Source organism: Streptomyces sp. NBC_00009, assembly GCF_045040855.1.
Classification (GTDB): domain Bacteria; phylum Actinomycetota; class Actinomycetes; order Streptomycetales; family Streptomycetaceae; genus Streptomyces; species Streptomyces aureus.
In genome coordinates this window covers 5,997,987-6,108,373 of the sequence record NZ_CP108312.1, presented here as the reverse complement: position 1 = coordinate 6,108,373, position 110,387 = coordinate 5,997,987, and the positions used below count along the sequence as shown (strand labels likewise).

Genomic DNA, 110,387 nt, shown 5'->3' with positions numbered 1-110,387 from the left:
CGTGATCGGCATCGTCATCGGCGTCCTGGGCCGGCTCGCCCTGCCGGGCCGTCAGCGCATCGGCATCCTGGCGACGGTTGTCGTCGGCATCGTGGCCGCGCTGCTCGGCTCGGCCATCGCCGCGGGCATCGGTGTCGCGGACACCAAGGGGATCGACTGGGTGGAGTGGCTGATCCAGATCGGCCTGGCCGCCCTGGGTGTGGCCCTGCTCGACCGCGGCCGGACGAGCGGCCGGTCACGCGGCCGCTCATGGAGCCGTACGCGCCGCTGAACCTCAACGCCCGTACAGCCGGCCCTCGTACGGCCAACCCCCGTACGAGCGGGGCCCCGTATCAGGCTTCTCAGGCCTCTTCGTAGTAACGCGCTTCCATGCGCTCAGGTGCTCGGCCGGCCGTCGCGCCACAAGTGTCTACCGACATGCCGCAGGGTTTGGACGTGCGCGCCGCTCGCCATGGATGAGGAGAGACCCGACAGGCAGGAGGCAGGCGCGTGGTGCTGGTGTCCGATGAGGTGCGGGAAGCGGTGGCCGCGGGCCGGCCGGTCGTGGCCCTGGAGTCGACGATCATCGCGCACGGGCTGCCGCGCCCGCGCAATCTGCGGGTGGCGCTCGAACTCGAAGGGCTGGTGCGCGCCGAGGGCGCGGTGCCCGCGACGATCGCCGTTCTGGACGGGCGGCCCCATGTCGGCCTGGACAAGGGCCAGTTGGAGCGGGTCGCGACGGAGGACGGCATCCGCAAGCTGAGCCACCGTGATCTCCCGCTCGCCGTGGCGACGGGGGCGAGCGGGGCGACGACCGTGTCGGCGACAGCGCTGCTCGCGGCGCACGCGGGGGTACGGGTGTTCGCGACGGGTGGGCTCGGCGGCGTGCACCGGCGGTGGACCGAGACGCAGGACGAGTCGGCGGACCTCGGGCTGCTCGCACGGACGCGGATCACCGTGGTGTGCGCGGGCGTCAAGTCGATCCTGGACGTACCGGCGACCCTTCAGCGGCTGGAGACCCTGGGTGTGTCGGTGGCCGGGTACGGGACCGGCCGCTTCCCGGGCTTCTACCTCTCCGACTCGGGCCATCCGGTCGACTGGACGCTGGGCGAACCGGCCGAGGTGGCCGGGGTGATGCGGGCTCAGGACGCGCTGGGCGGGCCCGAGGCCGCGCTGATCGTGGCGAACCCGGTACCCGAGGCGGAGCAGCTCGATCCCGCGCTCCACGCGCGCGTGCTCGACGATGCGCTGCGGGCCTGCGACGCGGAAGGCATCACGGGGCAGGCGGTCACGCCGTTCCTCCTGGACTACCTGGTTCGGCACACGGACGGCGCCTCGCTGGAGGCCAACCTCGCGGCGGTACGCGGCAACGTACGGCTCGCGGCGCGCATCGCGGCGGCCTGGGCGCGGCCGTGAGCGGAACCCTCCTGGTCGTCGGGGACGTCGTCACGGACATCGTGGCCCGGCACGACGCCCTGCTCGCGGCGGGCACGGACACGGCTGCGGAGATCCGTACGCTGCCGGGTGGCGCGGGGGCGAACGTGGCGTGCTGGGCGGCCCGTTCGGGCTGTTCTGATGTGGCGTTGCTCGGGCGGGTCGGCGCCGACTCGGTGGCCTGGCACGAGGAGGCGCTCACGCGCGCGGGGGTGCGTCCCCGGCTCGTCGTCGACCCGGAGGCGGCGACCGGCACGGTGATCTCACTGGTCGACACGGGGGCCGGCGCCGAGCGGACGTTCCTCACGGACAGCGGGGCCTCGCTGCGCCTCTCCCCCGCCGACTGGTCCGCGGACCTGCTCGGCGGGGTCGCGTGGCTGCATCTGTCCGGGTATCTGTTCTTCTCCGCCGAGGGGCGCGCACTGGTCGCGGCGGCGCTGGGCTCGGCACGCGCGCGTGGGGTGCCGGTGAGTGTCGATCCCGCGTCGGCCGGCTTCCTCACCGGGCTGGGACCCGACCGGTTCCTGGCGCTCGCGGAGGGCGCGGAGGTCCTGCTGCCCAGCCGGGACGAGGCGGAGCTGCTGAGTGGCGCCGGGGACGCGGAGGACGCGGCGGCGAAGCTCAGCGGACGGTTCCCGCTGGTCGTCGTCACGTCGGGGGTCGCGGGAGCGGTGGTGGCGCAGGGCGGGGCGGTACGCGCGCGTGTGCCGTCGGTGTCGGCGGTGGCGCGGGACTCCACCGGGGCGGGCGACGCGTTCACCGGCGCGTTCCTCGCCGCGTGGCTGCGGGGCGCAGGGCCACGGGAGGCGGCGGCGGAGGGGTGCCGCGCGGGGGCGCTGGCGGTGGCACGGGTGGGCGGCCGGCCTCCGCCGCTCCGAGAGCGACCCGGACCCGTACTCCCCGCGGGAGAAGACCCTGACCCGTCCGCCGAGAGCGACCCGGCCCCGTAGCCCCCGCCAAGGGCAGAAGCCACAGGCCCTAGGCCCGCTTCCGTCCCCACGCCGAGATCAGCGGTGCCGTCGCCAGGTCCATCGTGCCGGTCGCGACGTCGGCCAGGTGGCGGTCGATCTCCTCGTCCGTGGCGTGGCCCGCGCGGACCAGGGACTCGCGGATCTGCTGGAACGTGGCCGTCTCCAGGGCCTCGCACGCCTCGGACGTCAGCGGGAAGTACGCGTCGGCCTCCACCTGGCGCAGGCCGGCCTCCCGCAGCAGCCTCGGCAGCCTGCGGCCGTACGACAGGTCGGCGCCGCGCTCCGCGAGCAGTTCGCGGAAGCCGCGGCGCAGCCGGTTCGCCAGCTCCTCGGCGGGGCCGTGCTCGTCGGGGCAGGCCAGCGGCTGGAGTGCGGGGTCGGCGTCCTCGACGAGCAGCCGTCCGCCGGGCCGCAGCGCGCGCAGCATAGACTTCAACGCCCGCTCCCTGTCGGGCACATGGACCAGGACGAGCCGGGCGTGGACCAGGTCGAATCCCTCGGTGGGCGGCTCGTCGGCGGCCACGTCGTGGCGGCGGACCTCGATGGGGGAACGGGCGGCGGACGTCTGCCACGAGGTGTCGATGTCGGTCGCGAGGACCTTCCCGGTGGGGCCGACCTTCTTGGCGAGCCAGTCGACCACGGAGGTGCCGCCCGCGCCGACCTCCCAGCAGCGCCAGCCGGGGCCGATGCCGAGCCGTTCGATGTGCCGGAACGTCGTGGGGTCGAAGAGGGTCGAGAAGGCGTCGAAGCGCCGGCCCGCCTCTTGCTGCCGGTTGTCCAGGAGATAGCCCTCGGGTCGCGTCATGCCGCGATCATCCCAGTTGTCCGGCCCGGTCCCGGGAGGCGGTTCCGCGCGTTCCGAAGGGGAGCGTTCCGTTCCCCCAGGGGCCGTGGGCGTTGTCGCCGAGAGCTGGCAGACTGGCCCGCCGAGTCACCGAAACACGACGTCAAGCCGCGCGAGGAGCCCCGCATGTCGATGGCAGGCAACCTGCGGAAGGTCGGAGATCTCCGGAAGGTGTCCGACCTGCGCAAGGTCGGAGGCCTGAGAAGAGTGGCGCGCCTGGCGCGGCGGCACCCCCGCGTCGACCTCAGCCACCCCTCCCGCTCGCCGCTGGGTTCGGCGGTCGTCAAGTGCGTGACGTACCGGGACGGGGTCCGCGAGCAGGCCGGGCGCGATCTGGTGGACGCGGTCGACCGGGTCCGCAAGTCCGACGACGGCTTCGTCTGGCTGGGGCTGCACGAGCCGACGGAGCTGGAGTTCGCGGACATCGCCGAGCTGTTCGACCTGCACCCGCTGGCGGTCGAGGACGCGGTGCACGCGCACCAGCGGCCGAAGGTCGAGCGGTACGGGCAGACGCTGTTCGCCGTGTTCAAGACCGTCTGTTACGTGGAGCACGCGGAGCTGACCGCGACCAGCGAGGTTGTCGACACCGGCGAGATCATGGTGTTCATCGGCCGGGACTTCGTGATCACCGTGCGGCACGGGAGGCACGGCTCGCTCGGCCCGGTGCGCGAGGGTCTGGAGGCGGACCCGGGGCAGCTCACCAAGGGCCCGGCCGCCGTGCTGCACGCGATCGCCGACCACGTGGTGGACGACTATCTCACCGTGATCGACGCCGTCCAGTCGGACATCGACCAGGTCGAGACGGATGTGTTCGCCGAGGACGGGGCGCGCGCCGACCCGGGCCGGATCTACCAGCTCAAGCGCGAGCTGCTCGAGCTGAAGCGGGCCGTGGTGCCGCTCGCCCGGCCGATAGAGGAGCTCGCGGGCCGCCCCTTCCAGGTGGTGGCGCCGGAGATACAGGCGTACTTCCGGGACGTCTCCGACCACCTTCTGAGGGCCGCCGAACAGATAGCGTCCTTCGACGAGCTGCTGAACTCGATCCTGCAGGCCCATCTCGCCCAGGTGACGGTCGCCCAGAACGAGGACATGCGCAAGATCACGGCCTGGGCCGCGGTCGTGGCCGTGCCGACGATGGGCTGCGGGGTGTACGGGATGAACTTCGACCACATGCCGGAGCTGCACTGGCAGTTCGGGTACCCGCTGTTCCTGGGCGTGATCGCGAGCATCTGTTTCGTCCTGCACCGCGCCTTCCGGCGCAACGGGTGGCTCTGAGCCCGCACGTTGTACGTGGTGGCAGGCCGTTCTACGTGGTGGCGGGCCGCTCCTGGGGAAGCGGCCCGCCGGATCGTGACCTCAGGGGTCAGCTGCTGGCGTAGACGCTCCCGACCCAGGTCGACATCTGGTCGTCGGTCAGGTGCGCCGCGAGGTCGGCCTCGCTGATCATGCCGACGAGGCGCTTGTCCTCGATGACGGGGAGCCGGCGGATCTGGTGGCCCTGCATCTCCTGGAGGACCTCGTCGACGTCGGCGCCCGCGTCGATCCAGCGGGGCGTCCCCTGCGCGAGGTCACCCGCGGTGATCGCGGAGGGGTCGTGGCCCATGGCCACGCAGCCGATCACGATGTCGCGGTCCGTGAGAATCCCGCAGAGGCGTTCGTTCTCGTCGCTGATGGGCAGCGCGCCCACGTTCAGCTGCCGCATGAGCTGGGCTGCGCGGTCCAGGGTCTCGTGAGCGGGGATCCACTGCGCACCGCGGTGCATGATGTCTCCGGCGGTGGTCATGGGTACCTCCCGGTGCCGGTGCCGGCGCGGCACGGTCGCGCCGCAGGTCCCGGCGCCATTCATTCTTCCCGCCCTGCCTTGGGCCCGCACCTGGGAGCGGCCCCGCACCGACACGTGAGCGCGCCCGTCACGAGGGCAGCCCGCCCCAGGCCGGATGCCGGGGGTCGTCGGCCCGTACGACCACGTCCGCCGTGCCGGCCGGGTCCGTCTCGCTCTCGTAGCGCTCGAAGGCCGGCAGCGTCCACTGCTCGTCCTCGGGCGTACGCCGTCGCAGCGCGCCCGGCGACAGCTTCAGGTGCACGGTCAGGTCGAACGGGAACCAGTGCCCCATGAGCAGCGGCCCGTGCAGCAACAGGACGCCGCCGGGCGGCAGTTCGACGTAGGCGCTGCGTGTCGCGCGGTCGGCCGCCGGGTCCCACAGGTCCGGCAGGACGCGTCCCGTGCCGCCGGGTTCGAGCGGCCCGAAGACCTCGCGCCACAGCGCGGCCGTGTCGAACCAGCCGCTGTAGTACGCCTCCACGTCCTCGCGCCCGTACTCGAAGCGCAGCGAGGCGGGCCGCAGGAACCCGCCCGTGTCCACGGCGAGCGAGGGGCGTCCGCGCACCCGCAGCGCCTCCCCGACCAGTGCGGCGAGGTCACCGGGCCGGGCGGCCGGCGGGCCGTCGACGGCGATACGGGGCCACGGACTCCCGTCGCCCGGCTTCAGTTCGAGCAGCCGCTCGGCGAGAGCGTCGCCGAGCCGTTCCCAGGTGATCGCTTCGAGTCGCACGCGCCTCATGATGCCTCGCACCCGGGACGGGATCCGAGGGGACCCGTACCCCCGCGACGCGTTCTCGCCCGCACGCGGGGAATGAACCGCGTATGACCGCCAAGGCCCGGCCCGACCGCGCTGCTCACCGCCGGACTCCCCCGCCGCACACCGGGCTCGGCGGGCCGGTCGTCGTGCAGCCGCTCAAGCGCCGGCAGTGCGCGGAGTGCCGCCGGGAACCGCTGGACCTGCTGACCCTGGAGGACGGGGCGCCGCGGTGCCTGGACTGCGCCGACCTCGGGCATCTCGTGTATCTGCCGCGCGGCGACTGGGCGCTCACCCGCCGTGCCAGGGAAGGCAGTTCGCTGTCGGCTGTGGTCGTGCGCTTCCATCGGCGGCGCGGTCGTTACGAGCGCCAGGGCGTCCTCGTGGAGGAGGATGCGCTGGCCCGCGCCGAGGAACGGTGTCTGGCGGACGCGGATGCGCGGGCGAGGCGCCGGGCGCGGGACGCGGCGCGCAGGGCGGCACAGGACGTGTCGTTCACGGCCGCGTTCGCCCGGGAGATCCTGCGGCTCTTCCCCGGCTGCCCGCCGGACCGGGCGGAGGCGATCGCGGCCCACGCGTCACTGCGCGGCAGCGGCCGGGTGGGGCGCAGCGCGGCGGGCCGCGCCCTGTCGCAAGCCGCGGTGACGGCGGCGGTGCGGGCGGCGGTGCGGCACACGGAGACCGCGTACGACGCGTTGCTGATGAGCGGGGTGCCGCGGGGCGAGGCCAGGCGGAGCATCGCGGTGCTGGTGGAGGCAGTTCTGGCTGCGTGGCGCGCGCGGGCATCGTGAGAAACGTGTACGCCGCACGGTGGCGGCCGTCTCCTCCGTGCGGCAGGATCTTGACCGGACCGCGACGCCAACGGCATCGCCGGCGGGGGGAGTTGTGATGATCGAGGGACCGTACTTCGTGCTCACCGTCCTGGGCGCGCTCGCCTGCGGGGTGTCGGCGGGCGTCTTCATCGCGTTCTCGGCCTTCGTGATGAAGGGGCTCGCGGCGCTGCCGCCCGCGCAGGGCATCGCGGCGATGCAGGCGATCAACGTGGCCGCGGTCAGCCCGGCGTTCATGGTGGTGTTCCTGGGGGCCGTGGCGCTGTGCGTGGTGCTCGCCGTCGTGACGTTCGTGCTCTGGCCGGAGCAGGGCACCGTGGAGCTGCTGCTCGGCAGCGCGCTCCAGGTGGTCGGCGCGTTCGGCGTGACCGTCGCCGCGAACATCCCGCGCAACGACGCGCTCGCGAAGCTCGACCCCGAGGCGCCGGACAGCGCGGGACCGTGGCGTACGTACGTGTCCGAGTGGCTGATGTGGAACCACATCAGGGGTGGTGCGTCGCTGGCCGCGTCGGCCGCGTTCATCCTCGCCCTGACCTGAGCCTTCGCGTCCTGCCGCACCCACACCGGCGCCCCTGCGCACCGGGGGAAACGGACGTATCGTGGCGAGAAGGACACGGCAAGGGAGACGGCCATGGCCGACCCCAAGGGCTTTCTCACCACCCCCCGGCAGGAGTGGCCACGCCGCCCTGTCGAGGAGCGGGTCCGTGACTGGGACGAGGTGTACGTCCCCGGGGCGCTCCTCCCGATCGTCGAGGCGCAGGCCGACCGCTGCATGGACTGCGGCGTCCCGTTCTGTCACGAGGCGTGTCCGCTCGGGAACCTCATTCCGGAGTGGAACGAACTCGTGTCGCGGGACGACTGGCGGGCGGCGAGCGACCGGCTGCACGCCACGAACAACTTTCCCGAGTTCACCGGGCGCCTGTGCCCCGCCCCGTGCGAGGCGGGCTGTGTCCTGGCGATCAACCAGCCGGCCGTGACGATCAAGAACGTGGAGGTCGCCATCGCCGACCGCGCCTGGCAGGACGGCCTCGCCCCGCCCAAGCCGCCCGACCGGCTGTCCGGCGCCACGGTCGCCGTGGTCGGCTCGGGCCCGGCGGGGCTCGCGGCCGCCCAGCAGCTCACGCGCGCGGGGCACACGGTCGCCGTCTTCGAGCGGGACGACCGGCCGGGCGGCCTGATGCGCTACGGCATACCGGCTTTCAAGATGGAGAAGCGCCATCTGGACCGCAGGCTGGCGCAGTTGAGGGAAGAGGGGGTGCGTTTCCGTACGTCGACGGAGGTCGGTCGGGACATCGGCGCGGCCGAGCTGCGGTCACGCTACGACGCGGTGGTCCTCGCGGTCGGCGCCACGGCCTGGCGCGAACTGGACGTGCCAGGGCGGGAGTTGACCGGGATCGTGCAGGCGATGGAGTATCTGCCGCTGGCCAACCGCGTGTGCGAGGGCGACATCGACGCCTCCCCCCTGTCGGCCGCGGGCAAGCACGTCGTGATCGTCGGCGGCGGCGACACCGGCGCGGACTGCCTGGGCACGGCGGTGCGCGAGGGCGCCGCGTCGGTCACGCAGCTGGACATCTACGGGCAGCCGGGCGCCGAGCGCGACGAGCTGGCCGAGCCCTGGCCGACGTATCCGAAGATCTACCGGCTGTCCGCCGCCCACGAGGAGGCCGGGGAGCTGCGGACCGCGCCCGCGGCGGACGCCGACGCGCGCCTGTTCGCGGCGTCCACGCTGCGTTTCGAGGGGGACGAGCGGGGGCGGGTGAGGGCGCTGCATCTCGTCGAGGTCGACGAGGCGCGGCGGCCCCGGGAGGGCACGTCCCGGGAGCTGCCCGCCGATCTGGTGCTGCTCGCCCTCGGCTTCTCGGGGCCCGAGCGCGGCGCCGGCGGCCCGGTCGGCCAGCTCGGCCTGGCCGTGGAGGACCGCGGCACGCTCGCCCGCGACGCGCGGTTCACGACCTCGGTGCCCGGCGTGTTCGCGGCCGGGGACGCGGCCCGCGGCCAGTCGCTCATCGTGTGGGCGATCGCCGAGGGCCGCTCGGCCGCGGCCGCGGTCGACCACTGGCTGACCGGCTCGACGCGGCTGCCCGCGCCGATCGGGCCGTACGACCGTCCGATGACGGCCTGAGCCCGTCGCCGGCCTGAGCCCGTCGCCGGTCGGCGCTCGTCGTTCATTTGCGCTCGTCGGTGCCCGCGACCTTGCCGGTCGACAGGGCGATCCGGTTCCAGGTGTTGATCGTGAGGATCAGGGACAGGACGTGCGCCAGCTCCTGCTCGTCGAACTGGGCCGCGGCCTCGGCGTAGACGTCGTCGGGGACGCCGCCGTCAGCGACGAGCGTGACGGCCTCGGTGAGGGCGAGTGCCGCGCACTCCCGGGCGCTGAAGAAGTGCCGGGCCTCGCGCCACACGGCCACCATGTGCAGCCGGTCCTCGCTCTCGCCGGCCTTGCGCGCGTCGTTGGTGTGCATGTGGAGGCAGTACGCGCAGTGGTTGAGGTGCGAGGCGCGGATCTGGATCAGCTCGACCAGGGCCGGGTCGAGGCCCTCGCGGGCGGCGGCGTCGAAGCCGATCAGTGAGCGGAAGACCTTCGGCGCGGCCTTCGCGAAGTCGATGCGGCCGGCCGGGTGGGCGTGGGAGTGGGAGTGGAAGTGGGTGTTCGCCGTGGTGATCGTGTTCGTCGTCATGACCATGAATCTACGGGCCGGATAGACCTCTTGTAGGGTGCATTTCCATGGCAGATTCATGGGTCAATTCCGCTGAGCGCATCGGCGCCGACCTGCATCTGGACCTGTCCGGTGCGGGCAGCCGCAGGGCCGCTCTCATGGGGGCGCTGCGTGACGCCGTGCGCTCGGGGCGGCTCGCTCCGGGCACCCGGCTGCCGCCCTACCGTTCGCTCGCCGCCGACCTGGGCGTCGCGCGCAACACGGTCGCCGACGCGTACGCGGAGCTCGTCGCCGAGGGCTGGCTGACCGCACGGCAGGGTTCGGGGACGCGGGTCGCCGAACGCGCGGGGCCGCCCGCGCCCGGCCGTGTCCCGAAGAAGGGTCCGGCTCGCACGCACGGGCCACGCCACGACCTCCGCCAGGGCACACCCGACGCATCGTCCTTCCCGCGCGCGGAGTGGGCGGCCGCGTACCGGCGCGCGCTGCAGGCCGCGCCGAACGAGGCATTCGGGCCGGGCGATCCGCAGGGCCGCGTCGAGCTGCGGGAGGCGCTCACGGAGTATCTGGCCCGCGCGCGCGGGGTACGGACGGAGCCGGACCGCATCGTGATCTGCTCCGGCTTCGCGCACGCCCTGCGGATTCTGTTCGACGGCCGGGTGCTGCGCGGACCGCTCGCCGTGGAGTCGTACGGACTCGGCTTCCACCGCGAGATCCTGACGGCGGCCGGCGTACGGACGCTGCCCCTGACGCTCGACGAACACGGCGCGCGCGTCGGGGAGTTGAGGACTGGAGCGAGCCGGGCGAGGGCCGCGCTGCTCACACCGGCGCACCAGTTCCCCACGGGCGGCCCGCTGCACGCGGAGCGGCGTACGGCGGCCGTCGACTGGGCACGCGCGCGTAGCGGGCTGATCGTGGAGGACGACTACGACGGCGAGTTCCGCTACGACCGCAGGCCCGTCGGCGCGGTACAGGGCCTCGACCCCGAACGGGTGGTCTATGTCGGCTCGGTCAGCAAGAGCCTGTCGCCGGCGCTGCGGCTCGGCTGGATGGTGCTCCCGCAGGGGCTGGTGGGGGATGTCGTCGCGGCGAAGGGCGAGCGGGAGGCGTGGGCGAGCGTGCCGGACCAGCTGGCGCTCGCGGACTTCCTGGTCTCGGGGGCCTACGACCGGCATGTGCGGCGGATGCGGCAGCGGTACCGGGGGCGGCGGGACCGCCTGGTGGAGGCGCTCGCCGAACGGGCGCCCGGGGTGGCGGTCACCGGGATCGCGGCGGGGCTGCACGCGGTGCTGCGGCTGCCCCCGGGGACCGAGCGGTCCGTGGTCAAGGCCGCCGCGTGGGGCGGTGTCGCCCTCGACGGCCTCGCCGAGTTCCGCCATCCGGAGGCGACGATGCCGCACACGGACGGGCTGGTGGTGGGGTACTCGACGCCGTCGGACCACGCCTACGGCGCCGCGCTGGACGCCCTGTGCGGGGTGCTGCCACCTGACTGAGACCCGACAGCGGCTACCGGGTCCGCCGGAGAGGCAGGCCCGCGGCTCGCGCACCCCATCCGCTCACGAGAGCAGGAAGTCCGCCGCCCCGGCCTTCGCGCCCTCGATGAACGCGGTGATCTCGCCCGGGGTGTAGATCAGGGCGGGGCCGTCCGGGTCGGCCGACTGACGCATCGCGACCCGGCCGTCGGCCAGCTTCATCGCTTCCACGCAGTTGCCCCCGTTGCCGCCGCTCCAGGGCTTGTGCCAGCCCTCGGTGCCGAGGTCGCGGGCGGGCATCCCGTTGTAGATGACCTCCCCGTCGACACCTCGTATGCGGGCCTTGATCCGATCCATTCACAGCTCCTTGCGGAGATCCCGGAGGATGTCCTTTGTGCGATGTGCCGTCGCGGCATGTGCCGCCATGCGGTCCATGACCTCGAGGTGGGTGGCCACCTCGGGGCGCGCGTCGAGGTAGACCGCGCCGGTCAGGTACTCGCTGTAGACCATGTCCGGCAGTTCTGACATGGCAAATCGGAACAACACGAAGGGGCCGTACGTGCCGGGGTGCGGGCCGGCGGCGAACTCGGCGATCTGCAGCGTCACGTTGGCCAGCTCCGTGACCTCGAGGAGCCGGTCGATCTGGCCGCGCATCACGTCGGGGCCGCCTACCGGGCGCCGCAGCGCGGTCTCGTCCATGACCATCCACAGGCGCGGGGCGTCCTCACGGGTGATCAGCTCCTGGCGCTGCATCCGGAGCGCGACATGCCGCTCGACGACGTCGGGGTCCTCGGCGAGGGCACGGCCGACCGCTCCGGAGCGCAGTACGCCACGCGCGTAGTCCTCGGTCTGCAGGAGCCCGGGAACGAAGTGGGGCTCGTACGACCGGATGAGGCTGGCGGCGCCCTCCAGGCTCACGTACATCGAGAACCAGCCGGGCAGGATGTCGTGGAACCGCTGCCACCAGCCGGGTTTGTTGGCCTCTTCGGCGAGCGTGACGAAGGCTTCCGCCTCTTCGTCGGTGACGCCGTAGGACTTCAGGAGGAGCTGGAGGTACGGGATCTTCAGGCCGACCTCGGCCATCTCCATGCGGCGGACCGTGGCGGGGGCGACGCGCAGGACCTTCGCGGCCTCCTCGCGCTTGAGCCCGGCGCGTTCGCGCAGATCCTGGAGGCGCCGGCCGAGGACGACCTGGCCAACGGTCGGAGCGGACCGCGGTTCGCTCACGCCCCCTACCTCCCAGTCGTCCCTGTGGTCCTGTTGCGGTCGCGCATGTGGTCGCGCTCCCAGAGGGAAGCCGGACCGCTCTGACGCCCGGTCATTTCGGGCAACTTCCCTGAAATCGTTGGCATTTTCGCCATGACGGGCGCCGTACGGCACACCGCCGTCAGCAGTGTGCCATGGCTCGGTGCCCGAGCACACTGCACTCTGCACTTTTCAGAGTGGCTCTTGCCAAGTGTTCACGACGGGGAGATAGTGGCAAGCGTGACTCCGTCCGTGCCGTTAGGAACAGAAGTCGGCGAAGCTACGCTCGGTGACGAAACCGATGCGCGCTCCGGCGCCGCGTCCGTGCGCCGCAGCAGCTTCGAACTGGCTCCCCACCCGGGTTCTGCCGCTCAGGCCCGGAAGCTGACGCGCGCCCACCTCAGCGGCTGGGCAGTGTGCGATGACACCTGCGACGCGGCCGCCCTGGTGATCTCCGAGCTGGTCACGAACGCGATCGTCCACACGGCGAGCAGCCGCATAGTGTGCGAGCTCCACGACAGTGACGACCGGATCCGGATAGCTGTGCGTGACGAGGGCTGGGCCCCCGGCGAGCCGCATCCCGCCCGCCGTGTCGCGCCGGAGGAGGAGCACGGGCGTGGCCTGTTGCTCGTGGCGGCGGTGAGTACCGCGTGGGGCGCGCAGGAGACCGGCCCCGGACTTCTCGTGTGGGCCGAGCTCGCACGCGACGCGGACAGCGCGCAGGACGCGAGCGCCGCCCAAGGACACTCCCCCGTCGCGGGACCCCATGGGATTCCCCGGCCGCACCGCAGCGGTGAACCGCACACCGGCGGAGCACCTCACTCCCCCGACATGGGACCGGGCACCGAATCGGGCCCTGCCTTCGACACACAGCAGTTCGAGTCAGAGTTCGAGACGGGGTGCGGCACCGGCTTCGGCCCGGCCGCCGGCCCCGGTACGGGGACGGGGGCGGGAGCCGGATGGGTGTGGTGACGACGCGCACGAGGGATCTCGACTCGCTGGTCCGGCTCTCCCGGCAGCGGCAGATCCTGCGGACCGCCCCGCTCAGACTCGCCGTCCCCGACGGCATGACCGCCCCGCTCGGCTGCGACGCCGTCGCGGTGCCCGAGGCGTGCGGGCGCGCCATGGTCGCGCGGCTGCCGCGCATGGGCTGCGTGTACGCCGACGGTGACCGCTGGTGGTGGATCGTTCCCTCGGACTCGGACGTCGCGCTGGAGTGGCCGGCCCCGGCCAGTTACACGACCGGCGCGCTGGTTCCGGACGCGCGGCGCGCGCCCGGACTCATCCACCGGCCCGACGGCAGCGTCCCGTACACCCCGCCGATCCCGCTCTATCTCGCGCTGTGCCGGGTCACCGGCACGACGCCCGCCTGGTCCCGCTCGATCGGCGCGGGCGCGGCCGACGCAGCCTGAACCGCACGCTCCACCCGGATCAGCCCGCGACAGCCTCCGCGCGCGGCACGATCACCAGGAAGGCGTCCGTCGCGAGGTCCATGACGACCTCCGCGGGCTGACCCTCCAGACGCCGGTCGCGTGCGAACTCCTCGGCCGGCCACGACCCGCGCGGTCCCCCCGCGGGAAAGCGTTCAAGTACCACTCGTCCGTCGATCATCGTGTACCCCTGCCCCCGTCGTCGTACGTGCGCTGTCGCGCGTTCTTACGGAGAAGAACGCCCGCGAGGCGCCCGAGGGCTCGCAACGTGACGACAATGACACCGAGTTGAGACGCGCGGCGCCACTACGTACGTAGCAAATGGCCGCCGCGTCAGTCCAGATACTCGTCGTGGTAGCGGACCCGCGCGCTGCCCGCCGGGGCTCCGAGCGCCGACGCCCGCCCTTGCGGCTCCTCCCACTCCTCCTGCCGGCCGAGCGCGGTCAGGTCGAGCAGGCTGTTGATGGAGCCGATGCCGTCGAGGCCACGGCCCGTCGTGGAGTACGTGTGGTAGACCCGGTCGCCGTCGCGCAGGAAGCAGCTGAGGCCGGGCAGGTCGCAGGGCTCCTCGTCCGCCGCGAAGCCGAAGTCCTGGTTGAAGTCGCTCGTGGCCGACGAGTACCAGGGCACCGTCCAGCCCATGCGGGCCTTGAACGGCAGGAGTTTGGTGAACGGGGCGCGCGACACGGCCGCGAACTCCGTGCCCCTGGCGCGCAGATGGGAGAGGTGCCCGATCTGGTCGAGGAACGCGGAGCAGTTGGGGCAGCCCGCGTCCTGGTCCGGGCCGAACATGAAGTGGTAGACGATGAGCTGGGAGCGGCCCTCGAACAGGTCGAGGAGCTCCGCCTTGCCGTCGGGCCCCTCGAACACGTACAGCTTCTCGATCTCCACCATGGGCAGTTCGCGGCGCTGCGCGTTGAGCGCGTCGCGGGCGCGGGTCACCGCCTCCTCCCTGGCGAGCAGTTCTTGGCGCGCGCCGAGCCACTCCTCGCGGGTGACGACGTTCGGCAGCCCCATGGGTCCTCCTCGGGTCGGTACTCCTCAGGTGGCTGACCGGGGGTCTTCGCGGAACTCATCGCTCGGCGGCAGAAAAACTTTCGCACTTCTTCCGGGGGATCCGTTGTGTTCGCTGAGCATGCACTGTTGTCCGCTGACGCCGACACCACCACAATGCACATGTCAAAACCGGTAGTTGTCGGTTTCAGCAATCAACGGGAGAGGACCCCCCACATGAACAAGCCTCTCGTCGGTGCGGTGTTCGGCCTGCTCCTCATAGGAGCAACAGCCGCGCCCGCCACGGCAGTCGGAGCCCAGCACGAGGCCAAGGCCAGGGCCAAGGCGGTCACCTTCGCCGGGACGGTGGCGCTCAGCAACTGCTCCGGGTCGGTCGTCCGCGTGCCGGACTCCCAGCCCACGGACCCGGCCCTGGTCATGTCCAACGGGCACTGCCTCGAGAGCGGATTCCCCGGCCCGGGCGAGGTCGTCGTCGACCAGCCGTCGTCGCGCACGTTCAGCCTGCTCAACTCCGCGGGCAGCAAGGTCGCGACGCTGCGCGCGGACAAGATCGCGTACGGGACGATGACTGACACGGACGTCTCGCTCTACCAACTCACCAGCACCTACGAGCAGATCGAGAGCTCGTACGGCATCAAGGCCCTCGAACTGTCGGCCTCGCACCCCACGGCGGGCACGGCCATCACGGTCGTCTCCGGCTACTGGAAGAAGACCTACAGCTGCAACATCGACGGCTTCGCGTACCGCCTCAAGGAGGGCGAGTGGACCTGGAAGGACTCGGTCCGCTACACCTCGACGTGCAACACGATCGGCGGCACCTCGGGCTCCCCCGTCGTCGACCAGGCGTCCGGCAAGGTCGTCGCGGTCAACAACACGGGCAACGAGGACGGCGCCCGTTGCACGGACAACAACCCGTGCGAGGTCGACGAGAACGGCACCGTCACGGTCCGCAAGGGCATCAACTACGCGCAGGAGACGTACGGGATCGTGCCGTGCGTCGGGATCGGCAACAAGATCGACCTGAGCGCGGCGGGCTGTGAGCTGCCGAAGCCGTAACTCTCTTTCTTAAGCGGTGAGTTCCGCGAGCAGCGCGTCGATCCGTTCGGCGTGCTGCTCCGGGACGCGGCCCGTGTCGTCGAGGTGCACGGCGCAGGACGTGGTCGTGTCGACGAGGGCTTCGAGGGTGACGGCTACGCCCTCCGTGCCGGCCGTGTGCCGGGCGAGCGGGGGAAGTTCGGCGGCGGCGAGGTCGATCGCGGTGCGCGCCTCGGCGAGCGCGCGGTACGCCTCTCGGCGCAGGGTCCAGCGTCCGGCGCGGTCGTCGGATCCGCTGAGCACATGGAGTACGTAGGCCTGCGCGGCCTCGCCGGCGGTGGACAGGCGCGTACGGACGGCGCCGCCGCCACTACCCGGCACGGGCAGCGGCAGATGGCCCACGCACAGCACGATCGCGCACGCGAGCAGCGTCTCCCCGATCCGGGCCGGCGCCATCTGCGGCTCCCCGCCCACCATCACGAGGGCCAGCACGAAGACGGTCACGACGGCGGTCTGGGCGGCGAAGTGCCGGGTGGCTACGGGGATCAGCGCACCGCCGAGCACCACGAGCGCGACGGGTCCCGCGGGGCCGGGCAGCAGCGCGGCGAGCCCCGCGAAGAGCGCCGCTCCGAACACCGTCCCGAACGCCCGGCACAGCACGCGCGACGCGAGCGGCCCGAGATCGGGCTTGACGAGGAAGACGGCGGTCGCGGGCAGCCAGTACCAGTGGGCGTTGTGCAGGAGCTGCGCGACGGCGGCACCGGCCCCGAAGCAGAGCGCCACCCGGATCCCGTACTCGCGCCCGGCGGGGCCGACGGCTCTGCGCAGGGCGGTGACGGGGGTGCGGGGGCGGGTGTGCAGTGGCTTGGCCCCGGCGCCGCGCCGGGGCCTCACGCGTACGTTCCGTCGCGCGCGTGCCGGCCGGTGGCGTTCCCGTACCGGACCGTCGAAGGCCACGGCCGCATGCAGCAGTGCCTCGTCCAGCGCGCGCAGGGCCGCGTCGGAGCGGGCGGGCGCGGGCAGCGGGCCGCACGGCTGCGCGGTGCGGACGGCGTCGGCGAGGCGCCACAGGCCCTCCGACGCGCGGTCCGGGAGGGGGCTTCCCGCCCAGGCGAGGGCCGTGGCCGCCTCACCGAGCGGCAGGGCGGCGGCGTACTGCGCGTGCAGCAGGCGTTCTTCGCGCGAGCCCGCGTACCGGCGCAGGCGCGGTCCGGACAGGGCGTCCTGCGCGTGGTCGAGCGCGGCGGTCAGGGCGACACGGTGTGCGGCGGCCCGGGGTGTGCCCGCCGCGTCGACCAGCCCGGCGACGGCCGCGTACACCTGGGCGACGGCGGCGCGTTCACCGTCGAACCGGTACGCCCCGCGCCCGCCCGGCGACGGCAGCACGGCCCGCAGCACGAGCAGCCAGCCCGCGCCCGCGAGGAACAGCAGGGCGCGCCCCCCGCCGGTCTCGGGCAGCGGCATGCCGGCGCCGATCGCGACGGCGACGAGGAGTTGTGTTCCGCAGGCGGACGCGATCGGCCCGACGGCGCTGACGGCGCCGCCCGCGAACCCGAGCAGCGCGAACACGCCGATCAGCGCGGCGGGACCGGCAAGCGCGCCGAGCCAGGTGCCGAGGGCGAGCCCGCCCGCACCGACCAGGGCGGGGACCCCGATCCGGGGCACCGCGGCGCGACGGCTGCCGGGCCGGTCGTTGATTCCCGCGAACATGGCGCCGAGCGCGGCGAGCACCCCGGCGGAGGGGCGCCCGGCGAGCAGGGCCGCCACGAGGAGCGGCCCTGCGGCGAGGGCGCCGCGCACGACGGCACTCCATGGGACGGGTCCGCGCTGGGCGCGCAGCGCGTGGCCGAGCCAGGGCGGAAGGGGGCGGGGGGTGGTGCGCACGGTGCTCCTGTCGGCGACGGCGGTTCCGGGGCGGGGGTGTGCCGCGGGACGACGTCGGCCTGGGCTGATGCGTCAACGGTAGGTGGCGTATTTGGAGCGAAAGGTACGTGCGCGTTTCCACGATGTGACGATGTGAGGGACTTCCCGGACCGGGACCTCCGCAGGTCACGCGGGTGGCGCCGTGGCAGGATGGCGCGCCGTGAGCAGCGAGGACGGCTGGCCGGACGTGCCCGGCGACACGACCCTGACGATTCGGATCCCGGAGGCGGACGCGTTGGTACGGGCCCCCTTCCCGGCCCACATCACCGTCCTGTACCCCTTCCTCCCCGCCGCGCGGATCACGCCGGAGGTCCACGCCGAGCTGTCGGCGCTGTTCGCGGACCGGGACCCGTTCGACCTGACGTTCGCGGAGTTCCGCCGCTACCCGGGTGTCCTCTATCTCCCGCCCACCCCCGAGGACCCGCTCCGCACCCTCACGAAGTCGCTACGGGAGCGCTGGCCGGAGGCGGTCCCGTACCGGGGCGTGTTCGGGCCGGAGGGTCTGGACCCCCACCTCACGCTCGCGAACGACGAGGGGCCGGAAACGTACGAGACGGCGTACGACGCGCTGGAGCGGGAACTGCGACCGATGCTTCCGGTGACGGCGCGCGTCGGGTCGGTGCGCCTGATCGTGACGGACGGGCGGGTGTGGGAGGACAGCGCGGTGTACGAGCTGGGGCGCTCGCCTGCACCACCTGCACCACCTGCACCACCTACTCAACCTGCTCCGCCGGCTCAGGTCCTGCGCGCGGAGTCGACGACGCTCTCCAGGAGGAGCTGAGTCCGGTCGACCACGTCGGCCAGGTCACCCGATGCCCCCGCGAGCAGGCTGTGGACGCCCAGCAGGCCCGCCCGCTCCAGGAGCCGCTTCTCGTTGGTGACCCACTCGCCGCGTGCGGCGAGGACCGCGTGCGCGGCCGACATCGCGGCCACGGCGACGGCCCCGTGGACTTCGGCCCTGCCGCCCTGGGGCGCGTTGTTGGCCTTGGCGTAGTGCAGCGTGCCGGAGGCGCGCCCCCACCACATCTCGGGGGCCGCCTTGCGCAGGGCCTCGGGGTAGCGGTCGGAGCGGGGCACCGTACCGCTCAGCACCTGATTGACGGCGAGCTCGGCGACGACGAGGTAGGTCGGGATCCCGGCCAGATGGAACATCAGCGGCTCCCAGCGGACCCGCCCCCGCCCGGCCTCGGCCAACTCCCGCTCCACCACGTCGAGATCCCGGTAGTGGACGTCGACGCGCCGCCCGTCGACGGTCAGCCAGGCCCCACCGTTGAAGACCCCGCCACCCCACCCACCGATCTCGGATACCTCCCCTTCCCACCCGACGCCCCGCAGGTCGTCCGGCTGGAAATCACCCCGGTAGTAGATCGCGAAGTCCCAGTCGCTGTCGGGCCGTTGAGTGCCCTGGGCCCGCGACCCACCGAGCGCGACGGCCCGCACCCCTGGTAGTGCGGCGAGCCGCTCGGCGACGTGGTCGAGGAAGACGTCATCGGTCATGACTTCGCTCTCGGCAGGCATGGGGGCACGCTATCCAGGGCGTGAGCGACCGCGCGACGGATTTCATAGCCGACCTCGAACGGTGGCACGTGCTCAATGGCTCGAAGTCGGACGTGTGCCGTACACAGCCAGCCCACCTGTAGCGAGATCGCCGCCGAGGTCGGCGGGCAGTGGAACGGACTCGCCGTACTTGCCGTGGATGATGCCCCGGTATCCGTCCTCGGCGGGGCGAGTGAACAGCGTCCACGTTCCCGTGCGCGGGTCGACCTGCAGCAGGCGGGACACGCGCGCGGCCGCGTACCACTCGGTCTTCTCGTTGATGCCCTTCAGCCGCTCGCTCGGCGAGATGACCTCGACGGCCAGCTCCACCGCATCCCCCTCGAGCAGCCAGCCGTCCGCCTCCTTGAACGCTCGAGGCCCAATGGTCAGATCCGGGGTCGCGTAGTCGTCCGGATCGTCCGGCATGGGAACGGAGACGTTCTCGTAGGCCTCGTACTCAGCGGCAAGCCCGGGGCGTACGGCATCACGCAGGTCGATGACGATCCCCGCGTGCTTGCCGCTCGGGCTGGGCGACATCACGAGCTTTCCACCGACGATCTCGACCCGCATTCCCGTTGCCTGCTCAATCTTCTCGGCGGCTTCGCGCAGGTGCCCGCGACGGACGGGGATGGAGTGGTGGGCTGGGCTGGCCAAGGTGTCTCCTCCTTGCCTGCTTCGGGCAGTCCCCCTCCGGATCCAGCACCGGACGGCATACGGCTCACCTCACATTACGGCAGGGGGCTTCGGCGCTACGGGCGCCCGAGAAACCGCCTCGTCCTCGGTCACGCGGCCGGACGGCAGTCGCGGCACCGGGCGTCAGGGTCGTGGCACCGGAAAGCGCGCTCGCAGCCGTCGCAGGTCTGGAGCGGGGCGACTTTCAGTGCGGCAGCACCGGCGGAAGCGGGACGCGGGTCCGGTGGCAGCGGGGGCGGGAGGAGGCTGGCGAGGCGATGTTCCAGGAAGCGGGACGGGTGGTGGATGGCGGTGGGGTGTGGTGGCAGGCCCGCGGTGAGGGTGCGGGTGATCTGGTCGGGGGTGGCGGAGCGTTCCAGCCAGGCATCGACTGCGGGCGCGAGGTGGTGCACATCGCGGGCGGAGAGCAGGAGCCGCGGATCGGCCAGGCGCAGCCGGGCCAGGAGCTCGCCGGCCGGGCCCTGCGGTGGAGGCGACTCGACATGCCCTTTTGGCTGTACGAGGGGCGGTGCGGCCGGTGCCTGGGCGGTGTCGGCTCGGGGCCGCTCCGGACGATCGACGTGACCGTGGCTGCCGGCGCGCGTATCGGGCTTCGGGCGCACAGGCGTAGGTGTGCAACCGGGCCGGTCGTAGAAGAACGTACGCGTGGCGACGCGGCCACCGCCGAGGGCGACACGGCGGCGCTCCAAGTACCCCGCCGGTTGGAGTTCGTTGAGCGCCCGGCGAACCGTCGTCTCCCCCTCGCGAAAGCGGAGCGTCAGCGACTTGACGGTGACGGAGGCGCCGTCGGGCAGCGACTGGATGTGGACGCCGAATCCGATCGCGACCGCGGACAGCCGCGGATGCTGGGCGAGATGATTGCCGACCACCGTGAACCGGTCGGTGTGACGGTGGCGTACGTGGAGGACTCCGGCGCGGGGAGCACCGGGTGCGCGGGCAGCGCCGCGCTAGACTGCGGATCAGCCGTGGGAAGGGTCTTAGCCTTCTACTTGGTGAGGCCCTCGGCCTGGATTGCCGTCCTGCCGGGGGCCGTCTTCTGTTTTGGGTTGTCGCGGCCGACCGTACCCCACCGATTCGGCGTTCGGACACTCCATCACCCGTTCGTGTGGCAGCGGGAGTTGAGGTGCAAGAGGGTGGGGTTGGTTGGGTTGGTTTCTCTCCCACAATCCTTTGAAAGACGGCGCGCGTCACCGGAGTACAGGTTCCCGCGGCCCGGCGGTCACCTGGGCAATTGGCTGGGTTACGGCAGGGAAGCCTCCGTCCAGACAGTCTTGGTATGGGCGTCCGAGGTGTCACACAATCTCGATACGGAGTGTGCGCTCGGCGACGACCGTGAGCCGCAGGCGAAAGTCCCGACCCCGCACCTGTCCGTGCTGCGCCGGCTGACCCGGCGCAACGAGGAATGTCCCCAACTGCTCACCGAACACCGGGATTTGTACCAGGCCGTCGCCTCCGGCGATCCCGAGCGGGCCCGCGCGCGTGCGCTCGCGCATGTGCCACGAATCTCGCGTCGACGCAGCGGCATCTCTTCGGGGAGGACTCCGGCGAAGCGTGACGGACCCGCGTGCGGCGCGGGCACGGTCAGCGGCGACAATCAGTGCTGACCTGCGAAGGAGACCCATTCTACGAAGGAGACCCGTGCCCACCCGCATCGCGATCGGCGCCGCCCGTACCCGCCCCTGCACCCTCGTGGTGTGCCGGGGCTGCTGCTGCGGCAACTCGGCGAAGTACCCCGGCTACGACCACGCGTGGCAGCTGGAGCGGCTGCAGGCCGCGGCCGACTCGTCCGGCGGGCGGGTTGCTGTACGGGTGACGGACTGTCTGGGCCCGTGCGACCAGGCGAACGTCATGGTCGTTCAGCCGTCGGGCGAGGGCCGACGGCGCGGCGGGCGCCCCGCATGGGTGGGCTGGTCGATGGGGGACGACGCGACGGACGAGATCCTGCGCTGGGCCGAGGCGGGCGGCCCCGGGATCGCCCCGGCCCCGGCCGCCCTTGAGCTCCAGTTCATCGAGACCCCGGGCGAACGGACCCGCCGCCGCACCCGCCGCTGACGGCGTACGCCTGACCGCCGACCGCCGACCGCCGACCGCCGACGCAAACGCCGACGCCGACGCCGACCGCTACGGCTGACCGCTGTCGGCCCGCCGCACACCCCTCACGTCCAAGCCGCCCCCGCCGCCACGAACCCGCAGATCAGCACGAACAGGATGGCCAGCAGCGGCCAGATGAAGCGCAGGTACTTGTCGTAGCCGACCTTGGCCGTCGACTTCGGCTTGCAGGTCCCTGGCATCCCTGGCGTCCATACCCCTCGCTGTCCGGTGACCGCCCTTGAGATACATGGCGTTTTGTCCGGATTATTCGTCGAGGTGGCGTGTGGCGTCCGGGTGACTCGCCGGATCAGGGCAATCCGGGACTAAGGTCGAGGCATGGCTTCGGATACTGCTTCGGATACCGCCTCGGATTCCGGTTCGGGTACTGGTTCGGACATCGGTTCGAGTACTGGTTCGGATACGGCTTCGAGCGCGGCGGCTGCGGCGCGGGCGGCCGGTCCCGGCGCCGGTGAGAGCGTGCGGATCGACAGCTGGATCTGGTCCGTGCGGCTGGCCAAGACGCGCTCGGCGGGCGCGACGGCGTGCCGGGGCGGGCATGTGAAGGTCAACGGTGAGCGCGTGAAGGCCGCCTACAGCGTGCGCGTGGGCGACGAGGTGCGGGTGCGGCAGGCCGGCGGGCACGAGCGGGTCGTGATCGTGAAGCGCCTGATCCGCAAGCGCGTGGGCGCCCCGGTTGCCGTCGAGTGCTACGTGGACAACAGCCCGCCGCCCCCGCCGCGCGCCGCCGTCGCCCCCGTGGCCATCCGCGACCGCGGCGCGGGCCGCCCGACGAAGCGGGACCGCAGGGACATGGACCGGCTGCGCGCGACGTTCGGCGCGGGCCCCGTACCCCCGGCGCAGGATCACGCAGACGGACGCGAAAAAGGCTGACCCCGTACGTCGACGGGGTCAGCCTCCGGCCGCGCGGGTCATGCCCGGCGCTTGACGAGGCGGACCAGATCCGCGTTGCTCCGGCGCCGTGTCCACGCGAGGAGCGCCAGCGGGACGATCAGGATGAGCGGCGTCGCCGCGTTCTCCCCGTCGAAGTAGGACATCTGCACGACGAACGCGCCGGCCATCAGCGCGCTCAGCGCGATCGGGGCGACCCCGGAGAGCACCGGCACCAACAGGGCGATTCCTCCGGCCAGTTCGAGGGCCCCGATGATGTACATCGGCGCGCTCCCCCACCCGATCGTGTCGAACGCCTCGACCGCCGACGGGTGCGCGATCAGCTTGGGCAGGGCGCTCGCGACGCCGTAGAACAGCGCGAGCAGCACCGTGAGCGTGCGCAGCGCGATGCGGGCGGCGCGGGCCCTGCCGGCGGCCGGGGCGGCGGTGACGGAGGCGGCGGAAGCGGCGGTCGTGACGGGCGCGGTGGTCTCGGACATGGGGTGCTCCTCGGTGAGTCGGCGCCGGGCCTTGCCGTCCGGCTGTCACAGAGGTAGACGGCGGCACCCCATGCAACTCATCGGTCGCCCGGCACCTTCATGCAGGCACCGCCCGCACCCACACCTGGTCGTCCGTGAGGTACCGGTCGACCTTCAACCCGGCCTGGGCGAGCGCCTCTTCGAACTGCTCCCGCGTCAGGGGCCGCGCCAGGAACGTGTGCGTCCAGGCCGCGTCGGGGAACTCGTACTCCGCACGCACCGAGTTCACCCCGTCCCCGACGGGCTCCGCGGACACGATGCGGACCGTGAAACCGCTCGGGTCCACGCGCTCGCGCGGCAGGTTCGTGTGGTAGTCCGGGCCCTCGCGCTGGATCAGTACGCAGCCCCCGTCCGCGACATGGCGCCGGCACGTGTCGAGCATCCCCTGCCGCACCGCCACGTCCCCGGCGTGCACGAGGAACGACGCGAGCAGCACCACGTCGAACGTCCCGCCCGCGTCCAACGCCTCGACCGGCGAGCAGATCGTCCGCGCCCCGCGCACGCGCTCCAGCATCTCGGCGGACTCGTCCACGGCCGTGACCGTGAAGCCGCGTTCGATGAGGGGGTGCGTCATCCGGCCGACACCACTGCCCAGTTCGAGGATGCTCGCTCCCGCGGGCACGGCCGCGGCGATGATGTCGGGCTCTTCCCTTACGGGCAGGCGCGCGTACAGATCGACCGCGCAGCCGTCCGGCGTGATGGCGCCGGGTCCCGTCCCTCCGTATCCCTCACGCATCTCAAGGCTCATGCCCCTTCAACGAGCCGTCCCGAGGCGGCAGTTCCCGACCACGGCAACGGGAACCAGCCATGCCCTCCGTACCAGTGCCCGCCGCGCCGCAGATGGTCGCCGACGGCCCGCTCGACGCTCGTGCGGCGCGGCAGTTCACCGATGGGGAGACGGGGATCGCCGAAGACGAAGCCGACCGGGCCCTCGTCGTCCGGTTCCGTGTCCTCCCAGGACGTACGGAATCGCTCCTGGAAGCGCACCAGGTTGGAGTCCTTCGGCAGAAGGCCCTTCAGCTGGGCGTCGAGGAGCCAGGAGTGGCAGACGGCGGTTTCATAGCGCTCCCCGGGGTAGTGCCGCGCGAAGAACTCCCTGGCCAGAGCGAGGGACCGGTCGCACGCGCGCGGGGACAGCGGGCCCCGGAAGTCGGGGATATGGAGGTTCATGCACAGGTCGTCCGCCGTCACCGGCAGGCCCGCGGCGGCGGCCGCGCCGGCCGAGCGCCCGCCGAGCGGGGCCCGCTGGTACTGGAGCCGGCCCAGTTGGTAGAGCTCCCCATGGAAGTGGAGGCCGAGCCAGGCGACCGCGTGAATGCCGCAACTGCCGTACCGCCGGCGGTGGACGGCCATGTGGCGCCCCAGGTCGGCGAGGGTGCGCCGCGAGACGTCGTCCGGCACCCCGAGACCGCGGTGGTACGCGCGCGTGGCGGGCAGCGCCGCCACGTAGACGTACACGGAGAAGCAGCGTTCGAGGAGGTCGCCGCCGTCGGGCGGGGACGGGAAGCGGGGGCTTCCGCCGACCGTGCCCATGTCCCGGGTGACGGCATCGACGGCCCGCTCCAGGAGATCGCGCACCCCGGGATCGTCGGCCACGCGGGGGCGCAGCGCGACGAGTTCGTTGATGTCCTCGTGGGCGACCCCGAGGTCGAGGAGGACATCGGGCAGGTCCTCCGCGTCGGGGATCACCGCCTCCGCCCGCCCCTGTCCGTCGAGCGCCTCCACCCATCCCGCGAGCCGCTCGCCGCTCTTCCGCCCGTCCAGCACGCGTCCTCCCCTCCGCCGGCCGAACCCCGGCGACCGAACTCCGCCGACCGGAAACCACCTCACCTTTTCAGGGAACGGTGCGCCGCGCGAGGGTGCGGACGTACCCGACGCCTGCGCCCGTGAAGAGGCACCCTTGAGGGGGTACCTCTTCACGGGCGGAGGCGGTGACGATGCGTACGGGCAGTGAACCGGTGACCGCGCGCAGTGCCCTGCGCGCCCGGCTGTGGCTCAGCATCTGGGGTCTGGCCTGGACGATCTTCGGCACGGTCGCGTTCATCCTCACGGACCGCCCGTGGTGGGCGCTCGCGTGCGGGGTGCTGTGGGTGATCGTGACCGTCGACCTGTTCGTGATCACCCGCCACATCCGGCAGGGCCCGCACTACCAGCCGGGCCCCGACGTACCGCCCTACAATCCCCCGGACGTACCGCCCTACAACCCCCCGGACGACAAGCCCTAGACCGCCCTGGAACTCCCTAGGGGGCCTCGCCTTACGGAGCGTCGTCGAAAGCGGCCGCGGCCACGTAGTCCGGCTGCGGATCGAGCGCCGCGGCGAGCCTGAAGTGGCGCCGCGCCTGGTCGGGCCGCGCGGCACGCTGGTAGGTGCGGGCGAGCGCGAAGTGCGCGAACGCGTTGTCCGGCTCGCGCTCCAGGACGATGGTGAACTCGAGCTCGGCCGCGCGCAGTTGGGCCGCGGCGAAGAACGCGCGGGCGCGCAGCAGCCGCGCCGCCGTGTTCTCGGGGTGGGCCGCGATGACCGGGTCGAGCAGTTTCACCGCGCCTCGCGGGTCACGCGCCGCGAGCAGTTGCTCAGCGGCGCGGAAGTCGATGACGTGCGTCTCCGGGTTGGAGTGGGGCACAGCGGTCTCCCTCCTTCGTCGTCCACGTCAACGGCGTGGACTGTCGGCCCTATTCCTCCCCCGTAACACCCCGACGTACGTACGTACGTACGTCCGACCGAGTCGAAGGCTCAGCGCCCGGTCACCGCGAGTAGCGCGCCGAGCACGGCCAGCGCCACGCCCGCGGCCACGAACACCCAGTCGAGGACGGGCCGCTCGCCGCCGATGAGCACGGTCTCGCGCGGGTCGTCGACGTCGTACGCGATACCGACCAGGCCGCCCGCCGGCAGCGGCAGCCGCCGGGTGGGCGGCGCGGGGGACGGCACCTCGACGACGCGGCCGTCGTGCGTCTCGAACTGCAGCAGGGGCCGCTCGGAACCCGCCGGCGGGGGCTTCACGAGTGCCTGGGTGACGCGTCCGGCCTCGCTGATCCGCCGGGTCCGCCGCAGCCCGTACGCCCCGGCGAGGATCGCCACCAGGCCGCCGAGGAAGGTGAACGCCGCCAGTACGACCACGCCCGTCCCCCTTCTAGGCCGCGGCCGCCCGCTGCGCGAGGTCCGCCCAGACGGCGTCGACCCGCCGGTGCAGCTCGTCGAGCGGTACGTCGTTGTCGATCACGATGTCGGCGATGCCCAGGCGCTTGTCGCGGGTGGCCTGGGCGGCCATGCGGGCGCGGGCGTCCTCCTCGCTCATGCCGCGCAGGCGCACGAGGCGGTCGAGCTGGGTCTCGGGGCTCGCGTCGACGACGACCACGACGTCGTACAGCGGCGCCAGGCCGTTCTCGGCGAGCAGCGGTACGTCGTGCACGACGACGGAGTCACCGGTGGCGGCGGCTTCGAGTTCGGCGGAGCGGGCGCCGACGAGCGGGTGCACGATCGAGTTGAGGACGGCGAGGCGGTCCGCGTCGGCGAACACGATCGCGCCGAGGGCGGGCCGGTCCAGCGAGCCGTCCGGGGCGAGCACGTCGCTCCCGAACGCCTCGACGACCGCGGTGAGTCCGGGAGTTCCGGGCTCCACGACCTCCCGCGCGATCCGGTCCGCGTCGATCAGTAAGGCCCCGTGCTCCACGAGCAGCCGGGACACCTCGCTCTTGCCGGCGCCGATTCCGCCGGTCAGACCCACCTTCAGCATGCGGGCAGCTTAGACCGACCGGCGAATGGGGGGTGGGTGAAGGAGCGGGGCTGGGTGCGTGCAGCTGCAAGGCGGAGGATTGAGGCATGGCGGAGCCATGGTGATTGACGACAACGCCGCAGATGTGCGTGCCCAGCCCCGCGACGCCGCCCCCCATTTGCCGGTCGGTCTAAGGCGAGGGCCCCATGGCTGACCACAGCCCCTAGGCGTCGCCCTCGCGTTCGGCCAGGAACTTCTCGAACTCGAGGCCGATCTCGTCGGCGGACGGGATGTCGGTCGGTTCGGCCAGCATGTTCCCGCGGCTCTCGGCGCCCGCGGCCGCGTCGTACTGGTGCTCAAGTCCCTGGACGAGCGAGACGAGTTCCTCGTCGCCCTCCTGGATCTGCCGGTCGATCTCCGTCTGCGTGCGGTACGCCTCCGTGCGCAGCCCGTGCGCCACCGAGGGCAGTACCAGGCCGGTCGCCGCCGTGATGGCTTCGAGGACGGTCAACGCGGCGTCGGGGTACGGCGAGCGCGCGATGTAGTGCGGGACGTGCGCGGCGACACCGAGTACGTCGTGTCCGGCCTCCATGAGGCGGTACTCCACGAGGGACTCCGCGCTGCCGGGGACCTGCGCCTCGTCGAAGGGGCTGCGGTGGCCGGGGACGAGCTCGGTCCGGTTGCCGTGCGGCGTGAGGCCGACGGGCCGTGTGTGCGGGACGCCCATCGGGATTCCGTGGAAGTTGACCGCGAGGCGCACGCCGAGCCGCTCGACGATCTCCTTCACGGCGGCCGCGAAACGCTCCCACTCGACGTCGGGCTCGGGGCCGGAGAGCAGCAGGAAGGGCGCACCCGTGGCGTCCTGGACGAGCCGCACCTCAAGGGCGGGCACGTCGTAGTCCGTCCAGCGGTCGCGCCGGAAGGTGAGCAGCGGGCGGCGGGCCCGGTAGTCGACGAGCCGGTCGTGGTCGAACCGCGCCACGACCTGGTGGGGCAGCGAGTCGAGGACCCGGTCCACGATCTGGTCTCCGGTCTCACCTGCGTCGATGTATCCGTCGAAGTGGTAGAGCATGACCAGTCCGGCCGACTCCTGGGCGAGCGCCATGTCCACCACGGCCAGGCCCTTCGGCTCCCATGCGTACAAACCCTGCGGATCAAGCACTGTGACCGCTCCTCCTCATGTCCTCTGTCAAGAACGTGCGGTGGGGCGCGGGCATTCCCTCCCGCGCCCCTTCACAGCGGGCCCTTACCTGCTGTTCGCCTCAGGCGGACAGCACGCGCGCGTGGAGCTTGGTGACGGCCCGGCGCGCGGAGGTGAACGCTCCGTGCTGCCAGGCGTCGGTGTAGCTGAGCCAGTCCCCCGCGAAGTAGACGCGGCCCGAGGGCTCGTTGAGGGGCTTGTAGCGGGGGTCGTCGGGGCCGCCGGGCGTGTCGTGCCAGGCGGCTTCCAGGTGCGGGGTCTGGCGCCAGTGGTGCGAGAAGGAGGTGGCGAGTTCGGTGCGGTACTTCTCGCCGTAGATCTTCACCCCGGCGGCCACGGCCCGCTTCTCCCGCTCACCCGGTGTGAGCTTCGCGTACGCGTCGGCGTCGGTGTCGTAGTTGTAGTAGCCGACGAGTACACCGCGCTCGCCGTGGAAGCCGTAGGACGGGTGCCAGATGTGCGTGACGTCGAGGTCGGTCTCGGTGATGCCGCCGTAGATCTTGTGGTCGAGCTCCCACCAGCGGGACCGGTACTCCAGGCCGATCTTGCCCGCGGACTGCGGGGTGATGGCCTCCAGGGCGGACTGCACGCCGGAGCCGAGGTTGTGCGGGATCCTGGCGAGGATGTTGGGCGGCAGTGCGCCGACGCAGTAGTCGGCCTCGAGGGCCCGGGTCCTGCCGCCCTGGGTGTACGTGACGGTGACCCCACCGGCCGTCTGCGTGATCCTGCTGACGACAGCGCCCGTACGCACCTTGTGCGCGCCGATCGCCCGCGTCAGGGCTTTGGGTATCTGGTCCATGCCGCCCACGGGCTGGAACATCAGCATGGCCTGGTCGAAGCCGAACTCGAAGGAGAAGTACCGCCCGACGCCGCTGGCGAACACGTCCGACGCGGATGGCACGTCGCCGAGCAGCACGCCGGGCGTCCCGGTGGCGGCCGGGACCGTGGTGTAACCGCGGCGCTCCCCGCCCCCGTAGGTGAGTTTGTCGCCGAGGTCCCCGAAGTCCTTGAGGAACTCCATGAGGCGGTCCTGGTCGGACGCGGTGAGCTCCTTGTCGAGGGCGCCCTTGTCCGTGGCCTTGGCCAGCAACTCCGCTACGTAGCCGTACACATCGGCCTTGGCGGTGCGGTAACGCACGGGCGCGGTCATGCCGGCGGATTCGTTGTAGAGGTACGCGTCGGCGTTCGTGTTCGTGAACACCTCGACGGGTACGCCGAGTTCGCGGCAGTAGTCGAGCGTGACCATCCACTGCGGCAGCCGCGCGGGCCCGGCGTTGAGGTACTGCCCCTGGGAGAAGCGCGCGGTCTGCCGGTTGCCGTACAGGTCGACGGTGCTGTCGCCGCCGCGCACGGTGAAGTTGCGGCCGCCGGTGCGGTCCCTGGCCTCCAGGACCGTACAGTCGTAGCCCGCCTTGCCGAGTTCGTACGCCGTCGCGAGCCCGGCGATGCCGCCCCCCACGACGACGACCTTGGCGGCGCCGCGTCCGGTGAGCGTGAAGTCGCCCGACTTCGGTGCGCTGTAGGCCTGTTCGCGGGAGGCGGCCTGTGCGGTGGGGGCGAGACCGAGGGCGCCCATGGTGGCAAACATCGCGCCCGCACCGCCGGTCACCCCTACGTTGCGCAGGAAGGCCCGGCGGCTCGTGCCCGTCTCCGGTCGCTGCTGTACTGCCATGCTGACGGCTCCCCTCACGATCTTGAATGGTCCGGGGATCCTGGCAACGGCCTGTTACGGCTCGGGAGTTACTCGTGTATCCGCCACGTTTCCCTCCGCGCACACACCCCTGGTCCAGACCTTGACGCAGCCATGCCGCACCCTTACGTTCATATGCGCACCCAGAGTTCACGTACAAGAACCCTCCTTTGCACGAACCGACGGGAAGGCACCCCCCACATGCGCATGCGTTCCGCACTCCTGCCCGCCCTGACCGCCTCCGTGCTCGTCGCCGGAGCCGCCACGGCCCTCGCGACGCCCGCCGCCGGAGCCGCTCAGGTCATCGAGGTCTCCACCGCGGCCCAGCTCAAGTCGGCGCTCACGGCGGCCGCGCCCGGCGACACGATCCATCTCGCCGACGGCACGTACACGGGCAACTTCAAGACGTCGATCGCCGCGAGTTCCGGCTCGCGCATCACCTTGACCGGCTCCGCGAAGGCGGTCCTCACCGCGGGCGGCGGCTACGGCCTGCATCTGAACGGCGCCTCGTACTGGACGGTCCAGGGCATCACCGTCACCGGCGGCCAGAAGGGCATCATGATCGACTCGGCGAAGGGCGTCGTCGTCGACACGGTCACCGTCCACGGGCTCGACATGGAGGGCGTCCACTTCCGCAACTCCAGCACGGACGGGACGATCAAGAACTCGCGGATCTACGACACCGGCAACGACGGCCGCGGCATGGGCGAGGGCGTCTACGTCGGCACGGCCGGCGGAACCTCGGACAAGAGCGACCGCATCCAGATCACCGGCAACACGATCGGCCCGGACGTCGGCGGCGAGAACGTCGACATCAAGGAGGGCACGACGGGCGCGCGGATCGTCGGCAACACGTTCGACGGCAGCGGCCTGACGGGGGCCAACTTCGACGACTCCTGGGTCGACGTGAAGGGCAACGACGTCCTGGTCGAGAACAACAAGGGCAGCGCCACCACGAACAACGGCTACGAGACCCACACCCAGCAGTCCGGCTGGGGCTGCGGCACGGTCTTCCGCTCCAACACGTCGGACCTGCGCGGCGCGACGGGCGACAAGCAGCTGGCGATCAACGTGACGAACGCCGGCGGAAGCTGCGGGACGACGGTGTACGCAAGCAACACGGTGACGGGCGGCAAGGGCCTGACGAACGTACCGGTCACGCCGTAGGAAACGTCGGCGGACACAGAGAAGCGGGCCCGCACCCAAAGGGTGCGAGCCCGCTCAACTACCTACCGAACCCCGGAGGGTTCAGATCAGCTCTGGCCACCGGCCAGCTTCTCGCGGAGCGCGGCGAGCGCCTCGTCCGAAGCAAGCGCGCCGGAGCTGTCGTCCGACTCCGAGGAGTACGAACCGCCGCCACCGGACGCAGCCGGGGCGCCGGCCGGAGCGGCAGCACCCTCGGCCTCGGCCTGGGCGTCCGCCTCGCGGGACTTGATGACCTGAGCCTGGTGCTGCTCGAAGCGCTGCTGCGCCTCGGCGTACTGGTTCTCCCACACCTCACGCTGGCTCTCGAAGCCCTCGAGCCAGTCGTTGGTCTCGGGGTCGAAGCCCTCGGGGTAGATGTAGTTGCCCTGGTCGTCGTACGACGCGGCCATGCCGTACAGGGTCGGGTCGAACTCGACCGTCGACGGGTCGGCACCGAAAGCCTCGTTGGCCTGCTTCAGCGAGAGGCTGATGCGGCGACGCTCGAGGTCGATGTCGATGACCTTGACGAAGATCTCGTCGTTGACCTGGACGACCTGCTCCGGGATCTCCACGTGGCGCTCGGCCAGCTCGGAGATGTGGACCAGACCCTCGATGCCCTCGTCCACGCGGACGAACGCACCGAACGGAACCAGCTTCGTGACCTTGCCGGGGACGACCTGGCCGATCTGGTGCGTACGGGCGAACTGCTGCCACGGGTCTTCCTGCGTCGCCTTCAGCGACAGGGAGACACGCTCGCGGTCCATGTCGACGTCGAGGACCTCGACGGTGACTTCCTGGCCGACCTCGACAACCTCGGACGGGTGGTCGATGTGCTTCCAGGACAGCTCGGAGACGTGCACGAGACCGTCGACGCCACCCAGGTCCACGAAGGCACCGAAGTTGACGATCGAGGAAACGACGCCGGAGCGGACCTGACCCTTCTGGAGGGTCGTGAGGAACGTCTGGCGGACCTCGGACTGGGTCTGCTCGAGCCAGGCACGGCGGGACAGGACCACGTTGTTGCGGTTCTTGTCCAGCTCGATGATCTTGGCCTCGAGCTCCTTGCCCACGTAGGGCTGGAGGTCGCGGACACGGCGCATCTCGACGAGGGAGGCCGGCAGGAAGCCACGGAGGCCGATGTCGAGGATGAGTCCACCCTTGACGACCTCGATGACGGTACCGGTGACGATGCCGTCTTCTTCCTTGATCTTCTCGATCGTGCCCCAGGCGCGCTCGTACTGCGCACGCTTCTTGGACAGGATGAGACGGCCTTCCTTGTCCTCCTTCTGGAGAACCAGGGCCTCGATCTCGTCGCCGACCTTGACGACCTCGTTCGGGTCGACATCGTGCTTGATCGAGAGCTCGCGGCTCGGGATCACGCCTTCGGTCTTGTAACCGATGTCGAGGAGAACCTCGTCCCGGTCTACCTTGACGATGACGCCATCGACGATGTCACCGTCGTTGAAGTACTTGATCGTCTCGTCGATCGCGGCGAGGAATGCTTCCTCGTCACCGATGTCGTTGACCGCAACCTGCGGAGTGGTGGCGGTGGTCTCGGTGCTGCTCGTCATGTGGGTAAGGGCTCCGGTACGGACATTGAAGTCGTAGGTACTGCTACGCCGGGAGCCCGTGATCGCACTGCAGAAGGCCGGACAGCTCAGGAAGCGCCACTCCCGAAGGGAGCGCCTCGATAACCGAGGGGACATACATACAGATGCGAGCGCAGCCTGCTATGTCTGAGGAGCGCAGGCTCGCAGCGCAACTTGTAGCATACGGGGGCAGCCGGACAGGGTCAATGCGCGAACACGCACACCCGGGGCGAACTTCGCATACCCGGCGCAAAACCTGTCGCACGAGGCCACATGGGCCGCTCGGCACTCTGCCGCGACGGGTTGAACGGAAGAGTACGACTAGGGAGCCCATCATCCAAGAGCCCGAACCGTTCGAGCCCGAAGCCACCCGGCGCGACGCCGACGTCACGGAGAGTTCCCGTGCCAATCGTGGCTGGTGGGACAGGAACGCGGACGACTATCAGGTCGAGCACGGCACGTTCCTCGGGGACGACCGCTTCGTGTGGGGGCCCGAGGGTCTCGACGAGGTGGAGGCCGAGCTGCTCGGCCCGTCGGAGGACCTGAAGGACAAGGTGATCCTGGAGATCGGCGCGGGCGCGGCGCAGTGCTCGCGCTGGCTCGCCGCGCAGGGCGCGCACCCCGTCGCCCTCGACCTCTCCCACCGGCAGCTCCAGCACGCCCTGCGCATCGACGGCGGCGCGGTGCCGCTGGTGGAGGCGGACGCGGGCGCGCTGCCGTTCGCGGACGGCTCGTTCGACCTGGCCTGCTCGGCGTACGGCGCGCTTCCGTTTGTCGCCGATCCCGTGCGGGTGCTCCGGGACGTGCACCGGGTGCTGCGGCCCGGCGGCCGGTTCGTGTTCTCGGTGACGCATCCGGTCCGCTGGGCGTTCCCGGACGAGCCGGGCCCGGAGGGCCTGTCCGTGGCGGCCTCCTACTTCGACCGCACCCCTTACGTGGAGCAGGACGACGAGGGCCGCGCCGTATATGTGGAGCACCACAGGACGGTCGGTGACCGGGTGCGCGACATCGTGGCCGGCGGTTTCCGCCTGGTGGACCTCGTCGAGCCGCAGTGGCCGGCGTGGAACACGCAGGAGTGGGGCGGCTGGTCCCCGCTGCGCGGAAACCTGATCCCGGGCACGGCGATCTTCGTCTGCGAGCGAAGCTAGATCTAGATGGGGGCACCCCCGGCCGAAGTCCCCCAGCCTTCGGCCGGGGGTGCCCCCAGGGAGAGACTGAGCATGTGATCCGTAACGACGCTCTGGACCTGCCTGTACGCAGTGCGCTGCCCGGCCTGCGCGATGCCTTCGACGGGCCCGCGGCGCCGGGCAGCGCCGTTCTCGTGGCGCCGCCGGGGACCGGCAAGACGACCTTGGTGCCGCTGGTGCTCGCCGGGCTCGTCGGTGACGGGCCGGCGCGGCGGGTCGTCGTCGCCGAGCCGCGGCGGATCGCGGCGCGGGCCGCGGCGCGGCGGATGGCGTGGCTGCTCGGCGAGAAGGCCGGCGAGCGCGTCGGCTACACGGTGCGCGGCGAGCGGTTGATGGGGCGCCACGCGCGCGTGGAGGTCGTCACGACGGGTGTGCTCCTGCAACGGCTCCAGCGCGACCAGGAGCTGGCGGGCGTGGACGTCGTGATGCTCGACGAGGTCCACGAGCGGCATCTGGACGCGGACACCGTCGCGGCGTTCCTGTGCGACGTGCGCGAGGCGCTGCGGCCCGAGCTTCGGCTGGTGGCGGCGTCGGCGACGACGGACGCGCAGGGGTGGGCGCGGCTCCTCGGCGGGGCGCCCGTGGTCGAGGCCGAGGGAATCTCGTATCCCGTGGAGACGGTGTGGGCGCCGCCCGCGCGTCCGGTGCGGCCGCCGCACGGGATGCGGGTGGATCCGGCGTTGCTCACGCACGTGGCGTCGGTGGTGCGGCGCGCGCTGCGGGAGCACGGCGGGGATGTGCTGTGTTTCCTGCCGGGGGTCGGTGAGATCGGGCGCGTGGCCGGGCAGTTGGGCGAGCTGGGTGACGTGGACGTGCTTCAGGTGCACGGGCGGGCGCCCGCCGCGGTGCAGGACGCGGTGCTCTCGGCGGGCGCGCGGCGGCGGGTGGTGCTCGCTACGTCCGTCGCCGAGTCGTCGCTGACGGTGCCCGGTGTGCGCGTCGTCGTGGACTCGGGTCTTGCGCGGGAGCCTCGGGTGGACCACGCGCGCGGGCTGAGCGCCCTGACGACCGTACGGGCCTCGCAGGCGACGGGGCGGCAGCGGGCGGGGCGTGCCGGGCGCGAGGGGCCCGGGGTGGTGTACCGGTGCTGGACGGAGGCGGAGGACGTGCGGCTGGCGCGGTTCCCGGCGCCGGAGATCAAGGTCGCGGACCTGACGGCGTTCGCGTTGCAGGCGGCGTGCTGGGGCGATCCGGACGCCTCGGGCCTCGCGCTCCTGGACGCTCCGCCGGCCGGGGCGATGGCGGCGGCCCGGTCCGTCCTGACGGCGATCGGGGCGGTCGAGGCGGACTCGGGCCGGGCCACGGAGCGCGGCGCCCGCCTCGCAGGCCTCGGCCTGCATCCGCGCCTGGCCCGCGCCCTCCTGGACGCGACCCCTGTGGTGGGTGCGCGCCGCGCGGCCGAGGTGGTCGCCCTCCTGAGCGAGGAGCCGCCCCGCGACTACGGCGACGACCTGGCCGCCGCGTGGCGCACCGCGCGCCGAGGCGCCGACGCGTACGCCGCGCGCTGGAAGACGGAGGTGCGGCGGCTCACGGGGGCGGCCGGGCAGACCCCGGCGCGGGACGACGCACCCGGGGACCTGTCCGAGGACCGGGTCGCCGGAATCGTCGCCGCGCTCGCCTTTCCGGAGCGGGTGGGGCGTGGGCGCGACGGCGAGTATCTGATGGTGTCCGGGACGCGGGCCGCGCTCGCGGACGGGTCACGGCTGCGGGGCGCGCCCTGGATCGCCGTCGCGGTCGCCGACCGGCCCGTGGGCGCCGGGCACGCGCGCGTACGGCTCGCCGCGGTCGTGGACGAGGAGGTCGCGCTGCGGGCCGCCGCTCCGCTGCGGGCCGAGGGGGACGAAGTGGCGTGGGCCGACGGGGAGTTGGTGGCGCGGCACGTCGATCGTCTCGGCGCGGTGGAGCTCGCCGTGCGCCCCTTGAAGGAGGCCGCCCCCGCTCTCGTGCGGGAGGCGTTGAAGGAGGGGCTGCGGCGGGAGGGGTTCGGGCTGCTGCGGTGGTCACGGGAGGCCGGGGAGCTGCGGGAGCGGCTCGCGTTCCTGCACCGCACGCTGGGCGCGCCCTGGTCCGACGTGTCGGACGACGCGCTGCACGCGCGCGTGGACGAGTGGCTGGAGCCGGAGCTCGGCAAGGCGCGGCGCCGGTCCGATCTGGGCCGGATCGACGCGGGGCAGGCGCTGCGGCGGCTGCTTCCCTGGGCGAGCGGTGACGCGGCCCGCCTCGACGAGCTCGCCCCGGAGCGGCTTGAGGTGCCGAGCGGGTCCAGGATCCGGATCGACTACGCGAACCCCGAACAGCCCGTACTGGCCGTGAAGTTGCAGGAGATGTTCGGGCTGCACGAGTCGCCGCGTGTGGCCGGTGTGCCGGTCCTGGTGCATCTGCTGTCACCCGCGGGGCGTCCCGCGGCGGTGACGGCGGATCTGGCCTCCTTCTGGCGCGAGGGGTACCGGGCCGTGCGGGCCGAGCTGCGGGGCCGGTACCCGAAGCATCCCTGGCCCGAGGATCCTGCGGGGGCTGTCGCGACGCGGCACACGAGCGCGCGGCTCAGGCGCTGACGGGTTCCGGCTCGTGCTCCGGGGCGGCCTCGGGCTCGCCCGGGCGGCGGCTGCGGGCCTCGAGCCACAGGGAGAGCGCGAGCAGGAGCAGGCCGAGGGTCAGGAAGCCCCACGGCAGGTACGAGGTGAGCAGGACGACCAGGACGCGGTTGGACTTGACGAGGTCGACCGTCGACCTGATGTAGTCCTCGCGCATCTTCACGTGCCCGGCGAAGACCGTCACCCTGTCGCGGCCGCCCAGGAGCGTGCCGCCGCGGAGTTCGTTGTGCTGGATCTCCTCGCCGTAGACGGGGGCGCCGGTGACCGGCTCGACCCAGAACTTGCGGACCGTGGTGTACCAGCGGGTGGTGCCGGTCTTGGCGACGGACTCCGGTGTGATGCCCTTGACCGGCATCGTCTTGGGGAGGGGGACCTTCATCCACGGGATGGTCTGTTCGAAGTAGTAGACCTTCAGGCCGCGGAACGTCTGGGTCCCCTTGTAGTGGATGGGCCGGGTGACGCGGGCCTGGGCGTCGTAGTACTCGTAGTCCCGCTTCTCGGTCAGGAAGGGCCACTTGAACTCGATGCCGTCGCGCCTGACCTGGTCGCCGTCGACGGTCTCGGCGTACTTGCCCGTGGTGTGGACGGGTGCCTGGCTATGGGCGTCGAAGACGTAGCGCTCGGGGACCTGGGAGACCATCTTGCCGTCGGGTCCGACGATGTAGGAGAGGGAGTCCCAGACGACGACATCGCGGCCCGCGCTCTTCTCGACCTGCTCGGAGGCCTCCACGTTGCCCTTGAGCGTCTGGACGACGGTGACCTTGGAGACCTTCTTCGACTGCATCGAGCCGTAGTCGAGGAGGGTCGGGTTCTTGGCCTCCAGGACGGCGTTCTGGTACTGGCCGGCCGGGATCTTCGCGAGGCGCGGGAACGCGTACCAGCGCATCAGCGGGGACATCGCCGTGCAGAACACGGCGAGGGCGAGCAGGATCAGGCTGGCCTTGCGGCGCATCGCGGCGGCCTCCTCGGCGGGTCAGGGGTGCTTGGGGACGGTGGTCAGCAGCGGTTTGGGCGAGGTCTCGCCGGGCGGGGAGCCGATCGCCGAGATCGTGATGACGAGGGCGAGCGCCACGGCCAGACCGGTCGCGGCGGCGATCAGGGCACGCATGCAGCCTCCCGGCGGATCACCGGATCTGGAATCTGATAGGGCGTCAGGGCTGGGGCACCGTAGCAACGCGCGGCCGAGATGAGAACACGTTGCACAACAGCGCCGCCCCCTCGGCCGGTGAACGGCGAGGGGGCGGCGCGGGTGCTGCTGATACGGCTTGTGCCGTACGGGAGTTACGTCGCCGAGGGCGAAGGGGACGGGGTTGCCGTGGCGCCGGCCGCGGTGACCTTCAGTTCGATGGTGAGGGTCGCGCCGCCGGTGGTGTTGATGCGGAGCAGGAACGTGCCCGTGGCGTCGTCCGCGTAGATCCTCGGCAGCTGGAGGCGGCCGTCGCCGTCGGTCTTAAGGCCCTTGAGGGTGCGGATCGCCTTGCCGTCCGCGTCCTTGAAGTAGGGGCCCTTGTCGTTCTCGGTCGCGTCGTCCTTGGACTTGATCAGCGTGGCCGTGGTGGCGACCCCGTCGGCGGCGTCACCCTTGTACGTGGCCCTGACCTGGACCGGGTCGGCGAACTGGCCGCCGGCCTCGCAGGTCAGTTCCGTGTCGCCGGTCCTCGTGAGGGCGTCGGCCTGGCGCGCGGAGACGGTCGCCGTGTAGTCGAGGCCGGGCAGTTTCCGGTCGACGACGGTGGCGCGGACGGTGAACTCGCCGGTGTCCTCACCCGCCCGCAGCGGGGGCGCGGTGGCCTTGCCGGTGCTGTCGGTGACGACGGTGACGGACTTGAAGCCGCCGCTGAAGGCCAGGTCCGTGTCGCCGACGACGGTGAGCTTCACCTTGACCGTACCGACGCCCTTGCCCGCGGCGTTCTCCGTGCGGACGGCGACACGTTCGGCGAAGGCGTCACCGGCGGTCGCATTGAGCGTGCCCGTACCGGCGTCCTCGATGTGCGCGACCGTCTCGGCGGGCGTGGGCGGTGTGGGGCTCGTGGAGCCTCCGCCGCCCGGCTTCGACGGCTCGCTGCTCGGACTGCCGCCGGGCTTGGGCGACTTGGGCGGCTTGGAGGTGCCCGGGGACGGGCTGGTCGTGCCTGGGCTGCTCGGCGAGGGCGAGGGGCTGGGGCCGGTGCCGCCGTCGCTGCGGTCGCCGGGCTGGACACCGGTGCCGTCCGGGACCTCGTGGGTGCCCTTGCGGTAGTACTCGAGCCACGTCAGGACCGTGTTGAGGTACTCCTGCGAGTGGTTGTAGCTCAGGATCGCCGCGTGCAGGCCGCCGCTCTGGGAGAGGTCGCGGTCGCCGCGGCACAGGTAGTGCCCGGCGGCGAGGGCGGCGTCGTAGATGTTGTTGGGGTCCTTCTTGCCGTCGCCGTTGCCGTCGCGGCCGGACCACTCCCAGGTCGACGGGATGAACTGCATCGGGCCGACGGCCCGGTCGTGCGTCGTGTCGCCGTCGTAGGCGCCGTTGTCGGTGTCGGTGATCCTCGCGAAGCCGTTGCCGTTGAGGACCGGGCCGAGGATCGGCTTGAGCGTCGTGCCGTTCGCGTCGACGTTGCCGCCGCGGGCCTGACCCGACTCGACCTTGCCGATCGCGGCGAGGAGCTGCCAGGGGAGATTGCAGCCCGGCTTGGTCGCGGCGAGCTCCGCCTCGGCCTTCTTGTACGCGTCGAGGACGGTGGCCGGGATACCGGCCTCGCTCGCGCCGGTACCCGTACCGCCCGGGCTGCCGGAACCCGTAGCGGGCGGCGCGGTGGGGCTGTTGAGGGGCGGCAGATCGGTGTAGTACGGGGAGTTGCCGGTCGCCGAGTCGCCGGGCGAGGGCGTCGCGTCGGCGGTGGACTGTCTGCCGTTCTGCGTGTCGGTGAGGCCGGGCGCCTGGGACGCGGAGAGTGCCGCCACGGCGGCAGCCGCCACAGCGGTCGTCATCGCGGACCTGCGCAACCGCTTTCCGAATAGCGCCGCCATACCGTGAGCCCCTCCGAATTGCCGACCGTTTACGGGTCAGTCCGCGCTCCCCGGCGTGGAGTGACCCAGGCGACACTACGACAACTTCCGGCGCCCGGGCACCTGTTCGTGCCCGATTTTTGCCGGTTGGCCATGTACGCGTTACCGCAGTTGCCACGGGCCATACTGAGCGGCACCGCGTACGCACCGCATCAGGAACCGTCCGAGGGGGACCACGTGCCGTTCACGATCAGCCATGCCGCGGCCGTGCTGCCGGCCGTCCGCTGCGACGGCACGGGGCGCGGCGCGCTCGTGCCCTCGCTGCTGGTGGCGGGCTCGTTCGCGCCCGACGTGACGTACTTCGCGGCGAGTGCGGTGCCGGGGGCGATGGAGTTCGGGGACTTCACCCACTCCTTCCCGGGCGTCTTCACGATCGACGTGGCCGTCGCCGCGGTACTGGTCGGCCTGTGGCGCCTGCTGCGGGAACCGGTGATCGCGCTGCTGCCGGGGCGGGTGCGGGGGCGGGTTCTTGTGGTGGCGCGGGGTGCGGGCGGCGCTCGGGACGGTTTCGCGTCGGGCGGCTTCGCGTCCGGCGCTTTCGCGTGGGAGCGGCGGCCGGTGGCCGCGGTGTGGTGGTGGTACGTGTCCGCCGTCCTGGGCGCGACGACGCACGTGGTGTGGGACGCGTTCACGCATCTCGACCGGTGGGGCATGCGCGTCTTCCCGGTCCTCGGCGAGAAGATCGCCGGCTCCCCTCTCTACTGGTACGCGCAGTACGGGGGTTCGGCGGTCGCGCTCATCGTGATCGCGCTCTTCGTGGTGTCGGCGGTGCGCCGTGTCCCGTCGGCGGCCGCCGCCGACGCCCGCGCCGCACTGCCTCAGCTCTCCGTGAGTGAGCGGTGGGTGGCGGCGCTCGTGATCGGCGGGTGCGTGGCGGTGGCCGCGGGGGTGCGGACAGTGCGCTGGTGGACGTACTGGGGCGCTGTCGCCAAGCCGTGGGAGATCATCCCGACCCTCTGCTTCGGCGGGGGCGCGGGCCTCGTACTCGGTCTGGTCGTGTACGCGCTTCTCGTGCGGGGGCGTCGAGGCCCGGCCAGTCGCGGGGTGGCGCCGGCTCCGGTGAAACAGCAACGGTGACACGACAACGGCGAACGCAGTAAGGGGCGGAGCCCATAGGCTCCGCCCCTTACCTGAACTACGGCCTACCTGAACCACGGCCCGAACTACGGCCCGCCGCAGGCTAGTGCGCCGCGGACTCCCAGTCCGGGCCCACGCCCACCGACACGTCCAGCGGCGCCCGCAGATGCACGGCCCCGGCCATCTCGCGCCGGACCAGCTCCTCCGCCGCCGCGGCCTCGCCCGGGGCGATCTCCAGGACGATTTCGTCATGGACCTGGAGCAGCAGCCGGGACTTGAGCTTCGCGTCCTTGAGCGCCTTGTCCACGTTCAGCATGGCGATCTTGACGATGTCGGCGGCCGTGCCCTGGATGGGCGCGTTGAGCGCCATGCGCTCGGCCATCTCACGCCGCTGGCGGTTGTCGCTGTTGAGGTCCGGCAGATACCGGCGGCGGCCGAGCATCGTCTCGGTGTAGCCCGTGGCGCGGGCCTCGTCGACGACGCGGCGCAGATAGTCGCGCACGCCGCCGAACCGCTCGAAGTACGTGTCCATGAGGACCCGCGCCTCGCCCGGCTCGATGTTCAGCTGCCCGGACAGGCCGAACGCGGACAGGCCGTAGGCGAGCCCGTACGACATAGCCTTGATCTTGCGGCGCATCTCCGCGTCGACGGCGGACCGCTCGACGCCGAAGACCTGCGCGCCGACCGTGGTGTGCAGGTCCTCGCCGGAGGTGAACGCCTCGATGAGGCCCTCGTCCTCGGAGAGGTGCGCCATGACGCGCAGCTCGATCTGGCTGTAGTCCGCGGTCATGAGCGACTCGAAGCCCTCGCCGACGACGAAGCCGCGGCGGATGGCGCGGCCCTCGTCGGTGCGGACCGGGATGTTCTGCAGGTTCGGGTCGGTCGAGGAGAGCCGGCCCGTCGCGGCGACCGTCTGGTTGAACGTCGTGTGGATGCGGCCGTCCGCGGCGATCGTCTTGATGAGGCCCTCGACGGTGACCCGAAGCTTGGCCTGCTCGCGGTGGCGCAGCATGATCACGGGGAGTTCGTGGTCGGTCTGCGTGGCCAGCCAGGCGAGCGCGTCCGCGTCCGTCGTGTACCCGGTCTTCGTCTTCTTCGTCTTGGGGAGGTCGAGCTCGCCGAAGAAGACTTCCTGGAGCTGCTTGGGCGAGCCGAGGTTGAACTCGTGGCCCACGGAGGCGTGCGCCTCCTTCACGGCCTGCTGGACGGCGCCCGCGAACATCTGCTCCATGGCCTCCAGGTGGGCGCGGTCGGCGGCGATGCCGTGCCGCTCCATGCGCGCGAGGAGCGTGGACGTGGGCAGCTCGACGTCCTTGAGGAGGTCGGCCGCGCCGACTTCCCGGAGCTTCCCGCCGAAGGCCTCGCCGAGGTCGAGGATCGCGCGGGCGTGCACCATGAGCGCGTCGGCCTCGGCCTGGTCGTCGTCCTCCGTACCGAAGGCGAGCTGTCCGTCGGCCGCCGCCGGGGCGAGCTCACGGCCCAGGTACTCCAGGGTCAGCGCGTCGAGCGCGAAGGAGCGGCGGCCGGGCTTGACCAGGTACGCGGCGAGCGCCGTGTCCATGGTGACGCCGTCCACGGTCCAGCCGTGCTCGGCGAAGACCCGCATGACGTTCTTCGCGTTGTGCAGGACCTTGGGCTTCGCGGCGTCGGCGAGCCACGTCGCGAACGCGTTCTCGTCGGCCTCGTCGAGCTGGGTGGGGTCGAACCAGGCGGCGGCTCCCCCGGCGCCGGCGAGCGCCACCTCGGTGACGGATCCCGCACCGAGCGTCCAGGTGTCGACCGTGGCGAGGCCCAGGGCGGAGTCGCCGTGCTCGGCGAGCCACGGGGCCACCTCGCCCGCGCCGAGCACCGAGCCGTCGACATCGACGCCGGGCTCGGCGGGCGTCTGCTCGGCCTCCTCGGCGCCCGGGTCGACGGCGAGGAGCCGCTCGCGCAGCGACGGGTTACGGATCTCCAGGGTGTCCAGGACCATCGCGACGGCCGTGCGGTCGTACGCGGCGCGCTCCAGGTCTTCGACCGTCTTGGGGAGCTCGACGTCGCGCACCATCTCGGTGAGCCGGCGGTTCAGCTTGACGGCTTCGATGTGGTCGCGGAAATTCTGCCCGGCCTTGCCCTTGACCTCTTCGGCGCGCTCCACGAGCTCGGCGAACGAACCGAACTGGTTGATCCACTTCGCGGCGGTCTTCTCGCCGACGCCGGGGATGCCCGGCAGGTTGTCCGACGGGTCGCCGCGCAGGGCCGCGAAGTCGGGGTACTGGGCCGGCGTGAGCCCGTACTTCTCCTCGACCTTCTCCGGCGTGAACCGCGTCAGCTCGGAGACGCCCTTCGTCGGGTAGAGCACCGTGACGCGGTCGCTGACGAGCTGGAAGGAGTCCCGGTCGCCGGTGACGACCAGGACGTCGAACCCGGCGGCCTCGGCCTGGGTGGCGAGCGTGGCGATGATGTCGTCCGCCTCGAACCCGTCGACCGCGAAGCGCGGGGTGTGCATCGCGTCGAGGAGCTCGCCGATCAGCTCGACCTGCCCCTTGAACTCGTCCGGGGTCTTCGAACGATTCGCCTTGTACTCCGTGAACTCCTCGGAGCGCCACGTCTTGCGCGAGACGTCGAACGCCACCGCGAAGTGCGTGGGCGCCTCGTCGCGCAGCGTGTTCGCCAGCATCGAGGCGAAGCCGTAGATCGCGTTCGTCGGCTGTCCGGTCGCGGTCGTGAAGTTCTCCGCGGGCAGCGCGAAGAACGCGCGGTACGCCAGCGAATGCCCGTCCATGAGCATCAGCCGCGGCCGGCTGCCTGAGGTCTTCTTCTCGGTCTTCTTCGCTGCTGTCTCTGCCACGCCCCCGATCCTGCCACGCCCCACTGACAGTCCGGTCCGTCACGGGCCTCCGATGAGGGCTGTCAGTCGTGCGTGCGAGGATCGGCGACGTACCTCACACGTGTGCTCGAAGGGGAACAGACGATGGCAACGAAGCCGCCCACGGGAGATCCGGTCCAGGACGCGCCGCAGGTGGACGCGCCGCTGCGCGCCGCCGCCGGACTGCCCGCCGTCGCCCATTCCCTCAAGATCGCCCAGCAGCAGATGGGCGTGCGCCGCACCGCGCTCACCCTTCTCCGCGTCAATCAGAAAGACGGCTTCGACTGCCCGGGCTGCGCCTGGCCCGAGCCCGAGCACCGGCACAAGGCGGAGTTCTGCGAGAACGGCGCGAAGGCGGTCGCCGAGGAGGCCACCCTGCGCCGGGTCACGCCCGACTTCTTCGCCGCGCACCCGGTCGCCGACCTCGCGACCCGCTCCGGGTACTGGCTGGGCCAGCAGGGCCGCCTCACGCACCCCATGCTTCTGGAAAAGGGGGCTCTGGCGGACGGCGCCGATCGCTACGAGCCCGTGTCCTGGGAGCGCGCCTTCGACATCATCGCCGAGGAGCTGGCCGCCCTGGCCTCCCCCGACGAGGCCGTGTTCTACACCTCGGGCCGCACGAGCAACGAGGCGGCGTTCCTCTACCAGCTGTTCGCCCGCGAGTTCGGCACGAACAACCTGCCCGACTGCTCGAACATGTGCCACGAGTCGTCCGGTTCCGCGCTCACGGAGACCATCGGCATCGGCAAGGGCAGCGTCTCCCTGGAGGACCTCTACAAGTCCGACCTGATCATCGTGGCCGGGCAGAACCCGGGCACGAACCACCCGCGCATGCTCTCCGCCCTGGAGAAGGCGAAGGCGAACGGCGCGAAGATCATCACGATCAACCCGCTGCCCGAGGCCGGACTCGAACGCTTCAAGAACCCGCAGACCCCGCAGGGCATGTTCAAGGGCGCCACCCTGACCGACCTGTTCCTCCAGATCCGCCTCGGCGGGGACCAGGCCCTCTTCCGCCTCCTGAACAAGCTGATCCTGGCTGAATCCGATAGCGCCTCCGGCGCGGGGTCCGGCGCCGTCGACGACGCCTTCATCGAGGAGCACACCCACGGCTACGAGGAGTTCGCCGAGGCCGCCCGCGCCGCCGACTGGGACGCGACGCTGACGGCGACGGGCCTGGAGCGCGCCGAGATCGAGGAAGCCCTCGCCCTGGTGCTCGCCTCCGAGCGCACCGTCGTGTGCTGGGCGATGGGCCTCACCCAGCACAAGCACTCGGTGCCCACGATCCGCGAGGTCGTCAACTTCCTGCTCCTGCGCGGGAACATCGGCCGCCCCGGCGCGGGCGTGTGCCCGGTGCGCGGCCACTCCAACGTGCAGGGCGACCGCACCATGGGCGTCTTCGAGCGCCCCGCTCCCGCCTTCCTGGACGCCTTGGAGAAGGAGTTCGGCTTCACACCGCCCCGTGAGCACGGCTTCGACGTCGTACGGGCCATCGAGGCACTGCGCGACGGCGAGGCGAAGGTGTTCTTCGCGATGGGCGGCAACTTCGTGGCGGCCTCCCCCGACACCGACGTCACGGAGGCCGCGATGCGCCGCGCCGCCCTGACGGTGCACGTGTCGACGAAGCTCAACCGCTCCCACGCGGTCACCGGCGCGCGCGCCCTGATCCTGCCGACTCTCGGCCGCACTGAGCGGGACCTCCAGGTCGGCCCGAACGGGAAAAGCACAGAGCAGTTCGTGACGGTCGAGGACTCCATGAGCATGGTCCACGCCTCACGCGGCCGCCTCGCGCCCGCGAGCAAGCACCTCCTGTCGGAGCCGGCGATCGTGGCCCGCCTCGCGCGCCGCGTCCTGGGCGAGGCGTCACGCACGCCCTGGGAGGAGTTCGAGAAGGACTACGCCACGATCCGCGACCGCATCGCGAACGTCATCCCGGGCTTCGAGGACTTCAACGCGCGCGTGACCGGTTCTGCCGGCCGCCCCGGCGGCTTCACGCTGCCGCACGGCCCGCGCGACGAGCGCCGCTTCCCCACCACCACCGGCAAGGCGAACTTCACGGCCGCGCCCGTCGAGTACCCGAAGCTCCCCGAGGGCCGGCTGCTGCTGCAGACCCTGCGCTCGCACGACCAGTACAACACCACGATCTACGGCCTCGACGACCGCTACCGCGGCATCAGGAACGGCCGCCGGGTCGTCCTCGTCAGCCCTCACGACGCCCAGGCCCTGGGCCTCGCGGACGGCTCCTACGTCGACCTGGTCAGCGAGTGGACGGACGGTGTGGAGCGCCGCGCCCCCGGCTTCCGCGTCGTCCACTACCCGACGGCCCGGGGCTGCGCGGCCGCGTACTACCCGGAGACCAACGTCCTGATCCCGCTGGACGCCACCGCTGACACGAGCAACACCCCCACCAGCAAGTCCGTCGTCGTCCGCCTGGAACAATCGGCGACCGACTGAGCGTTTGCTCAGGCAGCCGACCAGGCAGAACAGCACCCCACGGCACGAACACCGACAGACGACGAACGGAGCCGGGCACCATGGGCGAGCACAGCAGCGTGAAGTTCCCGCAAGAGATCATCGACGAGTACGCGGCGCTCGGCGTCGACCTGCCCGCCCTGTTCTCCGCAGGGGACCTCGGCATCCGCATGGGCGTCCAGATCAAGGAAGCGTCCCCCGAGCGCGTCGTCGGCACCATGCCCGTCGAGGGCAACACCCAGCCCTACGGCCTCCTGCACGGCGGCGCCTCCGCGGTCCTCGCCGAGACCCTCGGCTCCGTCGGTTCGATGCTCCACGGCGGCAGCTCCAAGATCGCCGTCGGCGTCGACCTGAACTGCACGCACCACCGCGGCGCCCGCTCCGGCCTCGTCACCGGCGTCGCCACCCCCGTACACCGCGGCCGCTCCACGGCCACGTACGAGATCGTGATCACCGACGAGCAGGACCGGCGGGTCTGCTCGGCGCGCCTGACCTGCCTCCTCAAGGACATGCCCAAGAGCTGAGGCCCCTCTCGTCCGCCGCAGGGCTCGCCCGTCACTGGGCTGGTCCGCTGCAGGGCTCGCCCGTCACTGGGCTGGTCCACGACAGAGCTGGTCCGCCGCAGGGCTCGTCCATGACAGGGCTCGTCCGTGACAGGGCTGGTCCGGTCCTGACTGGGCTGGTCCGTCACAGGGCGCCACAACGATCACGACGCTCCACGCGGCCGTTCCCGGCGCGGACGGCCACCGCCGCCGCGCCGGGCAGCGCAGACGTCCCCCACGGGACGGGAGCCGGCCGGCACGGCACCCGGCCGCCGCGGACGCGAGTTCGACCCACACACAGACAGCCCTCACCGCCTCACGGACGCCACAGCGCAGACGTTCACCAAGACGCGACCCACCGCTCAACTGCCCGATGACGAACAACAGTTGAGCCCGTCGCCCACATTGGCGGACCCACCCCCTCCGCACTAGCGTGGAGCATGGCCGGTATCGGACCCGTCGAGCCGGAACCCCCCTCCGGCGACGGCGCCCCGCACACCCACCCCCACACCCAAGCCCACGCGGACACCCTATGGGCGGGTTCCCCCAACTCCCTCCGCCCCTACGAGCGTTGGGCCGCGCTTCCGTCACGCCTGCGCCGCACCCTGCAAGCCCTGCTCGTCGCCGCGGCCGTCGCGGGCGCCTACGCGTACACCGCCCTCACCACCACCCCGGCCGCGCCCTCCCCCACCCCCTGGCCCTCCCAGGTCACCTTCCTGCACTACGAGGGAGGCGGCCCGCCGGACCCGCACCACCCGCGCGCCGGCACCTTCCGCTTCACCGTCTCCGTACGCGACACCCATCCCGTGATCATCCGTCAAGTACGGGCCGGACCACCGGGATTGAGTACACACGTCATCCCCGCGCTGCCACTGACAGTGAAGGGCGGCACCCCGAAACCCCTCACTGTGCGCATCTCCGTACACAAGTGCGCCGCCCTGCCGCCCGGCTTCACCCTGCCGCACCTCGACCTCGGTCTACGGAACCGTCAGGCACAGCAGCAGCACAGCTACCTCTTCGGCGGCGCCTACCCCCGCGATCTCGCCGCCTATCTGCACGCCACCTGCGGACCGCGCAAAGGGCACTCCGGGCCGCCCCGCGGACCGGGAACGGATCTCACAAGGAAGTAACACTCGGTTACCTCTGCCGTAACAGAGCAATGCGGAGCGCGAGCCACCGCCCCCGAAGCGCCCGGCACCCGCCTCCCCGGCGGCACACTCCCGCCCGTAAGGACCAAGATCACCCCAAGTTCCTTAGCGGAACAGCATGTTCTTCACGTGTGAACATCTGCAGCCCACACCCAAAAGTCCCAATCGCCCCCACTGCACCCGCCCACGAGCACCGCGTCATAACAAGAGCGTCACATCCTTCCCTCCTCAGCTCCCCACCCCACCCACCTGCGCTTATAGTCACGGCCAGTCACCGCGCCGCCGGGCGCGTCTGCTGCACGGCCCTGTACCACCCCAGTACGGCCCGGCGAGACACACGGCCCCAACCACGGGAGCCGCGCCAGGGAGAGGATTGATCGTGCGACACCGTTCCTTGCTCATCATGACCAGCGTGCTCACCACCGGAGCACTCACGCTCACCGCCTGCGGATCGCGCGACGACAACAAGGGCAGCGACAGCAGCAAGAAGACCACCGTCATCATCGGCGTCGACGCCCCGCTCACCGGCCAGAACTCGGCCACCGGTCTCGGCATCCAGGGCGGCGTGCAGATCGCCGTGAACGACGCCAACAAGAACAACACCGTTCCCGGCGTGACCTTCAAGGTCCAGGCGCTCGACGACAAGGCGATCCCGGCCCAGGGCCAGTCCAACGCCACCCAGCTCGTCCAGAACGAGAAGGTCCTCGGCGTCGTCGGCCCGCTGAACTCCGGTGTCGCCACCCAGATGCAGCAGGTCTTCGCCACCGCCAACCTGGTCGAGATCTCTCCGTCCAACACGGCCCCCGAGCTCACCCAGGGCAAGAACTGGCAGGCCTCCAAGTCCCGCCCGTTCAAGACCTACTTCCGCACCGCCACCACCGATGCCCTACAGGGCGGCTTCGCGGCCGACTACGCCTACAACACCCTGAAGAAGCGCAAGGTGTTCGTGGTCGACGACAAGCAGACCTACGGTGCCGGCCTGGCCAAGCTCTTCAAGGCCGGCTTCACCAAGGCCGGCGGCAAGGTCACGGGCCAGGACCACGTCAACACCGGCGACACGGACTTCTCCGCCCTCGTCACCAAGATCAAGAACTCCAAGGCCGACCTCGTCTACTACGGCGGCCAGTACGACGAGTCCGAGAAGCTCACCAAGCAGCTCAAGGACGGCGGAGCCAAGGTCCCGCTGTTCGGCGGTGACGGCATGTTCAGCGACACCTACATCCAGACCGCCGGCAAGACCTCCGAAGGCGACCTCGCCACCTCGGTCGGCCAGCCCGTCGACTCCCTGCCCTCCGCCGCCGACTTCATCAAGAAGTACAAGGCCTCCGGCCTCAAGGGCGACTACGGCACGTACGGCGGCTACTCCTACGACGCCGCCACCGCCATCATCAAGGCGATCGGCAACGTCGTGAAGGACGGCAAGGTCCCCTCCGACGCCCGCACCAAGATCGTCGGCGAGGTCCAGAAGACCAAGTTCGACGGCATCGCCGGACCCGTCTCCTTCGACGAGTACGGCGACACCACCAACAAGCAGCTCACCGTCTACCAGGTCGTCGACGGCAAGTGGAAGGCCGTCAAGAGCGGCACGTTCAGCGGCTGATCCGAACCACCCCGGGCCACCAGGCGGTTCGGTCACCGAGGGCCACGGCCCGACCGAACCGCCGACCCGGTCGAAACCACCGGGACAGGCCCTCAGCACCACCTCAGGGCCGCGCGGCCATGACCACCCGTCACCGCGCGGCCCGCTTCATACGCCCTGCTCAACCTCTCCCCACCACATGGAGGCCATGCGGTGAACACCCTGCCGCAGCAGCTGGCCAACGGGCTGTTCCTCGGCTCGATGTACGGCCTGATCGCCATCGGCTACACGATGGTGTACGGCATCGTCCAGCTCATCAACTTCGCCCATGGCGAGATCTTCATGACCGGCGGCTTCGGCGCACTCACGGTCTACCTCTACGTTCTGCCCAACGGCACATCCATGTGGATAGCCCTCCCCGCGATGCTGATAGGCGGCGGAATCGTCTCCGTCCTCATCGCAGTCGGGGCCGAACGCTTCGCCTACCGACCACTGCGCGGAGCACCACGCCTCGCCCCGCTCATCACCGCCATCGGTCTGTCGCTCGCCCTCCAGCAGGTCGTCTTCAACTGGTACCCGAACGCCAAGAACGACCTCACGTTCCCCCAACTGCCCTTCGGACCCGTCCACATCGGCTCCGTCAGCATCCAGAGCGGCAGCGTCTTCGTCATCATCGCCGCCCCCCTCTGCATGGCGGCCCTCGCCCTGTTCGTCAGCCTCTCCCGCACCGGCCGCGCCATGCAGGCCACCGCGCAGGACCCTGACACCGCGCAGCTCATGGGCATCGACACCAACCGCATCATCGTCATCGCCTTCGCCATCGGCGGCTTCTTCGCCGCCGTCGCGGCCGTCTCCTACGGACTGCGCTACGGCACCGTCAAGTACGACATGGGCTTCCAGATGGGCCTCAAGGCCTTCACCGCGGCCGTCCTCGGCGGCATCGGCAACATCTACGGCGCCATGATCGGCGGCCTCGTCCTCGGCCTCGCCGAGACCATGGCCACCAGCTACATCGACGGCATCCCCGGCATGCAGCAGCTCGGTGGCGGCGGCTGGTCCGCAGTCTGGGCCTTCGTACTCCTCATCCTCGTACTGCTGTTCAGGCCACAAGGCCTCATCGGCGAACGCGTCGCGGACAGGGCGTGAGCACCATGGCAACCACCGACACCACCACCCCCCCGCGCGGCCTCGTCGCGCTCCCCGCGACCGCCGCACGCGCCCTCGTCACCATCGGCGCCGTCGCCACCATCGCCAGCACCTTCATGTCCTGGACCTACACGTCCGACTTCCCCGGGGACCTCACCTACTACGGCTCCCCGGCCGGACTCCAGATCCTCGACCTCGTCGCCGGCATCCTGACGCTGCTGTTCGCGCTCACCCTCTTCGGCATCCGCGGCCTCGGCTGGCTCAACCCGGCGACGGCCATCCAGCCCGTCCTCCTCGCCGCCGCGTCCGCGTTCGCCGTCAGCTGGTTCAGCGCCATCGCCATCGCCATCGACCTCAAGGGCCTCGTCGCCCTCGACCCCGGCGCCTACATCGCCGCCGTCGGCTCCGCCATCGCCCTCGTCGGCGCCCTCGCGCTCCCCAAGCCCGGTGACACCTTCAAGGACTACGTCACCAAGCCCGACAACATCCCCCCGGCCGCGAAACTCCCCGCCTGGGGCCAACGCCTCGTCATCACCGCCGCCACCGCCCTCGCACTGATCGTCTTCGCCTACGGCGTCGGCGTCGACCCCGACGCGAGCGAAACGTTCCTGGGCTACATCCTCCTGGTCGTCCTCGGCACCTGGTCCCTGTTCACCGCAGGACTCTTCGACCGCTTCGCCCAGCTCAACGCCGGCCACAAGGGATTCGCCACCTCCATGGCCTTCCTCGCGGCAGCGCTCTTCCCCTTCGTCGAGAACAACGAGCACAACTCCAACCTCGGCGTGAACATCCTCGTCGTCGCCACCGTCGCCCTCGGCCTCAACATCGTCGTCGGCCTCACCGGACTCCTCGACCTCGGATACGTCGCCTTCCTCGGCGTCGGCGCCTACGCGGCCGCCCTCGTCTCCGGCTCCGAATTCTCCCGCTTCTCCGGCGTCCAGTTCCCCTTCTGGGCCGCCATGCTCACCGGCATGCTCGCGTCGCTGGTCTTCGGCGTCCTCATCGGCGCCCCCACCCTGCGCCTGCGCGGCGACTACCTCGCCATCGTGACCCTGGGCTTCGGAGAGATCTTCCGCATCACCGTCAACAACCTCGACGGCACCTCCGGCCCCAACCTCACCAACGGCCCCAACGGCATCTCCATGATCCCGGACCTCAACATCTTCGGGTTCAACTTCGGAAGCACCCACGACATCGGCGGATTCTCCCTCGGCCGCTTCGCGAACTACTTCCTGCTGATGCTGCTCATCACCGCGATCGTCGTCCTCGTCTTCAACCGCGCCGCGGACTCCCGCATCGGCCGCTCCTGGATCGCCATCCGCGAGGACGAGACCGCCGCCACCGCCATGGGCATCAACGGCTTCCGCGTCAAACTCATCGCCTTCGCACTCGGCGCCTCCCTCGCCGGCCTCGCCGGCACCGTCAGCGCCCACGTCGGCTACAGCGTCAACCCAGCCCCGTACCAGTTCGCCGGCTCCGTGCCCCCGAACTCCGCGTTCCTCCTCGCCGCCGTAGTCCTCGGCGGCATGGGCACCGTCAACGGACCCATCCTCGGCGCCACCCTGCTCTACATGCTCCCCGAGAAGCTCAGCTTCCTGAAGGAGTACCAACTCCTCGCCTTCGGCGTCGCACTCGTCCTCCTCATGCGGTTCCGCCCCGAAGGCATCATCGCCAACCGCCGCCGCCAACTCGAGTTCCACGAGAGCGACGACACCGTCCACATCCCCGAACAAGGCCTGCCCGACTCCACCGTCGGCGTCACCAAGGCAGGGGCGTAACCACCATGACCACCACCACAGCCCCCAGCCCCGTCCTCGAAGCCACCGGCGTCACCATGCGCTTCGGCGGCCTCACCGCCGTACGCAACGTCGACCTCACCGTCAACGCCGGAGAGATCGTCGGCCTCATCGGCCCCAACGGCGCGGGCAAGACCACCTTCTTCAACTGCCTCACCGGCCTCTACGTCCCCACCGAGGGCAAAGTCGCCTACAAAGGCACCGTGCTGCCCCCCAAGCCACACCTGGTCACCACCGCCGGCATCGCCCGCACCTTCCAGAACATCCGGCTCTTCGCCAACATGACCGTCCTGGAAAACGTCCTCGTCGGCCGCCACACCCGCACCAAGGAAGGCCTCTGGTCCGCCATCCTCCGCGGCCCCGGCTTCCGCAAAGCAGAAGCAGCCTCCCGCGAACGCGCCATGGAACTGCTGGAGTTCATCGGCCTCGCCCACAAGGCCGACCACCTCTCCCGCAACCTCCCCTACGGCGAACAGCGCAAGCTCGAAATCGCCCGCGCCATGGCCAGCGAGCCCGGCCTGCTCCTCCTCGACGAGCCCACCGCCGGCATGAACCCGCAGGAGACCCGCGCCACCGAAGACCTCGTCTTCGCCATCCGCGACCGCGGCATCGCCGTCCTCGTCATCGAGCACGACATGCGCTTCATCTTCAACCTCAGCGACCGCGTCGCCTGCCTCGTCCAGGGCGAAAAGCTCGTCGAAGGCACCTCCGAAGTCGTCCAGGGCGACGAACGCGTCATCGCCGCCTACCTCGGCGAACCCTTCGAAGGCGCCCCCGAAGACACCGCCGCAGCCGCAGTCGAAGCCGCGGAAGCACACGCCACGGAAGGAGACGACCAGTGAGCGCACTCCTCGAAGTAGAAGACCTCAGGGTCGCCTACGGCAAGATCGAAGCCGTCAAGGGAATCTCCTTCAGCGTCCAACAAGGCGAAGTCGTCACCCTCATCGGCACCAACGGCGCCGGCAAGACGACGACATTGCGGACCCTGTCCGGACTCCTCAAGCCGCTCAGCGGCAAAATCACCTTCGACGGAAAGCCGCTCACCGGCGTCCCCGCACACAAGATCGTCGCCATGGGCCTCGCCCACTCCCCCGAAGGCCGACGCATCTTCCCCCGGCTCACCATCGCCGAAAACCTCCAGCTCGGAGCATTCCTCCGCTCCGACAAGGCAGGCATCGAAAAAGACATCCAGCGCGCCTACGACCTCTTCCCCATCCTCGGCGAACGCCGAAAGCAAGCCGCGGGAACCCTCTCCGGCGGCGAACAGCAAATGCTCGCCATGGGCCGCGCCCTCATGTCCCAGCCCAAACTGCTCATGCTCGACGAACCCTCCATGGGCCTCTCCCCGATCATGATGCAGAAAATCATGGCCACGATCGTGGAACTCAAGTCCCAGGGCACGACCATCCTCCTGGTCGAGCAGAACGCCCAGGCCGCACTCTCCCTCGCGGACCACGGCCACGTCATGGAGGTCGGCTCCGTCGTCCTCTCCGGAACCGGACAAGACCTCCTCCACGACGAATCCGTCCGCAAGGCGTACCTCGGCGAGGACTGAGCCCGTACGCAGTTATGGCTGAGGCCCGTACCCCTCCGGGGGCACGGGCCTCAGCCATAAGCGGTACGGGGCGGAACTCAGCCCTTCCCGGCCTTCTTCTCCTCGGCGTCCTGAATAACCGCCTCAGCAACCTGCTGCATCGACAGCCGGCGATCCATCGACGTCTTCTGAATCCAACGGAACGCCGCCGGCTCCGTCAGACCGTACTCCGTCTGCAACACCGACTTCGCCCGGTCCACCAGCTTCCGCGTCTCCAGCCGCAGCGTAAGATCCGCGACCTCGTTCTCCAACGTCCGCAGCTCCTGGAACCGCGACACCGCCATCTCAATGGCCGGAACGACATCACTCTTACTGAACGGCTTCACCAGATACGCCATCGCACCCGCGTCCCGCGCCCGCTCCACCAGATCGCGCTGCGAGAACGCCGTCAGCATCAGCACCGGAGCGATCGACTCCTCCGCGATCTTCTCCGCCGCCGAGATGCCGTCCATCTTCGGCATCTTCACATCCAGGATCACCAGATCGGGCTTGTGCTCACGCGCCAGCTCGACCGCCTGCTCGCCGTCACCGGCCTCACCGACGACGGTGTAGCCCTCTTCCTCGAGCATCTCTTTGAGGTCGAGGCGGATCAGAGCCTCGTCCTCGGCGATGACGACACGGGTCGTCAGCGGCGGGACGTGCGACTTGTCGTCGTCGGGCGCGTCTACGGGCTGGGGCGACTCGGGGGCGGTCACGTGGGCGCTCCTTGTTCCAGGCAGGTGGTGCTGCTGCCTAGAGCCTACCTAGCTGCGACCGGCTGCGGTGACCCGGTATGCTTCCCGGCAGTGCCGAGCCGGGTTGGTGGAACGGTATACACGGAGGTCTCAAACACCTCTGCCTGAGAGGGCTTGCGGGTTCGAATCCCGCACCCGGCACAGTGAGAGAGAAGCGGATGTTCACATTCTCGTGAACATCCGCTTTTTGCCGTCCACGAGAGCGATCAGCTACGCAGAGTAGCCGTATGAATCTTCACGGCACTGAAGTGCGGCAGAAGGCGCTCACCCTACTTCGAGGCGGAGCCAAAAACGCAGACGTGGGGCGGCAGCTCAACATCCCGCTCGGCACTATCAGCTACTGGAAGCACGTCGATCGTGCGAAGCGTGGAGAGCGAGTACAGACACGCCCCTCGCTCCTCTGCCCCAGGTGCGACGCACGCCCCCTCGATCAGCCGGTCTACGCCTACTTGCTCGGCCTCTACCTCGGGGACGGGCACATAAGTCACTACGCCAAACACAAAGTGCCCAGCCTCATGATCACCCTCGACGACGCTTGGCCCGGGATTCAGGACGAAGCCGAAGCCGCACTACGGTCCGTCTTCCCCCACAACGCAACTTGCCGTGTGCGCACCAAGGGCGCGCACAACATCAAGGTCTACTTCAAGCACCTCAACTGCCTCTTCCCCCAGCACGGCCCTGGCAAGAAGCACGACCGCAAGATCGCCCTTGAATCCTGGCAACAAGAGATCGTCGATGCCCATCCGTGGGAGTTCATCCGGGGCCTCATCCACTCCGACGGCTGTCGGGTCACCAACTGGACCACCCGCGTCGTCCGTGGTGAGCGCAAACGCTACGAGTACCCCCGCTACTTCTTCACCAACGTCTCCGACGACATCAGGCAGCTCTTCACGGACACGCTAGACAAACTCGGCATCCAGTGGACGCACTGCACCCGCCACGGGAACCCGTACAACATCTCGGTCGCCCGCAAGGCTTGTGTCGCCCTCATGGACACCCACGTAGGCCCCAAATACTGACCAATACTGCCCCCTACTTCGGGCTGTCGTCCTCGCCGATGTGGTGGACGCGGACCAGGTTGGTGGAGCCGGAGACTCCGGGCGGGGAGCCGGCCGTGATGACGACGATGTCGCCCTTCCGGCAGCGGCCGTACTGGAGGAGGAGTTCGTCGACCTGGTCGACCATCGCGTCGGTGGAGTCGACGTGCGGGCCGAGGAAGGTCTCCACTCCCCAGGTGAGGTTGAGCTGGGAGCGGGTGGCCTGGGCCGGGGTGAAGGCCAGGAGCGGGATGGGTGAGCGGTAGCGGGAGAGGCGGCGGACTGTGTCGCCGGACTGGGTGAAGGCCACCAGGAACTTCGCGCCGAGGAAGTCGCCCATTTCGGCTGCGGCGCGGGCGACGGCTCCGCCTTGGGTGCGGGGTTTGTTGCGTTCGGTGAGGGGCGGGAGCCCCTTGGTGAGGATGTCTTCCTCTGCGGCTTCGATGATGCGGCCCATGGTGCGGACGGTTTCGACGGGGTATTTGCCGACGCTGGTTTCGCCGGAGAGCATGACGGCGTCGGTTCCGTCGATGACGGCGTTGGCGACGTCGCTGGCCTCGGCACGGGTGGGGCGGGAGTTGTCGATCATCGAGTCGAGCATTTGGGTGGCGACGATGACCGGCTTGGCGTTGCGCTTGGCGAGTTTGATGGCGCGCTTTTGGACGATGGGGACTTGTTCGAGGGGCATTTCGACGCCGAGGTCTCCGCGGGCGACCATGATTCCGTCGAAGGCGGCGACGATGTCGTCGATGTTGTCGACGGCCTGGGGCTTTTCGACTTTGGCGATGACGGGGAGGCGGCGGTCTTCCTCGTCCATGATGCGGTGGACGTCTTCGATGTCGCGTCCGCTGCGGACGAAGGAGAGGGCAATGACGTCGGCGCCGGTGCGCAGGGCCCAGCGGAGGTCTTCCTGGTCCTTGTCGCTGAGTGCGGGGACGGAGACGGCTACGCCGGGGAGGTTGAGGCCTTTGTGGTCGGAGACCATGCCGCCTTCGATGACGGTGGTGTGGACGCGGGGGCCGTCTACGCCGGTGACTTCGAGGGTGACTTTTCCGTCGTCGACGAGGATGCGTTCGCCGGTGGTGACGTCGGTGGCGAGGCCGTCGTAGGTGGTTCCGCAGGTGTGGCGGTCGCCTTGGATGTGGGGTTCGACGGTGATGGTGAATTCGTCGCCGCGTTCAAGGAGTACGGGGCCTTCGCTGAAGCGTCCGAGTCTGATCTTCGGGCCTTGAAGGTCGGCGAGGATTCCGACGCTGCGGCCGGTTTCGTCGGAGGCCTTTCGGACGTGGTGGTAGCGCTCCTCGTGTTCGGCGTAGGTGCCGTGGCTGAGGTTGAAGCGGGCTACGTCCATTCCGGCTTCGACGAGTGCCTTGATCTGCTCGTACGAGTCGGTGGCGGGGCCCAGGGTGCAGACGATCTTTGCTCGGCGCATGGTTCGAGCCTAGGGCTTACCGGTGGGTAGGGAATTGGTTGTGCGTGACTACCCAACCACCTTTAGGTGAAGGGCTATTGACAAGTGTTGAATTGTGCATGGGGGTGCTCCGATGAGCATGTATTTCGGTGCGGTTGTTCGGGGGGCGGGGCTTTTACAGCTTGGGCGGGTGCATGGTGAATCGGGCGTTGACGTGGGCGTAGACGGTTTGGCGCTGGGGTTCGAGGTCGAGGGGTGCGGGGGTGTCGTCGGGGGCGCCGGAGTAGGCGGCCATGCGCATGTGGGGTGCGCCGGGGACGGGTCCGTAGCGGTCGGGGTCCTCGGCTCCGGTGTCGGCGAGTTCGATGAGGGCGGCGAGGCGGGTGCCGAGGGCTTCGGCGTATTCGCGGGCGCGTTGGACGGCTTCGTGGACGGCTTGTTGGCGGGCGGTGCGGTGGACGGGTGAGTCGGGGCGCAGGGACCACCAGGGGCCGTCGATGCGGGTGAGGTCCTGGTCGGCGAGGCGGGTGGTGAGTTCGCCGAGTGCGGTGAAGTCGGTGAGTTCGGCGGTGATGAGGACGCGGCCGTGGTAGGCGCGGATGCGTTCGGTGCGGCCGTGGCGGGTGAGTTCGGGGGTGATGGAGAAGGCGCCGGTTTCGAGTTTTTCGATGGCTTCTCCGTAGCTTTTGATGAGGTCGAGGGTGGTGGTGTTGCGGCGGGTGAGGTCGGTGAGGGCTTCGCGGCGGTCGGTGCCGCGGGCGCTGAGGGTGATGCCGATGCGGGCGAGGTCGGGGTCGGTTTCGATGCGGGCTTCGCCGCGGACGGCGATGCGGGGGGCTTGGGGGGTGCCGTAGGGGGTGGGGGTGGGTTGTCCGTCGGGGGTCGTTTCGTCGGGGGTCATGGGGTCACTTTGGCAGCAGCGCATCGGACAGTCATCGGATTGAAACCTCGTGGGTCTGTTGCGTGTTGGGTTGAGGGGCCAGAATCTACGCGCGTTGCAACTGTCGATGAGTGGTGCCGGAGGGGATCTGAGATGCCGTTGAATCGCCGGAAGTTTCTGGGCAAGTCCGCTGCTACGGGTGCGGCCGTGGCGTTGACCGGGGCGGTGTCGGCGCCGGCCGCGCAGGCGCACGGGGGGCGGCCGAAGGGGCACAAGCGGTATTCGTTCACCGTCATGGGGACGACGGACCTGCATGGTCATGTCTTCAACTGGGACTACTTCAAGGACGCGGAGTACACGGACTCGGCGGGCAACGCGCAGGGGCTGTCGCGGATCTCGACGCTGGTGAAGCAGGTGCGCGAGGAGAAGGGCCGTGGCAACACGCTCCTGATCGACGCGGGTGACACGATCCAGGGCACGCCGCTGACGTACTACTACGCGCGCGTGGAGCCGATCACCGCGGCGGATGGGCCGGTGCATCCGATGGCGCAGGCGATGAACGCGATCGGTTATGACGCGGCGGCGCTCGGCAATCACGAGTTCAACTACGGCATCGACACGCTGCGCAAGTTCGAGTCGCAGTTGAAGTTCCCGCTGCTCGGTGCGAACGCCGTGGACGCGAAGACGGAGAAGCCGGCGTTTCGGCCGTACGTCATCAAGAAGTTGCGTACGCCGCACGGCAAGGACGTGAAGGTGGCGATCCTGGGGCTGACGAATCCGGGGATCGCGATCTGGGACAAGGCGTATGTGCAGGGTGTGTTGAAGTTCCCCGGCATCGAGGAGCAGGCCGCGCTGTGGGTGCCGAAGCTGCGCTCGATGGGTGCGGACGTGGTGATCGTGTCGGCGCACACGGGCGCTTCGGGCACGTCGTCGTGGGGCGATCAGCTGCCGTACGTGGAGAACGCGGCGGCGAATGTGGCGAGGACCGTGCCGGGGATCGACGCGATTCTCGTCGGGCACGCGCATGTGGAGATCGAGCAGCAGTTGGTGACGAACGAGAAGACCGGGAAGTCGGTCGTTCTGTCGGAGCCGCTGTGCTACGCGGAGCGGTTGGCGCTCTTCGACTTCGAGTTGGAGTGGGAGCGGGGCTGCTGGACGGTGTCGTCGGTGTCGTCGAAGCTGCTGAACTCGAATGCGGTGGCGGACGACCCGAAGATCACGAAGTTGCTCGAGGACGAGCACGCGCTGGTCGTGAAGTATGTGAACCAGGTCGTGGGTCAGGCGACGACGACGCTGACGACGGTGGACGCGCGGTACAAGGACGCGCCGATCATCGACCTGATCAACACGGTGCAGGCGGATGTGGTGAAGAAGGCGCTGGCGTCGACGGAGTATGCGTCGCTGCCGGTCCTTTCGCAGGCTTCGCCGTTCTCGCGTACGTCGTCGATTCCGGCGGGTGAGGTGACGATCCGGGATCTGTCGGGTCTGTACGTGTACGACAACACGCTGGTCGCGAAGTTGATGACGGGTGCGCAGGTGCGGGCGTACCTGGAGTTCTCGGCGGAGTATTTCGTGCAGACGGCGGCGGGTGCGGTCGTGGACGTGGACAAGTTGACGAACGCGAACGGCCGGCCGGACTACAACTACGACTATGTGTCGGGGCTTTCGTACGACATCGACGTCGCGCAGGCGGCGGGTTCGCGGATCAAGAACCTGACGTATCAGGGTGCGGCGCTGGACGACGCGCAGAAGTTCGTGTTCGCGGTGAACAACTACCGGGCGAACGGTGGTGGGGCGTTCCCGCATGTGGCGTCGGCGCAGGAGCTGTGGTCGGAGTCGACGGAGATTCGTACGCGGATCGCCGAGTGGGTGACCGCGAAGGGCACCTTGGACCCGGCGGAGTTCGCTTCGGTGGACTGGCGGCTGACGCGGGACGGTACGCCCCTGTTCTAGATCCGAGAAACAGCGCCTAGTTCTTGAGCTCGATGAGATGGGTGTTGCCGCGTTCTCCGGACTGGGTCCGGGGGGCGCGGTTTTCGTTGGGGGTGAGGCCGAAGGTGGTGAAGGCGGTGCGCTGCGGGAGGGGGTAGGGGTCTTTGCCTGTGAGGGTGTTGAGGATGGTGGCGCTGCGCCAGGCGGCGAGGCCGAGGTCGGGGGCGCCGACTCCGTGGGTGTGGCGTTCGGCGTTCTGTACGTAGATGTTGCTGCCGGTGTCGGTGACGGTGGGGTCGAGGACGAGGCGGAACTGTTCGTCGATGCGGGGGCGTTCGGCGTTGTCGCGGTGGAGGTGGGGGTCCAGGCCGGTGAGGATCTGGTCGAGGGGGCGTTCGCGGTAGCCGGTGGCGAGGACGACGGCGTCGGTGGTGAGGCGGGAGCGGGTGTTCTGCCGGCGGTGTTCGAGGTGGAGTTCGACTTTGGTGGTGGCGACGCGGCCGGCGGTGCGGACGGAGACGCCGGGGGTGAGGGTGGCGTCGGGCCAGCCGCCGTGGAGGGTGCGCTGGTAGAGCTCGTCGTGGATGGCGGCGATGGTTTCGGCGTCGATGCCTTTGTGGAGCTGCCATTGGGCGGGGACGAGTCCGTCGCGTACGTCTTCGGGGAGGTGGTGGAAGTAGCGGGTGTAGTCGGGGGTGAAGTGTTCGAGGCCGAGCTTGGAGTACTCCATGGGGGCGAAGGCTTCGCTGCGGGCGAGCCAGTGGAGTTTTTCGTGGCCTTGGGGGCGGTTCTTGAGGAGGTCGAGGAAGATCTCGGCGCCGGACTGGCCTGATCCGATGACGGTGATGTGGTCGGCGGCGAGGAGTTCGGTGCGGTGGGTGAGGTAGTCGGCGGAGTGGATGACGGGGACGGTGGGGGCTTCGGCGAGGGGGCGCAGCGGTTCGGGGATGTAGGGGGCGGTGCCGACGCCGAGTACGACGTTCTTGGTGTAGGTGCGGCCGAGTGCTTCGGCTTCGCCTTCGGTGTCGAGTTGGGTGAAGTCGACTTCGAAGAGGCGGCGTTCGGGGTTCCAGCGGACGGCGTCGACCTGGTGGCCGAAGTGGAGTCCGGGGAGGTTTTCGCTGACCCAGCGGCAATAGGCGTCGTATTCGGCGCGCTGGATGTGGAAGCGCTCGGCGAAGTAGAAGGGGAAGAGGCGTTCGCGGGTTTTGAGGTAGTTGAGGAAGGTCCAGTGGTTTGCGGGGTCGGCGAGGGTGACGAGGTCGGCGAGGAAGGGGACTTGGAGGGTGGCGCCGTCGATGAGGAGGCCGGGGTGCCAGTGGAAGGCGGGGTGTTGTTCGTAGAAGGCGGTGTCGAGTTCGGTGAGGGGGTGGGCGAGGGCGGCGAGGGAGAGGTTGAAGGGGCCGATGCCGATGCCGACGAGGTCGCGGGGTGCTTCGGGGTGCGGGGGCCGGGGGGTGGGCGCGGTGGTCATCGGGGGGTGTTTCCTTCCACCAGTTTCAGCAGCTGGGCCAGGTCGCCCGGCTGGGTGTGCGGGTTGAGCAGGGTGGCTTTGAGCCAGAGCCGGCCGTCCATGCGGGCGCGGCCGAGTACGGCGCGGCCTTGGGTGAGGAGGGTGCGGCGGATGTGGGCGATGCGCTCGTCGGGTGCGCCGTGGGGGCGGAAGAGGACGGTGCTGAGGGTGGGGGTGTCGTAGAGGTCGAAGCCGGGGTGGGCGTGGAGGGTGGCGGCGAACTCCTGTGCCTGGTCGCAGACTTGGTCGACGAGGGTGCCGAGTCCGGTGCGGCCGAGGGCTTTGAGGGTGACGGCGATTTTGAGGATGTCGGGGCGTCGGGTGGTGCGCAGGGAGCGGCCGAGGAGGTCGGGCAGGCCGGCTTCGGTGTCGTCGTCGGCGTTGAGGTAGTCGGCGTGGTGGGTGAGGGGGGTGAGGTCGGCGGGGTCGCGTACGGCGAGGAGGCCGGCGGCGACGGGTTGCCAGCCGAGTTTGTGGAGGTCGAGGGTGACGGTGGCGGCGCGGTCGAGGCCGGTGAGCTGGGTGCGGCGGGTGGGGCTGAAGAGGAGCCCGGCGCCGTAGGCGGCGTCGATGTGGAGGCGGGCGCCGTGGTGTTCGCAGACGTCGGCGATCTCCGGGAGGGGGTCGATGAGGCCTGCGTCGGTGGTGCCGGCGGTGGCGGCGACGAGTTTGGGTCCGGGCAGGTCGGTGAGGGCTTCGTCGAGGGCTGCGGGGTCGAGGGTGCCGGTGGGGGCGGGCACGGTGACGGGGTCGGGGAGGCCGAGGAGCCAGGCGGCGCGGGGCAGGGAGTGGTGGGCGCCTGCGCCGGTGATGAGCTGGAGGGGGCCCTCTGAGGCGTGGTGTTCGCGGGCGAGGAGGAGGGCGAGCTGGTTGGCTTCGGTGCCGCCGGTGGTGACCAGGGCCTGCGGGTGACCGGGCCGACCACCCCGGCCGGGCCGGCCTGACTGACCGGGGTGGCCGGGCTGACCGGGGTGGCCCGTGTCGCCGTAGACCTCGTGGGCGAGTGCGTCGGTGACGAGGGTTTCGAGGGCGGACGCGGCGGGGGCCTGGTCCCAGGAGTCCATGGAGGGGTTGAGGGCGGACGCGGCGAGGTCGGCGGCGGTCGCGAGGGCGAGGGGTGGGCAGTGGAGGTGGGCCGCGCACAGGGGGTCGGCGGGGTCGGCGGCGCCTTCGGCGAGGGCCTGTACGAGGGTGCGCAGCGCGGTGTCGGCGTCGATGCCGTGGTGGGGCAGGGGGTCGCCGGTGAGTTCGCGCAGGCGGGCGGTGACGGTGTGGGGGCCGCCGGCGGGGAGGGGGCCGCCTCGGGCGGTGGCTCCGTCGTGGAGTGCGTCGAGGACGGTGTCGAGCAACGGCCGCAGGGCTTGGGGGCCTTGGGGGCCTCCGGCGAGGGGCGGCGGGTTGCTCATGGCGGTGTCCTTCGGGTGCGCGGGTGGGGCCTCCAGCCTGTCTGCGGTGGCGGTGGCGTGCCCGTTGATCACAACGATCGGAACCCGAAAGTGGTACTGCCGTACGGGGATTGGGTGGGGGCGGCGTGGTTGGTGGTACGGGGTCCGGTGCGGCCGGACCCCGTATCTGCCCGGCCCTAGTTGGCGGCGGTGGCTGTCCTGATCTTCAAGGCGCGGGCGAGGTCGTCGAGTTGGTCGGCGAGTCGGCGGCGCAGGGCGGGGATGGGGTCGTCGTCCTCGATGCAGCTTTCGCCGAGGGTGAGGGTGTGGGTGTCGATGGCGTGGGCGGGGAAGGCGTGGCGTCCTGCGGCGTCGGCGATGGCGGGGCCGCGGCGGTGGGCGACGGCCACGGCGTCGGGGAAGTAGCGGGCGACGTAGGGGTGCAGGAGGTCGTTCTGTTCCGGCTGCCAGAAGCCCTGGGCGGTGGCGGTGAAGAGGTAGTTGGAGAGCTCGTCGGTGGTGAACATGGCGTCCCAGGCGGCGCGTTTGGCCTCGGGGTCGGGCAGGGCGGCGCGGCAGTGGGCGGCACCCTGCCGGCCGGTGGCGCTGGGGTCCTGGGTGAGTTCGGCCTCGATGACCGCGTCGTCGACGGCGCCGAGTACGCAGAGGCGGCCGAGGATGCGCCAGCGCAGTTCGGGGTCGAGTTCGGGGCCGCCGGGGACGCTGCCGCTGTCGTACCAGTCGCGGATGGTGTCGGCGTGTGCGGCGCTGTCGATGAGGGTGCGCACGGCGGTGAGGCGCAGGCCCGGGTTACTGCCGTCCTCGGTGCGGCGGATGAGGTCGGTGCACAGGTCGGTGAGGAGGGCGAGGGCGTCGGGGCGTTCGGCGGGGGTGGTGTAGCGGTCGGCGATCTGGGTGCGGGCGAAGGCGAGGACGCCCTGGACGTTGGCGAGTTCGCGTTCGCCGGGGAGGTGGGCGCGGGCGGCTTCGAGGTAGGTGAGGGGTTCGAGTTCGCCGTCGCGGACCATGTCGCGCAGGCAGTTCCACAGGACGGCGCGGGTGAGGGGGTCGGGGACGCGGGAGAGGCCGCGCAGGGCGGTTTCCTCGGAGTGGGGGTCGAGGCGGATCTTGGCGTAGGTGAGGTCCTGGTCGTTGGGGACGACGAGGGCGGGGCGGGGGCCGGGGAGGCTGTGTTCGCCGTCGGCGGGGATGTCGATATCGCTCAGTTCGCGGCGGACGAGGGTGGCGCCGTCGATGAGGTCGCGGTCGTAGACGCCGACGGTGATGCGGTGGGGGCGGCTGCCGTTGCGGGTGAGGGTGAGTGCCGTCTGTCCGGGGTGTTCGGTGACGGTGGCGGTGAGGGTGTCGACGCCGGTGGTGCGCAGCCAGGTGTCGGCCCAGGCGTGGACGTCGCGGTCGGTGTGGTGGGCGAGGGAGGCGATGAAGTCGGCGAGGGTGGCGTTGGCGAACTTGTGGCGCTGGAAGTGGGTGTTGATGCCGGCGAGGAAGTCCTTCTCGCCGAGCCAGGCGACGAGTTGGCGCAGTGCGGAGGCGCCCTTGGCGTAGGAGATGCCGTCGAAGTTGAGCAGGGCGGACGCGGTGTCGGGGACAGCGTCGGCGTCGGGGGCGACGGGGTGGGTGGAGGGGCGCTGGTCGGCGTCGTATCCCCAGGCTTTGCGGGCCACTCCGAAGTCGACCCAGGTGCCGGTGAAGCGGGTTGCTTCGGTGAGGGTCTGGTAGCCCATGTACTCGGCGAAGGACTCGTTGAGCCAGATGTCGTCCCACCATTGGAGGGTGACGAGGTCGCCGAACCACATGTGGGCCATTTCGTGGGCGATGACCATGGCGCGGGTCTGGCGTTCGGTGTCGGTGACGGCGGAGCGGTGGATGAACTCGTCGCGGAAGGTGACGAGTCCGGGGTTCTCCATGGCGCCGGCGTTGAATTCGGGGACGAACGCCTGGTCGTAGGAGTCGAAGGGGTAGGGCTCCTCGAACTTCTCGTGGTAGCGGTCGTAGCAGGCGCGGGTGATGTCGAGGATCTCTTCGGCGTCGGCGTCGAGGTAGGGGGCCAGGGAGCGGCGGCAGTGGATGCCGAAGGGCAGTCCGGCGTGCTCGGTGCGCACGGAGTGCCAGGGGCCCGCGGCGACGGCGACGAGGTAGGTGGACAGGAGGGGGGTGGTGGCCGCCCGCCATTTTCCGTCGCCGAGGTGTTCGGTGATGCCGTTGGCGAGGACGGTCCAGCCGTCGGGGGCGGTGACGGTGAGGTCGAAGACGGCCTTGAGGTCGGGCTGGTCGAAGGCGGCGAAGACGCGCTGGACGTCTTCCATGAACAGCTGTGTGTAGGCGTACGTCTCGCCGTCGGTGGGGTCGGTGAAGCGGTGCATGCCTTCGCCGGTGTGCGAGTAGGCCATGGCGGCTTCGACGCGCAGTTCGTGGGGGCCGGGGGTGAGGCCGGTGAGGGGGAGCCGGTTGTCGTCGAGTGCGGCGGGGTCCAGGGGGTGTCCGTCGAGGGTGACGGATCGCAGGGTGGCGGGCCTGATCTCGACGAAGGTGTCTCCGGCCGTGCGGGTGGTGAAGCCGATGACGGTGGTGGAGTCGAAGGTGTCGGCTCCGCGGGTGAGATCGAGGTCGATCGTGTACCGCTGGACGTCGATGAGCTGGGCTCGGGTCTGCGCTTCGTCGCGCGTCAGTACGGACATGTGCCCATGCTGGCGTACGCCTCTACGCCTCCGCCATGGAAATGGTGCGGCTCAGCTGGCGCCTGGGCCTCGGGGCTCTGCCCCGGACCCCGCTCCTCAAACGCCGGAGGGGCTTGAATTGGCAGAGGGGCTCGAGTTGGCCGAGGGGCTTGAATTGGCCGCGATCTGCTCGTGGTGGCGGATCACTTCGCTGATGATGAAGTTCAGGAGCTTCTCGGCGAAGGCCGGGTCCAGCTTGGCGTTCTCCGCGAGTTGGCGCAGGCGCTCGATCTGGCTGGCTTCGCGGGCGGGGTCGGCCGGGGGCAGGGCGTGTTCGGCCTTGAGGTGGCCGACCTGCTGGGTGCATTTGAAGCGTTCGGCGAGCATGTGGACGACGGCGGCGTCGATGTTGTCGATGCTGTCGCGCAGGCGGGCGAGTTCGGCGCGGACGGCGGGGTCCACGGCGTCGCGGGCCTCGGGGGCATTGCTGTTGGTCATGGGAGGAAACCCTACGTGGCGCGGGGGCGTTCGATCATGGGGCCCGGGGAGCGCAGCATCGGGGGGTCGTCGGGGTCGGGGATGGTGTTCGACCAGCCGCCGGGGACGGTGCGGCCCTGTTGTTCGCGGAAGCGGACGGGTGCGGTGCCTACGCGGCGGGTGAACAGGCGGGAGAAGTAGGCGGGGTCGTCGTAGCCGACGCGGCGGGCGACGGCGGCGACGGGGAGTTCGGTGGCGGCGAGGAGTTCCTTGGCGCGGCCGAGGCGGATGCCGAGGAGGTAGTCCTTGGGGCTGCAGCCGGCGCCGCGGCGGACTGCGGTGCGCAGTTCGGCGGGGGTCATGCCGTGGCGGGCGGCGTGCTCGGCGACGGACAGGGGCTGGAAGGCGTCGCGGGCGAGGGACTGGAGGACGGGGTCGCCGTCGGGGGCCATGTCGGCGCGGGCGCGGCGCAGGGCCACGAGGAGTTCGTGGACGGCGGCGGCGGTCTCGACCTCGAGGAGGGGGTTGCCGCGACGGGCGGCGCGGGCGATGCGGCCGACGGCGGTGCGGGCGTGGGCGGCGTCGGAGAGGGGGACGACGGGGCGCTCGGGTTCTATGTAGCCGAGTTCGGTGTAGGGGGTGGTGGCGGGGCCGGTGAAGTCGACGAAGCATTCGTCCCAGCCGGTGTCGGGGTCGGGCCCGTAGTGGTGGGGGATGCCGGGGGTGACCCAGATGAGGGCGGGTGCGGTGACGGTGGTGCGGCGGCCGTCGGGGGCCTGGTACCAGCCGCGTCCGGCGGTGATGACGACGGCGACGTGGTGGTCGAGGGTGCGGGGGCCGACGGTGGGCAGGGCGCCGTACTGGAGGCCGACGCCGAGGCAGACGAGGCCGAGTCGGTGGTGGGCCGGGCTGGGGGTGAAATACCGCATCCAGGTGTGGTACATCCGCTTGTGTCCCTTCCTGGGCGGGTGTGGTGCCGGTGGTGCGCGCGTTGCGTCCAATCAGGGCTGATCTTTGTCCATGGACCCTGCCGCCCGCCAGAGGTGATCGTGGCGGGCAGTACGTAGAGCCTGTCTTTGCACTCCGGGCGGATCAGCGCGGGGCGTCTGGTGCGTGCGATCGCAAGGCGCCGGAATGTCCTTGTAGCGGAGCTACCAGGACATTCCGGCAACGCGGCGAGCGTGCGTGCCAGGCGTCCCGCGCCCGCCCGGAGTGCAAAGACAGGCTCTCAAGCGAGAGGGACATGATGGCCGGGTTCAGAGTGGGCGAGGACGACTTCGAGGTCGACGGGCGGCCGGTGCGGCTCCTGTCGGGGGCGCTGCACTACTTCCGGGTGCACGAGGAGCAGTGGGGACACCGTCTCGCGATGCTGCGGGCGATGGGCCTGAACTGTGTGGAGACGTACGTCCCGTGGAATCTGCACGAGCCGCGCCCCGGCGAGCTGCGTGACGTGGGGGCTCTGGGCCGGTTCCTGGACGCGGTGCGCGAGGCGGGGCTGTGGGCGATCGTGCGTCCGGGGCCCTATATCTGTGCCGAGTGGGAGAACGGCGGGCTGCCGCACTGGCTGACGGGTCCGCTGGGCGCTCGGGTGCGGACCAGGGACGGGGAGTTCCTGGCGGCGGTGGACCGCTGGTTCGCGGCGCTGCTCCCCCAGGTCGTGGAGCGGCAGTACGACCGGGGTGGCCCGGTGATCATGGTGCAGGTGGAGAACGAATACGGCTCGTACGGCTCGGACCAGGTGTATCTGGCCCATCTCGCGGACGGTCTGCGCGGGCTCGGGGTGACGGCGGCGCTGTTCACGTCGGACGGTCCGGACGACCACATGCTGACGGGCGGCTCGGTGCCGGGTGTCCTTGCGACGGCGAACTTCGGGTCGAACGCGCGGGGCGGTTTCGAGACGCTGCGCCGGCACCGGCCCAAGGGTCCGCTGATGTGCATGGAGTTCTGGTGCGGCTGGTTCGACCACTGGGGTGCGGACCATGTCGTGCGGGACGCCGAGGACGCGGCGGCGGCTCTGCGGGAGATCCTGGAGTGCGGGGCGTCGGTCAATCTGTACATGGCGCACGGCGGGACGAGTTTCGGGGGCTGGGCGGGGGCGAACCGGGCGGGGCAGTTGCACGAGGGGCGGCTCCAGCCCGATGTGACGTCGTACGACTACGACGCGCCGGTCGACGAGCACGGGCGGCCGACGGAGAAGTTCTGGCGCTTCCGTGAGGTGTTCGCCGAGTACGCGGACGGGCCGCTGCCGGACGTTCCCGAGCAGCCGGCGGCGCTGGCCGGCGCGGTGACGGCGGAGCTGACGTCGTACGTGCCGCTGGACGCGGTCCTGGACGGGCTCGGTTCGGGGGAGGGCGAGTACGCGGTGCCGCCGACCTTCGAGGAGCTCGATGTGGACCGGGGTCTGGTCCGCTACAGCGTGGACGTGCCGGGGCCGCGCAGGGCGTATCCGCTGCGGGCGGCGGGGCTGCGGGACCGTGCCGTGGTGTACGTGGACGGGGTGCGGGCCGGGGTGCTCACGGAGGACGAGCCGGTCCTTGCGGAGCCTGTCGCGGGGCCCGCCCGCGTCGAGCTGTGGGTGGAGTCGCTCGGCCGGGTCAACTACGGACCGCGCACGGGTGAGCCGAAGGGCGTCACGGGCGGGGTGCTGCACGAGCGGCAGTATCTGCACGGGGTGCGGGCGCGGGCGCTGCGCCTGGACGCGTTCGACGATGCGGACGCGGTGCGGGGCCTTGCGCGGGTGGACGGTTCCGCGGGGGCCGCGGGCCTGTACCGCGGCGCGTTCGAGGTGAGCGGCGCGGGGGACGCGGAGCTCGAACTGCCGGGCTGGACACGGGGGTTCGTGTGGGTGAACGGCTTCAACCTGGGCCGTTACTGGTCGGTGGGGCCGCAGCACTCGCTGTACGTTCCGGGTCCCGTGCTGCGCGAGGGCCGTAACGAGGTGTGGGTGCTGGAGACGGAGGCGGCGGGTGAGCCGCGTGTGACGTTGTCGTAGGCGCTGTCTGTCGTAGGCGCTGTCTGTCGTAGCCGCTGTCTGTCGTAGCCGCTGACGGGCAGACGTACGGGGCCGGTTCCGGATCACGGAACCGGCCCCTCTTTACGCGCGACGGGGTGCGGGCCGCTCTCCGTGGGAGCCGGCGGGCACGGTCCTCGCTGCGCTCATGGTGGGGCGCGGTGATCACGATGCTGCGGGCGGGGCCTGCGGGCCCATGGACAAAAGGGGGAGAGGTCTTGGACTAATCGCGCCCGGTGGGCCTGTCGGTTCCCGCCGTACAGTGGAGTTCCGGTGTCCGGGCGGTGGTACCCGGCGGCAGGTCCTGTCGTCGAAATGGCGTCGTCGGCCCGCAGGGCCGGCCGGGCGGCGTCTGGTGCGTGCGATCGCAAGGCGCTGGGAAGTCCTCGATGGGGGTCCCCCCTGGCCCTTAAGGCCTTGGGGGAGGAGCTACTAGGGCTTTCCGGCAACGCCGCGAGCGTGCGTGCCAGACGCCGCCCGGCAGACGCCATTTCGACGACAGGACCCAGGGGGTGCGGGCGTGGCGAACGGCGGACCGGTGGAGCACGGCTTTCCGCATCTGGAGACGGTGCGCGCGGCGGTGACCGCGCTGTACAAGCGGCTCTCGTACGACACCGTGCACACCTTCGAGACGAGCGTCGCCCCGGTCGACGTGGCGTTCTGCGACCAGGACGACCTGTATCTGGGGGCGCTGCGGGTGGCGCGTGAGCTGGTGCGACACTACCGGCTGCCGGATGCGCGGATGATCGTCAGTTTCCGCGAGATGACGCATGCGGCGAGTGTCGAGCTGGCGGCGGGTCCGGAGTACTTCATCGAGCTGAACGACCGGTTCCGTACGCACCGGCGGGACATCGGGGCCGCTCTCGCCCACGAGGTCATGCACGTCTATCTGCACCGGCTCGGTCTCGCGTTCCCGGGGACGCGGGACAACGAGATCCTCACGGACACGGCCACCACCTATCTGGGGGCGGGCTGGCTGCTGCTCGACGCGTACCGGGAGGACGCGGCGTCGTCGCAGAAGCTCGGCTATCTCACGCCGGAGGAGTTCGGCTACGTGCTGGCCAAGCGGTCGCTCGCGTTCGGTGAGGCGCCGGAGACGTGGTTCACCAGTGCGCAGGCCTACACCGCGTACACGAAGGGGCTGGCGCGGGCGCGGGCCGACGAGCAGCGGCCGCCGCTGAAGGCGGCCGGGTGGGCGGGGCGGCGGCGGTACGCGAAGGACCGGCGTGAGGCGCGGGAGAGCGGGGTGGGCGGGGTGGCGCCGGGCGGTGCGTACGCGTTCTCGGCGGAGGGGTCCGCGCTGCGGGTGACGTTTCCGTGTCCGACGTGCCATCAGCGGATCAGGGTGCCGGTGCGGGGCCGGGTGCGGGCGCGGTGCGCACTGTGCCACACCGTGATGGACTGCGACACATAGCCTCAAAACGCTTTGCGTTCACCCCGGGTGAGGGGCGATGGTCGGCCTATGGACGAAGAGCAGAAGGCAGGCGCGAGTGGCCTGTTCGACGCGGTGTACGGCGGTGACGAGGACGCGGTGGTGCGGGCCCTGCGCGCGGGCGCCGCGGCGGACGAGCCGGACGACGAGGGCCGTACGGCGCTCTATCTGGCGTCGGTGAGCGACGAGCCGGGCATCGTACGGCTGCTGTTGTCGGCCGGGGCGGACCCGGACCGGCTGAGCAGTGGCACGGATCTGCCGTTGTGCGGGGCGGCATGCGGCGGGCACACGGACGTCGTGCGGGCGCTGCTCGCGGCGGGCGCGCGGGTCGATCTGCGCGAGGAGTTCGGGTTCACGGCGATGGCGTGGGCGCTGCAGCGGGGGCACGAGCGGGTGGTGCGGGCGCTGCTCGACGGCGGCGCGGATCCGCAGCTGCCGGGGCCCGGCGGCGGTCTTCCGCTGGTCGCGGCGGCCCGGCGCGGGTCCACGGGGTGTGTGCGTGCGCTGCTCGAACACGGCGCGCAGGGGCGGACCGAGGCGCTTGCGGAGGCGCTGGCCTGGTGCGGTGCGGATGTGGCGGCGGTGCTGCGTACGGGACTTGAGCAGCCCGGGAGCGAGGCGGTGACGCAGCGGTTCGTGGAGGACGGCGGGGTGACCGTGGTCGTGGAGCTGCTCGACGAGGAGGGGCGGCCGCGGTCGGGCAACGACATGCAGACGGGGCACGCGGCGATCGCCACGCTCCTGGAGGCGGACCTGGGTGTCATGACACCGGCCGCCGAGCTGGCGGAGCGTGCGCTGCGCCGCGGTGACCCGGACGACGACAACTGGACCGAGACGGTGGCCGTGCTCCGAGCGCGTGGCGACGAGGAGACGTTCCTCGCGGCGGCCGCGTGGCGTGCGAGCGGTGAGGCGCTGCGGCGGGCCTTCGGGGCGGATGTGCTCGGCCAGTTGGGGCCGCGGGGCCGGTACACGGCCAGGTCGCTCCCGGTGCTGCGCGCCCTGGCCCGCACGGCCCGCGACACCGCCGGTCTGCGCTCGGCCGTCGTCGCGCTCGGCCATCTCGGGGATCCGGCGGCGCTGCCGGAGATCCTGCTGCACGCGCGGCATCCGGAGCCGCGGGTGCGCCGCGCGGTGGCGCTCGCCCTGACGGGTCTGGTGCCGGCCGGTCACGGCGAGGGCGTCGCGGCGCTGGTCGCGCTGACCCGCGACGCGGACGGCGATGTGCGCAACTGGGCCGCGGCGGCGCTCGCCGCGGCCCCTGCGGACACGGCGGAGGTGCGCGACGCGCTGGCCGCGCTCCTCGAAGACCCGGTCCCGGACGCCGCGGCGGAGGCGGCCCGCGGTCTGGCGCTGCGCCAGGATCCGCGGGCCGTCGAGGCGCTCGCGCGGATCCTCGCCTGCCAGGCACCCGGCGGGTACGCGCACGACACGGCGCGGGACGCGATCCGCCAGGTCCCCGACGCGCGGGTCAGGGCCCGTCTGGAGTGGACGGTCCCGCGATGTCGTTGACGGCGGCCCAGCTGAACGCCATGGCGGGCCCGATCGTGGCGCCGGGCCCCGGGTATGTCTCCCCCATGACGGCGGCCGAGCAGTTCCCGGAGGCGTAGAGCCCGCCGACGGGTGTGCCGTCCTCGCGCAGGACGCGGGCGTCGCCGTCCGTGACGAGGCCGCCCTTGGTGCCGATGTCGCCGGGGTGGACGGGGACGGCGTAGAAGGGGCCCTTGTCGAGGGGGGCGAGGTTGGGGTTCTGGAGGGTCGGGTCGCCGTAGTAGCGGTCGTAGACGCTGTCGCCGCGTGCGAAGTCCTCGTCCTTTCCGGTGGCGGCGAAGCGGTTGAACCTCCTTATCGCGGAGGGGAGTTGGGGCGCCTCGATGATTTGGGCCAGCTCCTCCACGGTGCCGGCCTCCTTCAGGAAGCCGCTCTCGCGCCACCGCTTCGGGAAGGCCTGGCCGGGGAAGAGGCCCGCGAAGATGTAGCGGGCCTTGGAGCGGGCGTCGAGGATCAGCCAGGACGGGACGGTCGTCGCGTCGGGGCGGTCGGCGGCGTACATGCGGTCCATGAACTCGTGGTACGGCGCCGCCTCGTTGGCGTACCGCTCCCCCGCCGCGTTCACGATCACCATGCCGGGGATGCCCCGGTCGGCGACGAGGAAGAACGGCTTCTCGCCCGGCGGGCACAGGGAGGGGGCGCCCCACACCTTGTCGAGGAGGTCGGTGGCGGCGCCGAGTTCCTCGCCCAGGCGCAGGGCGTCGCCGACCTGGCCCTCGGAGGCGTGGGTCCAGGCGGTGGACGTGGGCTGCGGCAGGTACTTGTCGCGCAGGGCCTGGTCGTGGGAGAAACCGCCGGAGGCGAGGACGACGCCACCGCGGGCCCGTACGACGTGTTCCGTCCCGTCGCGCAGGACACGGACGCCGGTGACGCGGTCGCCCTCCACGACGAGGCCGGTCAACGGCGTGGACAGCCACAGGTCGCCGCCGAGCCGCTCCAGGGAGAGCCGCATCCTGGCGATGAGCGCCTCGCCGAGCGAGAGCAGCTTGCGCCCGCGCAGCGCCGCGCCCACGGCCCGCGCCCCCACCCGCAGCGACCTGCGCTTGCCGGCCCAGGTGCGGGCGACCATGTTGAGGAAGCGGAAGTCGTACGACGTCATGGTCAGCCCGTACGTGGGCAGCCCCGCCCGGCGCAGGTCCCGGGCGAGCGGGCCGAGTTCCCTGAGGTCGACGACGCACGGCTCGGCCGAGCGGCCCTGCGCCATGCCGCCGAGCGCCTCCGGGAAGTAGTCGGAGTAGCCGGGTGTGTACATGAAGCGGACGGCGGTGCGGTCGTGGAACTCGCGCACCATGCGCGGCCCGTGCCGCAGATAGGCGTCCTTGCGGTCGCCCGGCACGCGGTCGCCGACGGTCGCGTCGAGGTAGGCGCGGGCCTTCTCGTACGTGTCGCCGAGGCCGGCCGCGTCGAGGTGGAAGTTGCCCGGTACCCAGATCGCGCCGCCGGACAGGGCGGTGGAGCCGCCGTAGTGGTCGGTCTTCTCGACGATCAGGGCTGTCAGGCCGCGCAGGCGGGCGGTGATCGCGGCGGCGAACCCGGCGGCGCCGGACCCGACGACCACCACGTCGTAACCGATCTCGGCGTCACTCATGCGAACTCCCCGGTGGCGTAGGCGCTGCGGAAGTAGAGGAGGGGTTTGCCGCCGTCGCGTGCGGTCAGGCCGAGGACGTGGGCGGTGACGATCCAGTGGTCACCGGCCTCGCGCTCGGCGTAGAGCTCGCAGTCGACGGTGGCGAGGGCGCCGGCCACGCGGACCGCGCCGCCTGTGGCCGGCTCCCACTGCACGTCGCGGAACTTGTCGGGCCCGCTGCGGCCGACGGCGGCGCACACGGCGCGCTGGTCGTCGGCGAGGATCGAGACGCCGAACCGGCCCGCGCGCCGCACCTTGGGCCAGCTCGTCGACGACTTGGCGACGCACAGCAGCACGAGCGGCGGCTCGAGGGAGAGCGAGGCGAAGGACTGGCAGGCGAGGCCCACCGGTTCGCCCGTGTCCTCGTCGAGGGCGGCGACGACCGTGACGCCGGACGCGAAGTGGCCCAGGACGTCGCGGAACGCGTCCGGGGTCAGCCGTTCCACCGGTGTCCCCAGAAGCTGTCGGAGGTGATCTCCTTCGCCACCCAGGTCGCTTTGTCGACGATGAGACCGTCCCAGCCGTACTCGACCTGGAAGCCGCCGGGGGCCTGCGCGTAGAACGACACCATGTGGTCGTTGGAGTGCCGGCCGAGGGTGGAGGCGATCGGGATGCCCGCCGCGTTCATGCGGTCCAGGCAGAAGCCGACGTCGTCGAGGCGCTCCAGCTCGACCATGAAGTGCACGATGCCGGGCGGGAGTTCACCCGGGTACAGGCCGAGGCTGTGATGGCGGGCATTGGGGCTGAGGAAGTTCATCCAGTAGAAGTCCTGGCCCGGCTTCCCCGTGGGCACGGCGGCGGGCGGCAGCTTCATGCGGTCGCGGAGCTGGAAGCCGAGGAGGTTCTCGTAGAAGTCGAGGGTGGCTTCCATGTCGGGGGCCGGCATGACGACGTGGCCGAGACCGAGGTGGTCGCCGGTGACGAAGCGGTTGCCGAAGGGCGCGGCGAGCGGCGTGTGGTCCTGGGCCTGGCCCCAGTAGATCTCCAGGGGGTTGCCGGCCGGGTCCTCGCAGTGGATGAGGCCCTGTACGCGGCGGTCGGCGAGGGTGGCGTCGTCGGCGTGCTTGACGGCGACTCCGGCCGCTTCGAGTTCGACGGCGGCCTCGGCGAGCGCGCGCGCGTTCGCGACCTCGAAGCCGGCGGACAGGAGCCGGTCATGTTCGCCCGCCACGAAGGACAGGCGGCGGATCCGGTCGTCGATCCGGGCGTGCAGGACGGTGTCCGTCGAGTCGGCGCCTTCGGTCATCCCGAGGATGTCGATGACGTAGGTGCGCCACTCGGCGAGCTTCGCGGTCTCGATACGGAGGAAGCCCAGAGAGCGGATGTCCATGGCTGCGGGCCTTTCGGTGGCTGGTGACCAGTGGCGGGTAACTAGTGACCGGTGACTGGTGACTGGTGACTGGCGGCGTGACTAGTGACGGAAGAAGTCGATGGCGAGGCGGTTGAACTCGTCGAACCGCTCGGTCTGCGCCCAGTGGCCGCAGTGCGGGAAGACGTGCAGGCGCGCGTCCGGGATGGCCTTGAGGGCGACCAGAGCGCCGTCGAGCGGGTTGACGCGGTCCTCGCGGCCCCAGGTGAGGAGGGTGGGGGCGGTGATGCGGTGGGCCTCGCGCCACAGCATCGTGTCGGCGGGCCACTTGGCGAAGGACGCGGCCATGCGGTCGTTGCCGAGCTTGGCCTCGGGGTCGACGGCCTGCGCGTAGCGGTCCTCGACGAACGCGTCGGTGACGATCGAGGCGTCGTACGCGAGGGTGGTCAGGAAGTCCCGCATCATGGCGCGGGTCGGCTCGCCCGAGCCGTTGAACGCGAAGAGCTTCTTGATGCCTTCGGTCGGGTCGGGCGCGAACAGGTTGACGGAGATGCCGCCCGGACCCATCAGGAGGAGCTTGCCGACCTTGTCCGGGTGGTCGAGGGCCATCCGGGTCGCGGTACCGCCACCGAGGGAGTTGCCGACGAAGTGCGCCTGAGAAATGTCCAGTTCATCCATGAGGGCGGCGACGGCGTCGGCGGCGTAGGAGAAGAAGTCCTTGGTGAGCTCGGGCTTGTCGGAGGCGCCGTAGCAGGGCTGGTCGATCAGGAGGGTACGGAAGTGCCCTGCGAACACGGGCAGGTTGCGGCCGAAGTTGGACCAGCCGGAGGCGCCGGGGCCACCGCCGTGCAGCATGATCACGACGGGGGCGTCCGGGGCGCCGGGGCCCGCCTCGTGATAGTGGAGGGTGAGACCCGCAGCTTTGCCTGTCCGCGAAGTCCCCTCGCAGGTAAGGGAGTTCACCGTATCGGTAGAGGTGCTCACAGCATCGTGTCCTGGATGTCGAGGCCGAGGGCGCTCTGGCCGGAGAGGACGAGGGCGCGCTCGGGGTCGTTGGCGGCGTGGCCGCGGCCGGTGTGGACGTCGCGCCAGGCGCGCTGCACCGGGTTGGGGCCGGTGCGCAGGGCGCCGCCGCCCGCGTTCTCCATGAGGAGGTCCACGGCGGCGACGGCGCGTTCGGTGGCGAGGACCTGGTCGCGGCGGGCGCGGGCGCGCAGTGGCATCGGGAGTTCTTCGCCGCGTTCGGCATACGCGTACAACTCGTTGATGTTGCGCTGGAGTTGCAGGCCCGCGGCGTCGATGCCGGAGGCGGCCCGGGCGATGCGGACCTGCGCGAACGGGTCCTCGGCGACCTGCTGGCCGTAGGAGACACGGAAGCGCTTGCGGGTGGCTTCGACGTACGCGTCGAGGGCGCCCTCGGCGATGCCGACGATGGGGGTGGAGATGGTGGTGGTGAAGACGGCCGCGTACGGGAGGCGGTAGAGCGGCTCCGGATTGACCGCGTGGCCCGGCACGTTCAGGGCCGTGACGGGGCCGAAGCTGAGGGCGCGGTGCTCCGGCACGAACACGTCGTCGCACACGACGTTGTTGGAGCCGGTGCCGCGCAGGCCGACGGTGTCCCACACGTCGTCGATGCGGTACTCGGCGCGCGGCACGAGGAACGTCCGCATGTCGACGGGCCGGCCGTCCGCGTCCATGACGAGGCCGCCGAGCAGCGCCCAGTCCGCGTGGTCGCAGCCGGAGGAGAAGCTCCAGGAGCCGCTGATGCGGAAGCCGCCGTCGACGGGCGTGACCTTGCCCGTCGGGGCGTACGAGGAGCTGATCCGGGTCGACGGGTCGGTGCCCCACACCTCTTCCTGGGCGCGCGGGTCGTAGAGCGCGACGTGCCAGGGGTGGACTCCGACGACGGACGCGACCCAGCCGGTGGAGCCGCAGGCTCGGGCGATCTCGCGGACGGCGGCGTAGAAGACGGCCGGGTCGGCGGCGAATCCGCCGTAGGCCCGGGGCTGGAGGAGCCGGAAGAAGCCGGTCTGCTCCAGGTCCTTGATCGACGTGTCGGGCACCTTGCGCAGCGCCTCCGCCTCGGCGGCGCGTTCGCGCAGCGCCGGCGCGAGGGCGCGGACCGCTTCGAGTACGGCGGCTGCGGTGGCCGGGGATTCGCTCATGCGGGGGCCCTCTCCTGGGTGCGGGTTCGAGTGGCTGGACCGTACGCCTGCCTCCTGCGGGCCGAGAACGGGTGGTTCCCGCTGAGCGGGAACCTCGGCGGGTTCCCGGGCTGTCGACCGTGGGCTGCGTGGATGGTGCGCTGCGTTCACCGGTCTGTCATGCGGGGCGACCGTAATGAGAGGGTCGGCCTGTCCCTTCGGCTTCTGGAGCACTGTGAACACCCCTCGCGCCCACGCCGGCGCGCCCACCCGCGCGCTGCCCGTCGAACCCTCCGCCCTCCAGGCGGTGCTCTTCGACATGGACGGCACGCTCGTCGACACCGAGGACATGTGGCTCGAGGTCGTCGAGGCCGTGTCCGACCGGCACGGCCACCCCCTGGACGAGGAGGGCCGCGCCGCGGCGCTCGGACGCTCGGTCGAGGACACGGCGAACCTCCTGTACGAGTCCCTGGGCGCGCCCCGCGAGGACCTCGCGGACGAACTGGGCCGGGGCTTCACCGCCCGGATCGCCGAGGGCGCGCCGCCGCGGCCGGGCGCCCTCGGGCTGCTGGCCGCACTGCGCGCGGCCGGGGTCCCGACAGCCCTGGTGTCGGCGTCGCCGCGCGCGGTGGTGCGCCGGATCGCCGGGTCCCTCGACGGGCACGTCTTCGACGCGGTGTACGGGGCCGAGGACACGCCGCGCACCAAGCCGGCGCCGGACCCGTATCTCGCGGCGGCCGCGGCGCTCGGTGTGGAGCCCGCGCGGTGCGTCGCGGTGGAGGACACCCCGACGGGAGTGGCGTCGGCGGAGGCGGCGGGGTGCGCGGTCCTCGTGGTCCCGTCGGTGCGGCCGATCGCTCCGGCCCCGGGCCGCACGGTCGTCGCCGATCTCACGGGGGCGGATGTGGGGCTGCTGCGGTCCCTCGTGTCGGGGGCGGTGTGACGACGACGGGCGTGCGGCAGCGGGCGGCGTGACGACGACGGGCGTGCGGCAGCGGGCGGCGTGACGACTACAGGCGTGCCGAAGCGGGCGGCGTGACGGCGTGACGGCGTGACGGCGAAAGGTATGCCGAACCGAAATACATAGCTCCCGGCTCTTCCCCTGGGCCGAGGGCGCATGGCAAGGTCGGCGCGAGGTCGTCAACGCGCCCGCAATGTCGCGGATGCGCCCTGTTGTCCTGGGGGTTCAGCCATGCCCGAGCAGACCGGGACCGTCGGGGGCGCCGCGCCCTCGCTCCTGGAGAAGGCCGCGAAGGTGCTCGGCGCCTTCGACGGCGCACAGCCGCGTCTCTCCCTCACCGAGGTGATCCGGCGCTCCGGGATCCCCCGGTCCTCCGCCCACCGCATCCTCGACCAGCTGGTACGGCTCGGCTGGCTCGACCGGGAGGGCCGGGACTACCGGATGGGTATGGGGATGCTCGAGCTGGGCGCGCTCGCCGCCCACCACAACCGGCTGCGCCGGACGGCGCTCCCCCGGCTGCACGCGCTGCACGAGTCGACCGGGCACCTGGTGCACCTGTACGTGCTCGACGGCGCCGAAGTGGTCTGCCTGGAACGGATCGGCGGCCTGCACGACACGTCGGTGCCCTCGCGCGTCGGCGGCCGCATGCCCGCGTACTGCACGGCCGCCGGCAAGGCGGTCCTCGCGTTCAGCGATCCGGCCACGGTCGAGGGCGTCCTCGCGCACGGGCTGCGCCCCCGCACGCCGCGCACCCTCACGCATCCGACCGCGCTGCGCTCCGCGCTCGCCGCGGCCCGCGACCGGGGTGTCGCCTTCGACCACGAGGAGAGCCACCGCGATGTCGTCTGTGTCGCGGCCCCGCTGCGCGGCGCGGGCCGGGCCGTCGCCGCGATCTCCCTGTCCGGCAAAGGGCTGACGGCCCAGCGCGACCTGGAACGCCTCGCGCCCGCCGTGCTCGCCTGCGCCCGCACGGTCTGGCGCGACCTGTACGGGCCCGGTCGCGCGACCCGCTCGGCGCCGCCCCCGAGCTGCGCGCCGGGCGTCTCCGAACAGGCGATGGACAACATGATGGGGTGGCTGCGGACGAGTGAGTGGATGTAGCGGGCGGACCTGCCCCTGAGGCACCCGGCCCGCCTCACGCGCACAGGCCGGGTGCCTCAGGGGCAGACCCGGCCCGCGCGCCTCAGGAGTACGTGACCCCCACCGCGTCCGACACCGGCAGCGCCTGGCACGCGAGGACGTATCCCTCGTCGAGGTCCCGCTGGTCGAGGATCTCGTTGCGCGCCATCGTGACCTCCCCCTTGGTGACCCGGCAGCAGCAGGCGCTGCACGCGCCCTCCCGGCACGAGAAGGGGGCGTCGACGCCGGCGGCGAGCAGGGCGTCGAGCAGCGGTGTCCCGGCGGGCCACGCCACTTCCCGCTCCTCGCCGTCGAGTTCTACGTGGACCCGGTGGTCGTCGGCGGCCGGCTCGGCCCCGACCTGCTGCTCGGCCCGGCCCTCTCGCTCGGCGAACACGTCGTCGCCGAGCGAGAAGTACCGCTCCCTGCGCACGGAACGTCCGCCCACCGCCCGTAGCGCCTGCTCGGCCGCGTCCATCAGGGGCGCGGGCCCGCACAGATAGGCGTCGCGGCCCGCGTACGGGGCGAGGGGTGCGCGCAGGGCGGCGGCCGTGGGCAGGCCCTGGAGGGTTTCCAGCCAGTGCACGACGGTAAGCCGGCCCGCGAACTCGACTCCCAGGAGCCGGAGTTCCTCGCGGAAGATGACCGACTCCTCGTCGCGGTTCGCGTACAGGAGGGCGACCCGGCCGCGGCCCGCGGCGAGGGCCGACTTGGCGATGGAGACGACGGGTGTGATGCCGCTGCCGCCCGCCACGAGCAGCACGTCCTCGTCGAGGCCGGGCGGCGTGAACGTCCCCGCGGGCGGCAGGACCTCCAGCTCGTCGCCGGGCGCGACGCGTTCGCAGATCCAGCCCGACCCGACTCCCCCGGCGACTCTCTTCACGGTGACCTTCATGGGCTCGCCGGTGTGCGGGGAGCTGGCCAGCGAGTAGCAGCGGGCCCCGCCACCGGGTAGCCGTACGGTCATGAACTGGCCGGGCTTGTACGGGAGTTGCGCGTCCAGGACGAGGGAGACCGCGTCGGCCGTCTCCCGTATCACCTCGGTGACCCGGACCCTCACGCTAGGCATCCGCGACCTCCAGGAGCCCGCTCGCGACCGCCACGTCGATGCTCGCCCGCAGCGGCGCGCAGCCCCGTACCCGCGCGCTCAGTTCGCCGGCCGCGACGCGCTCCGCGATGATCGGGCAGACCGCCGCCGACTCCTCGGTCCACTGGATCTGCGTGTGGGCGGCGCTGAACTTCTCGCACAGGACCTGGTTTCCGCAGACACCGCACTGCACGGGCCGCATCAGTCGGCCTCCCGCCGGGCGAGGTTCTCCTCGACCTCCGCGCGCCAGGCCGCGGTCGCGCGCTCGGTGTCGATCTCGAACTCGAAGCGCCGCACCATCTCGTCCTTGACGTCGCCGGCATCCACGTAGAACTGCTCGTACCAGCGGCGCAGTTGGTAGACCGGGCCGTCCTCCTCGGTGAGGAGCGGGTTGTCGATGCGGGTCTTGTTCCGCCAGATCTCGACGTCCTGCTCGAAGCCGACCGCGAGGCCCTCGGAGGTGAGCCGGGCGGCGTCGGCGGCCTGCTCGTCACTCATGCCGGGCAGCTTCCTGACGATGGCGCCGTACATGAGCATGAAGCTGTTCTCATCGATCGGGTAATGGCAGTTGATGAGGACGGACTCCATCTCGACACCGCCCCCGACATCGCTCCACAGCTTGTCGATCATGTACGAGGGGCCGAAGTACGAGGCGTCGGAGCGCAGGCCGCCGCCGGTGGACAGCGTGCCGAGCTCGACGTCGCCGCGCGGCGTGGACTCCATGTACTGGGTGGCGACATGGCCGTCGAAGATGTTCTTGAAGTAGTTCGGGAACGCGTAGTGGACGTAGAAGAAGTGCGCCATGTCGACGACGTTGTCCACGATCTCGCGGCAGTTGGAGTTCTCGACGCGCAGCGCGCTCCAGGACCAGTCGGACCACTCGGGGCTGCCGAAGCCCTCGATCTCCGGGATGGTGACGCCGGGCGGGGGCTCATTGCCCTCGGGGTCGTGCCACACGTAGAGCTGCCCGTTGCGTTCGAGGGTGGTCCAGGCGCGGGTCCTTGCGCGCGGCGGGACGCGGCGCGCGTACGGGATGCCGGCGCAGCGCCCGTCGCCCGCCCAGCGCCAGTCGTGGAACGGGCAGGCGACGGCGTCGCCCTTGACGGTGCCGTGGGCGAGATTGCCGCCCATGTGGGGGCAGTACGCGTTGAGGACGTGCAGGCGGTCGCCGTCCTCCCCGCGGAAGACGACGAGCTTCGTGCCGAACGCCTCGACCTCGTGCGGGCCGCCGTCGCGGAAGGCAGTGGCCAGGCCCAGGCAGTGCCAGCCGCGGGCGTAGCGGGCCGGCGGCGCGGCGGCCTCGATGACGCGGGCCTCGTGCTCCTCGGTGACGCGGGCCTCGTGCTGCTGTGCGGTCATGTCGCGTGTCCTGCCCTTCAGTCGCGTGCCGCGAGTTCGACGGCGATGTCGATGAGCTGGTCCTCCTGGCCGCCGACGAGGCGGCGTTCCCCGGCGCGCAGCAGGATCTCGGCACCGGAGACGCCGTAGCGCTCCGCCTGCCGGTAGGCGTGCTTGAGGAAGCTGGAGTAGACGCCGGCGTGCCCCATCAGGAGGGACATCCGGTCGAGCAGGCACTCGTCGTCCATGACGGGCCGCACGACGTCCTCGGCCGCGTCGATGATCTTCAGTACGTCGATGCCGGTGCGGAGGCCCATCTTGTGGCAGACGGCGGCGAACGCCTCGACGGGCGTGTTGCCCGCGCCCGCGCCGAGCCGCCGCGTCGAACCGTCGATCTGCAGCGCTCCGGCGCGCACGGCGGCCACGGAATTGCCGACGCCCAGGCCGAGGTTCTCGTGGCCGTGGAAGCCGACCTGTGCGTCGTCGCCCAGCTCGGCGACGAGCGCGGACACCCGGTCGGTGACGTCGTCCATCACCAGGGCGCCGGCCGAGTCGACGACGTACACGCACTGGCAGCCGGCGTCGGCCATGATCCTGGCCTGGGCGGCGAGCCGCTCCGGCGTCGTGGAGTGCGCCATCATCAGGAATCCGACGGTCTCCAGGCCCATCTCCCGTGCCAGGCCGAAGTGCTGGACGGAGATGTCGGCCTCCGTGCAGTGCGTCGCGATGCGGCACACGCTCGCGCCGTTCGCGTGCGCGGCCCTGATGTCGTCCTTCACGCCGAGGCCGGGCAGCATCAGGAACGCGATGCGCGCCTGCCGCGCCGTGTCGACGGCGGCCTTGATGAGCTCCTGCTCGGGCGTCTTCGAGAACCCGTAGTTGAAGGACGAGCCGCCGAGTCCGTCGCCGTGCGTGACCTCGATGACGGGGACGCCCGCGCCGTCGAGGGCGCCGACGATCGCGCGTACGTCGTCGGCGGTGAACTGGTGCCGCTTCGCGTGCGAACCGTCGCGCAGCGAGGAGTCGGTGACGCGGATGTCGAGCGTCTCGGAGTACGGCTTCACTTGCGGATCCCCTTCGCGAGCTCCTCGCCGACCTTCGTGGCGGCGGCGGTCATGATGTCGAGGTTTCCTGCGTACGGCGGCAGGAAGTCGCCCGCGCCCTCCACCTCCAGGAAGACCGCGACGCGCGCCATCCCGCCGTTCATGGGTGACGGGTCGTCGAACTGCGGTTCCGTGCGCAGCCGGTAGCCCGGCACGTACGTCGCCACGCTCTCGGCGATCTCCTTGACGGAGAGGGTGATCGCGTCCCGGTCGGCGTCCTCGGGGATGGCGCAGAAGACGGTGTCGCGCATGATGACCGGTGGCTCGGCGGGGTTGAGGATGATGATCGCCTTGCCGCGCTCGGCCCCGCCGATCTCCTCGATGCCGCGGGACGTCGTACGGGTGAACTCGTCGATGTTCGCGCGGGTACCGGGCCCCGCGGACACCGAGGCGACAGACGCCACGATCTCCGCGTACGCGACGGGGACCACGCGGGAGACGGCGTACACCATGGGGATGGTGGCCTGGCCGCCGCAGGTGATCATGTTGATGTTGGGCGCGTCGAGATGCGCGGTGAGGTTCGCGGGCGGGACCACGGCGGGGCCGACGGCGGCCGGGGTCAGGTCGATGGCCCTGATGCCGAGTTCGGCGTAGCGCGGGGCGTTGGCGCGGTGGACGTAGGCGCTCGTCGCCTCGAAGACGAGGTCGGGCAGCTCGTCCTGGGCGAGCAGGTGCTCGACGCCCTCGTGGCTCGCCTCGACCCCCAGCTTCCGCGCCCGCGCGAGGCCCGCGCTGTCGGGGTCCACGCCGATCATCCAGCGCGGCTCGATGTACGGGGAGCGGTGGAGCTTGTGGAGGAGGTCGGTGCCGATGTTCCCGGAGCCGACGATCGCGGCGGTGATCTTTTTCGCAGTCATGTGTACCTCAGCAGAGTCAGCGGACCCGTCGGGGTCATCGGAACGAGAGCGATACGGCGCCGAGTCCGGTGAACTCGGCGGTGTAGGTGCGGCCCGCCTCGACGTCGACGGCGCGGGTGCAGGAGCCGGGCAGGATGACATGCCCCTTGCGCAGGGGCACGCCGAAGCGGGCGACGGTGCGGGCCAGCCAGGCGACGGAGACCGCGGGGTCGCCGAGCACGGCGTCACCGCGGCCCCGCGCGATCTCGTCGCCGTCGCAGGTGAGCCGGGCCTCGACGGCCTTCAGATCGAGGTCGCGCGGGTCGCGGCCCGCGCCGATGACGTATCCGGCGGACGAGGCGTTGTCGGCGATCGTGTCGGCGATGGTGATGCGCCAGTCGGCGATCCGGCTGTCGATCAACTCCAGTGCGGGCACTACGCGTTCGGTCGCGGCGAGGACGTCGGCCGGGGTGCAGCCCTCGCCCGGCAGGTCGTCGCCGAGTACGAATCCGATCTCGACCTCGACGCGGGGCGCGCAGTAGCGGACGGTGTCCACGGGCTGGTCCTCGCGCAGTTCCATGTCGTCGAGGAGATGACCGTAGTCGGGTTCGTCGACGCCCATCATGCGCTGCATCACCGGCGACGAGAGGCCCACCTTGTGCCCGGCGACCTGGGCACCCAGGGCGGTCCTGTGCCGGATGTTGATCAGCTGGATCTCGTACGCGTCCTCGGTGCCGATGCCCTCGAACGCGCCGGCCAGGGGCGCCACGGGACTGCGGCCGAGCTCGGCGCGACGCAGCAGCGCGGCGGCCTCCTGCCGACTCCGGACGTCAAGCATCTCGGCTCCTTGGGGTGACGGTCTGACCCGCGGTGCGGTGCACCGCGGTGGGCCAGACGGTAGGTCGGAGCCGGGACGTGGCGGGAGGCCGGATTCCCGCTCAGCGGGAAGGTGACGGGGGCGACGGGGCCGAGCGGGAAAGGTGACGGGGTGTGGCCCGTAGGGGCAGCCGGGGCACGCCCCTACGAGGGGCGTCACCCGCTCCCGTACACCGCCCCCGGCACCTCCGCCCTGCCGAGGAGTTCCCTCGCCGCCTCTCCCGCCTCGGCCGGCGTCCAGCGTGCCGCCTTGTCGGCGGTGGGGCCCGGGCGCCAGCCCTCCATGACCGTGATGCGACCGGCCTCCGCCTCGAAGACACGGCCGGTCACGCCGTCGCTCGCGGCGGAGCCGAGCCACACCACCACCGGCGACACGTTCTCCGGGGCCATCGCGTCGAAGCCGTCCTCGGGGGCGGCCATGGTGTCGGCGAACGTGCGCTCCGTCATGCGGGTGCGGGCCGCCGGCGCGACCGCGTTCACCTGCACGCCGTACCGCCCCATCTCCGCCGCGGCGACCAGGGTCAGGCCCACGATGCCGGCCTTCGCCGCGCTGTAGTTGCCCTGGCCCACCGAGCCGAGCAGACCCGCCCCCGACGACGTGTTCACGACCCGGGCCGAGGGTGTCCTGCCTGCTTTCGCCTCCGCGCGCCAGTGCGCCGCCGCGTGCTTCAAGGGCAGGAAGTGGCCCTTGAGATGCACCCGCATGACCGCGTCCCAGTCGTCCTCGTCGAGGTTGACCAGCATCCGGTCGCGCAGGAAGCCCGCGTTGTTGACCAGCGTGTCCAGGCGTCCGAAGGTGTCGAGGGCCGTGGCGACGAGGGACGCGGCGCCGTCCGTGGTCGCGATGTCCCCGCCGTGGGCGACCGCCTCGCCGCCCAGGGCCCGTATCTCCTCCACCACTTGGGCCGCCGGGCTGTCCGGCGCCGGGGCCCCGTCCAGGCCCACCCCCAGGTCGTTGACCACGACCCGCGCGCCCTCGGCGGCGAACGCCAGCGCATGCGCGCGCCCCAGTCCGCGCCCGGCCCCCGTCACGATGACGACGCGCCCCGCGCACAGCCCCGAACCAGCACCCGCACCCATATCCGCTCCCGTGCCCTTCTCCATGTCACGCCTCCTTGTTGACAGTTGCCGCGCCCAGGAACGCCGGACGCTCCCCGCCTCCGTGCACCAGGAGGCTCGCCCCCGTGATGTACGACGCGGCGTCCGAGGCGAGGAACACCGCCGCGTCCCCGATCTCCGACGGCTCGGCGAGGCGTCCGATCGGCACCGTGCGCCCCACCGCCGCCACGCCTTCCTCGTCCCCGTAGTGCAGATGGGACAGCTCGGTGCGCACCATCCCGAGGACCAGCGTGTTCACCCGTATCTCGGGCGCCCACTCCACCGCCATCGAGCGCGCCAGGTTCTCCAGACCCGCCTTGGCCGCCCCGTACGCCGCCGTCCCCGGCGAGGGTCTCGCGCCGCTCACGCTGCCGATCATCACGACGGAGCCGCGCGTGCGCCGCAGTTGCTCGCGCGCGGCCAGCGACGCGGTCATCGGCGCCGTGAGATTGAGCTCGACCACGCGCGCGTGCCGCTCCGCGTCGGACTCCCCGAGCAGCCGGTACGGCGTACCTCCCGCGTTGTTCACCAGCACGTCCACCCGGTCGAGGCCCGCGAAGAAGCGCCGTACGGCCGGACCGTCCCGCAGGTCGACCGGTATGAACTCGCAGCCGGGCAACGGCTCTTCGGGTGGTCTGCGCGCGCACACCACCACATCCGCACCCGCCCGCACGAACGCCGCCGCGATCCCGGCCCCCACGCCCCGGGTGCCTCCGGTGACGACCGCGACCTTCCCCCTCAGGGGCCTTGAGCTCAGATCCATGCCATCCACCCCAGGTCCATTCCGCTCGTCCCCATCGCCTGCTACCTTCCTACCAAACAAACGTTAGGTGGAAAGGTAGCTGAACGCCATGGGTGTCTCCACCTCCTCACCCGAAAAGGGGATCGCCGTCGTCACGGTGGACTTCCCTCCGGTCAACGCGCTGCCGGTGCGGGGCTGGTATGACCTGGCCGACGCCCTGCGCGCGGCGGGCCGCGACCCGGACGTGCGCTGCGTCGTCCTCGCCTCCGAGGGCCGGGGGTTCAATGCGGGCGTCGACATCAAGGAGATGCAGCGCGACACGGCGTCCGGCGGCCACGGCGCCCTCGTCGGCGCGAACCGCGGCTGCTACGAGGCCTTCGCGGCCGTGTACGAGTGCGAGGTGCCGGTCGTCGCCGCGGTCAACGGCTTCTGCCTGGGCGGCGGCATCGGCCTCGTGGGCAACGCGGACGCGATCGTCGCCTCGGACGACGCCACGTTCGGCCTCCCCGAGCTCGACCGCGGAGCGCTCGGCGCCGCGACCCATCTCGCCAGACTCGTGCCGCAGCACCTGATGCGCGCCCTCTACTACACCTCGCGCACGGCGACGGCGCAGGAGCTGCACGCGCACGGTTCCGTCTGGAAGGTCGTGCCACGCGCCGAACTCCGGGCCGCCGCACTGGACCTGGCCCGCGAGATCGCCCGCAAGGACGGCTCGCTCATCCGCCTCGCCAAGGCCGCGATCAACGGCATCGACCCCGTCGACGTACGCCGGAGCTACCGCTTCGAGCAGGGCTTCACCTTCGAGGCGAACCTCAGCGGCGTCGCGGACCGCATCCGCGACACGTTCGGCACAGACGCAGGCACAGGCACAAGTACTGCCGCAGGCACGGACACGGCAACCAAGGGGGAAGCCACATGACGGACAAGACCATGACGCCCGAGGACGTCGTCGCCCGCCTCCGCAGCGGCATGACCATCGGCATCGGCGGCTGGGGCTCGCGCCGCAAGCCCATGGCGCTCGTACGGGCCCTGCTGCGCAGCGATGTCACGGACCTGACCGTCATCGCGTACGGCGGCCCGGACGTCGGCCTGCTCGCCGCCGCCGGGAAGATCCGCAAGCTGGTCACCGCCTTCGTGACCCTCGACTCGATCCCGCTCGAACCGCACTTCCGCGAGGCCCGCCAGCGCGGCGCGTTCGAGCTGACGGAGGTCGACGAGGCGATGTTCATGTGGGGCCTGCACGCCGCGGCGAACCGGCTCCCCTTCATCCCGGTGCGGGCCGGCATCGGCTCGGACGTCATGCGCGTCAACCCCGGGCTCAAGACGGTCGGTTCGCCGTACGAGGACGGGGAGACCCTGGTCGCGATGCCGGCGCTGCGGATGGACGCGGCGCTCGTCCACATGAACCGCGCGGACCGGCACGGCAACGGCCAGTACCTGGGCCCCGACCCGTACTTCGACGACCTGTTCTGCGAGGCGGCCGACACGGCGTACGTGTCCTGCGAGGAGCTGGTGGAGGGATTCGGCGACGTCGGGGCCGCCGTTCCGCAGACCCTCCTCATCAAGCGGCACGCGGTCACCGGCGTGGTCGAGACACCGAACGGCGCGCACTTCACGTCGTGCGCCCCCGACTACGGCCGGGACGAGCCCTTCCAGAAGCTGTACGCGACCACGCCCTGGCCCGAGTTCGCCGAGCGCTTCCTGCCCGCGCGCGGCGACGAGAAGAGCTACCAGGAAGCCGTACGGAGCTGGCACGCGGAGCAGGAGGAGCACGCGGGGCCGGCCACAAGCGCGGCCGCACCGGCACCGGCGACGACAACCACCCCGGGAACGACCACCACCCCCACCCGCGCCGAATACTGCGTCATCGCCTGCGCCGACGCCTGGCGCGACAGCGGCGAGATCCTGGCCAGTCCGATGGGGCTGATCCCGTCCGTCGGCGCCCGCCTCGCCAAGCGCACGTTCTCCCCCGATCTGCTCCTCACCGACGGCGAGGCGATGACCGTGGGTCTCGGCGGGGAGCCGGAGGGCTGGCTTCCGTACCGTCAGCACCTCACCATGGTCACCGGCGGCAGGCGTCACGTGATGATGGGCGCGAGCCAGATCGACCGGCACGGCAACCAGAACATCTCATGCATCGGCGACTGGGACCGCCCCGACCGCCAGCTCCTCGGCGTACGCGGGGCGCCCGTGAACACCCTCAACAATCCGGTGAGTTACTGGGTCCCGAAGCACTCCGCGCGCGTGTTCGTCGAGAAGGTCGACATGATCAGCGGGGTCGGGTACGACAGCGCCGCCGCGGCGGGACCGTCGGCGACGCGCTACCACCGCATCCCGCGCGTCGTGTCGAACCTCGGCGTCTTCGACTTCGAGACGCCGGACCGCTCGATGCGGCTCGCGTCCGTGCACCCCGGGGTCACCGTCGACGAGGTGATCGCGGCGACGGGCTTCCCCCTGGCCCTGCCGGACGGGGGCGAGGTGCCGCAGACGCGCGAGCCCACCCCCGAGGAGCTGCGGCTGATCCGCGAGGTCATCGACCCGAAGGGCCTGCGCGACCGCGAGGTCAGGCCCGTATGAGCGACGCGACCGTCGAGACGGCGTTCACCAAGCTGGTCGGTGTCCGCCACCCGCTCGTGCAGACCGGCATGGGCTGGGTCGCGGGCCCGCGCCTCGTGTCGGCGTCGGCGAACGCCGGGGCGCTCGGCATCCTCGCCTCCGCCACCATGACCCTCGACCAGCTCAGGTCGGCGGTGCGCGAGGTGAAGTCCCGTACGGACGAACCCTTCGGGGTCAATCTGCGCGCGGACGCCGGTGACGCGCGGGACCGGGTGCGGGTGATCATCGACGAGGGGGTGCGGGTCGCCTCGTTCGCGCTCGCGCCGTCCCGTGACCTGATCGCCGAGCTGAAGGACGCCGGCGTCGTCGTCATCCCGTCCATCGGTGCCCGGCGGCACGCGGAGAAGGTCGCCGCGTGGGGCGCGGACGCCGTCATCGTGCAGGGCGGCGAGGGCGGCGGGCACACGGGGGACGTCGCGACGACGGTGCTGCTGCCGCAGGTCGTGGACGCCGTGGACATCCCCGTGATCGGCGCGGGCGGGTTCCACGACGGGCGCGGCCTGGTCGCTGCCCTCGCGTACGGGGCGGCCGGCGTCGCCATGGGCACCCGTTTCCTGCTCACCTCCGACTCGACCGTCCCGGACGCGGTGAAGGCGAGATATCTGGCGGCCACGGTCAAGGACGTCACGGTGACGACCGCCGTGGACGGTCTGCCGCACCGCATGCTGCGGACGGATCTCGTCGACTCGCTGGAGCGGGCGGGGCGCACGCGCGCGCTCGTGCAGGCCGTGCGGCGGGCCGCCGGGTTCAGGAAGCTGTCGGGCCTGAGCTGGCCGCAGATGGTCCGCGACGGACTGGCGATGAAGCACGGCAAGGAACTGTCGTGGAGCCAGGTCCTGCTCGCCGCGAACACCCCCATGCTCCTCAAGGCGTCCATGGTCGAGGGCCGCACCGACCTCGGCGTCATGGCATCGGGCCAGGTCGCGGGGGTGATCGAGGACCTCCCGAGCTGCGAGGAGCTCGTCGCCCGCGTGATGTCAGAGGCCCGGCACGTGCTCGGCACCCTGCCTACCCCAGGGTGATCCCGCTTCCCGCAAGGGAGTTCAGCGATGCCACGCACGCCACGCACCGTTTCGAGACGCGCCCTCGTCGGCGCCGCGCTCACCACCCTGACGGCCGCGGCCGTCGCGCCCGGTGCCGCCGCGGCCGGACGGCGTCCGTACCAGGACCCGCCGATCCGGCACATCCCGCTCCAGGGCGCGGTCAACGTCCGCGACGTGGGCGGCTACCGGGCCCTCGGCGGCGGTCGCGTCCGCCACGGACTCGTCTACCGCTCCGACGCCCTGGCCAAGCTCACCGACGCCGACGTCACCACGCTCGCGGGCCTCGGCCTGCGCCGGGTGGTCGACTACCGGGTGCCGGTGGAGATCCAGTACGACGGCGCGGACCGCCTCCCCGCCGGCCTCACCCCGGAGTCGCGGCCCGTCTCCGACAACGGGCTGTACGCGCAGATGATGGCCGCGATCGGTTCCAAGGACCCCGTGCGGCAGGAGGAGATGCTCGGCGGCGGCCGGGCGGCCGCGTTCATGCGGAGCGTGTATCCGCGGTTCGTGTCGGACGCGGACAACCGCGCGCGGTTCGCGGCCACCCTGCGCGACGCCGCGTACGGCACCGGGGGCCGGGGCGCGCTCCTGTACCACTGCACATCCGGGAAGGACCGCACGGGCTGGACGACGTACGTCCTCCTGCTGCTGCTCGGCGTCCCCGAACGGACCGCCGTGGACGACTACTTGGCGTCGAACGCGTTCCGAGCCGCGTACGACGCGAAGGTGCGCGACGGGCTGAAGCAGTCCGGCATGATGCTCAACCCGGACCTGCTGATCCCGCTCCAGGAGGTCCGTACGGAGTATCTGTCGGCGGCCGTCGACCAGGCGCGGGCGGACTACGGCAGCCTGGGCCGGTACGTCTCGCAGGGGCTCGGCCTCGACGGGCACACGGTCACGGCCCTGCGTCACCGGCTCCTCGACTGACGCGAACGCGAAGCGGGGCGGTGGGGCGAGGCTGTTCACCTCGTCCCACCGCCCCGCCGCTCAGCTGTTGTACCGGTTACGCGGCCGCGCCGCGCCCGGCGTCACGCGGACCGCGTCGCGCCCGGCCGCCCCGCCCGCCGGCGCTCTGACCTGCGCCGCCCTGCCCGGGACCGCCCTGGGAGCGGCCACCCTGGCCCCGGCCACCGGCGCCCTGGGAGCGGCCGCCCTGGACTGCCTGGCCGCGCCCGCCGCCCTGGCCGCCGCCTTCGCCGCGCCCGGCCTGCGCGACGCGCCCGCCCTGGACACGCCCTGCCTGGCCGGCGCCCTGGCCGCGTCCGCTGCCGCCACGGCTGCGCCGCGGCTTGCGGGCACCGGAGGCTGCCGGAGCGGTCGGCTCCGGGACCTCGATGACGGCGGGGACGCCGGAGGGCTCGCGCGCGCCGGTGATGCGGACGAGCTCTTCGTCGGTGGACTTGACCTGGGTGGTCTGCGGGCGGATGCCCGCGTCCCGCATGAGGCGCGTGACGTCACGCTTCTGCTCGGGCAGGACCAGCGTGACGACGCTGCCGGACTCACCGGCGCGGGCGGTGCGGCCGCCGCGGTGCAGGTAGTCCTTGTGCTCGGTCGGCGGGTCGACGTTCACGACGAGGCCGAGGTCGTCGACGTGTATGCCGCGGGCGGCGACGTTCGTGGCGACGAGGGCCGTGACCCGGCCGTCCTTGAACTGCTCCAGGGTGCGGTTGCGCTGCGGCTGCGAGCGTCCGCCGTGCAGCGGCGCCGCGAGGACACCGCTGGCCAGGAGCCGCTTGGCGAGCCGGTCGGCGGACCGCTTGGTGTCGACGAAGAGGATCACGCGGCCTTCGCGGGCGGCGATGCGCGCGGTGACGGCCTTCTTGTCGGTCTCGTCGAGCACGTGGAGGACGTGGTGCTCCATGGTGGTGACGGCGCCCGCCGACGGGTCCACGGAGTGGACGACCGGGTCGGTGAGGAACTGCCGGACGAGCCGGTCGACGTTCCGGTCGAGCGTCGCCGAGAACAGCATGGTCTGGCCGCCCGGGGCGACCTGCTTGAGGAGCGCCGTGACCTGCGGCATGAAGCCCATGTCGGCCATCTGGTCGGCCTCGTCGAGGACGGTGATCCGCACCTCGGACAGGTCGCAGTCGCCGCGCTCGATGAGGTCCTTGAGGCGGCCGGGCGTCGCCACGACGACGTCCGCGCCGCGGCGCAGAGAGGACGCCTGACGGGAGATCGACATGCCGCCGACGACGGTGGTCAGGCGGAGCCTGACGGCGCCCGCGTACGGCGTGAGTGCGTCGGTCACCTGCTGGGCGAGCTCGCGGGTCGGCACGAGGACGAGGGCCAGCGGCATGCGCGGCTCCGCCTTGAGGCCGGCGGTGCGGGCGAGCATCGGCAGGCCGAACGCGAGGGTCTTGCCGGAGCCGGTGCGGCCGCGGCCGAGGAGGTCGCGTCCCGCGAGGGAGTTGGGGAGGGTGGCGCCCTGAATGGGGAACGGCTCGGTGACGCCCTGCTCGGTGAGCGTCTTCAGGAGGCCGGCCGGCATGTCGAGCTCGGCGAACGTCGAGGCCGCGGGCAGCGCGGGCGTCGTGTTCTCCGGCATCGTGAATTCCTGCGGCGGCGTGGGCCTGCGCTCGGGAACGCGGCCCTTTCCGCCGGACCTTCCACCCCGGGAATTCCTTCCGGCGTTTCCGGCGCCCGCGTTTCCTGAAGCGGATGCGGACCGGTTGCGGGTCGGGCGGGGCGGACGTGCGGGGTTAGCCATGCGGGCATGCCTTCCTGGGCCTGGGCGGCCGGGAGCCGGTGGCCATCGACGCGTCTGCGAGCCGCCGGCCTGGGGTGGCCATCGACGCATCTGCGAGCCGCCGGCCTGGGGACAGCACGGGCCGGGGCCCGCACCTTCGCGGTGCGGACCCCGGCCGTGGGGTGCGTGATCCGTGGGATCAAGCGGTGTTTCAGGCGGGGAGGATGTTCTCCGCCTGGGGGCCCTTCTGGCCCTGCGTGACGTCGAACGTCACCTTCTGGCCCTCCTGGAGCTCACGGAAGCCCTGGGTGGCGATGTTCGAGTAGTGGGCGAAGACGTCGGCGCCGCCGCCGTCCTGCTCAATGAAGCCGAAGCCCTTTTCCGAGTTGAACCACTTCACGGTTCCGGTGGCCATAACAATCTCCTTTACTGGGGCGGTACGGAAATCCGAGTCCTTCGAATCTCCAGTCGCACCATTGAGCCCCATCCGGAGTTGGCCTTACGGACCGGCCGGAAAACAATAATGCGCCTGAGGAACATTCCCGTCAGGCGCACATAAAGTCTATGGGTACCAAAACTGCAACGTCATCGACCTTAGCACGACCCTCGCGGGACTAGAGACGCTCGATGATCGTGACGTTCGCCTGGCCCCCTCCCTCGCACATCGTCTGCAGTCCGTAGCGGCCGCCCGTGCGCTCCAGCTCGTGCAGCAGCGTCGTCATCAGCTTCGCGCCGGTCGCGCCGAGAGGGTGCCCGAGGGCGATCGCTCCCCCGTTCACGTTCACCCTCTCCGGGTCCGTGCCCGTCTCCTTGAGCCAGGCGAGGACCACGGGGGCGAAGGCCTCGTTGATCTCGACGAGGTCGATGTCGTCCATGGACAGGCCGGTCTTCTTCAGCGCGTACGCCGTCGCGGGGATCGGCGCGGAGAGCATGCGGATGGGGTCCTCGCCGCGTACGGAGAGGTGGTGGACGCGGGCGCGCGGGGTGAGGCCGTGCTCGCGTACGGCGCGCTCCGAGGCGAGGAGCATCGCGGCGGCGCCGTCGGAGACCTGCGAGGAGCAGGCCGCGGTGATCGTGCCGCCCTCGACGACGGGCTTGAGGCCCGCCATCTTCTCCAGGGTGGTGTCGCGGCGGGGGCCCTCGTCCACGATGACGTCTCCGTAGGCGGTGGTCTCGCGGGCGAAGCGGCCCTCGTCGATGGCGCGGATCGCCCGCTCGTGGGAGCGCAGGGCCCACTCCTCCTGGTCGCGGCGTGTGATGCCCCACTTGCGGGCGATGAGCTCGGCGCCGTGGAACTGGTTCACCGGCTGGTCGCCGTAGCGGGCGCGCCAGCCCTCGCTGCCCGCGTACGGGCCGTCCGTGAGGCCGAGGGGTTCGGCGGCCTGGCGGGAGGCGAAGGCGATGGGGATCTGCGTCATGTTCTGGGTGCCGCCGGCGACGACGAGGTCCTGGGTGCCGGACAGGACGCCCTGCGCCGCGAAGTGCACGGCCTGCTGTGACGAACCGCACTGGCGGTCGATGGTCACGCCGGGGACCTCCTCGGGGAGGCCGGCGGCGAGCCAGGCCGTCCGCGCGATGTCACCGGCCTGCGGCCCGACCGTGTCGAGGCAGCCGAAGACGACGTCCTCGACGGCGGCGGGGTCGATCCCGGAGCGGGCGACGAGCTCCTTGAGGACGTGCGCGCCGAGGTCGGCGGGGTGGGCGGCGGCGAGGCCTCCCTTGCGCCGTCCGACGGGGGTGCGGACCGCTTCGACTATGTAGGCCTCGGCCATGACGGGTTTCCCTTCAGGGTTGGGTGACGCGTACGGCGATGCCGTCCAGGACCATCGAGAGGTACTGGCGGGCGATCTCCTCGGGGCTGTGCTGTCCGCCGGGGCGGTACCAGGACGCGGCGACCCAGACGGTGTCGCGGACGAACCGGTAGGTGAGCCGGATGTCGAGGTCGGCGCGGAACACCTCGGCGGCGACGCCCCGCTCCAGGGTGGAGAGCCACGCCTTCTCGAACTTGCGCTGGGAGGCTGCGAGGAACTCGAAGCGCTCCTGGACGGCGAGGTGCTTGGACTCCTTCTGGTAGATGGCGACGGCGGCGCGGTGCCGGTCGATCTCGCGGAAGGACTCGGTGACGAGGGCCCCCAGGGTTTCCCTGGGGCCCAGTTGGGAGTCGAGGACGGAGTCGTATCCGTGCCACAGCTCGTCGAGGAAGGTCCGCAGGATCTCTTCGAGCATCGACTCCTTGGAGTCGAAGTGGTAGTAGAGGCTGCCCGCGAGCATGCCCGCGTGGTCGGCGATCTTGCGGACGGTGGTGGCGTTGTACCCCTGGGCGGCGAAGACTTCGGCCGCGGTGTCGAGGAGTTCGCGGCGGCGCTCGGGCGAGGCGGTCACCTGGGGCTTCTTCTTGGTAGGCACGGGTCCATTGTCGTCCTCACCGGCGCGGCGGCGGCGCTACGCATGCTGGCTGCTGACGGAGACGACCTCGCCCGTCATGTACGAGGAGTAGCCGGACGCCAGGAACACGATCACGTTGGCGATCTCCCAGGGCTCGGCGTAGCGGCCGAAGGCTTCCTTCTCGGTGAGTTCGGTGAGGAGTTCGGCGGAGGTGACCTTCACGAGGTGGGGGTGCATGGCGAGGCTGGGCGAGACCGCGTTGACCCGGACTCCGTACTCGGCGGCCTCGATCGCGGCGCACCGGGTGAGGGCCATGACGCCGGCCTTGGCGGCGGCGTAGTGGGCCTGTCCGGCCTGGGCGCGCCAGCCGACGACGGACGCGTTGTTCACGACGACGCCGTGGCGGCCGGTGTCGCGGAAGGCGCGCAGGGCGGCCCTGGTGCACCGGAACGTGCCGTTCAGGGTGACGTCGAGGACGCGGGACCACTGGTCGTCCGTCATGTCGACGAGGTGCGAAGTGCCGCCGAGACCGGCGTTGTTGACCACGATGTCGAGGCCGCCGTGTGCCTCGGCGGCCAGCGCGAACAGGGCCGCGACCTGTTCCTCGTCGGTGACGTCGCAGGGCAGTGAGGCGACGTTCGCCGCGCTGAACTCGTCGGCGAGCGCCTGTTCGCTCTCCTTGAGCCTGCGGGCGTGGGCGTCACTGATGAGGACGCGGGCGCCCTCTTCGAGGAACTTGCGTGCCGTCGCACCGCCGATCCCGGCTCCGGCGGCCGCGGTGATGACGGCCGTGCGCCCCTTCAGCAGGCCGTGGCCGGGCACGTACTCGGGCTTCGTGCTCATACCCGCGCCTCCTTGGGCAGGCCGAGCAGGCGCTCGGCGACGATGTTCTTCTGGATCTCGTCGGATCCGGCGTAGATGGTGTCGGCGCGGGAGAAGAGGAACAGCCGCTGCCAGTCGTCGAGTGCATAGGTTTCGTGGGGTTTGCCGGCGGCGACCGTGGACGCGGCGCCGCACACGTCCATGGCGAGCTCGCCGAGACCGCGGTGCCAGGCCGCCCAGTGGAGCTTGCCGACGGAGGGGTCGACGCCGCGCCGGGCGGAGGCCGCCATGGCCTCCAGGTCGATCCAGGCCTGGACGAGGCGGTCGCGGATCAGGGGGTCGGCGATCGCGCCGTTCTTCCTGGCCAGCTCCGCGAGTCCGTCCCATTCGCGGCGGAAGCCGACCTGCTGGCCGAGGGTGGAGACGCCGCGCTCGAAGCCGAGGGTGGCCATCGCGATCCGCCAGCCGTCGCCGGGCTCGCCGACGACGTGGGACGCGTCGGTGCGGGCGCCGTCGAAGAACACCTCGTTGAACTCGCTGGTGCCGGTGAGCTGCACGATGGGACGTATGTCGACGCGGCCGCCCGGCTGCTCCAGGGGCACGAGGAGGTAGGACAGGCCCGCGTGCCGCCGCGAGCCGGGTTCGGTGCGGGCGACGACGAAGCACCACTGCGCCTCATGGGCGAGCGAGGTCCAGATCTTCTGACCGTCGACGACCCACTGCGAACCGTCGGGTGACAGGGCGCCTCTCGTGCGGACGTTCGCCAGGTCGGAGCCTGCGTCCGGCTCGCTGTAGCCCTGGCACCACAGCTCCTCGACGGCGACGATCGGCGGCAGGAAGCGCTTCTTCTGCTCCTCCGTACCGAAGGCGATGAGCGTCGGTCCGAGGAGCTGCTCCCCTATGTGGTTGACCCGGGCGGGCGCGTCCGCGAGCGCGTACTCCTCGTGGAACGCGATCTGCTCCTCGAGGCTCGCGCCGCGGCCGCCGTGCTCGACGGGCCAGCCGACGCAGGTCCACCCGTGCGCCGCCATGTGCCGCTCCCAGGCGAGCCGCCCTTCGAACGCCTCGTGCTCACGGCCCGGCCCGCCGCGGCCCCTCAACTCGGCGAACTCCCCTACGAGATGGTCCGCGAGCCAGGCCCGGATCTCGGCGCGAAACTCCTCGACGCTGCTCATGGACGTACGTTAACCTACCAAACACTTGTTAGGGAAGGATGTTTCCGATGCCCGCAGCCCACGACAGTCCTGAACCCGCCCCGCACAAGGGTCCCGAGCCCGTCCTGTACGAGCGCCGCGGCCCGGTCGCGCACGTGACGATGAACCGTCCGCGGTACCGCAACGCGCAGAACTCGGCGATGACCTACGCCCTGGACGCCGCCTTCTACCGCGCGGCCGACGACCCCGACGTCAAGGTCGTCGTCCTGGCCGGCGCGGGTGACCACTTCTCCGCGGGGCACGACATCGGCACCCCGGAGCGGGACGCGCATCTGCCCTTCGAGCGGCGGGCCGGGCTCTGGTGGGACCACTCGGACAAGCAGGGTGCCGAGTCGCGGTTCGCCCGTGAGTCGGAGGTGTATCTCGGCATGTGCCGGCGCTGGCGCGAGCTGCCGAAGCCGGTGATCGCCTCGGTCCACGGGGCGTGTGTGGCGGGCGGGCTGATGCTCGCGTGGGTCTGCGACCTGATCGTGGCCTCCGACGACGCGTTCTTCGCGGATCCCGTCGTGCGCATGGGGATCCCCGGCGTCGAGTACTTCGCGCACCCGTGGGTGATGCCGCCGCGCATCGCCAAGGAGTTCCTGTTCACCGGCGACCGGATGAGCGCCCGCCGGGCCTACGAGGTGGGGATGGTCAACCGCGTCGTAGCGCGCGGCGAACTGGCCGGAACGACGGACGAGTTGGCGCTGCGCGTCGCCGAGATGCCGCGTCTCGGGCTCGCCCTCACCAAACGGGCGGTGAACCAGGCGGAGGACCTTCAGGGCCTGCACGCGGGCATGGACTCCGTGTTCGGCCTGCACCATCTCGCCCACGCGCACAACGCGGAGACGGCGAAGGACTCCCTCGGCGGCATGGACGTACGCGCGATGAAGGAGGCGAACGCCTGATGGACCTCGACTTCACGCCCGCCGAGGACGTGTTCCGCGCCGAGGCACGTGAGTGGCTTGCCGTCCATGTCCCGGGCGAGCCGCTGCCGTCCCTGGAGACCGAGGAGGGGTTCGCTGCGCACCGCGCGTGGGAGGCCGAGCTCCACGCCGGCCGCTGGTCGGTGGTGTCCTGGCCCGAGGAGTACGGGGGGCGGGGCGCCGACATCTTTACGTGGCTGCTCTTCGAGGAGGAGTACTACGCCGCGGGCGCCCCAGGGCGTGTTTCGCAGAACGGCATCAACCTGCTCGCGCCGACCCTCTTCGACCACGGCACCCCCGAGCAGCGGGCCCGGGTGCTGCCGTCCATGGCGAGCGGCGAGACGATCTGGGCGCAGGCCTGGTCCGAGCCCGAGGCCGGTTCCGACCTGGCGTCCCTCAAGTCCAAGGCCGTGCGCACCGAGGGGGGCTGGCTGCTGTCCGGGCAGAAGACCTGGTCTTCGCGGGCCGCGTTCGCCGACCGTGCCTTCGGGATCTTCCGTACGGACCCTGACGCGCCCAAACCCCATCAGGGCCTGACCTACCTGATGTTCGACCTGCGGGCACCCGGGGTGACCGTGCGGCCCATCGGGCGGCTCGACGGGAAGCCCGCGTTCGCCGAGCTGTTCCTCGACCGGGTCTTCGTGCCCGACGCAGACGTCATCGGTGAGCCGGGCAACGGGTGGCGTATCGCTATGTCGACTACAGGGAACGAGCGGGGGCTCACGCTCCGGTCGCCCGGGCGCTTCCTTGCTGCCGCCGATCGGCTCGTGCGGCTGTGGCGCGAGCGCGGGGAGGACGCGGGCACTCGCGATCGGGTCGCCGATGCCTTGATCGGGGCGCGGGCGTACCAGCTGTTCACGTACGCCAATGCGTCGCGGTTCGCGGCCGGCCAGACGATCGGTGCCGAGTCCAGTCTGAACAAGGTGTTCTGGTCGGAATACGACATCGCTCTGCATGAGACCGCGCTCGATCTTCTGGGCGCGGGCGGGGAGTTGGCCGATGACGGGGGGTGGGGCGAGGGGTACGTCTTCTCGCTTGCCGGGCCCATTTATGCGGGGACCAACGAGATCCAGCGCGACATCATCGCCGAGCGGCTGCTCGGCCTGCCGAAGGGACGGCGCTGATGAGGTTCCTCCTCGACGCGGAGCAGGCCGAGTTCGGGCGCACGCTCGATCAGTTGCTGGGCGCGGCGGATACGCCTGACGTGATCCGGGCCTGGTCGTCCGGCGATCATGGGCCCGGGCGGGCCTTGTGGTCGCGGCTGGGTGCGACGGGGGTCTTCGCGCTCGGCGTTCCGGAGGCGTTTGACGGGGCGGGGTTCCTGCCGGTCGAACTGGCCCTTTCCTATGTGGAGTTGGGGCGGCACGGGGTGCCTGGGCCTGTGGTGGAGACTGCTGCCGTTGCCCGGCTGTTGGGCTGCCTGCCTGATGCCGCCAAGGAGTGGCTTCCCCAGATCGCCTCCGGGGACGCGGCCTTTTCCTTGGGTGTCGACTCCTCGTACGTCCTTGACGCGGATTCCGCCGACGCCGTCTTCGTCGTCAGCGGTGACGAGCTGCGGCTCGCCTCCGGCGGCCACGGGCCTCTGCTGCCGTCCGCCGATCCTGCCCGCCGGCTCTACGCGCCTGTGGAGGGTGGGACGCTGCTCGCGCGGGGGCCGGACGTGCGGGACGCGGCGGCGCGGGCTGTGGACCTGGCCTCGTTCCTCACCGCCGCGCAGTCGCTCGGCGTGGGGCTCTCCCTGCTGCACCGGACCGTCGAATACGTCACGCAGCGCACCCAGTTCGGCGTCCCCATCGGCTCCTTCCAGGCCGTGAAGCACCGGCTCGCGGACGCGCTCACGGGGCTGGAGTTCGCGCGGCCGCTGGTGTTCGGGGCGGCGCTCTCGCTTGCGCCCGGGGACATCGCGGCGGCGAAGGTCGCTGCGGGTGAGGCGTCGTACGCGGCGGCGCGGGCTGCGCTCCAGCTCCATGGGGCGATCGGGTACACGCAGGAGCTGGACCTGTCGCTGTGGCTGCGCAAGGCCCGACCGCTGCGGGACGCTTGGGGGACGCCTGCGGCTTGCCGGGCTCGGGTGCTGGCGGGCTGACGCGCTCCGGTGCGGTGCCGGGTTCGGCCGTGGTTCGGTGCGCCTCGCGGCCTTGGTCGTGGGGCGTCTCGCCGTTCGTGAGCCGGGCGCCTTGCCTCTCGCCGTTCGTGAGCCGGGCGCCTGGCGTCTCGCCGTGTGTGGGTGCGGGGCCGCGGCGGGATGTACGTGCTCGCCGTTCTACGGGTTCTGGGCACCAGAGGGTTGCGTCCCGAGCGCTCCCTGGGGTGGCTCCGCGCGCACATCCCGCCACGTCCCCTCCCGTCGGGGGGGCGGCTGCCGGCCGGTGGGGCTTCCTCTCGCAGCGGCCGTCTCGTACGCCGCTGAGGGTTGTGGCGCTCAGGGGAACGTGACTACGGCGGTGCGTCCTCTGGCGTGCAGGGCGGCCGTACCAGTGGTGGAGTCCACCAGGGCTGCGTCGTAGTGGTCGAGCCTTACGTCGGCGATGTCGGCGCCCTGTTCGTCGAGGGCTACCACCAGGGCCTTGCCGGTGATGGTGAGGCGGCCTCGGACCACTGCTACCGACGGGGGTGCGCCCGCTCCCCTGCGCCACATGACGTTGAAGTTCACCACCGGGCCGTCGATGAGGTGGCAGTCGGTCGGGACGTCTCCTCGGAAGTCCTGTGGTGCGTAGCGCTCGTCCACGGTTCTGTGTTCGCCGCCGAGCGTCAGTTCCATGCCGGCGCCCTCGACCATCGTCAGGGTCCGGTCGACTTCGGGGAACGCCGAGAACGGGCCGTCGCCCTCGACATCCGCGAGGCTCACCCGCCAGCGGAAGTCGCTCATGTCCGCTTCCGGTGGCGCGGCCGCGATCTCCCGCGTGGTCCCGCCGCCGTTCTTCCAGGGCGCAGCCGTCCGTTCCGCCGCGGGCAGCAGCCGTACGCCGTTGTCAGTGATCCCAGGCATTGGGCGGCTCCGATTGTGCTGTCGTGTGGCGGGAGTGCCGAGGCTACGCCACTGGGGTCAGGCCCAGCCTGTCGGCGAGCCGTTGGCGGTGTGCCGACGGGGTGCCGAACAGGTGACGGCCCGCGTGGGCCCGCTTCAGGTGGCGGTGGGCCGCGTGTTCCCAGGTGATGCCTATGCCTCCGTGCAGCTGGATCATCTCGCCGGCGATGTGCGTGTACGCCTGGGAGCAGGCGGCTTTTGCTGCTGCCGCCAGGTGGGGTGCGGCGTTGGAGTGCGCGGCCGCCAGTGCCAGTGAGCGTGCCGCCTCCAGTTGGACGTGCAGGTCGGCTATCCGGTGTTTGACCGCCTGGAACGAGCCGATGGGCCGCCCGAACTGCACACGGTCCTTGGCGTACTGGATGGTGTCCGCGAGTGCCCGGGTTGCCGCGCCTGTCTGTTCGGCTGCCAGCGCTGTGCAGGCGAGGTCCCGCACTCGGGACAGGACACGTTCGCCGTCGGCTGCGAGGAGTTTGGCTGGGGACCCGTCGAAGGTCACTCGGGCCTGGGGGCGGGTCTGGTCCATGGTCGGGAGAGGCGTGAACTCGGCTTGCGCGTCGCGGACTTGGTAAAGGGCTGGTCCGTCGTCGCCTCGAGCCAGGACCAGCAGGGTGTCCGGGCGTCCTGGGCCCGTCAGGACGTGGTCCTTCACACCGGTCAGCCGGCCCGCTCGGACCCGGGCGTTCATTGCCTCCGGCTCCCAGCTTCCGTTCTCCGCCCAGGCCAGCGCTCCCACCGCGGTGCCGTCGGCGAGCTCAGGGAGCAGCTCTGCGCAGGCCCGCGCGTTGCCGGACGCGACCAGTGCCTGCGTGGCCAGGACGGTGGAGGCCAGGTACGGGACCGGGCTGAGTGCCCGGCCCAGTTCCTCCATGACCACGTACGTCTCCACCGTGCCGCCGCCGTACCCCCCGTACTCCTCCGGCACCCCGAGGCCCGCCGCGCCGACCGCCTCGGTGAGCGGGCCCCACGCGGCCGCACCCTCGTGCCGGGTCAGCACCGCCCCTACGGCGGAGCGCAGTTCGTCCTGTTCGCTGGTGAAATTCATCCCCGGTCTCCTCTTGCCTTGCTGCGCAGCTCGCCTTTCAGGAGCTTGCCGCCCGCGTTGCGCGGGAGCTCCGGGACCATCACGAAGCGGCGCGGCACCTTGAAGTTGGCCAGGCGCTCGCGCGTCCACTCGGTGAGTTTCTTTGCGTCTACGGGTCCGGATACGACGATGAAGGCGACGCCCACCTCGCCGAGCCGTTCGTCCGGAGCGCCTACTACGGCGGCGTCGACTATCAGTTCGTGGCCCAGGAGGGTGTTCTCGACCTCGGCCGGGTACGCGTTGAAGCCGCCCACTACGTACATGTCCTTGAGCCGATCCGTGATGGTGAGGAAGCCGCGGTCGTCGAGCGTGCCGATGTCGCCCGTGCGGAGCCAGCCGTCTTGGGGGACTGCCTCATGGGTTGCTGTTTCGTCGTCCAGGTAGCCGCGCATCACGTGGTAGCCGCGCACCTGTACCTCGCCCGGTTCGCCGGCGGGCAGTTCGTCGCCCAGCGGTGAGGCGATCCGGATCTCGGTGCCGGGCAGCGCGCGGCCCACCGTGTGCGCGACCGTCCACGCGTCGGCGTCCGTGGGGCAGACGGAGACGACGCCTCCCGACTCGGTGAGTCCGTACGCCGTGAACACGTCGGGGGCGCCGAGTTCTGTGCGGATCAGTTCGACCAGTTCGGTCGGGACGGCGGCGGCGCCGGTTCCGGCGAGCCGCAGCGCCCCGAGGTCTGCTTCGCTCCGGTGGGGGTGGTGGATCAGGCCGTGGAAGACCGTCGGCGGGCCCATCAGGCAGGAGACGCGTTCGGCGGCGATGCGCTCCAGGACGCGGTCGGCGTCGTAGACCTCCTCGGGCAGCATCGTGACTCCGCGCAGCAGGCAGGCGATGATGCCCGCCTTGTAGCCGAAGGTGTGGAAGAACGGGTTCAGCAGGAGGTAGCGGTCGCCGGTTCTCAGGGTGACCTGGCGCGACCACTCCTCGTAGAGGCGGACCGTCTGTCCGTGGGTCGTCATCACGCCCTTGGGGCGGCCGGTGGTGCCGGACGTGTAGAGGATGTCGCTGACGTCGTCGGGTCCCACGGCGGCGGCGCGGGCCAGGCGTTCGGTGTCGGTGACTCCTTCGCCCGCCTTCAGGTACGTCTCCCATGCGAGAGCGTCGTCGTGCGCGTCGCCGCGGAGGACGACCACGGAGCGCAGGGCGCCGAGGTCCTCGCCGCTCGCGCGGAGTGTGTGGACGTAGTCGGTGCCGAGGAAGCCGCGTTCCGTGAAGAGGAGTTCGGCGCCGCTGCGGCGGATGATGTCGGCGGCCTCGGCCGCCTTGTAGCGCGTGTTGACCGGGACGAGGACCGCCCCGGCGCCGACCGCGCCCAGTGCGGCGAGGATCCAGTGACGGCTGTTGGCGGCCCAGATCGCCACGCGGGTGCCGGGGCGTATGCCGTGCGCGACGGCGGCGCGCGAGGCCGCGGCGATCTCGTCGCGCAGCCGGCTGAAGCTCCAGCGGACCTCGCCGTCGGCGAGTGCCTCCCGGTCGCCGTACGCGGCGGCGGCGTACTCGGGGAGCTGGGCGAGCGTACGCGGTGGGGTGGTACTGGTCACGAACCCTCCCTGTGATCAGGGGTACTTGACGTGCGAGCGTGGCCGGTATCCAATCACAGGTGTTTCGGTTAGGCATATACCTAGTAGGCACATTCCTTGGAGGCCTCGCATGCCGATCCCCACCCACCCCGCCACCTCGGCCGAGGACCTGAAGTCCGCCCTCGCCGGTTTCTGTACCGGCGTCGCGGTCATCACCGCACTCGACGGAGACGGCCGGCCCGCGGGCATGGCCGTGCAGTCGTTCTCGTCGGTCTCGCTCGACCCGCCCCTGGTCTGCTTCTGCCCGGCACACACCTCGACGACCTGGCCGCGGATCAGGGCGGCGGGCCGGTTCGCCGCCAACGTCCTCGCCGAGGACCAGCGCGAGCTGTGCCGGCGCTTCGCGGTGACGGGCGGCGACAAGTTCGCGGGCACGCCCTGGCGGCCGGGCGGCAACGGCGCACCCCTGCTCGACGGAGCACTCGCCACGATCGAGTGCGAACTCGCCGACGTGCTCGACGGCGGCGACCACGCCATCGCGCTCGGCCGGGTCACCTCACTGACCACGCACCGCGACGCGGGGCCGCTGCTCTACTTCCGCCGCACCTACGGGCGCTTGCCGCGCTCCAGCTCCTCGATGTCCGCGAGCATGGCGTCGGCGAGGTCGCGCTCCGACGCGTAGTACCGCTCGGCCCACTTGAGCGTGAGCGTGGGGTACGTCCAGGCCTCGTTGCCCTTCGCGCCCTCCACGTCCTCCTCCGCGCGCACCCGCATCGTCTCGGCGAACTCCCGGTGCCGCGCGAGCACTTCACGCATCTGCTCGCCTTCGAGCAGGTGCCCGAGCCAGAGCCGCAGCATGGGCCCGTGCTTGAGGACGGGCGGGTCGACGGGTGCCTCGCGTGCCCAGGTCCGCACGGCCTCCATGCCTTCGTCGGTGATCCGGTAGACCCGCTTGTCGCGGGTGCCGGTCTCCTGCGCGACCAGCCGCGAGGTCGCGTAACCGGCCTTCTCCAGGCGCTTGAGCTCGCTGTAGATCTGGCTGAACGACGGGCTCCAGTAGAAGAAGCGCAGGGACCAGTCGGACCACTTCTTCAGGTCGTAGCCGGACAGCTCCTCACCGAAGGAGAGCAGTCCGAGCACCGCCCAGCTGGTCGCCGGGAGTGCGGGGCGCTCTGCGCCGGCCGCGTCGTCTACCGCCTTCTTCTTCACCACGCACGCAGTCTACGTAGCCCCTTCCCCCGCCATGCGTATGCCTGCTAGAAGTATTCCTATTAGAAACACGTCACTCGGGAGGATCCCCGTGAAGTTCTCCATGATCTTCGAGGCTCAGCTCGCCGACCCGACGCCAGAGAACGAGCGCCAGGTCCTCAAGGACTGCGTCGAACAGGCCGTCTTCGCCGAGGAGATGGGCTTCGACCGCATCTGGGCGGTCGAGCACCACTCCCTCACCCAGTACGCGCACATGAGCGCGTCCGAGATCTTTCTGACCTGGGTCGCGGCCCGTACGGAGAAGATCCGCATCGGGCACGGCGTCGTCACGATGCCCTTCGGCTACCAGCACCCCGTCCGCGTCGCCGAGCGGGCCGCGATGCTCGACTCGCTGACCGGCGGCCGCGTCGACATCGGCGCGGGGCGCGGCGCGACGAAGCAGGAGATGCGGATGTACGGGGTCCGCCCCGAGGACACGTATCCGCAGATGGAGGAGGCCCTGCGGATCTTCTCCTCGGCGTGGCGGGAGGAGCAGTTCGAGTGGCACGGCTCGATCGACATCGGGCCCGGCGCGATCCTGCCGCGCCCGGTGCAGACCCCGCACCCGCCTCTCTTCATGGCCTGCTCCAAGCACGACACGCTCAAGCTCGCGGCCGAACTCGGCATCGGGGCCCTGGTGATGGGCTTCGCCGGCGCCGACGACGTCCGCACGATGCGGAAGGTCTACGACGAGGCCATCGCGACCCGCACCGGCGAGCGCTTCGTGTCCACCGAGGTCAACGACCACCTCTCGGCGCTCTGCCCGACGGTCGTCCTCGACGACGCGGACCTCGCGCTGCGCCTCGGCACGCGCGGCCAGCGCTTCTTCGCCGAGTCGATCGCGCACTGGTACGGGAACGCGCCCGCGCCCACTTCCTACGCAGAGGGCGAGGACCACGTGGCCGCGATGGCCAAGGACCGCGAGGAGCTCGTCGCCAAACTCCACGAGGCGAACATCCCGGCCCGTCCGGTCGACACCGGCACCTACAACGCCGAACACGCCTACGGCTCCGCGGACACCGCGATCAGTTACGTCGAGCAGCTGCGCGAGATCGGCGTGGACGAGGTGATGTGCCTGATCCAGATGGGCACGGTCCCGCAGGAGGCGTGCATGGAGACCATCCGCCAGTGGGGCGAGAAGGTCATCCCGCACTTCCGGGCACTGGAGGCGAAGTGACGGTCTCACTGGACGGCAAGGTCGTTGTCATCACGGGCGCGGGGCGCGGTCAGGGCGCGGCGGAGGCCGCTCTCGCCGCGGCGGCCGGCGCGCGGGTCGTGGTCACGGACGTGCGGGAGGAGGAGGGCGTCGAGGTCGCCAAGTCGCTCGGCGGGCAAGGGCTGTTCGTGCGGCACGACGTGTCGGACCCGGACAGCTGGGGCGAGGTCGTCGGTGCCACGCTCCGCGCCTTCGGACGCATCGACGCGCTGGTCAACAACGCGGCACTGTGGCGCACCGCCCCGGTCGAGCAGGAGACCCTGGAGAACTTCGAGCAGCTGATCCGGGTCAATCTCCTCGGCCCGTTCCTCGGCATCCAGGCCGTGGTGCCCGCGATGAGGGAGGCGGGCGGCGGATCGGTCGTCAACGTCTCGTCGACGGCAGGTCTCATCGGCATCCCGGGGCACGCCGCGTACGGCTCCACGAAGTTCGGCCTTCGCGGCCTGACCCGGTCATCGGCGCTCGACCTGGCGGGGTACGGGATCCGCGTCAACTCGGTACACCCGGGCGCCATCGACACCCCGATGATCGCCGGGGTCTCCGGCAAGGACTGGTCGCATCTTCCGCTGGGCCGGATGGGCCGCCCCGAGGAGGTCGGTGAGCTGGTCCTGTTCCTGGCGTCGGACGCCTCCTCGTACATCACCGGCACGGAGTTCACGGTGGACGGGGGGTCGACGGCGGGATGACGACGCACGACCCCCTCACCCCGCAGGCGCGCACCCTGTGCGACGCCATGTCGGCCACGTTCCCCGACCCGGCCGACGGCCCCCTCGACGCGGACGCCCTGCGGACCGCCGCGCGGGCGGGGCTCGGGAAGCCGGCCGTGCCGATGCGGTCGGTGACCGAGCGCCGGGTGTCCGCGCCGGATCTCGACGCCCCCGTGCCCGTACGGATCTACGAACCCGAGTCCGACGGCCCGCGCCCGCTCGTGGTGTTCCTGCACGGCGGCGGGTGGGTGCTCTGCGACCTCGACACGCACGACGGGCTCTGCCGTCAACTCGCCGCGCTGTCCGGTGCGTCGGTCGTATCCGTCGACTACCGGCGCGCCCCCGAGCACCCGTTCCCGGCCGCCTCCCACGACGCCTACGCCGTGGCGCGGTGGGCCGCCGCGCACGCGCGGGAACTGGGGTGCGACCCGGACCGGCTGTTCGTCGCCGGGGACTCCAGCGGCGGGAACCTGGCCGCCGCCGTCGCGCAGCGGGCCCAGGGCGATCCCGAGGGGCCGGCGGTCGCGGGCCAGTTGCTGCTGTACCCGGTGCTCGACCACCGGCTCGGCGGCGAGTCCCCGGTGGCGTTCGAGCGGGGGTTCTTCCACACGACGGCTCATATGCGCTGGTACTGGGAGCAGTACCTCGGCTCCGGCGGCGATCCCGTCGCCGCCTCGCCCGGACTCGCACCCGACCTCGACGGGCTGCCGCCCGCCCTCGTGCTCCTCGCGGACTGCGACCCGCTGCGCGACGAGGGGCTCGCCTACGCGCGGCGGCTCGCGCGGGCCGGGGTGCGGGCGGAGGTGGCGCTGTATCCGGGGGTGTTCCACGGGTTCCTGGGCGCGGCCGGGTTCCTGCCCGAGGCGGACGCGGCGCTCGCGCGGGCCGCCACCTGGCTGACCCGCACCCCGGGTACCGGCACCTGACGGCGTTCGCTATTTTGTTCGCCGCCGTCCCCACCGGCTCTGTCCCCCTCCCCGAACCTCAGAGGAGCCGGCCGTGGATGCCGAGTCCCAGCCCGCCACGACCCCCGCGGTCACCACCTGCTACCGCCATCCCAAGGTGGAGACCTACGTCGGCTGCACCCGCTGCGAGCGGCCCATCTGCCCCGACTGCATGCGGTCGGCGGCCGTCGGCCACCACTGCCCCGACTGCGTGAAGGAGGGCGTCCGCTCGGTCCGCCAGGCCCGCACTGTCTTCGGCGGACGGGTGTCGGCCGTCCCGCTCGTCACGTACGTCCTGATGGGCCTGAACATCGTGGCCTACCTCGCCGAGCTGGTGCGCCCGGCCGTCGTGGACCGGTTCGGGATGCTGGGCGCGGGGCTCGTCGGCCCTGACGGCGGGCATTACGTGTACCAGGACGGGTTCCCGGCCGACTTCCACGCGGAGGGGGTGGTGGCGGGCGAGTGGTACCGGATGATCACCGGCGCGTTCCTCCACATGCCGGCCACCGAGGGCGTCTTCGGGATCCTGCACATCCTGTTCAACATGTTCTCGCTGTGGAACCTCGGCCGCGTCGTCGAGACGCAACTGGGCCGCGTCCGCTACCTCGCCGTCTATCTCCTGTCCGCGTTCGGCAGCTCCGTGCTCGTCTACCTGATCGCCCCGGGCACCCTCACGGTCGGCGCGTCGGGCGCGATCTTCGGGCTCGGCGCCGCGTACTACGTGATGGCGCGGCGCCTGGGCGCGGACATGAGCGGCGTCAACCGGTTCATGGCGTACTTCCTGCTGTGGATGCTGATCTCGGCCGGATTCGCCTCCTGGCAGGGCCACTTGGGCGGCCTGCTCACGGGCGGAGCGGCGACCCTCGCCCTCGCGTACGCGCCCCGCGCCCGCCGCACCCTGGTACAGGGCTCGGCGTGCGCGGGGCTGTTCGTACTCCTTATGGCGCTGACGTTCCTCAAGCAGCCGTAGAAGGAGGGGCTGTTACTTCGCCTGCTCCTGCTCCTGGAACGCGGGGAGTTCGAGGATCCGCTGCTTGCCGGCGTCGTCCATCAACTCCACCAGGGGCAGGACCAGGTCCCACAGGTCCTGCTTGTCCACCTCGCGGGCCAGCGCGTCGAGTTCGGGCGCGGGCAGCGCGCCGGCCGCCGCTGCGACCTCCCGGCGGGACTCGTCCGGCAGGACCTCCACCAGCGGCAGGAACTCCGCCCACAGCCCCGTCGCCACCACGGCCCGTACGACACCCTCGAGAACCCCGTCGGCCCGTAGCGACGGCAGCGCCGCGACCACCCGGCGCTCCTCCGCGCCGAGGAGCGCCACCAGCGGAAGCAGGGACTCCCACAGGTTCTCGTCGGCGACCGTGCCGACCAGGGAGTCGAGCCGGCCGGCGGGCTGCGCCGCCGTGAGCGAGGCGATCCGGCTGCGCTGTTCCCCGGTGACCATCCCGGCCACGGCCAGCGCCTGAGGCCACAGCCCCTCGCTCGCGGCGGACGCGATGACCTGCGCCAACCGCTCCGCCCCCATCAACTCGACGATGCGGCCGGTGCGTTCGGGCCGGTCGATGGCGAAGCCGGTGCGCAGCACGGCCGCGTCGTCGACCTGCGGCAGGATCCGGGTCAGCGCCGCGTCCCGCAGATGGCCGACGAAGCGGCCCATCGTCAGATGGTCGCCGCGCTCGGCGAGCGCCACCGCGATACGGACGACGAGGTTCTCGTCGAGCCGGTCCACGATGCCGGGGATACGGCGCGGGTCGAGGTGTGCGCACGACTCGGCGGTGAACGGTACGGGCAGCTTCTCGATGATGTCGGCGGCGCGCTGGGGGTCGATGCGCCCGGCGACCGCGGCGGCCAGGCGCGGCCCGAGCGCCTTCTGCGAGATCGCGGCGGCGACCCCGGCGGGCACCAGCTTGGTGGCCGCGGCGATCCGGTCCAGCATGTCGGGCATCCGGTCGAACAGCGCGGCGACCGTCTGCTCGTGGAAGCGGCGCACGTCGTCCGGCGGCAGCTCCCGCAGGAAGTCGAGGCTCTCGGGTTCGGCGTCGAGCAGCCTCGCGATCTTGAGGACCTCGGCCCGGCCCCGCAGCTTGTCCGTGACAGCCATGTGCACGTCTCCTAACGAGAGGCCCTAGCGGAAGAGGATGCGGCGGACGGGTCCGCGGGCGAGGGCGGGAACCAGCTTCAGCGCCTCCTCGGCGGCGTCCCCGAGTCCGGCGGCGCGACGCTCGCGCTCCCCGCGCAGGGAGGTGGCGAGGAGCAGGGTCTGCGCCTCGGTCAACTCCCCGAAGGACTGCGGGGGTTGGGCCCCCAGTTCGGTACTCAGCTGTGCCCGTGCTTCGTTGCTCACAGCGACCTCCCGGTCAGCGCGCGGCTCGCGCTCGGCTCGTCCCGAGACTGGCGCCGGACTGACTTTTAGTCAATAGCGGGGACGGCCGCTCCACCGCCCGGTTCCGTGATCCGACGGTGACCGGCGCGCCCGAAATCCGGGTGCGTCGCCCACGTAATCTGTGCCGCATGAAACGCGCAGGCTGCCTCCTCCTGGCCGTGGCTCCGGTCGCCACGGTCGCGGTGTTCCTCTTCACGCCGGGGCACGACGACGGCAAGGGCGGCTCGCACGGCGCGTCCGCGTCGCACCGGTCCGACGCGGACGCCAAGGCCGCCAAGGCCGCCGCGGAGAAGAAGGCCGACGACGACGCCATCGCCGACCTGCCGCCGGGCCTCGCCGCGCCCGCAAAGAAGGACCTCGCCCAGCAGATCGTGGCCAGCGCGGAGAACTCGACGCTCGACTGGCGCGGCCAGTACGGCTACATCGAGGACATCGACGACGGCCAGGGCTACACGGCCGGGATCATCGGCTTCTGCACCGGCACACACGACCTGCTCACCCTCGTCGAGCGGTACACGAAGGCCCACCCGGACAACGGCCTCGCCCGCTATCTGCCCGCCCTGCGCAAGGTCGACGGCACGGACTCCCACGAGGGCCTCGACCCCGGCTTCACCGCGGCGTGGAAGAAGGAGGCGTCCGACCCCGCCTTCCGCGCCGCCCAGAACTCCGAGCGCGACCGCGTCTACTTCGACCCGGCCGTCCGCCTCGCCAAGCTCGACGGCCTGGGCACGCTCGGCCAGTTCATCTACTACGACGCGATGGT

The 110,387-nt window shown here is 71.2% G+C and carries 106 protein-coding genes, 1 tRNA gene and 2 pseudogenes (2 of these 109 cut by a window edge); 50 read left to right on the top strand and 59 right to left on the bottom strand.

What is annotated here, in order from left to right; genetic code table 11:
* The 3 genes from OHA58_RS27580 to OHA58_RS27570 form a co-directional block, all read left to right on the top strand.
* Positions 1-271, top strand: the 3' portion of a protein-coding gene (locus OHA58_RS27580; RefSeq protein ID WP_366119540.1) for a GlsB/YeaQ/YmgE family stress response membrane protein. It extends 29 nt beyond the left edge of the window; only the last 271 of its 300 coding nucleotides appear in the window; the start codon falls outside the window, past its left edge; the stop codon is at positions 269-271.
* A 218-nt stretch (positions 272-489) separates the two neighbouring features.
* Positions 490-1,395 carry a pseudouridine-5'-phosphate glycosidase gene (locus OHA58_RS27575; RefSeq protein ID WP_405482104.1) on the top strand — a complete coding sequence of 302 codons (906 nt, stop codon included), beginning with the start codon at positions 490-492 and terminating at the stop codon, positions 1,393-1,395.
* Complete coding sequence (locus tag OHA58_RS27570) at positions 1,392-2,363, top strand: carbohydrate kinase family protein (protein ID WP_405482102.1); 972 nt, start codon at positions 1,392-1,394, stop codon at positions 2,361-2,363. The genes OHA58_RS27575 and OHA58_RS27570 overlap by 4 nt, the downstream gene beginning before the upstream one ends.
* A gap of 28 nt (positions 2,364-2,391) precedes the next feature.
* Here the strand turns inward: OHA58_RS27570 and OHA58_RS27565 are convergent, their stop codons facing one another.
* The gene (locus OHA58_RS27565; protein WP_405482100.1) at positions 2,392-3,189 is read right to left on the bottom strand and encodes a methyltransferase domain-containing protein; all 798 of its coding nucleotides are present in this window, start codon (positions 3,187-3,189) and stop codon (positions 2,392-2,394) included.
* 165 nt (positions 3,190-3,354) lie between these two features.
* Here OHA58_RS27565 and OHA58_RS27560 point away from each other — a divergent pair, with 165 nt between their 5' ends.
* Positions 3,355-4,500: a magnesium and cobalt transport protein CorA gene (locus OHA58_RS27560; RefSeq protein WP_405482098.1), complete on the top strand. Its 1,146-nt coding sequence runs from the start codon at positions 3,355-3,357 to the stop codon at positions 4,498-4,500.
* An 88-nt stretch (positions 4,501-4,588) separates the two neighbouring features.
* Here OHA58_RS27560 and OHA58_RS27555 read toward each other — a convergent pair whose 3' ends face one another.
* Both OHA58_RS27555 and OHA58_RS27550 read right to left on the bottom strand, forming a co-directional pair.
* Positions 4,589-5,008, bottom strand: a complete 420-nt coding sequence (locus tag OHA58_RS27555) for a CBS domain-containing protein (RefSeq protein WP_405482097.1) — start codon at positions 5,006-5,008, stop codon at positions 4,589-4,591.
* A 127-nt stretch (positions 5,009-5,135) separates the two neighbouring features.
* The gene (locus OHA58_RS27550) at positions 5,136-5,786 is read right to left on the bottom strand and encodes a uridine kinase (protein ID WP_227294103.1); all 651 of its coding nucleotides are present in this window, start codon (positions 5,784-5,786) and stop codon (positions 5,136-5,138) included.
* An 83-nt stretch (positions 5,787-5,869) separates the two neighbouring features.
* On the opposite strand from OHA58_RS27550, the gene OHA58_RS27545 reads away from it, so the two are divergent.
* From OHA58_RS27545 to OHA58_RS27535, 3 genes are all read left to right on the top strand, one after another.
* Positions 5,870-6,592, top strand: a complete 723-nt coding sequence (locus tag OHA58_RS27545) for a DUF2293 domain-containing protein (protein ID WP_405482095.1) — start codon at positions 5,870-5,872, stop codon at positions 6,590-6,592.
* Positions 6,593-6,689: 97 nt separating this feature from the next.
* On the top strand, positions 6,690-7,169 hold the full coding sequence (locus tag OHA58_RS27540) for a DUF1772 domain-containing protein (RefSeq protein WP_405482093.1): 480 nt from the start codon (positions 6,690-6,692) through the stop codon (positions 7,167-7,169).
* Between the two features lie 93 nt (positions 7,170-7,262).
* Positions 7,263-8,753, top strand: a complete 1,491-nt coding sequence (locus tag OHA58_RS27535) for a glutamate synthase subunit beta (RefSeq protein ID WP_405482092.1) — start codon at positions 7,263-7,265, stop codon at positions 8,751-8,753.
* Positions 8,754-8,796: 43 nt separating this feature from the next.
* Here OHA58_RS27535 and OHA58_RS27530 read toward each other — a convergent pair whose 3' ends face one another.
* Positions 8,797-9,315 carry a carboxymuconolactone decarboxylase family protein gene (locus tag OHA58_RS27530; RefSeq protein ID WP_405482090.1) on the bottom strand — a complete coding sequence of 173 codons (519 nt, stop codon included), beginning with the start codon at positions 9,313-9,315 and terminating at the stop codon, positions 8,797-8,799.
* 41 nt (positions 9,316-9,356) lie between these two features.
* On the opposite strand from OHA58_RS27530, the gene OHA58_RS27525 reads away from it, so the two are divergent.
* Positions 9,357-10,778: a PLP-dependent aminotransferase family protein gene (locus tag OHA58_RS27525; RefSeq protein ID WP_405482089.1), complete on the top strand. Its 1,422-nt coding sequence runs from the start codon at positions 9,357-9,359 to the stop codon at positions 10,776-10,778.
* Between the two features lie 63 nt (positions 10,779-10,841).
* On the opposite strand, the gene OHA58_RS27520 is transcribed toward OHA58_RS27525, so the two are convergent.
* Together OHA58_RS27520 and OHA58_RS27515 are read right to left on the bottom strand one after the other, a co-directional pair.
* The gene (locus tag OHA58_RS27520; RefSeq protein ID WP_405482087.1) at positions 10,842-11,114 is read right to left on the bottom strand and encodes a DUF397 domain-containing protein; all 273 of its coding nucleotides are present in this window, start codon (positions 11,112-11,114) and stop codon (positions 10,842-10,844) included.
* On the bottom strand, positions 11,115-11,984 hold the full coding sequence (locus OHA58_RS27515; protein ID WP_329574362.1) for a helix-turn-helix transcriptional regulator: 870 nt from the start codon (positions 11,982-11,984) through the stop codon (positions 11,115-11,117).
* 342 nt (positions 11,985-12,326) lie between these two features.
* Here OHA58_RS27515 and OHA58_RS27510 point away from each other — a divergent pair, with 342 nt between their 5' ends.
* Together OHA58_RS27510 and OHA58_RS27505 are read left to right on the top strand one after the other, a co-directional pair.
* Positions 12,327-12,974, top strand: coding sequence for an ATP-binding protein (locus OHA58_RS27510; protein WP_405482085.1), 648 nt, complete (start codon positions 12,327-12,329; stop codon positions 12,972-12,974).
* On the top strand, positions 12,962-13,414 hold the full coding sequence (locus OHA58_RS27505) for a hypothetical protein (protein WP_405482083.1): 453 nt from the start codon (positions 12,962-12,964) through the stop codon (positions 13,412-13,414). Before OHA58_RS27510 ends, OHA58_RS27505 begins: the two co-directional genes overlap by 13 nt.
* Positions 13,415-13,433: 19 nt before the next feature.
* Here the strand turns inward: OHA58_RS27505 and OHA58_RS27500 are convergent, their stop codons facing one another.
* Together OHA58_RS27500 and OHA58_RS27495 are read right to left on the bottom strand one after the other, a co-directional pair.
* The gene (locus tag OHA58_RS27500; RefSeq protein ID WP_165914427.1) at positions 13,434-13,613 is read right to left on the bottom strand and encodes a hypothetical protein; all 180 of its coding nucleotides are present in this window, start codon (positions 13,611-13,613) and stop codon (positions 13,434-13,436) included.
* Positions 13,614-13,765: 152 nt separating this feature from the next.
* Complete coding sequence (locus OHA58_RS27495; RefSeq protein WP_405482082.1) at positions 13,766-14,449, bottom strand: DUF899 domain-containing protein; 684 nt, start codon at positions 14,447-14,449, stop codon at positions 13,766-13,768.
* A 213-nt stretch (positions 14,450-14,662) separates the two neighbouring features.
* On the opposite strand from OHA58_RS27495, the gene OHA58_RS27490 reads away from it, so the two are divergent.
* On the top strand, positions 14,663-15,502 hold the full coding sequence (locus OHA58_RS27490) for a serine protease (RefSeq protein WP_405482080.1): 840 nt from the start codon (positions 14,663-14,665) through the stop codon (positions 15,500-15,502).
* 9 nt (positions 15,503-15,511) lie between these two features.
* Here OHA58_RS27490 and OHA58_RS27485 read toward each other — a convergent pair whose 3' ends face one another.
* A complete protein-coding gene (locus OHA58_RS27485; RefSeq protein WP_405482078.1) occupies positions 15,512-17,365 on the bottom strand; it encodes an FUSC family protein in 1,854 nt (617 codons plus the stop codon).
* A 199-nt stretch (positions 17,366-17,564) separates the two neighbouring features.
* Between OHA58_RS27485 and OHA58_RS27480 the strand changes: the two genes are divergently transcribed.
* Entirely contained in the window at positions 17,565-18,185 is a 621-nt protein-coding gene (locus OHA58_RS27480; protein WP_405482077.1) for a 2'-5' RNA ligase family protein, read from the top strand.
* On the opposite strand, the gene OHA58_RS27475 is transcribed toward OHA58_RS27480, so the two are convergent.
* The 3 genes from OHA58_RS27475 to OHA58_RS27465 form a co-directional block, all read right to left on the bottom strand.
* On the bottom strand, positions 18,140-18,922 hold the full coding sequence (locus OHA58_RS27475) for a nucleotidyltransferase family protein (protein WP_405482076.1): 783 nt from the start codon (positions 18,920-18,922) through the stop codon (positions 18,140-18,142). The two genes, OHA58_RS27480 and OHA58_RS27475, sit on opposite strands and share 46 nt — an antisense overlap.
* Positions 18,923-18,994: 72 nt before the next feature.
* Positions 18,995-19,594 (bottom strand): Uma2 family endonuclease, encoded by a 600-nt coding sequence (locus tag OHA58_RS27470; protein ID WP_405482075.1) that lies wholly within the window; start codon positions 19,592-19,594, stop codon positions 18,995-18,997.
* A 128-nt stretch (positions 19,595-19,722) separates the two neighbouring features.
* Positions 19,723-20,502, bottom strand: coding sequence for a hypothetical protein (locus OHA58_RS27465; RefSeq protein WP_405482074.1), 780 nt, complete (start codon positions 20,500-20,502; stop codon positions 19,723-19,725).
* A 504-nt stretch (positions 20,503-21,006) separates the two neighbouring features.
* Between OHA58_RS27465 and OHA58_RS27460 the strand changes: the two are divergent.
* Both OHA58_RS27460 and OHA58_RS27455 read left to right on the top strand, forming a co-directional pair.
* Positions 21,007-21,188 (top strand): annotated as a pseudogene (locus OHA58_RS27460) (FCD domain-containing protein); the annotation flags it as partial.
* 83 nt (positions 21,189-21,271) lie between these two features.
* On the top strand, positions 21,272-21,685 hold the full coding sequence (locus OHA58_RS27455; protein WP_405482072.1) for a (2Fe-2S) ferredoxin domain-containing protein: 414 nt from the start codon (positions 21,272-21,274) through the stop codon (positions 21,683-21,685).
* Positions 21,686-21,789: 104 nt separating this feature from the next.
* Here the strand turns inward: OHA58_RS27455 and OHA58_RS27450 are convergent, their stop codons facing one another.
* Positions 21,790-21,924 (bottom strand): hypothetical protein, encoded by a 135-nt coding sequence (locus tag OHA58_RS27450; protein WP_405485434.1) that lies wholly within the window; start codon positions 21,922-21,924, stop codon positions 21,790-21,792.
* A 136-nt stretch (positions 21,925-22,060) separates the two neighbouring features.
* Between OHA58_RS27450 and OHA58_RS27445 the strand changes: the two genes are divergently transcribed.
* Positions 22,061-22,615: an RNA-binding S4 domain-containing protein gene (locus OHA58_RS27445; RefSeq protein WP_405482070.1), complete on the top strand. Its 555-nt coding sequence runs from the start codon at positions 22,061-22,063 to the stop codon at positions 22,613-22,615.
* A 38-nt stretch (positions 22,616-22,653) separates the two neighbouring features.
* On the opposite strand, the gene OHA58_RS27440 is transcribed toward OHA58_RS27445, so the two are convergent.
* From OHA58_RS27440 to OHA58_RS27430, 3 genes are all read right to left on the bottom strand, one after another.
* A complete protein-coding gene (locus OHA58_RS27440; protein WP_405482069.1) occupies positions 22,654-23,112 on the bottom strand; it encodes a DoxX family protein in 459 nt (152 codons plus the stop codon).
* A gap of 97 nt (positions 23,113-23,209) precedes the next feature.
* Positions 23,210-23,887 carry a bifunctional 2-polyprenyl-6-hydroxyphenol methylase/3-demethylubiquinol 3-O-methyltransferase UbiG gene (locus tag OHA58_RS27435; protein WP_266565484.1) on the bottom strand — a complete coding sequence of 226 codons (678 nt, stop codon included), beginning with the start codon at positions 23,885-23,887 and terminating at the stop codon, positions 23,210-23,212.
* A gap of 8 nt (positions 23,888-23,895) precedes the next feature.
* Positions 23,896-24,840 carry an acyltransferase domain-containing protein gene (locus tag OHA58_RS27430; RefSeq protein WP_405485203.1) on the bottom strand — a complete coding sequence of 315 codons (945 nt, stop codon included), beginning with the start codon at positions 24,838-24,840 and terminating at the stop codon, positions 23,896-23,898.
* A gap of 248 nt (positions 24,841-25,088) precedes the next feature.
* Between OHA58_RS27430 and OHA58_RS27425 the strand changes: the two genes are divergently transcribed.
* A complete protein-coding gene (locus tag OHA58_RS27425; RefSeq protein WP_405482067.1) occupies positions 25,089-25,376 on the top strand; it encodes a DUF6343 family protein in 288 nt (95 codons plus the stop codon).
* Positions 25,377-25,407: 31 nt separating this feature from the next.
* Here OHA58_RS27425 and OHA58_RS27420 read toward each other — a convergent pair whose 3' ends face one another.
* The 5 genes from OHA58_RS27420 to OHA58_RS27400 form a co-directional block, all read right to left on the bottom strand.
* Positions 25,408-25,776, bottom strand: coding sequence for a tetratricopeptide repeat protein (locus OHA58_RS27420; RefSeq protein ID WP_116502684.1), 369 nt, complete (start codon positions 25,774-25,776; stop codon positions 25,408-25,410).
* Positions 25,777-25,886: 110 nt separating this feature from the next.
* Positions 25,887-26,270: a DUF3592 domain-containing protein gene (locus OHA58_RS27415; RefSeq protein ID WP_405482066.1), complete on the bottom strand. Its 384-nt coding sequence runs from the start codon at positions 26,268-26,270 to the stop codon at positions 25,887-25,889.
* A gap of 13 nt (positions 26,271-26,283) precedes the next feature.
* Positions 26,284-26,886, bottom strand: coding sequence for a dephospho-CoA kinase (gene coaE / locus OHA58_RS27410; protein ID WP_405482064.1), 603 nt, complete (start codon positions 26,884-26,886; stop codon positions 26,284-26,286).
* Positions 26,887-27,088: 202 nt separating this feature from the next.
* A complete protein-coding gene (locus OHA58_RS27405; protein WP_405482063.1) occupies positions 27,089-28,027 on the bottom strand; it encodes a PAC2 family protein in 939 nt (312 codons plus the stop codon).
* Between the two features lie 100 nt (positions 28,028-28,127).
* Positions 28,128-29,738: a flavin monoamine oxidase family protein gene (locus OHA58_RS27400; RefSeq protein WP_405482061.1), complete on the bottom strand. Its 1,611-nt coding sequence runs from the start codon at positions 29,736-29,738 to the stop codon at positions 28,128-28,130.
* 219 nt (positions 29,739-29,957) lie between these two features.
* Here OHA58_RS27400 and OHA58_RS27395 point away from each other — a divergent pair, with 219 nt between their 5' ends.
* Positions 29,958-30,923 (top strand): right-handed parallel beta-helix repeat-containing protein, encoded by a 966-nt coding sequence (locus tag OHA58_RS27395; protein WP_405482059.1) that lies wholly within the window; start codon positions 29,958-29,960, stop codon positions 30,921-30,923.
* A gap of 86 nt (positions 30,924-31,009) precedes the next feature.
* Here OHA58_RS27395 and rpsA read toward each other — a convergent pair whose 3' ends face one another.
* A complete protein-coding gene (gene rpsA, locus OHA58_RS27390) occupies positions 31,010-32,512 on the bottom strand; it encodes a 30S ribosomal protein S1 (RefSeq protein ID WP_405482057.1) in 1,503 nt (500 codons plus the stop codon).
* 224 nt (positions 32,513-32,736) lie between these two features.
* On the opposite strand from rpsA, the gene OHA58_RS27385 reads away from it, so the two are divergent.
* Together OHA58_RS27385 and hrpB are read left to right on the top strand one after the other, a co-directional pair.
* Positions 32,737-33,678, top strand: coding sequence for a class I SAM-dependent methyltransferase (locus OHA58_RS27385; protein ID WP_405482056.1), 942 nt, complete (start codon positions 32,737-32,739; stop codon positions 33,676-33,678).
* A gap of 74 nt (positions 33,679-33,752) precedes the next feature.
* On the top strand, positions 33,753-36,272 hold the full coding sequence (gene hrpB / locus OHA58_RS27380) for an ATP-dependent helicase HrpB (protein ID WP_405482055.1): 2,520 nt from the start codon (positions 33,753-33,755) through the stop codon (positions 36,270-36,272).
* Here hrpB and OHA58_RS27375 read toward each other — a convergent pair.
* From OHA58_RS27375 to OHA58_RS27365, 3 genes are all read right to left on the bottom strand, one after another.
* Entirely contained in the window at positions 36,262-37,263 is a 1,002-nt protein-coding gene (locus OHA58_RS27375; RefSeq protein ID WP_405482053.1) for a DUF3068 domain-containing protein, read from the bottom strand. The genes hrpB and OHA58_RS27375 overlap by 11 nt on opposite strands.
* Before the next feature lie 21 nt (positions 37,264-37,284).
* Positions 37,285-37,419, bottom strand: coding sequence for an SPW_0924 family protein (locus OHA58_RS27370; RefSeq protein WP_107489191.1), 135 nt, complete (start codon positions 37,417-37,419; stop codon positions 37,285-37,287).
* Between the two features lie 173 nt (positions 37,420-37,592).
* Entirely contained in the window at positions 37,593-39,314 is a 1,722-nt protein-coding gene (locus OHA58_RS27365; protein ID WP_405482051.1) for a lytic transglycosylase, read from the bottom strand.
* 216 nt (positions 39,315-39,530) lie between these two features.
* On the opposite strand from OHA58_RS27365, the gene OHA58_RS27360 reads away from it, so the two are divergent.
* Positions 39,531-40,430 (top strand): DUF4184 family protein, encoded by a 900-nt coding sequence (locus OHA58_RS27360; RefSeq protein WP_405482050.1) that lies wholly within the window; start codon positions 39,531-39,533, stop codon positions 40,428-40,430.
* Between the two features lie 103 nt (positions 40,431-40,533).
* Here OHA58_RS27360 and polA read toward each other — a convergent pair whose 3' ends face one another.
* Positions 40,534-43,260 carry a DNA polymerase I gene (polA, locus tag OHA58_RS27355; RefSeq protein ID WP_405482048.1) on the bottom strand — a complete coding sequence of 909 codons (2,727 nt, stop codon included), beginning with the start codon at positions 43,258-43,260 and terminating at the stop codon, positions 40,534-40,536.
* Positions 43,261-43,383: 123 nt separating this feature from the next.
* On the opposite strand from polA, the gene OHA58_RS27350 reads away from it, so the two are divergent.
* The 8 genes from OHA58_RS27350 (at position 43,384) to OHA58_RS27315 (ending at position 53,513) form a co-directional block, all read left to right on the top strand.
* Positions 43,384-45,729: an FdhF/YdeP family oxidoreductase gene (locus OHA58_RS27350; RefSeq protein WP_405482047.1), complete on the top strand. Its 2,346-nt coding sequence runs from the start codon at positions 43,384-43,386 to the stop codon at positions 45,727-45,729.
* An 80-nt stretch (positions 45,730-45,809) separates the two neighbouring features.
* Positions 45,810-46,271: a PaaI family thioesterase gene (locus OHA58_RS27345; protein WP_405482045.1), complete on the top strand. Its 462-nt coding sequence runs from the start codon at positions 45,810-45,812 to the stop codon at positions 46,269-46,271.
* Positions 46,272-46,729: 458 nt separating this feature from the next.
* Positions 46,730-47,419, top strand: a complete 690-nt coding sequence (locus OHA58_RS27340; RefSeq protein ID WP_405482043.1) for a hypothetical protein — start codon at positions 46,730-46,732, stop codon at positions 47,417-47,419.
* A gap of 421 nt (positions 47,420-47,840) precedes the next feature.
* On the top strand, positions 47,841-49,037 hold the full coding sequence (locus OHA58_RS27335; protein ID WP_405482041.1) for a branched-chain amino acid ABC transporter substrate-binding protein: 1,197 nt from the start codon (positions 47,841-47,843) through the stop codon (positions 49,035-49,037).
* Positions 49,038-49,229: 192 nt separating this feature from the next.
* Positions 49,230-50,162 (top strand): branched-chain amino acid ABC transporter permease, encoded by a 933-nt coding sequence (locus OHA58_RS27330; protein WP_405482040.1) that lies wholly within the window; start codon positions 49,230-49,232, stop codon positions 50,160-50,162.
* Positions 50,163-50,167: 5 nt separating this feature from the next.
* Positions 50,168-51,940: a branched-chain amino acid ABC transporter permease gene (locus tag OHA58_RS27325; RefSeq protein ID WP_405485201.1), complete on the top strand. Its 1,773-nt coding sequence runs from the start codon at positions 50,168-50,170 to the stop codon at positions 51,938-51,940.
* Positions 51,941-51,945: 5 nt separating this feature from the next.
* Positions 51,946-52,800 carry an ABC transporter ATP-binding protein gene (locus OHA58_RS27320; protein WP_405482038.1) on the top strand — a complete coding sequence of 285 codons (855 nt, stop codon included), beginning with the start codon at positions 51,946-51,948 and terminating at the stop codon, positions 52,798-52,800.
* Positions 52,797-53,513: an ABC transporter ATP-binding protein gene (locus OHA58_RS27315; protein WP_405482036.1), complete on the top strand. Its 717-nt coding sequence runs from the start codon at positions 52,797-52,799 to the stop codon at positions 53,511-53,513. The genes OHA58_RS27320 and OHA58_RS27315 overlap by 4 nt, the downstream gene beginning before the upstream one ends.
* A 77-nt stretch (positions 53,514-53,590) precedes the next feature.
* Here the strand turns inward: OHA58_RS27315 and OHA58_RS27310 are convergent, their stop codons facing one another.
* The gene (locus OHA58_RS27310; RefSeq protein WP_405482035.1) at positions 53,591-54,247 is read right to left on the bottom strand and encodes an ANTAR domain-containing response regulator; all 657 of its coding nucleotides are present in this window, start codon (positions 54,245-54,247) and stop codon (positions 53,591-53,593) included.
* Between the two features lie 97 nt (positions 54,248-54,344).
* On the opposite strand from OHA58_RS27310, the gene OHA58_RS27305 reads away from it, so the two are divergent.
* A tRNA-Leu gene (locus tag OHA58_RS27305) sits at positions 54,345-54,427 on the top strand.
* Between the two features lie 86 nt (positions 54,428-54,513).
* A complete protein-coding gene (locus tag OHA58_RS27300; protein WP_405482033.1) occupies positions 54,514-55,305 on the top strand; it encodes a helix-turn-helix domain-containing protein in 792 nt (263 codons plus the stop codon).
* 13 nt (positions 55,306-55,318) lie between these two features.
* Here OHA58_RS27300 and pyk read toward each other — a convergent pair whose 3' ends face one another.
* Together pyk and OHA58_RS27290 are read right to left on the bottom strand one after the other, a co-directional pair.
* On the bottom strand, positions 55,319-56,755 hold the full coding sequence (gene pyk / locus OHA58_RS27295; protein ID WP_405482031.1) for a pyruvate kinase: 1,437 nt from the start codon (positions 56,753-56,755) through the stop codon (positions 55,319-55,321).
* Positions 56,756-56,909: 154 nt separating this feature from the next.
* Positions 56,910-57,635: an SIMPL domain-containing protein gene (locus OHA58_RS27290; protein WP_405482029.1), complete on the bottom strand. Its 726-nt coding sequence runs from the start codon at positions 57,633-57,635 to the stop codon at positions 56,910-56,912.
* A 132-nt stretch (positions 57,636-57,767) separates the two neighbouring features.
* Between OHA58_RS27290 and OHA58_RS27285 the strand changes: the two genes are divergently transcribed.
* Complete coding sequence (locus tag OHA58_RS27285) at positions 57,768-59,567, top strand: 5'-nucleotidase C-terminal domain-containing protein (RefSeq protein ID WP_405482027.1); 1,800 nt, start codon at positions 57,768-57,770, stop codon at positions 59,565-59,567.
* 16 nt (positions 59,568-59,583) lie between these two features.
* Here OHA58_RS27285 and OHA58_RS27280 read toward each other — a convergent pair whose 3' ends face one another.
* The 5 genes from OHA58_RS27280 to OHA58_RS27260 all read right to left on the bottom strand — a co-directional run bounded on the left by OHA58_RS27280 (position 59,584) and on the right by OHA58_RS27260 (position 66,543).
* Complete coding sequence (locus OHA58_RS27280; RefSeq protein WP_405482025.1) at positions 59,584-61,020, bottom strand: lysine N(6)-hydroxylase/L-ornithine N(5)-oxygenase family protein; 1,437 nt, start codon at positions 61,018-61,020, stop codon at positions 59,584-59,586.
* Complete coding sequence (locus tag OHA58_RS27275; protein ID WP_405482023.1) at positions 61,017-62,465, bottom strand: pyridoxal phosphate-dependent decarboxylase family protein; 1,449 nt, start codon at positions 62,463-62,465, stop codon at positions 61,017-61,019. The genes OHA58_RS27280 and OHA58_RS27275 overlap by 4 nt, the downstream gene beginning before the upstream one ends.
* Positions 62,466-62,641: 176 nt before the next feature.
* On the bottom strand, positions 62,642-65,143 hold the full coding sequence (gene pepN / locus OHA58_RS27270; RefSeq protein ID WP_405482021.1) for an aminopeptidase N: 2,502 nt from the start codon (positions 65,141-65,143) through the stop codon (positions 62,642-62,644).
* Between the two features lie 96 nt (positions 65,144-65,239).
* Positions 65,240-65,620, bottom strand: a complete 381-nt coding sequence (locus OHA58_RS27265; protein ID WP_405482019.1) for a chorismate mutase — start codon at positions 65,618-65,620, stop codon at positions 65,240-65,242.
* A gap of 11 nt (positions 65,621-65,631) precedes the next feature.
* Positions 65,632-66,543 (bottom strand): helix-turn-helix domain-containing protein, encoded by a 912-nt coding sequence (locus OHA58_RS27260; protein WP_405482018.1) that lies wholly within the window; start codon positions 66,541-66,543, stop codon positions 65,632-65,634.
* 302 nt (positions 66,544-66,845) lie between these two features.
* On the opposite strand from OHA58_RS27260, the gene OHA58_RS27255 reads away from it, so the two are divergent.
* The 3 genes from OHA58_RS27255 to OHA58_RS27245 all read left to right on the top strand — a co-directional run bounded on the left by OHA58_RS27255 (position 66,846) and on the right by OHA58_RS27245 (position 71,550).
* Complete coding sequence (locus OHA58_RS27255; RefSeq protein WP_405482016.1) at positions 66,846-68,591, top strand: beta-galactosidase; 1,746 nt, start codon at positions 66,846-66,848, stop codon at positions 68,589-68,591.
* A gap of 538 nt (positions 68,592-69,129) precedes the next feature.
* Positions 69,130-70,023, top strand: a complete 894-nt coding sequence (locus OHA58_RS27250; protein ID WP_405482014.1) for a hypothetical protein — start codon at positions 69,130-69,132, stop codon at positions 70,021-70,023.
* A 48-nt stretch (positions 70,024-70,071) separates the two neighbouring features.
* Entirely contained in the window at positions 70,072-71,550 is a 1,479-nt protein-coding gene (locus OHA58_RS27245) for an ankyrin repeat domain-containing protein (RefSeq protein WP_405482012.1), read from the top strand.
* Here OHA58_RS27245 and OHA58_RS27240 read toward each other — a convergent pair.
* The 5 genes from OHA58_RS27240 to hsaA all read right to left on the bottom strand — a co-directional run bounded on the left by OHA58_RS27240 (position 71,510) and on the right by hsaA (position 76,690).
* On the bottom strand, positions 71,510-73,177 hold the full coding sequence (locus OHA58_RS27240) for an FAD-dependent oxidoreductase (RefSeq protein ID WP_405482011.1): 1,668 nt from the start codon (positions 73,175-73,177) through the stop codon (positions 71,510-71,512). The two genes, OHA58_RS27245 and OHA58_RS27240, sit on opposite strands and share 41 nt — an antisense overlap.
* Positions 73,174-73,662, bottom strand: coding sequence for a flavin reductase family protein (locus OHA58_RS27235; protein WP_405482009.1), 489 nt, complete (start codon positions 73,660-73,662; stop codon positions 73,174-73,176). Before OHA58_RS27235 ends, OHA58_RS27240 begins: the two co-directional genes overlap by 4 nt.
* Positions 73,650-74,546 (bottom strand): VOC family protein, encoded by an 897-nt coding sequence (locus OHA58_RS27230; protein WP_405482008.1) that lies wholly within the window; start codon positions 74,544-74,546, stop codon positions 73,650-73,652. The genes OHA58_RS27235 and OHA58_RS27230 overlap by 13 nt, the downstream gene beginning before the upstream one ends.
* Before the next feature lie 81 nt (positions 74,547-74,627).
* Positions 74,628-75,509 carry a 4,5:9,10-diseco-3-hydroxy-5,9,17-trioxoandrosta-1(10),2-diene-4-oate hydrolase gene (gene hsaD, locus OHA58_RS27225; RefSeq protein ID WP_405482006.1) on the bottom strand — a complete coding sequence of 294 codons (882 nt, stop codon included), beginning with the start codon at positions 75,507-75,509 and terminating at the stop codon, positions 74,628-74,630.
* On the bottom strand, positions 75,506-76,690 hold the full coding sequence (gene hsaA, locus OHA58_RS27220; protein WP_405482005.1) for a 3-hydroxy-9,10-secoandrosta-1,3,5(10)-triene-9,17-dione monooxygenase oxygenase subunit: 1,185 nt from the start codon (positions 76,688-76,690) through the stop codon (positions 75,506-75,508). Before hsaA ends, hsaD begins: the two co-directional genes overlap by 4 nt.
* 214 nt (positions 76,691-76,904) lie before the next feature.
* On the opposite strand from hsaA, the gene OHA58_RS27215 reads away from it, so the two are divergent.
* On the top strand, positions 76,905-77,612 hold the full coding sequence (locus OHA58_RS27215; RefSeq protein ID WP_405482004.1) for an HAD family hydrolase: 708 nt from the start codon (positions 76,905-76,907) through the stop codon (positions 77,610-77,612).
* A gap of 249 nt (positions 77,613-77,861) precedes the next feature.
* On the top strand, positions 77,862-78,731 hold the full coding sequence (locus OHA58_RS27210) for an IclR family transcriptional regulator (RefSeq protein ID WP_405482003.1): 870 nt from the start codon (positions 77,862-77,864) through the stop codon (positions 78,729-78,731).
* A gap of 82 nt (positions 78,732-78,813) precedes the next feature.
* Here OHA58_RS27210 and OHA58_RS27205 read toward each other — a convergent pair whose 3' ends face one another.
* The 8 genes from OHA58_RS27205 to OHA58_RS27170 all read right to left on the bottom strand — a co-directional run bounded on the left by OHA58_RS27205 (position 78,814) and on the right by OHA58_RS27170 (position 85,850).
* Positions 78,814-79,818, bottom strand: coding sequence for a 2Fe-2S iron-sulfur cluster-binding protein (locus tag OHA58_RS27205; RefSeq protein ID WP_405482002.1), 1,005 nt, complete (start codon positions 79,816-79,818; stop codon positions 78,814-78,816).
* Complete coding sequence (locus OHA58_RS27200; protein ID WP_405482001.1) at positions 79,811-80,038, bottom strand: hypothetical protein; 228 nt, start codon at positions 80,036-80,038, stop codon at positions 79,811-79,813. The genes OHA58_RS27205 and OHA58_RS27200 overlap by 8 nt, the downstream gene beginning before the upstream one ends.
* On the bottom strand, positions 80,038-81,195 hold the full coding sequence (locus OHA58_RS27195; RefSeq protein WP_405482000.1) for a Rieske 2Fe-2S domain-containing protein: 1,158 nt from the start codon (positions 81,193-81,195) through the stop codon (positions 80,038-80,040). Before OHA58_RS27195 ends, OHA58_RS27200 begins: the two co-directional genes overlap by 1 nt.
* A gap of 17 nt (positions 81,196-81,212) precedes the next feature.
* Positions 81,213-82,238, bottom strand: a complete 1,026-nt coding sequence (gene dmpG / locus OHA58_RS27190; protein WP_405481999.1) for a 4-hydroxy-2-oxovalerate aldolase — start codon at positions 82,236-82,238, stop codon at positions 81,213-81,215.
* A complete protein-coding gene (locus OHA58_RS27185) occupies positions 82,235-83,134 on the bottom strand; it encodes an acetaldehyde dehydrogenase (acetylating) (protein ID WP_405481998.1) in 900 nt (299 codons plus the stop codon). The genes dmpG and OHA58_RS27185 overlap by 4 nt, the downstream gene beginning before the upstream one ends.
* A gap of 34 nt (positions 83,135-83,168) precedes the next feature.
* The gene (locus OHA58_RS27180; protein WP_405481997.1) at positions 83,169-83,951 is read right to left on the bottom strand and encodes a 2-keto-4-pentenoate hydratase; all 783 of its coding nucleotides are present in this window, start codon (positions 83,949-83,951) and stop codon (positions 83,169-83,171) included.
* Positions 83,952-84,145: 194 nt separating this feature from the next.
* Complete coding sequence (locus OHA58_RS27175; protein ID WP_405481996.1) at positions 84,146-85,093, bottom strand: SDR family oxidoreductase; 948 nt, start codon at positions 85,091-85,093, stop codon at positions 84,146-84,148.
* Between the two features lies 1 nt (position 85,094).
* Positions 85,095-85,850 (bottom strand): SDR family oxidoreductase, encoded by a 756-nt coding sequence (locus OHA58_RS27170; protein ID WP_405481994.1) that lies wholly within the window; start codon positions 85,848-85,850, stop codon positions 85,095-85,097.
* A gap of 88 nt (positions 85,851-85,938) precedes the next feature.
* Here OHA58_RS27170 and OHA58_RS27165 point away from each other — a divergent pair, with 88 nt between their 5' ends.
* The 5 genes and pseudogenes from OHA58_RS27165 (at position 85,939) to OHA58_RS27145 (ending at position 90,415) form a co-directional block, all read left to right on the top strand.
* On the top strand, positions 85,939-86,748 hold the full coding sequence (locus tag OHA58_RS27165; protein ID WP_405481993.1) for an enoyl-CoA hydratase family protein: 810 nt from the start codon (positions 85,939-85,941) through the stop codon (positions 86,746-86,748).
* Positions 86,745-87,596, top strand: a pseudogene (locus tag OHA58_RS27160) (CoA transferase subunit A); the annotation flags it as partial. The gene OHA58_RS27165 and the pseudogene OHA58_RS27160, both read left to right, overlap by 4 nt.
* Before the next feature lie 99 nt (positions 87,597-87,695).
* A complete protein-coding gene (locus OHA58_RS27155) occupies positions 87,696-88,406 on the top strand; it encodes a CoA-transferase subunit beta (RefSeq protein ID WP_389529055.1) in 711 nt (236 codons plus the stop codon).
* The gene (locus OHA58_RS27150; protein ID WP_405481991.1) at positions 88,403-89,467 is read left to right on the top strand and encodes an NAD(P)H-dependent flavin oxidoreductase; all 1,065 of its coding nucleotides are present in this window, start codon (positions 88,403-88,405) and stop codon (positions 89,465-89,467) included. The genes OHA58_RS27155 and OHA58_RS27150 overlap by 4 nt, the downstream gene beginning before the upstream one ends.
* A gap of 27 nt (positions 89,468-89,494) precedes the next feature.
* Positions 89,495-90,415, top strand: coding sequence for a tyrosine-protein phosphatase (locus tag OHA58_RS27145; protein WP_405481990.1), 921 nt, complete (start codon positions 89,495-89,497; stop codon positions 90,413-90,415).
* Between the two features lie 76 nt (positions 90,416-90,491).
* Here OHA58_RS27145 and OHA58_RS27140 read toward each other — a convergent pair whose 3' ends face one another.
* The 6 genes from OHA58_RS27140 to OHA58_RS27115 all read right to left on the bottom strand — a co-directional run bounded on the left by OHA58_RS27140 (position 90,492) and on the right by OHA58_RS27115 (position 96,556).
* Positions 90,492-92,195 carry a DEAD/DEAH box helicase gene (locus OHA58_RS27140; RefSeq protein WP_405481988.1) on the bottom strand — a complete coding sequence of 568 codons (1,704 nt, stop codon included), beginning with the start codon at positions 92,193-92,195 and terminating at the stop codon, positions 90,492-90,494.
* Between the two features lie 190 nt (positions 92,196-92,385).
* Positions 92,386-92,589: a cold-shock protein gene (locus tag OHA58_RS27135; protein WP_042152846.1), complete on the bottom strand. Its 204-nt coding sequence runs from the start codon at positions 92,587-92,589 to the stop codon at positions 92,386-92,388.
* A gap of 199 nt (positions 92,590-92,788) precedes the next feature.
* Positions 92,789-93,946, bottom strand: a complete 1,158-nt coding sequence (locus OHA58_RS27130; RefSeq protein ID WP_405481986.1) for an acetyl-CoA C-acetyltransferase — start codon at positions 93,944-93,946, stop codon at positions 92,789-92,791.
* Between the two features lie 13 nt (positions 93,947-93,959).
* Positions 93,960-94,580 carry a TetR/AcrR family transcriptional regulator gene (locus tag OHA58_RS27125; RefSeq protein ID WP_405481985.1) on the bottom strand — a complete coding sequence of 207 codons (621 nt, stop codon included), beginning with the start codon at positions 94,578-94,580 and terminating at the stop codon, positions 93,960-93,962.
* A gap of 36 nt (positions 94,581-94,616) precedes the next feature.
* Positions 94,617-95,402, bottom strand: a complete 786-nt coding sequence (locus tag OHA58_RS27120) for an SDR family oxidoreductase (RefSeq protein WP_405481984.1) — start codon at positions 95,400-95,402, stop codon at positions 94,617-94,619.
* Positions 95,399-96,556, bottom strand: coding sequence for an acyl-CoA dehydrogenase family protein (locus tag OHA58_RS27115; RefSeq protein WP_405481983.1), 1,158 nt, complete (start codon positions 96,554-96,556; stop codon positions 95,399-95,401). Before OHA58_RS27115 ends, OHA58_RS27120 begins: the two co-directional genes overlap by 4 nt.
* 47 nt (positions 96,557-96,603) lie before the next feature.
* On the opposite strand from OHA58_RS27115, the gene OHA58_RS27110 reads away from it, so the two are divergent.
* The 3 genes from OHA58_RS27110 to OHA58_RS27100 are packed head-to-tail and all read left to right on the top strand — an operon-like array spanning position 96,604 to position 99,586.
* Positions 96,604-97,482 carry an enoyl-CoA hydratase gene (locus tag OHA58_RS27110; protein WP_405481982.1) on the top strand — a complete coding sequence of 293 codons (879 nt, stop codon included), beginning with the start codon at positions 96,604-96,606 and terminating at the stop codon, positions 97,480-97,482.
* On the top strand, positions 97,482-98,624 hold the full coding sequence (locus OHA58_RS27105) for an acyl-CoA dehydrogenase family protein (protein WP_405481981.1): 1,143 nt from the start codon (positions 97,482-97,484) through the stop codon (positions 98,622-98,624). Before OHA58_RS27110 ends, OHA58_RS27105 begins: the two co-directional genes overlap by 1 nt.
* The gene (locus tag OHA58_RS27100) at positions 98,624-99,586 is read left to right on the top strand and encodes an acyl-CoA dehydrogenase family protein (RefSeq protein WP_405481980.1); all 963 of its coding nucleotides are present in this window, start codon (positions 98,624-98,626) and stop codon (positions 99,584-99,586) included. The genes OHA58_RS27105 and OHA58_RS27100 overlap by 1 nt, the downstream gene beginning before the upstream one ends.
* Positions 99,587-99,922: 336 nt before the next feature.
* Here the strand turns inward: OHA58_RS27100 and OHA58_RS27095 are convergent, their stop codons facing one another.
* From OHA58_RS27095 to OHA58_RS27085, 3 genes are read right to left on the bottom strand one after another with little or no spacing between them, the layout of a single operon-like run.
* Positions 99,923-100,489, bottom strand: a complete 567-nt coding sequence (locus OHA58_RS27095) for a HutD family protein (protein ID WP_405481978.1) — start codon at positions 100,487-100,489, stop codon at positions 99,923-99,925.
* Positions 100,490-100,532: 43 nt separating this feature from the next.
* On the bottom strand, positions 100,533-101,570 hold the full coding sequence (locus OHA58_RS27090; RefSeq protein ID WP_405481977.1) for an acyl-CoA dehydrogenase family protein: 1,038 nt from the start codon (positions 101,568-101,570) through the stop codon (positions 100,533-100,535).
* Positions 101,567-103,150 (bottom strand): FadD3 family acyl-CoA ligase, encoded by a 1,584-nt coding sequence (locus OHA58_RS27085; RefSeq protein ID WP_405481975.1) that lies wholly within the window; start codon positions 103,148-103,150, stop codon positions 101,567-101,569. The genes OHA58_RS27090 and OHA58_RS27085 overlap by 4 nt, the downstream gene beginning before the upstream one ends.
* A gap of 109 nt (positions 103,151-103,259) precedes the next feature.
* Here OHA58_RS27085 and OHA58_RS27080 point away from each other — a divergent pair, with 109 nt between their 5' ends.
* Positions 103,260-103,811 (top strand): flavin reductase family protein, encoded by a 552-nt coding sequence (locus OHA58_RS27080; RefSeq protein WP_405481974.1) that lies wholly within the window; start codon positions 103,260-103,262, stop codon positions 103,809-103,811.
* Here OHA58_RS27080 and OHA58_RS27075 read toward each other — a convergent pair.
* The gene (locus OHA58_RS27075) at positions 103,736-104,341 is read right to left on the bottom strand and encodes a helix-turn-helix transcriptional regulator (RefSeq protein ID WP_405481973.1); all 606 of its coding nucleotides are present in this window, start codon (positions 104,339-104,341) and stop codon (positions 103,736-103,738) included. The two genes, OHA58_RS27080 and OHA58_RS27075, sit on opposite strands and share 76 nt — an antisense overlap.
* Positions 104,342-104,429: 88 nt before the next feature.
* Here OHA58_RS27075 and OHA58_RS27070 point away from each other — a divergent pair, with 88 nt between their 5' ends.
* The 4 genes from OHA58_RS27070 to OHA58_RS27055 all read left to right on the top strand — a co-directional run bounded on the left by OHA58_RS27070 (position 104,430) and on the right by OHA58_RS27055 (position 108,214).
* Positions 104,430-105,554 (top strand): LLM class flavin-dependent oxidoreductase, encoded by a 1,125-nt coding sequence (locus OHA58_RS27070; protein ID WP_405481972.1) that lies wholly within the window; start codon positions 104,430-104,432, stop codon positions 105,552-105,554.
* Complete coding sequence (locus tag OHA58_RS27065; protein ID WP_405481970.1) at positions 105,551-106,279, top strand: glucose 1-dehydrogenase; 729 nt, start codon at positions 105,551-105,553, stop codon at positions 106,277-106,279. The genes OHA58_RS27070 and OHA58_RS27065 overlap by 4 nt, the downstream gene beginning before the upstream one ends.
* On the top strand, positions 106,276-107,226 hold the full coding sequence (locus tag OHA58_RS27060; protein ID WP_405481969.1) for an alpha/beta hydrolase fold domain-containing protein: 951 nt from the start codon (positions 106,276-106,278) through the stop codon (positions 107,224-107,226). Before OHA58_RS27065 ends, OHA58_RS27060 begins: the two co-directional genes overlap by 4 nt.
* 73 nt (positions 107,227-107,299) lie before the next feature.
* Positions 107,300-108,214: a rhomboid family intramembrane serine protease gene (locus tag OHA58_RS27055; RefSeq protein ID WP_405481968.1), complete on the top strand. Its 915-nt coding sequence runs from the start codon at positions 107,300-107,302 to the stop codon at positions 108,212-108,214.
* A gap of 12 nt (positions 108,215-108,226) precedes the next feature.
* Here the strand turns inward: OHA58_RS27055 and OHA58_RS27050 are convergent, their stop codons facing one another.
* Positions 108,227-109,342 carry a hypothetical protein gene (locus OHA58_RS27050; RefSeq protein ID WP_405481967.1) on the bottom strand — a complete coding sequence of 372 codons (1,116 nt, stop codon included), beginning with the start codon at positions 109,340-109,342 and terminating at the stop codon, positions 108,227-108,229.
* Between the two features lie 24 nt (positions 109,343-109,366).
* Complete coding sequence (locus tag OHA58_RS27045) at positions 109,367-109,585, bottom strand: hypothetical protein (RefSeq protein ID WP_405481966.1); 219 nt, start codon at positions 109,583-109,585, stop codon at positions 109,367-109,369.
* Positions 109,586-109,752: 167 nt separating this feature from the next.
* Between OHA58_RS27045 and OHA58_RS27040 the strand changes: the two genes are divergently transcribed.
* Positions 109,753-110,387: the 5' portion of a chitosanase gene (locus OHA58_RS27040; protein ID WP_405481964.1), read on the top strand. Its footprint extends 271 nt past the window's final position; the window shows 635 of its 906 coding nt (coding positions 1-635); its start codon is at positions 109,753-109,755; the stop codon falls past the right edge of the window.

What these genes read in the sequence shown, in the direction of transcription:
- OHA58_RS27240 (WP_405482011.1), bottom strand. Translation starts at nt 73,177, where the DNA reads ATGAGTGACGCCGAGATCGGTTACGACGTGGTGGTCGTCGGGTCCGGC.
- OHA58_RS27060 (WP_405481969.1), top strand. Translation starts at nt 106,276, where the DNA reads ATGACGACGCACGACCCCCTCACCCCGCAGGCGCGCACCCTGTGCGAC.
- pyk (WP_405482031.1), bottom strand. Translation starts at nt 56,755, where the DNA reads ATGCGCCGAGCAAAGATCGTCTGCACCCTGGGCCCCGCCACCGACTCG.
- OHA58_RS27140 (WP_405481988.1), bottom strand. Translation starts at nt 92,195, where the DNA reads ATGGCTAACCCCGCACGTCCGCCCCGCCCGACCCGCAACCGGTCCGCA.
- OHA58_RS27175 (WP_405481996.1), bottom strand. Translation starts at nt 85,093, where the DNA reads ATGGAGAAGGGCACGGGAGCGGATATGGGTGCGGGTGCTGGTTCGGGG.
- OHA58_RS27520 (WP_405482087.1), bottom strand. Translation starts at nt 11,114, where the DNA reads ATGGATCGGATCAAGGCCCGCATACGAGGTGTCGACGGGGAGGTCATC.
- OHA58_RS27105 (WP_405481981.1), top strand. Translation starts at nt 97,482, where the DNA reads ATGGACCTCGACTTCACGCCCGCCGAGGACGTGTTCCGCGCCGAGGCA.
- OHA58_RS27170 (WP_405481994.1), bottom strand. Translation starts at nt 85,850, where the DNA reads ATGGATCTGAGCTCAAGGCCCCTGAGGGGGAAGGTCGCGGTCGTCACC.
- OHA58_RS27210 (WP_405482003.1), top strand. Translation starts at nt 77,862, where the DNA reads ATGCCCGAGCAGACCGGGACCGTCGGGGGCGCCGCGCCCTCGCTCCTG.
- OHA58_RS27135 (WP_042152846.1), bottom strand. Translation starts at nt 92,589, where the DNA reads ATGGCCACCGGAACCGTGAAGTGGTTCAACTCGGAAAAGGGCTTCGGC.
- OHA58_RS27535 (WP_405482092.1), top strand. Translation starts at nt 7,263, where the DNA reads ATGGCCGACCCCAAGGGCTTTCTCACCACCCCCCGGCAGGAGTGGCCA.
- hsaA (WP_405482005.1), bottom strand. Translation starts at nt 76,690, where the DNA reads ATGAGCGAATCCCCGGCCACCGCAGCCGCCGTACTCGAAGCGGTCCGC.
- OHA58_RS27200 (WP_405482001.1), bottom strand. Translation starts at nt 80,038, where the DNA reads ATGCGGCCCGTGCAGTGCGGTGTCTGCGGAAACCAGGTCCTGTGCGAG.
- OHA58_RS27375 (WP_405482053.1), bottom strand. Translation starts at nt 37,263, where the DNA reads ATGCGCCGCAAGGCCAGCCTGATCCTGCTCGCCCTCGCCGTGTTCTGC.
- OHA58_RS27090 (WP_405481977.1), bottom strand. Translation starts at nt 101,570, where the DNA reads ATGAATTTCACCAGCGAACAGGACGAACTGCGCTCCGCCGTAGGGGCG.
- OHA58_RS27350 (WP_405482047.1), top strand. Translation starts at nt 43,384, where the DNA reads ATGGCAACGAAGCCGCCCACGGGAGATCCGGTCCAGGACGCGCCGCAG.
- OHA58_RS27285 (WP_405482027.1), top strand. Translation starts at nt 57,768, where the DNA reads ATGCCGTTGAATCGCCGGAAGTTTCTGGGCAAGTCCGCTGCTACGGGT.
- OHA58_RS27370 (WP_107489191.1), bottom strand. Translation starts at nt 37,419, where the DNA reads ATGCGTGCCCTGATCGCCGCCGCGACCGGTCTGGCCGTGGCGCTCGCC.
- OHA58_RS27050 (WP_405481967.1), bottom strand. Translation starts at nt 109,342, where the DNA reads ATGGCTGTCACGGACAAGCTGCGGGGCCGGGCCGAGGTCCTCAAGATC.
- OHA58_RS27505 (WP_405482083.1), top strand. Translation starts at nt 12,962, where the DNA reads ATGGGTGTGGTGACGACGCGCACGAGGGATCTCGACTCGCTGGTCCGG.
- OHA58_RS27255 (WP_405482016.1), top strand. Translation starts at nt 66,846, where the DNA reads ATGGCCGGGTTCAGAGTGGGCGAGGACGACTTCGAGGTCGACGGGCGG.
- OHA58_RS27300 (WP_405482033.1), top strand. Translation starts at nt 54,514, where the DNA reads ATGAATCTTCACGGCACTGAAGTGCGGCAGAAGGCGCTCACCCTACTT.
- OHA58_RS27560 (WP_405482098.1), top strand. Translation starts at nt 3,355, where the DNA reads ATGTCGATGGCAGGCAACCTGCGGAAGGTCGGAGATCTCCGGAAGGTG.
- OHA58_RS27555 (WP_405482097.1), bottom strand. Translation starts at nt 5,008, where the DNA reads ATGACCACCGCCGGAGACATCATGCACCGCGGTGCGCAGTGGATCCCC.
- OHA58_RS27440 (WP_405482069.1), bottom strand. Translation starts at nt 23,112, where the DNA reads ATGTCCGAGACCACCGCGCCCGTCACGACCGCCGCTTCCGCCGCCTCC.
- OHA58_RS27265 (WP_405482019.1), bottom strand. Translation starts at nt 65,620, where the DNA reads ATGACCAACAGCAATGCCCCCGAGGCCCGCGACGCCGTGGACCCCGCC.
- OHA58_RS27540 (WP_405482093.1), top strand. Translation starts at nt 6,690, where the DNA reads ATGATCGAGGGACCGTACTTCGTGCTCACCGTCCTGGGCGCGCTCGCC.
- OHA58_RS27475 (WP_405482076.1), bottom strand. Translation starts at nt 18,922, where the DNA reads ATGCCTGCCGAGAGCGAAGTCATGACCGATGACGTCTTCCTCGACCAC.
- OHA58_RS27130 (WP_405481986.1), bottom strand. Translation starts at nt 93,946, where the DNA reads ATGGCCGAGGCCTACATAGTCGAAGCGGTCCGCACCCCCGTCGGACGG.
- OHA58_RS27385 (WP_405482056.1), top strand. Translation starts at nt 32,737, where the DNA reads ATGCGCGAACACGCACACCCGGGGCGAACTTCGCATACCCGGCGCAAA.
- OHA58_RS27500 (WP_165914427.1), bottom strand. Translation starts at nt 13,613, where the DNA reads ATGATCGACGGACGAGTGGTACTTGAACGCTTTCCCGCGGGGGGACCG.
- OHA58_RS27245 (WP_405482012.1), top strand. Translation starts at nt 70,072, where the DNA reads ATGGACGAAGAGCAGAAGGCAGGCGCGAGTGGCCTGTTCGACGCGGTG.
- OHA58_RS27260 (WP_405482018.1), bottom strand. Translation starts at nt 66,543, where the DNA reads ATGTACCACACCTGGATGCGGTATTTCACCCCCAGCCCGGCCCACCAC.
- OHA58_RS27230 (WP_405482008.1), bottom strand. Translation starts at nt 74,546, where the DNA reads ATGGACATCCGCTCTCTGGGCTTCCTCCGTATCGAGACCGCGAAGCTC.
- OHA58_RS27180 (WP_405481997.1), bottom strand. Translation starts at nt 83,951, where the DNA reads ATGCTTGACGTCCGGAGTCGGCAGGAGGCCGCCGCGCTGCTGCGTCGC.
- OHA58_RS27490 (WP_405482080.1), top strand. Translation starts at nt 14,663, where the DNA reads ATGAACAAGCCTCTCGTCGGTGCGGTGTTCGGCCTGCTCCTCATAGGA.
- pepN (WP_405482021.1), bottom strand. Translation starts at nt 65,143, where the DNA reads ATGTCCGTACTGACGCGCGACGAAGCGCAGACCCGAGCCCAGCTCATC.
- OHA58_RS27150 (WP_405481991.1), top strand. Translation starts at nt 88,403, where the DNA reads ATGAGCGACGCGACCGTCGAGACGGCGTTCACCAAGCTGGTCGGTGTC.
- OHA58_RS27365 (WP_405482051.1), bottom strand. Translation starts at nt 39,314, where the DNA reads ATGGCGGCGCTATTCGGAAAGCGGTTGCGCAGGTCCGCGATGACGACC.
- OHA58_RS27395 (WP_405482059.1), top strand. Translation starts at nt 29,958, where the DNA reads ATGCGCATGCGTTCCGCACTCCTGCCCGCCCTGACCGCCTCCGTGCTC.
- OHA58_RS27185 (WP_405481998.1), bottom strand. Translation starts at nt 83,134, where the DNA reads ATGACTGCGAAAAAGATCACCGCCGCGATCGTCGGCTCCGGGAACATC.
- OHA58_RS27080 (WP_405481974.1), top strand. Translation starts at nt 103,260, where the DNA reads ATGCCGATCCCCACCCACCCCGCCACCTCGGCCGAGGACCTGAAGTCC.
- OHA58_RS27145 (WP_405481990.1), top strand. Translation starts at nt 89,495, where the DNA reads ATGCCACGCACGCCACGCACCGTTTCGAGACGCGCCCTCGTCGGCGCC.
- OHA58_RS27435 (WP_266565484.1), bottom strand. Translation starts at nt 23,887, where the DNA reads ATGCGTGAGGGATACGGAGGGACGGGACCCGGCGCCATCACGCCGGAC.
- OHA58_RS27095 (WP_405481978.1), bottom strand. Translation starts at nt 100,489, where the DNA reads ATGCCTGGGATCACTGACAACGGCGTACGGCTGCTGCCCGCGGCGGAA.
- OHA58_RS27550 (WP_227294103.1), bottom strand. Translation starts at nt 5,786, where the DNA reads ATGAGGCGCGTGCGACTCGAAGCGATCACCTGGGAACGGCTCGGCGAC.
- OHA58_RS27525 (WP_405482089.1), top strand. Translation starts at nt 9,357, where the DNA reads ATGGCAGATTCATGGGTCAATTCCGCTGAGCGCATCGGCGCCGACCTG.
- OHA58_RS27280 (WP_405482025.1), bottom strand. Translation starts at nt 61,020, where the DNA reads ATGACCACCGCGCCCACCCCCCGGCCCCCGCACCCCGAAGCACCCCGC.
- OHA58_RS27425 (WP_405482067.1), top strand. Translation starts at nt 25,089, where the DNA reads ATGCGTACGGGCAGTGAACCGGTGACCGCGCGCAGTGCCCTGCGCGCC.
- OHA58_RS27205 (WP_405482002.1), bottom strand. Translation starts at nt 79,818, where the DNA reads ATGCCTAGCGTGAGGGTCCGGGTCACCGAGGTGATACGGGAGACGGCC.
- OHA58_RS27290 (WP_405482029.1), bottom strand. Translation starts at nt 57,635, where the DNA reads ATGACCCCCGACGAAACGACCCCCGACGGACAACCCACCCCCACCCCC.
- OHA58_RS27450 (WP_405485434.1), bottom strand. Translation starts at nt 21,924, where the DNA reads ATGCCAGGGACCTGCAAGCCGAAGTCGACGGCCAAGGTCGGCTACGAC.
- OHA58_RS27345 (WP_405482045.1), top strand. Translation starts at nt 45,810, where the DNA reads ATGGGCGAGCACAGCAGCGTGAAGTTCCCGCAAGAGATCATCGACGAG.
- coaE (WP_405482064.1), bottom strand. Translation starts at nt 26,886, where the DNA reads ATGCTGAAGGTGGGTCTGACCGGCGGAATCGGCGCCGGCAAGAGCGAG.
- OHA58_RS27100 (WP_405481980.1), top strand. Translation starts at nt 98,624, where the DNA reads ATGAGGTTCCTCCTCGACGCGGAGCAGGCCGAGTTCGGGCGCACGCTC.
- OHA58_RS27120 (WP_405481984.1), bottom strand. Translation starts at nt 95,402, where the DNA reads ATGAGCACGAAGCCCGAGTACGTGCCCGGCCACGGCCTGCTGAAGGGG.
- OHA58_RS27335 (WP_405482041.1), top strand. Translation starts at nt 47,841, where the DNA reads ATGACCAGCGTGCTCACCACCGGAGCACTCACGCTCACCGCCTGCGGA.
- OHA58_RS27165 (WP_405481993.1), top strand. Translation starts at nt 85,939, where the DNA reads ATGGGTGTCTCCACCTCCTCACCCGAAAAGGGGATCGCCGTCGTCACG.
- OHA58_RS27195 (WP_405482000.1), bottom strand. Translation starts at nt 81,195, where the DNA reads ATGACCGCACAGCAGCACGAGGCCCGCGTCACCGAGGAGCACGAGGCC.
- OHA58_RS27530 (WP_405482090.1), bottom strand. Translation starts at nt 9,315, where the DNA reads ATGGTCATGACGACGAACACGATCACCACGGCGAACACCCACTTCCAC.
- OHA58_RS27320 (WP_405482038.1), top strand. Translation starts at nt 51,946, where the DNA reads ATGACCACCACCACAGCCCCCAGCCCCGTCCTCGAAGCCACCGGCGTC.
- OHA58_RS27565 (WP_405482100.1), bottom strand. Translation starts at nt 3,189, where the DNA reads ATGACGCGACCCGAGGGCTATCTCCTGGACAACCGGCAGCAAGAGGCG.
- OHA58_RS27275 (WP_405482023.1), bottom strand. Translation starts at nt 62,465, where the DNA reads ATGAGCAACCCGCCGCCCCTCGCCGGAGGCCCCCAAGGCCCCCAAGCC.
- OHA58_RS27495 (WP_405482082.1), bottom strand. Translation starts at nt 14,449, where the DNA reads ATGGGGCTGCCGAACGTCGTCACCCGCGAGGAGTGGCTCGGCGCGCGC.
- OHA58_RS27340 (WP_405482043.1), top strand. Translation starts at nt 46,730, where the DNA reads ATGGCCGGTATCGGACCCGTCGAGCCGGAACCCCCCTCCGGCGACGGC.
- OHA58_RS27110 (WP_405481982.1), top strand. Translation starts at nt 96,604, where the DNA reads ATGCCCGCAGCCCACGACAGTCCTGAACCCGCCCCGCACAAGGGTCCC.
- OHA58_RS27445 (WP_405482070.1), top strand. Translation starts at nt 22,061, where the DNA reads ATGGCTTCGGATACTGCTTCGGATACCGCCTCGGATTCCGGTTCGGGT.
- OHA58_RS27115 (WP_405481983.1), bottom strand. Translation starts at nt 96,556, where the DNA reads ATGAGCAGCGTCGAGGAGTTTCGCGCCGAGATCCGGGCCTGGCTCGCG.
- OHA58_RS27325 (WP_405485201.1), top strand. Translation starts at nt 50,168, where the DNA reads ATGGCAACCACCGACACCACCACCCCCCCGCGCGGCCTCGTCGCGCTC.
- OHA58_RS27400 (WP_405482061.1), bottom strand. Translation starts at nt 29,738, where the DNA reads ATGGCAGTACAGCAGCGACCGGAGACGGGCACGAGCCGCCGGGCCTTC.
- rpsA (WP_405482057.1), bottom strand. Translation starts at nt 32,512, where the DNA reads ATGACGAGCAGCACCGAGACCACCGCCACCACTCCGCAGGTTGCGGTC.
- OHA58_RS27545 (WP_405482095.1), top strand. Translation starts at nt 5,870, where the DNA reads ATGACCGCCAAGGCCCGGCCCGACCGCGCTGCTCACCGCCGGACTCCC.